A 115343-nucleotide genomic window follows, 5' to 3' on the forward strand; every position below is an offset into this window, starting at 1 on the left:
GAGTGCCACGCCCGACGGCGCGATGGTCGTCAGCGGCGACATCGACCTGTCGGGCTACCGCTATGCCAGCCTCAACCCGCACGTGCAGAAGACCGGCGTCTATGGCTCGGGCGAGCCGGGCGCGCTCGCGATCCGCGCGGGCGGCAATCTCTCCATCTACGGCAGCATCAACGACGGCTTCGCGCCGCCGCCCGATACGCCCGACGACAAGGGCTGGGTGCTGACGCCGGGCGTGCAGGCCTTCGGCGGCGACGTGGTGGTGCCGGGGCCGGGCGTCACGCTCGCGAAAGGCACGCGCTTCGTGGGCGGCAAGGTGCTCAATTACGACCTGCCGATCCAGGACCTGTCGTTGCCGGCCGGCACCGTCGTGCCGGTGCAGGCGACGCTCAGCGAGGCGCTGGCATTGCCGGCCGGCACGGTGCTGCGCTCCGCGGTGCGCGATGCCGCGGGCAATGTGCTGTACCCCGCCGGCACGGTGTTGCGGCAGGGCGTGACCCTGCCCGCCGGCGCGCGCCTGGATGCCGGCAGCGTGCTGCCGGCGCAGGCCGCGTTGAAGGCGATGATCTGGCCGCGCGGCGTGCCGCTGCCGGGTTGGGCGGTGCTGCTGGCCGGCAACCTGGCCTTGCCGACGGGGGCACTGATTCCGTCGATGACCGACGTGAAGCTGCCGGGCGATGCACTGTCGGTGCCGTTGCGCACGGTGACCGATGGCCGCATGGGACGCAACTGGGCGGTGGGGGCCATGCTGCCCGAAGGCTCGCTGTCGTGGTCGCTGCGCCTCGTGGCCGGTGCCGACACCGCCGCGGCCGATACCCGGACCGTGCAGCCGTGGACCGAGGCCAGCCTGGTGCTGGCCGATACGCATTACAGCCTGTACGAGCAGCGCCAGAAGACGCTGGTTCCGGGTCAGCCGGGCACGCCGGCGCAGCCGGGGGGAAAGTGGTACTGGGACGCGCTGGGTGCGGAGGTGTATGGCTTCGAACCCAACACGCCGGTTCCTGCCGATCTGGAGTCGGCCTGCATGGACGCCGGCATCTGCGTGCGAGTCCGCTACATATGGGACGCATTGGGCGCGGAGGTCTACGGCTTCAAGCCCGGCACGCCCGTTTCGGACGATCTGCAGTCGGCCTGCATGGATCCGGGCATCTGCATCTCGCTCGGCGAGGCGACGCCCGAGATTCCCGGCACACCGGACAAATGGGTTCCCGGCGGGGTGATCAAGGTTCATCAGCTGGCACAGAACTTCAGCGTGCTTCGCACCGGGACCGGCGACCTGGACCTGATCGCTGGCGGCGATGTCTCCACGCACTCGCTCTACGGCATCTACACGGCGGGCACGTCCACGGCCTCTCGCGCCGGAGGCGAGGCCGGTGCCTTCGACCGGGCGCGCGGCAAGGCGGCCGACGGCACCTACCTCGGCACCAAGAACTCGGCCGTGCCGCCCGAGGGCCTGCCGTCGGCGGGTTCGATCTACGAATCGCTGGTCGACGGCGAGACGAACAGCACCTATGCGGCCTGGTATCCCGATGGCGGCGGCAACCTGCTGCTGCGCGCGGGAGGCGATCTGAGGGGCGACCTGCTCGCGCGCTATGAACCGCGTTCTGCCGGCCAGGAGTTGCGCCCCCAACGCAGCAGCGCCGACATCGGCAATTGGCTGTGGCGCCAGGCCAGCGGCGGCACGGCCGGCGTGGACCCGATCGCCACGGCCTGGTGGATCAATTTCGGGACCTATGTGCCTGGATCCGCTGCGATGAACACGGACGCCGGGTTGCACTTCACGGATGTTCCGGAGGTGATCGCGATCCCGGAACTGGTCGGCTTCACCGGCATCGGTACCCTGGGAGGCGGCAACCTGAACATCGAGGTGGGCGGCAATGCCGGCCTGACCTCGCGTCGCGGCGGCGATGCCGGTGCGAGGCCGCGCAGCGAAGGCCTGGCACTGGCCGTGGGGAGCACCGGGCGGGTGGCCGCCGACGGCCGTCTGATGCTCACGGGAGGGGGCGATCTGCAACTGCGCATCGGCGGCAACCTGAATGCCGGATTGCAGGCACGTGCCTCGAACCCCGCTGGCGATCCCAACGCATCTCCCGATCTCTACCGCACACAGGACCTGAACCTCAATGGCGCGCTGACCAACCTGCGCGGTGCCGTGCAGATGCAGGCCGGCGAGCTGGGAGGCATCGCGCTGACGTACTACCGCAGCGGCCCTCCCGATGCCGATGCCCGCGAGGTTCGCGCCTACGATCCCTACACGGCCACGCTCGGCACCGCGACGGGCGGGCTCGTGTTGAAGCTGGGCGACGCCACCGCGACGCTGGACACCCGCGGCGACCTGGTCGTGGCGGGCAGCGGCGATCCGGGACGCGCGCCGCTGCCGTACCTGTTGCCCTACACCTTCGATGGCGCTCGCTACGAGTCGGGTGGGCACGGCTGGTTCTCGCTGTGGACCGGCAACACCGCCATCAACCTGATGTCCGGCGGCGGGGATCTCGCACCCGTGACGCCAGTGCCGAAGGCTGCCGAGCGCACACCACTGCACGACTACGACGCGACGGACGGCCGGCAGGTCTACCCGTCGCAGCTTCGCGCGGTGGCTGCCTCGGGCAGTATGTTCCTGCGAGGCGACTCGACGCTGGGGCAATCGCTTCTGCTCGCGCCATCGGCCAACGCCGGGCTGAGTCTTCTTGCGGGAGACTCCATCTATGCCAGCGGCTATGTCGTGAGTCTGTCCGGTGCTGGTACGGACGCATTGCCGACGCCCTCGAGACCTGCCTTCGCGGCCGTCCAACGGAAGGATGGCGTCCTGACCATGGCGCCGCACAACTTGTCGGACGATGCCAACTACCCGGATTTCTCTTCGGGCGACAGGTATCCGCTGTTCGTCTTTGGTCCCGACACGGCGGCAACCGCCATCCGCCAGACCGTGACGCCGACGCGGCTGTACGCGAGGGACGGCGACATCCTCGGCCTCGAGAGTGGCGGAACCCTGGCGTTCACGGGCGGGGGACGGACCGGACAGACGTGGTACGAGGGTTCAGGTCCGGTCTGGATGCGTGCCGGGCGCGACATCGTCCGCTCCGGGTCCGTGCTCGGGCAAGCACCGCCGTTTCTTCCGGGCGACTTGTCGTTGACCTCTTCGGGCCCCGGCTCCGGCACCCGAACCGGCAACCTCTTCGTCCACAACGACCCCACCGACGTCTCCATCGTCCAGGCCGGCCGCGACATCCTCTACAGCAGCTTCGATGTCGCCGGCCCCGGCACGCTAGAGATCAGCGCGGGCCGCAACATCCTGATGGCGGGGCAGGTCGGACAGACCCTGCAAGGCGTGCCCGTGTACGGCGAGACCGCCGTGCGCAGCATCGGCCCGGTGGTGCCCGGCGACGCGCGGCCCGGCGCGGGCATCGTGATGCAGGCCGGCCTGGGCAGCCAGGGCGCCGACTACGCCGGCTTCCTGCGGCGCTACCTCGACCCCGCGAACCTCGCGGACAGCGGCGCCTCGCTGGCCAGCCAGCCGGGCAAGGTGCCCTACGTCTACAGCCGCAAGCTGACCCTGGCCGACTGGCTGCGCGAGGTGCATGGCTTCAGGGGCGAGGACAAGGACGCGCCGGCCTTCCTCGACCAGCTGCAGGCCCGCCGCGACGCCGACAGCAGCCTGCCCAAGCGCATCCTGCGCAACGACTACCGCGCGGCGAGCCAGCTCCACCTGGTGAACTGGCTGGAGGAACGCTACGGCTATGACGGCTCGGAAGACGCGCTGACGGTCTTCAACCGCCTCTCGCCCGAGCAGCAGCGCGTCTATGCGCGGGGCGTGTACTTCGCCGAGCTCAAGGCCGGCGGCCGCGAATACAACGAGGCCGGCAACGCCCGCGAGGGCAGCTACCTGCGCGGGCGCAACGCGATCGCCGCGCTCTTCCCCACGGCCGATGCGCAGGCGCGGCCCATCGTCTACCAGGGCGGCATCACGATGTACGGCGCGGCCGGGGTCAACACCCTGTTCGGCGGCGACATCGAGACGCTGACGCCGGGCGGCAGCCAGATCTTCGGTGTCGAGGGCCAGGCGCCGGTGGCGCTGCCGGGCGTCGTGCCGGGGCTCGTGACGCAGGGCGCGGGCAACATCCACCTCTATGCGCTCGACGACATCCTGCTCGGCCAGAGCCGGATCATGACCACCTTCGGCGGCAGCATCCTCGCCTGGTCGGCCGAGGGCGACATCAACGCGGGCCGCGGCTCGAAGACCACGGTGGTCTACACGCCGCCCAAGCGCGAGTACGACACGTGGGGCAACGTGACGCTGTCCTCGGACGTGCCGAGCACGGGCGCGGGCATCGCGACGCTGGCGCCGATCGCGGAAGTGCCGGCCGGCGACATCGACCTGATCGCGCCGCTGGGCACCATCGACGCGGGCGAAGCCGGCATCCGGGTCTCGGGCGACGTCAACATCGCGGCGCTGCACGTGGTGAACGCCGACAACATCGTGAGCCAGGGCAAGTCGACCGGCATCCCGGTGGTCGCGGCGGTCAACGTCGCCGCGCTGACCAATGCCAGCGCGGCGGCCTCCACCGCGGTCGCGGCCGCGCAGGACGCGATGCAGCGCGAGCGCGCCGTGGCGCGGCAGAACCTGCCGTCGGTGTTCACGGTGCGCGTGCTGGGCTTCGGCAACGAGCCGGCCGAAGAGGGCAAGCAGGCACCGCCGCCGCCGCGCGCCGGCCTGCAGGGCAAGGCACCGATCCCCTACGACCCGCGCAGCTTCGTGCAGATCGCGGCGCACGGCGATGCCTTCGACCCGGCCGTGATGTCGAAGCTGACCGAGGCCGAGCAGCGCGAGTTGCGCCGAGGCAAGTAGCAGTCGGTCGCCCATGCCGTGCCGCGCGCCCCGTGCGCGGCACGGCGTGAGCGATCCCACGAGACCCTGGATGCGGAGGTTCCCATGTTGGACATGAGTCCCTGGCTGTGCCTGGAGTCGCCGGAGGCCGGCGGCCATACGGACCGCGAGGCGCACGAGGACGCGGGCAGCGCGCTGCGCGAGTTCCTGGTCGCGAACTACGGCCGGCTGCACCGGCGCCTGCTGCGCCATCTCGGCGATGCCGACCTGGCCAGCGACAGCCTGCACGACGCCTGGCTGCGGCTCGGCGACATGGCCGCGCCGGCGGTGCAGAACCCCGAGGCCTACGTCTACCGCACGGCCTGCAACGTGGCGGTGGACTGCCTGCGCCGCAACCGTCCGCAGCCGCATGTGGAGGATGGCGAGGCGCTGTTCGAGTTCCTGGTCGACCGCGCGCCGGGCCCGGAGTCGATCGCCGAGGCGCGCTCGGACGTGCACGCGGTCGATCGCGCCATGCAGCACCTGCCGCGCCGCCATCGCGCCGTGCTGGTCGCGCTGCGGCTCGAGGAGAAGACGCGCCAGGAAGTCGCGGACCGGCACCAGATCTCGCTGCGCAGCGTCGACACGGCGCTGCGCCAGGCGCTCGCGCACTGCGCGCAGGCCACGGGCCAGACGGTGCATGCGGGGATCGAACTGCGCGCGACCACCGCGCCGGCGCCGCGAAAAACACGCCGGCAGGCCGGCTCGAATTCCGCCGCGGCGCAGCCGGCCGCGCGGCACTGCCGCGCCTGAGCGGCGAATGTGACGTCTTCGCTCGACATGTTCGAGATGAAAGGGCACCGGGGTAGAGCAAAACGACTCATGCGGTGCGTCAGGGCGCGCGAATCCTCCCGAGTTCTTTCCATCAGCCTGACACGCGGCCCCGCCATGATTTCCTGCTGCAAACGGTAGCGACTGGAGCGAACGACATGGCCGCAGGGATTCTCGGACGGAAGCATCTGCGCCAGGCGCCGCAGCAGGGGTTCACGCTCATCGAGCTGATGGTGGTGCTGGTGATCATGGGCGTGCTCGCGGCGCTGATCGTGCCGAACCTCATGAACCGACCGGACCAGGCGCGCGCCATCGCGGCACGCCAGGACGTGGGCGCGATCATGCAGGCGCTCAAGCTGTACCGGCTCGACAACGGCGAGTACCCCAGCGCCTCCCAGGGCATCCGCGCGCTGGTGGAGAAGCCGGCCTCGGGCAAGATCCCGGCCAACTGGCGCAACTACCTGGAGCGCCTTCCCAGCGATCCCTGGGGCAAGCCCTACCAGTACCTGAACCCCGGCACCAACGGCGAGATCGACGTGTTCTCGCTCGGTGCCGATGGCGAGCCGGGTGGAGAGAAGGCCAACGCCGACATCGGTTCCTGGCAACTCTAGGGCCCGGACATGGATGGCGTCCGGGAGCGGCCCGCGGGCCTGCGAAGGCAGGCTCGCGAAAGACAAGCGTGCACCCGGCCGGCGCATGGGCAGCGCGGCATGGCCGTCGTTGCCGCGCTGCTCGTCGTCGCGGTGATCGCGGTGCTGGCGGGCGCGCTGCTCGAGCGGCAGACCGCGGCCATCCGCGCGGCCCAGTCGGCACAGACGCGGGCACAGGCGCAGTGGCTGCTGCGCGGCGAGGTCGGCCGCGCGCAGACCGTGCTGCGCGCCGCGGCGCAGCGCGCGCCCTACACCCGCCTCGACGGTACCTGGAGCCAGCCGGTCGACGGCCAGGTCCTCGGCCGGATCGAGGGCGAGCCGGCGCTGGCCTTCACCGAGATCGTCGACGAGCAGTCCAAGTTCAACCTGCGCAACCTCGTGAACGCCGGGCAGTTCGATCCGGTGGAGGGCGGCGTCTTCCTGCGGCTGTGCGCGATGGTCGGCGTGCCGCCGGACCAGGCCGGCCGCATCGCGCGCCGCGTGGCCGTGAGCCTGGTGGAGGCGGAACGGCGGCCGGCCGGCGCCGCACCGGTGGCGGAGGGCGAAGCCGCGGAGGAGACCGCCCGGCAGCTCGGCCTCGAGAGCCTGCCCGCGCGCGAACAGGCGCCGCGGCTGCGCACGGTCGACGACCTGCTCGCGGTGCCCGGCGTCGATGCCGGCAGCGTGGCGCGCCTGCGGCCCTATCTCACGGTGCTGCCGCAGCGCACCTGGATCAATGCCAACACGGCGCGTGCCGAGGTGCTGGCCGCGTGGGTGCCGGGCCTGTCGCTCGACCGCGCGCGTGCCGTGCTGCAGGCGCGCGACAACGGCCAGTGGTTCATCAACCGCGGCGATTTCGTGAACCGGCTGCAGATGCCCGGGCTCGACGAGAGCGCGGTCCTCATCGGCATCACCAGCCGCTGGTTCCGCCTCTCGAGCGCGCTGCAGACCTCGCGCACCACGCTGCTGATGCAGGCCCTGCTGTACGACGACAAGGAAGTGCTGCCCCAGGTGATGTGGCTGCGGGAGGGGGCTTGATGGAACGCGTGGACCTGCTGCGCCTGATGCTGCCGCCCGCGCGCGCCGTCGAGGCCGCGCCCGCGCCCGTGCGCTGCGCATGGCGCACGGCGCAGGGCTGGCAGGGCGCGACGCTGGAGAACCTGGCGGCGCTCGCCGCGCTGTCCACCCCTTCCCGGCCGCGGCGCGTCGAGGTCTGTCCGCATCCGGGCGACGTGTCGATGACCACGCTCGAGCTGCCGCCGCTGCCCGCCGCGCGCCTGCGCGTCGCGGTGCTCGGCGCGATCGAGCTGCTGGCGCTGGCCGCACCGACCGAACTGGCGGTGGGCATCGGTGCGCGCGATGGCACGGGCCGCGTCCCGGTGGCCTGGATGAGTGCCGAGGCGCTGTCGGCCTGCCTGCGGGCGTTGCGCCAGCACGGCCTGGCGGTGCAGGCGGTGCTGGCGCCGCCGGCCTTCCTGCCGGCACCCGAAGAGGGGCTCGCCGCGCTGCGCGTCGATGGCTGGGCGATCGTGCGCACCGGTGCCGGCAGCGGCATGGTGCATCCGCTGGCCGCGGCGCAGGCCGACCCGGTGCAGCTCGAAGCCCGGCTGCGGCCGTTGCTGCCAGGCACGCTGCCGCTGCACTGGCTGGCCGAATCCGAGGCGTCGTCGTTCGCCGGCAGCGGATGGGCGTGGACGCTGCCGATGGCCGCGAGCGGCGGCGAGGGCGCGGACCGGCGCTGGCTGCGCCCGGCCATCGGCTGGAGCGTGGCGACCGCCGCCGTGTGCCTGCTCGGCCTGCAGCTCCAGGCCGCGCGCGTCGCCGCCGAAGGCCAGGCCCTGACGCGCCAGATGGCGGCGCAGGTCAAGGCCGCGTTTCCCGAGCTGCCGGTGGTGCTCAACCCGCTGCAGCAGGCGCGGCAGTTGCGCGATGCGCGGCGCGCGGGCACGACCATGGGCGGCATCGAATCGGCGGACTTCGCCGCGCTCGTGCGCGCCTCCACGGCGGTGCTCGCGCAGGCCGAGGGGCAGGTGCAGGGCCTGGACTTCCGCGACGGCCAGTTGCGCGTGCGCTGGCGCGCGGGCGTGGTGCTCGGTGCCGACGAACTGAAGACGTTGCAGGCGAGCGCGCAGCAGCGCGGTCTGCAGCTCCTGCCCGAGGAGGGCGGCCTGCGCGTGGCGCTCGCCGAGACCAAGCAGGGCGGCGAGGGCGGCGTGGCACCGGCCGCCGCTTCGAAGACCGCCGCGCAGAACGGAGCCGCACCATGACGCGCCTGGCCGCCGCATCCTGGCAGCGCTGGACATCGCCGCTGCACGCGCGCCTGCAGCCGCTGCGGGCCCAGCTGCAGGGCCGCTGGAAGGCCCTGTCGCGGCGCGAGCGCGGGCAGGTCCTCGCGATGCTCTGCGTGGTGACGGTGGCGGCCGTCTGGCTGCTGGGCATCAAGCCGGCGCTGGACACGCTGCGCTACTGGGACGGCGAGCTGCCGCGCCTGCGCTCGCAGGCCGCGGCGCTCAAGGACGTGCTGGCCGACGTGGGCGGCCCCGCCGTGGTGGCGGGCGATGCCGCGCGCGACCCGGCCGGCCGCGTGCGCGCCAGCCTCGATGCGGCGGGCCTGGCCGGCGCCTACCGCTTGAGCGAGGCGGGTGCCGAGCTGCAGATCGAGATCGAACGCGCCGCGGATGCGTCGCGCGTCGCGGCCTGGCTGCTCGCCGCGCCCGGCGCGCTGGGCATGACGGTGAACAAGGCCATGTTGCAACGGTCCGAGGACGCCGGCCCCGATGGCCGGAACGACGTCCGGGCCACGGTCGCGCTGACGGCGCGGCCTCAATCAGGGAATCGATGATGATGCGAGCGGTGGCGGGAAGAACGGGAAGATGCTGGGCACTGGCGTGCCTGGCCCTGGCGGGGTGCGCTTCGACCGCCTCCACCGAGGCGCCGCTGTTCCGCGAGGGGAACTACGTCCCGAGCTCGGGCGCCGGGGCCGAGGGCGCGGCGCAGGCGCAGCCCGTGGCGGCGCCGGCCACTTCGGCCGCGCCGCCCGCGCGCGTGGTGCGCCCGACCGGGCAGGACCGCCGTGCCGCCGCGGCCACGCCGGCACGCACGGCTGCCACCGCGACGACGCTGGCGGGCGCCACCGGCAGCGACGACCGCTCGGTGCTGAACTTCGTCGATGCCGACATCCAGTCGGTGGTCTCCGCGCTGTCGCGCTTCCTGGGCCGCAACTTCGTGATGGACCCGCGCGTCAAGGGCCAGATCACGCTGGTCTCCGACGGCGAGGTGCCCTCGAAGACCGCCTACGACATGCTGGGCTCGGCCCTGCGCATGCGCGGCTTCACGATCGTCGACGTCGGCAACGTCAGCCGCGTGGTGCCGGTGGCCGACGCCAAGCTGCAGGGCGGCGCGGTCAATGCGCGCACGCCGGGCGGCGGCATCGCCACGCGCACCTTCAGGCTGGCCTACGAGAACGCCGAGGCGCTGGTGCCGGTGCTCAAGCCGATGATCGCGGCCGAGAGCAACATCGCGGCCTACGCGGCCAACAACACGCTGGTCATCACCGACTACATCGACAACCTCGAGCGCATCGCGCGCATCGTCGAGAGCATCGACACGCCGACCTCGCTCGACACCGATGTGGTCAAGGTGCACAACGGCGTGGCGGTGGACATCGCGGCGCTCGCCAACGAGCTGCTGCAGGGCGCGGGCAACGAGACCCGGCGCGACATCGTGGTGCTGGCCGATCCGCGTTCCAACAGCGTGATCGTGCGTTCGAGCAGCCCGGCGCGCACGGCGCTGGCGCGCGACCTCATCGTCAAGCTCGACAACTCGCAGGACGACCCCGGCAACCTGCACGTGGTGTACCTGCGCAATGCGCAGGCGACCTACCTGTCGGGCGTGCTGCGCGGGCTGCTGACCGGCGACTCGGGCAGCACGGCGCTCGGCAGCGGCGATGCCGCGCGCGCCACGCTCGGCGCCGGCGGCATGTCGGGCGGTGCCGGGGCGCCGGGCGGTGCGGGCCGCACGACGACGGGCACTTCTTCCACCTCCTCGTCTTCGTCGTCCTCCTCCTCGTCCGCGCAGGGCGGCGGCACGCGCGGCAGCACCGGCGGCAGCCGCTTCGGCGGCGGCGGCGCGCAGCAGGGAGGCTCGGGCAGCGGCAGCACGGGCACGGCCTTCTCGGCCAACGGCGTGACGGTGCAGGCCGATGCCACCACCAACACGCTGATCATCGCGGCGCCCGAGCCCATGTATCGCAGCGTGCGGCGCGTGATCGACCTGCTCGACCAGCGGCGCGCGCAGGTGCTGGTCGAAAGCCTGATCGTGGAGGTCACCGAGCAGGACGCGGCGCAGCTGGGCATCCAGTGGATGCGCAACAACGGCCGCTTCATCGGCGGCACCAACCTCGGCGGCGGCGCGGGCCTGAACACCAGCGCCACCAACACCATCGACCTGCTGCCCAAGGGCCTGAACCTCGGCGTGCTCGACGGCACGGTGAAGCTGCCCGGCGTGGGCGAGATCGCCAACCTCAACCTGCTGGCGCGCGCGCTGCAGACCAAGGGCGGCGTCAACATCCTCTCGACGCCGAACATCATGACGCTCGACAACGAGGCGGCCTCGATCATCGTGGGCAAGACCGTGCCCTTCGTCAGCGGCCAGTACATCACGCCGGGCGGCGGCGGCTCGGACAACCCGTTCCAGACCGTGACGCGCGAGGACATCGGGCTGCAGCTCAAGATCCGGCCGCAGATCTCCGAGGGCGGCACGGTCAAGCTCGACATCTACCAGGAGGTCTCGAGCATCGACGACCAGAACTCCGGCATCGCGGGCATCGTGACCAACAAGCGCGCGCTCGACACCAGCGTGCTGCTCGACGACGGCCAGATCATGGTGCTGGGCGGCCTGCTCGAGGACAGCGTCACCAGCACCACCGAGACGGTGCCGGGCCTGGGCACGATCCCGGTGCTCGGCAACCTGTTCCGCTACGACAAGCGGCAGCGCGCGAAGACGAACCTGATGATCTTCCTGCGGCCCTACGTGATCCGCGATGCCAATGCCGGCCGCGGCCTGACCCAGGACCGCTACAACTTCATGCGCACGCAGCAAAGCCGCGTGCAGCCGGGGCGGCACCTCGTGCTGCCCGACATGCCGGCGCCGATCCTGCCGCCGCCCGACCTGCCGGTGGCCGGCGCGGCCCCCAGGCTGGACCTGCGGCCCGAGCAGTGGAGCAGCACGCGCGAGCAGGGCCCGCCGCCCACCCGGAGCGAGCGCGAGGTGCACCAGCCGCTCGCGCCGAACGCGCCGCGCGAGCCCGAGATGCGCTCGCAGCTGCCCGCCAACGTGGGCGTGACCGGCGATCCGGCCGTGCTGTACGCCACGCCCGAGAACAACCGCAGCGTGCTGCAGGTGGCGGACCTCGCGCAGGAGCCCGACGCGGTGCGCATCGCCAAGCGCGTGCGCATCAGCGGCCTGCCCGCGTACATCGTGGCCGGCCCTGGCGGCATCGGCTACGCGGTGCGCGTGGACCTGCCGCGCGATGCGCGCGCGGTCGACACCGCGGCGGGCGTGCTGCGCGAGCTGGGCTACCGGCCCGAGATCGTGGTGGCGCCATGAATGCCGCGGCGCAGCCGACCTTGCCGCATGGCTGGGCGCGTGCGCAGCGCCTCGTGGTGCAGGGCAACGGCGAGGCCATGGCGCTGGTCCTGAGCCCGAGCACGCCGGGCTGGGCGCTGGCCGAGGCGCAGCGCCAGACCGGCCTGCAGGCCTGGCACGAGGTGTCCGAGGCGGAGATGGACCTGTTGCTGTCGACGCGCTATGCCGAGGCCGGCAGCGCCGCCGCCGTGGTCGGCGCGGCCGAGTCCGAGGTCGACCTGGAGCGGCTGATGCAGGACATCCCGGCCGTGACCGACCTGCTCGATGCGCAGGACGACGCGCCCGTCATCCGCATGATCAACGCACTGCTCGCGCAGTCCGCGCGCGACGGCGCCAGCGACGTGCACTTCGAGGCCTTCGAGACCCACTCGGTGGTGCGCTACCGCGTCGACGGCGCGCTGCGCGACGTGGTCTCGCCGCGCAAGGAACTGCATGCCGCGCTGATCTCGCGCATCAAGATCATGTCGCAGCTCGACATCGCCGAGAAGCGCGTGCCGCAGGACGGCCGCATCACGCTGCGCGTGGGCGGGCGGCCGATCGACGTGCGCGTGTCGACCGTGCCGACCGTGCATGGCGAACGCGCCGTGCTGCGCCTGCTCGAGAAGGACGCGGGCCGGCTGCAGCTCGAGCGGCTGGGGCTGGCGGGCGACACGCTGGAAGCGCTGACGCGGCTGATCCGCCAGCCGCACGGCATCGTGCTCGTGACCGGGCCGACCGGCAGCGGCAAGACCACCACGCTCTATGCCGCGCTGGGTCAGCTCGACAAGAGCGTGAGCAACATCCTCTCGGTGGAGGACCCGGTCGAGTACGACCTGCCGGGCGTCAACCAGATCCCGGTGCACGCCAAGATCGGCATGAGCTTCGGCGCCGCGCTGCGGGCCGCGCTGCGCCAGGACCCCGACAACATCATGATCGGCGAGATCCGCGACCTGGAGACCGCGCAGATCGCGGTGCAGTCCTCGCTCACGGGCCACGGCGTGCTCGCCTCGCTGCACACCAACGATTCGATCTCGGCGGTCACGCGGCTGACCGACATGGGCATCGAGCCCTTCCTGCTGTCCTCGTCGCTGCTGGGCGTGCTCGCGCAGCGGCTGGTGCGCTGCCTGTGCGTGCGCTGCAAGCGCGCCGAGACGCAGGCCGACGGCAGCACCCGCTGGGTGCCGGTGGGCTGCGGCCATTGCAACCAGACCGGCTTCAAGGGCCGCACCGGCATCCACGAGCTGTTCGTCATCGACGACGAGATCCGCCGCATCATCCACGACGGCGGCAACGAGCACGCCATGCGCGAGGTGGCGCGCCGCCGCGGCATGCGCACCATGCGCGAGGACGGCCAGCGCTGGGTCGCCGCGGGCATCAGCACGCCCGAGGAGATCCTGCGCGTGACGCGCGACGACAGCTAGCGCCGCACCCCATGCCACGCTTTCATTTCGAGGCCGCCAACGCGGGCGGGCAGATCCAGGCCGGCACGATGGAGGCCGAGTCGCAACGCGCCGTGCGGCTGCAGCTGCGCGAGCGCGGGCTGACCGCGCTGGGCGTGCACGAGGTGGCGGGTGGCGGCGGCTCGTGGTTCGGGCCGCGACTGAGTGCCACCGACCTGCTGTGGGCCACGCGCGAACTCGCGAGCCTGCTGGGCGCGCGGCTGCCGCTGGAGTCGGCCCTGATGGCCACCATCGAGCAGGCCGAGCAGAAGGTGGTGGCCGAGGCGCTGAGCGCGGTGTGCAACCACGTGCGCGGCGGCATGCGGCTGGCCGATGCGCTGGGCGAGCGGCCGCGCGATTTTCCCGCGATCTACCGCGCGCTGATCGGCGCCGGCGAGGACTCGGGCGAGCTGGCGCGCGTGATGGAGCGGCTGGCCGACTACCTCGAGGGCCGCGACAACCTGCGCAGCAAGATGCTCACCGCCTTCATCTATCCCGGCGTGGTGGCCTTCGTCTCGGTGTGCATCGTGATCTTCCTGCTCGGCTACGTGGTGCCGCAGGTGGTCAGCGCGTTCTCGCAGGCGCGGCAGGAGCTGCCGCTGCTGACGCGCGTGATGCTGGGCGCGAGCGGCTACGTGCGCGAATGGGGATGGCTCACGGCGCTGGTGCTGGGCGCCGTCTTCTCGCTGTGGCGCTGGTCGCTGCGCGACGACGCGGCGCGGCTTCGCTGGCACGGCTTCCTGCTGCGCGTGCCGATGGTGGGCAAGTACGTGCTGGGCGTGAACACCGCGCGCTTCGCCTCGACCCTGGCGATCCTGATGGACGCGGGCGTGCCCCTGCTGCGCTCGCTCGATGCCGCGCGCGAGACCATGGGCAACGATCGACTCAAGCAGTGCGCGGCCGACACCGCCGCGCGCGTGCGCGAGGGCGCGCCGCTGGCCTCGGCGCTGCGCGTGCAGAAGGTGTTTCCCTCCAACCTGATCCACCTGGTGGCGAGCGGCGAGAAGACCGGTGCGCTCGCGCCCATGCTCGAGCGCGCGGCCGCCAATCTCTCGCGCGACCTCGAGCGCCGCGCCACGCGGCTGACGGCGTTGCTCGAGCCGCTGATGATCCTCGGCATGGGCGCGGTGGTGATGCTGATCGTGCTCGCGGTGATGCTGCCGATCATGGAGATCAACCAGATGGTGAAGTAGGGCGCGGGCCGGCGCTCAGTCCAGCGCGATGACGCGGCGGTAGCGCAGCGCCGGCCCCGTGTCGGCGCGGACGCCCAGCGTGACCTCGAGCCCGGACGCCGCTGTGCGCGCCGCACCGCTGGTCGGCAGCGGGCGCCAGCCCTGCTCGGGCTCCCACGCGCGCATCTCGAAGAAGGCGATGCCCTCGAGCACCGCGACGCGGTCGGCGGCCTGCGGCGCGGGCAGCGGATAGCCATCGGCCGCCACGCCGGCCGCGCGGTAGAGCGTGCCCGCCTGCAGCCACCACTGCACGCGCTGCCAGCGCCCCGGCGCGGCGGGCGCGGCGCGCACCAGCTCGAGCAGGAACGGTCCCTGGCCCGAGCGTCGCGCCTCCATGCCCGGGGGCAGCAGCGTCAGCGGCAAGGGCGGCGGCGCGCCGCCGGCGGCCGCGGGCGCATCGTCGGGAGGCGGCGCGGCGTCGGCAGGCGAGGGCAGCTCGGTGGTGGTGCGCCATGTGAGATCGCGCTCGATCTGCTGCAGCGCGCGCGCGAGCCGCGCGGCATCTTCCGCGCGCTCGCGCAACTGGGTGTCGGCGCGGCTCATGCTGTCGAGGCCGCGCCATGCGATCAGGCTCAGCACCGCCATGATCGCGATCGCGATCATCGCCTCGATCAGCGTGAAGCCCGCGGTGCGCGGCTTCGCCCGGGACCGGCGCGCGGCTCTCATCGGCGGCTCTCGGGCAGCCGCGACTGCAGGCTGGCCAGGCTGCGGTCGCTGTCGCGGCCCAGGTAGACGTCGACCGCGACGGCGCGCATGCCGTCTCGCGACGGCGCGATCTGCACCCGGCAGACGAAGGCCAGCTCGCCCTGCGGGCAATCGACCTGGCGCAGGCCGGGCGGCGGCAGCGATCCGATGCGCAGCTCGGCCAGGCTGTTCTGCGCCGACAGCAGCGCGAGCGACTGCCGCTCGAGATGGCCCTGGTTGCCGACGGTCTGGCTGGTGATGCGCACGAAGGCCGCGAGCGCGATGCTGATGATCGCCAGCGCCACCAGCACCTCGATCAGCGTGAAGCCGCGGCCGGGCCGCCCTGCGCGTAGCCGGGGCGAAGGCCGGTGCGAAGCTCGGTGCGCGCCCATGCCTCACTGCACCCGGAAGCCGCCGGTGGCGTCGCGCACGATGGCGACGCGGTAGCGGCCGCTGCGCAGCTCGAGCGACCAGGGCGTGCCGATCCACTCCGATGTCAGCAGCACCGGCGCCGCCGGCGAGACCTCGACGATGCCGGCGCGCCACCGGCGCGGACGCAGCGCGTCGTCGCGCACGAAGCGGTCGAGCTCGCCGCCGGTCGTGACGCCGGGCACCACGCTGCCCGGCGCGCTGGCCCAGGTGCCGCGCACGAACTGGTAGCCGTCGCCGCGTGCTTCCCAGGCGATCACGCGGCCGTCCACGTGCACCTCGTGCTGCGCAGTCGCGAGCCGCACCGCGAGTTCGCGCGCATCGAGGCGCAGGGGTTCGGCGGGATCGGGCGCGGCGCTCAGCGAGATCGCGGCCATCGCGATGCCGATGATGACCAGCACCACCATCACCTCGATCAGCGAGAAGCCCAGATGGCGGCGAAGCGGTTTCATACGAGGCGAAAACGCCATGGCTTGGGGCATGAAGGGACGCGCGGAGCGCGCGGTTCGCGGCGATGGTAGGCATCGAATGTGGCGTTGACATGAATTGCCAACATGCATCTGTTAAGACCGGTGGTTCCGCTGCGACCGCGCAGCGCCCGCACACGGAGGAATTGCACCGATGACCCGAACATGGCCAACGTGGAATGGGCCGGCCTGGGCCGCGTCGCCGCGCGCCGCGCATGCGCTGGGCGCGGCGCTCTTCGTCGCCTGCGTGTGCCTCTGGGCCTATGCGCTGCACGTGCCCGCCGCGCCGCCGCCGCAGGCCCCGGTCGCCGCGGCGACGGCGGCGGGCGATCCCGCGGCCGAAGCGGTGGCCGGCTGGCTGCGCCCGGGGCCGCTGCGCCTGAACGTCACGGTGGTCGGACTGATGCGCCGGCACGATCGCGCGGTGGCGGTGCTGACCGTCAACGGCGCGCCGCCCAAGGCCTTCATGACCGGCGAGCGGCTGCTGCCCGACGTGCGGCTGGTGGCGATAGACGCCGACGCGGTGACCATCGAGCGCGCGGGCGCCACCACGCGCATCGTGGCGCCCGTGCTGCCCGACCCCGGCCCGCCGGGGATCGTCCGGGTCCGCTGAGGGGCCCGCGCCTTTTTCCTGCGGGTTTGCCGATCGGCGCTCGTCTAGAGGAATCGGTGGGTGTCTCCCGGCCGGGAGGCGCCGATCGCCGCGCGCGGATCGTCCGCGTGCGATGTGGCGGTGTGGACGAGGAGTCTGGATGAAGAAAAAGAACCCAAGGGAAAAGTTCTCTTCTGGCCTTGCCAGGAGCGTATCGATGCAGACCCTGGACAAGGAGCTGTCCAGGCACGTGGAGGTCGCTCGAACCGAGCCGGTGCCGGTGGAGCGGTACGGCGTCCCCTGGGTGTGGATCGTGTCGCACCCGCTGTGGGTGGAGGTCGATCGCCTGCAGTCCTTCGTGCCCGACGACCATGCGCTGGTCGCGCTGCGCGAGGCCATCGACAGCACGCTGGCCTACGAGGGCAGCGTCCTGAACGAACTCACGCGCGAATGCACGAGCGGCGTGGACGCGCGCGTGATCATGCGCGCCTGGCTGCTGCAGATCGTCTATTCGCTGGCCGACCCCAAGCGCGTGCGCGAGGGCCTGGGCTACAACATGCTGTGGCGCTGGTTCGTGGGCTTCCTGCTGCGCTCGGAGCCGCTGCCCGAGGCACGGGCCTTCATCCACGACATCCGCATGGTCAGCGCGCATCCGCAGGCGATCGACATCGTGCACCGCTGCCTCACGCACGGCGCGCTGGCGGACGTGGACACCGAGGAGTTCAGCATCAACTACGGGCTGCTGCACACGCTGCGCGCCCACCACCATCTCGAGGCGCGGCGCATGGAGGTGCCCGATCCCGTGCTGCGGACCCGGCGCGAGCACGGCGGCCAGGCGGTGGCGGGGTAGCGGGCGCCCGCGCGCTCCGCAGTCCACCGCGTGCCGCCGCTGTCACATCGGTGCAACCTCGCGCGCCGATGCTGTGCGTTTTGCATAGGGTTCTCGTGCCGTGCTGACGCCAACCTCTGTTTCCCTGTCCGGTGCCCGGCATGCAGAACGCGGATCGCAGGGCGCCTGCGGTCGGGCATGGCGGGAGGGTGGACCGTGGGACGCGCCGTTGCGTGCGACCTGACGGACCGGTTGGCGGCTTGCGCTTGCGTACTGTGGATGGCGATGGCACCCGCCCTGGCGTCGACGACCGCTGATCCCGTGGCCGCCGCCGTGCCGGCGCCCGTGCAACCGCAGCCACTGGCATTCGACATTCCCGCGCAGCCGCTGGCCTCCGCGCTGGAGCGCTACGCGGTGATCGCGGACCAGACCGTGCTGTTCAGCGATGCGCTGGTCGCGGGCCGCGTGTCGGCCCCGGTCCAGGGCCTGCACCTGCCGCGCATGGCCCTGGCGGCGCTGCTCGAGGGCACCGGCCTGACGGCCGAGAACCCCGGCGGCAAGCTCCGCGACGCCTTCGTGCTGCGGCCGGTGCCGGTGGAGATCGGCGCCGTGCCGGCCATCGTGCCGGGGCTGGACCGGCGCTACGACGGCCTGGTCCAGACCCGGGTCTGGGAAGCGCTGTGCGCCGATGCGCGCACCGCGCCCGGCAACTACCGGGCCTCGCTGCGCCTCAACGTCGACGCCGAGGGCCGCCTCGAGGCGCCGCGCCTGATCGGCACGACCGGCAATGCCGCGCGCGACCGGGCCATCGTCGCCGCGCTGAGCGGCCTGCGCATGGACCATCCGCCGCCGCCCGAGCTGCGCCAGCCGCTGCTGCTGGTCATCCTGCCGCGCGAGCGCGTGGCGGGGCGCGCCTGCGAAGCCGGAGCCGCGTCATGACCGGGAACGTGCTGCCGATCCTGCGCAGCGTGCTGGTGCAGCGCTACACGCAGATCAAGCAGAGCCTCTCGATCCAGCTCGGCAGCCCCGACCTGGCGGGCGACACCCTGCACGAGATCTGGCTGCGCCTGCAGCGCGACAGCCACCTCTCCGGCCCGGTGCTCAATCCGCAGGCCTACCTGGTGCGCATGGGCGTCAACCTCGCCATCGACATCCGGCGCAGCCAGAGCCGCATGCTGTCGGCCGAGGACGTGCAGGAGCTGATGGCCGTCATGCCCGACCCCGCGCCGGGCCCGGCCCAGGTGGCCGAGGCGCGCTCCGAGCTCGAGGCGCTGAAGGCCGCGCTCGACGAGATGCCGGCGCGCCGGCGCGAGATCCTGCTGCTGGTGCGCTGGGAGCACTGGCCGCAGCGCGACGTGGCCAAGCGCCTCGGGATCTCGCTGCGCACCGTCGAAAGCGAGCTCAAGGCGGCCCAGGAGTACTGCGCGGCACGGCTGCTGCGGCGGCCGTAGCAGGCCGGCATGACGGCCGTGCGATTTTTTTCAGCGGTTTTGCGGTCCGCCAATCGTCTGGTACTGAAGGACGGCCGCGGCAATGGCGCGCGGCCCTTCGCCCGGCCCGAGGTGGCCGCTTGAAAATCGATGCAATGACCACACCCGACGATCGCGGCGAGCTGCCTGATGTGCTCAAGGATGCGCAGGCCTGGGTGCGCAAGCTGGGTTCGGGCCGCGTCAGCGAATGGGAGGCGCAGGCGTTCCGGCACTGGCGCGATGCCGATCCCGCGCACCTTGCGGCCTTCCAGCAGGCCGCGCGCCAGTGGCAACTGCTCGAGCGGGCCGCGAGCAGCGTGCTGAGCACCAACGCGGAGGCCGCGCGCCACCACCGCAGGACGCTCAACCGCACGCCGCTCGGCCGGCGCGCCTTCCTGGGCACGGCGCTCGGCGGAGCGGCGGTCGCGGGCATCGTCGCCTATTCGCCGCTGGGCATGTGGCCCGCCGCCGAACAGTGGGGCGCCGACTACCACACGGCCGTGGGCGAGCAGCGCGAGCTGTCGCTCGAGGAGCGCGTGAGGGTGACGATGAACACCCGCACCAGCCTGCGCCGGGTCAGCGACCAGGGCGAGAGCGTGGGCCTCGAGCTGCTCGACGGCGAGGCGGCGATCGAGGTCTCGGACGCGGCCAGGCGCTTTCGCGTGGAGGCCGGCGCGGGCCGCGCCGTCGCCACCGGCGCGGCGGGCTTCGAGGTCCGGTACCTCGACGGGCGCACCTGCGTCACCTGCCTGCACGGCCAGGTCGGCGTGGAGCATCCCGCGGGCCGGCGTCTGCTGCAGGCGCGGCAGCTGGCGCTGTACGACGGCCGCATGATCAGCGAGATCGCCAACGTCGATCCCGAGGGCGTCTCGGCCTGGCGCCGCGGCGAGATGGTGTTCCGGCAGACGCCGCTGCCCGTGGTGCTCGACGAGATCAACCGCTACCGCCCCGGGCGCGTGCTGCTGGTGGGCGAAACCCTGCGCGCGAAGACCGTGACCGCGCGCATCAAGGTCGCGGACATCGAGACCGCGCTGCTGCAGATCCAGCACAGCTTCGACCTGGTCGCGCGGACCTTTCCCGCGGGCGTGCTGGTGCTGAGCTGAGGGGCGGCGCCTTGCGTGCCCCGGGACACGCGCCGCGGGACGCGCCGTGCTCAGGCGAAGGGCGCGCTGGCCACCTCGTCCATGAGCCACTGCGTGAACGACTGCAGCGCCGCGCTCGGCGCGCGGTCCGCGGGACGCACGAGGTAGTAGGCGCTTCCCGGATCGACGGTGTGCGCGAACGGCGCCACCAGCAGTCCGGCATCGAGGTCCTCGCGCACCAGCGCCGTGAAGAACAGCGCGAAGCCATGGCCGTCGAGCGCGGTGCGGCGCAGCGCGTGGGAGTCGTCGATGCGGGTGGTGTCGAGCGGGCCCGCGTCCACGCCCGTGTCCACGCCCGCTGTTGCGAACCAGGCGCTCCAGTGCGCGGCATCGAACTCGTGGAACAGGCGGCGGCCGCGCAGGTCGCGCGGCCTGGGCTTGCGCGGCAGCGTGGCCAAGCAGGCCGGGCTGCACACGGGCGTGAGCGTGCCCGGCACGACCAGCCGGGCCTCGACGCCGGGCCAGCGCCCGTCGCCCCAGCCGATGCCGGCATCGACCGGATCGCGCAGGAAATCGGCGGGCTGGTAGGCGTGGTGCAGCTGCAGGTGCAGCCGCGGATGTCGCGCCCAGAGCCGCCCGAGGCGCGGCGTGAGCCAGCGCGCCGAGAAGTACGGGGCGACGCTCAAGGTCAGCGTGTCGGGCCGAGCGGCGCGGCGCAGCCGGTCGATCGCCGCCTCGAGGCCCTGGAAGCCCTGGGCGCAATCGGCGCAGAGCTGGCGTCCCTCGGCCGTGAGCTCGATGCGGCGGTGCGAGCGCAGCACCAGCGGCATGCCGAGCTCGGTCTCGAGATGGCGCACGTGGTGGCTCAGGGCGGATTGCGTGACGTGCAGTTCCTCGGCCGCGCGCTTGAAACTGCCGTGGCGGGCCACCGACTCGAAGGCGCGCAGCTTCGTGAGCAGGAACAGGGGCAGCGGCATGCTGGCGATCCTAGGAGTGAGTTTGCTTCACGTCAACGCAGAACGAATCAATTGAACGAAGCAAGGCGGCTTCGCAGAATTCCCCTTCACATCAATGAAGGAGATTCACATGAGCAACCAGCCTGCCGCGTTCGAGATCGCGAAGGGACCGCGCCGCGTCATGACGCTGAGCGAAGCCGAAGTGGCGCGCCTTCTCGATCCGCGCGCACTGCTCGACGGCCTGGAGGACGGCTTTCGCGCGCTGGCGCGCGGCGAGGTGCAGTCGCCGGCGCGGCCCGAGCTCACGGTGCCGGGCCAGGGCTTCTCGCTCGCGATGCCGGCATGGCGCCCGGGCATGCAGATGGCGATCAAGGTGGTCAACGTCTTCGACGGCAACCTCGCGCTCGGGCTGCCGAACCACCTCGCGATGATCCTGCTGTTCGAGCCCGAGACGGGCATGGCCTCGTGCGTGATGGATGGCACCTTCATCACCGGCATCCGCACGGCCGCTTCGGCGGTGCTGTCGGCGCGGCTGCTGGCGCGCCCGGACGCGCGCGTCGCGACCATCGTGGGCGCGGGCGTGCAGGCGCGCGAGCACCTGCGGCTGCTGCCGCTGGTCCGCGACCTCGAGCGCATCCATGTCTGCGCACTGCATCCCGAGGAGGCGCGGCGGCTCGCGGCGCGGCATCCGCTCGCGCGGGCCGGCGAGGACATCGAGGCGGCCGTGCGCGACTCGGACATCGTCTGCCTCGCGAGCCACAGCGCCCAGCCCGTGATCCGCCCCGAGTGGCTCAAGCCCGGGGCCCACGTGTCCTCGGTCGGCTACCACCCGCCGGCGGGCGAACTGCCGGTGGAACTCGCGCGCGAGGCGCGCCTGTTCGTGGAAACGCTCGATGCCTTCGAGCCCGTGCCCGTGGGTTGCGCCGAGCTCGCGGGCTGCGACCGCCGGCGCGCGACCACGCTCGGCGAGGTCGTGCTCGGCAGCGCCCCGGGCCGGCGCGATGCGCGCGAGATCACGGTCTACAAGGCCATGGGCATCGCGATGGAGGACATGGTGGCGGCCAACCTGGCCCATGCGGCCGCGCTGCGCGAAGGCGGCGGTGCGGTGATGGCGTGGTGAGGAAGCTCATCCGACAGCGAGGCTCTGTAAAGTCGCGGGCAGTCTTCGCAACGCCATGAGCCCTTCTTCCTTGAACTCCATCGATTTCGACCTCACCCGCTTCGACGCCGCCATCGTCGACCTCGACGGCACCACCATCGACACGCTCGGCGATTTCGCCGTGGCCCTGAACCGCATGCTCGAGGACCTCGGCCTCGCCGCGCTGCCGCGCGAGCGCATCGAGCTGATGATCGGCAAGGGCTCGGAGCACCTGATCCTGTCGGCACTGCAGTACGTGGCCGCGGCGGAGGGTGCCGACGCATCCGCCGCCCTGGCGCGCGCGCAGGCGCAGTTCGACCGCGGCTGGGAGCGCTACCAGCACCACTACCTCGCGATCAACGGCCAGCATGCGGCGGTGTATCCGGGCGTGGTCGAGGGGCTGCAGGCGCTGCGCGAACGGGGGCTGAAGCTGGCCTGTCTCACGAACAAGCCGACCGCCTTCGCGAAGCCGCTGCTGGCCCAGAAGGGGCTCGACGGCTTTTTCGAGCGCGTGTTCGGCGGCGATGCTTTCGAGCGCAAGAAGCCCGATCCGCTGCCGCTCTTGAAGACCTGCGAGGCGCTGGGCACGCAGCCCGCGCGCACGCTGATGATCGGCGACTCGAGCAACGACGCGCGTGCCGCGCGCGCGGCCGGCTGCCCGGTGGTGCTGGTCAGCTACGGCTACAACCACGGCGAGCCGGTGCGCGCGGTCGATGCCGACGGCTTCGTCGATTCGCTGGCCGAACTGGCGGCGCCGCGCGCCTGAGGCGCTGGCCGCCGCTCAGGACGGCTTGCCGAGCAGCGCGTCCTTGAGCTTCCAGTCGGCCGGGTTCGGGCCGAGCCAGATGCGCAGCAGCGCGTTGAAGAAGGCGGGTTCCTTCACGGGATCGGGCTGCGGCACGCCGCGCACCGTGATCAGCGTGCCGGTGCCGGGCAGCCAGTCGATGGTGAAGGTGTCGCCGGCCTTGAGCTGCTTCTGGTCGGCGAACATCTGGCCCATGCGCAAGAGGCCGGGGATCAGCTGGCCCATCTCGCTCTTGGGCGAGTTGTCCTCCACGCCCTTGATGAAGAGCTTGCCGAGCTCGTTGGCGTCGATGTCGCGCAGCATGGTGATCGCCACGCGCTTCGGGCCGGGCACGGCCAGCGCCTCCTCGGGGGTCGAGGCCTTGCGGCCCATGTAGAGGCCGGCCGTGTAGACCTTGAGGATGGCCTTGTAGCGCACGCCGGCGCCATTGAGCTGCAGCGGCGTGCCGCGCAGATCGAGGCTGTCCTCGAGCTTGACGCCCGCAACATCGACCGGAGCGGCGCGCACCGGCGCGGCGATGGCCAGCGCCGCCGCGAGACCGGCCAGCAGGAACAGGCGCGCGAGCGCCGGTGACACGAGCGGAAGTGCGGTCGAGCGTGCGGACAAGGCGGCCTCCTCTGGAATTTGCGAACGGTCGTGCGAATGTATCTTTTCGTTTTATCGCCCCGGCTCCGGACGAACCCTGAAGCGCGGGTTTGCGCGCGGCCGCGTTCTCGTGGGCTAAACTCCGGCCCTCATGTTCGTTCATCACATCCATCAGACAGGTGAAGGCAGCCGGGGAGCCTGGCCCTGGCGTACGCCATCGACGCTGCCTGTTTGATTGCACGGCGCACGCCGTGCGCCCGAGGTTCCGGATCGCCCCGACGCCGAACCAACCCCCTCTGTTTGTGAATGAGACCGCTCCCGGCCGATGAAAGCGCGCCGGGCCGGCTTTCCGGAGAACGACACGTGATCACCGAACTCGAATTCAAGAGCCTCAGCGCCCAGGGCTACAACCGCATCCCGCTGATGGCCGAGGCCTTTGCCGACCTCGAAACCCCCCTGTCCCTGTACCTCAAGCTGGCCCATTCGCAAGGCGGCGGCAAGCACAGCTTCCTGCTCGAATCGGTCGTGGGCGGCGAGCGCTTCGGCCGCTACAGCTTCATCGGCCTGCCGGCGCGCACCCTGCTGCGTGCCAGCGGCTTTGGCGCCGAAGCCGTCACCGAGGTCGTCACCGACGGCCAGGTGGTCGAGACCGCCGCGGGCAATCCGCTCGACTTCGTGGCGCAGTACCAGAAGCGCTTCAAGGTCGCGCTGCGGCCCGGGCTGCCGCGCTTCTGCGGCGGGCTGGCCGGCTACTTCGGCTACGACACCGTGCGCCACATCGAGCGCAAGCTCGAGAAGAGCTGCCCGCCCGACACGCTGGGCTGCCCCGACATCCTGCTGCTGCAGTGCGAGGAACTGGCGGTCATCGACAACCTCTCGGGCAAGCTCTACCTGATCGTCTATGCCGATCCGAAGCAGCCCGAGGCCTATGCCAACGCCAAGCGCCGGCTGCGCGAACTGAAGGAGAAGCTCAAGTACTCGGTGAGCGCACCGATCGTGAAGCCCACGCAGCCGCATCCGGCCGAGCGCAGCTTCGCCAAGGCCGACTACCTCGCGGCGGTGGAGCGCGCCAAGGAGATGATCGCCGCCGGCGACTTCATGCAGGTGCAGGTGGGCCAGCGCATCAGCAAGCGCTACACCGAGTCGCCGCTGTCGTTGTACCGCGCGCTGCGCTCGCTCAATCCCTCGCCCTACATGTACTACTACCACCTGGGCGACTTCCACGTGGTGGGCGCTTCGCCCGAGATCCTGGTGCGCCAGGAGCACACGGGCGAGGGCGAGCAGAAGATCACCATCCGCCCGCTGGCCGGCACGCGCCCGCGCGGCGCCTCGCTCGAGCTCGACAAGGCGGCCGAGGTCGAGCTGATCAACGACCCGAAGGAGCGCGCCGAGCACGTGATGCTGATCGACCTGGCGCGCAACGACATCGGCCGCATCGCCAAGACGGGCACGGTGAAGGTGACGGAAGCCTTCGCGGTGGAGCGCTACAGCCACGTGATGCACATCGTGAGCAACGTCGAGGGCACGCTGAAGGACGGCATGACCGCCATCGACGTGCTCAAGGCCACCTTCCCGGCCGGCACGCTGACCGGCGCGCCCAAGGTGCATGCGATGGAACTGATCGACCAGCTCGAGCCCACCAAGCGCGGCCTGTACGGCGGCGCCTGCGGCTACATCAGCTACGCGGGCGACATGGACGTCGCGATCGCGATCCGCACCGGCATCGTGAAGGACCAGGTGCTGCACGTGCAGGCCGCGGCCGGCGTGGTGGCCGATTCGGTGCCCGAGCTCGAGTGGAAGGAAACCGAAGCCAAGGCGCGCGCGCTGCTGCGTGCCGCCGAACTGGTCGAGGAAGGCCTGGAATGAGCAACGCACCCGATATCCAGAACGATTTCTCGCACGAGATCATCGGCGCCGCCGTCGAGGTGCAGCGCGTGCTCGGCACCGGGCTCGACGAACACGCCTATGCCGCGGCGCTGGCCATCGAGCTCGCCGAGCGCGAGATCGGTTTCGCGCGCGACGTGCCGCTGTCGGCCAGCTACAAGGGCCGCTCGCTCGGCGAGGTCTATCGCGCGGGCTTCGTGATCGAGCAATCGGTCATCGTCGAACTCAAGGCGGTCGACGCGCTGACCGACCTGCATCGCGCGCAGGTGCTGGCCGCGCTGCGCCTGTCGGGCCTCAAGCTGGGCCTCCTGATCAACTTCAACGTGTTCCCCGTCGTCAAGGGCGTGCACCGGATTGTGAGCAAGCCATGAAACTGCTGATGATCGACAACTACGATTCGTTCACCTACAACATCGTCCAGTACTTCGGCGAGCTGGGTGCCGACGTGCAGGTGCATCGCAACGACGAGATCACGGTCGCGCAGATCGGCGAGCTGATCGCCTCGGGCGTGACGCGGCTGGTGGTGTCGCCGGGACCGTGCTCGCCGGCGGAGGCGGGCGTGTCGGTGGCGGCCATCGAGGCCTTCGCGGGCAAGCTGCCCATTCTGGGCGTGTGCCTCGGCCACCAGGCCATCGGCGCGGCCTTCGGCGGCAGGATCGTGCGCGCGCAGCAGCTCATGCATGGCAAGACCAGCGAGATCACGACCACGCAGGAGGGCGTGTTCGCGGGGCTGCCGAAGACCTTCGTCGTCAACCGCTACCACTCGCTGTCGATCGAGCGCGCGAGCTGCCCCGAGGCACTGGCCGTCACGGCCTGGACCGACGACGGCGAGATCATGGGCGTGCGGCACACCGGGTACGCGCACGACGTGCGCATCGAAGGCGTGCAGTTCCACCCCGAATCGATACTCACCGAGCACGGCCACGCCATGCTCAAGAACTTCCTGGATTGAAGCCATGACCGACCGCACCGCCATCGTCGACCTGCGCAGCGACACCGTCACGCAACCCACGCCGGCGATGCGCGACGCCATGATGGCGGCGCCGCTGGGCGACGACGTCTTCGGCACCGACCCGAGCGTGAATGCGCTGCAGGAAAAGATCGCGGCGCTGCTGGGCTTCGAGGCGGCGCTGTTCGTGCCGACCGGCACGCAGAGCAACCTGAGCGCGATCCTCTCGCATTGCGGCCGCGGCGACGAATACATCGTCGGGCAGATGGCGCACTGCTACCGCTGGGAAGGCGGCGGCGCGGCGGTGTTCGGCAGCGTGCAGCCGCAGCCGCTGGACCACGCGGCCGACGGCACGCTGCCGCTCGCGCAGATCGAGGCGGCGATCAAGCCCGACGACGCGCACTTCGCGCGCACCCGGCTGCTGGCGCTCGAGAACACGCTGGGCGGCAAGCTGCTGCCCTTCGACTACGTGCAGGCGGCGACCGAACTCGCCGCACGCCACGGGCTGCAGCGGCACCTGGACGGCGCGCGCCTCTTCAACGCGGCGACCGCGCAGGCGGCAAAGAACGGAAGCACCGACGTGCGCGCCGAGGCGCGCCGCATCGCGCAGTGCTTCGACAGCGTGTCGGTGTGCTTCAGCAAGGGCCTGGGCGCGCCGATCGGCTCGGCGCTGGTCGGTTCGCGCGACTTCATCGCGCGCGCCCACCGCATCCGCAAGATGGCGGGCGGCGGCATGCGCCAGGCCGGGCTGCTCGCGGCCGCGGCCGCGCATGCGCTCGAGCACCACGTCGACCGGCTGGCCGACGACCATGCGCTGGCGTTGCGCCTCGCGCAGGGGCTCGCGGGCATCGAAGGGCTGAAGCTCGAGATGCCGCACACCAACATCGTCTTCGTCGACCTGGAGGGCGAGGCCAAGGCGCGCTCGGCGGGGCTGATCGAGAGCCTCGAGCGGCAGGGCATCCTGGCCACGGGCCTGTACCGGCTGCGCTTCGTGACGCACCTCGATGTCGATGCCGCCGGTGTCGACCGCGCGGTGGCCGCGATCCGGGCCTTCTTCGCCGCCTGATCCGTCGTTCGAGGAGAGGAGAACGCCATGCCCGATCTTCCCCATCTGCTGGCCTTCATCGCCGCCGGCTGGCTGCTGAACCTGACGCCGGGGCCCGACGTGCTCTACGTGGTCACCCACTCGCTGCGCTCGGGCGTGCGCGCCGGCATCGTCGCCGGGCTCGGCATCACCGCCGGCTGCTTCGTCCACATCTTCGCGGCCGCCATCGGCGTCGGCACGCTGATGGCGACCTCGGCCGCGGCCTTCACGGTGCTCAAGTACATCGGCGCGGCCTACCTGCTGTACCTGGGCGTGCGCATGCTGCTGTCGCGCGCCGCGCCGCCCACCGACCTGGCGCAGGCCGCGGCGGCCACCGGGACACGCAGCCTCAAGGCGATCTTCCTCGGCGGCTTCTGGACCAACGTGCTCAACCCCAAGGTGGCACTGTTCTTCCTGGCCTTCGTGCCGCAGTTCATCGCGCCCGGGGCCGACCACAAGGCGCTGTACTTCGTGCTGCTCGGCGTGCTGTTCAACCTCAACGCGATCCCCGTCAACGTGGGCTGGGCGCTGGCGGCGGGCTGGATGGCGCGCCGCGGCGCCGTGCAGAAGGGCATGCACTGGCTCGACCGCGCCGCCGGCGTTCTTTTCATCGGCTTCGGCCTCAAGCTCGCGTTCACCGACGCCCCCGCGGCGCGCATCGGCCGCTGATTCATCCCGAGGAGACTTTCCATGATCACCCCCCAGGAAGCGCTGCAGCGCACCATCGAGCACCGCGAAGTCTTCCACGACGAGATGCTGCACATCGTGCGGCTCATCATGAGCGGCGAGTGTTCGCCCGTGATGATGGCTGCGCTGATCACCGGCCTGCGCGTGAAGAAGGAAACCATCGGCGAGATCACCGCCGCCGCGCAGGTGATGCGCGAGGTGTCGACCAAGGTGGCGGTGGCCGACACCACGAACCTGGTCGACATCGTGGGCACCGGCGGCGACGGTTCGCACACCTTCAACATCTCGACCTGCTCGATGTTCGTCGCGGCCGCGGCCGGCGCCAAGGTCAGCAAGCACGGCGGGCGCAGCGTGTCGAGCAAGTCGGGCAGCGCCGACGTGCTGGAGTCGCTGGGCGTCAACATCAACCTCAAGCCCGAGCAGATCGCGCGCTCGATCGAGCAGTCGGGCATCGGCTTCATGTTCGCGCCGAACCACCATCCGGCGATGAAGAACGTGGCGCCGGTGCGCAAGGAGCTCGGCATCAAGACCATCTTCAACATCCTGGGCCCGCTGACCAACCCGGCCGGCGCGCCCAACATCCTGATGGGCGTGTTCCATCCCGACCTGGTGGGCATCCAGGTGCGCGCGCTGCAGCGCCTGGGCACCGAGCATGCGATGGTGGTCTACGGCCGCGACGGCATGGACGAGATCTCGCTGGGCGCGGCCACGCTGGTGGGCGAGCTCAAGAACGGCGAGATCAGCGAGTACGAGCTGCACCCCGAGGATTTCGGCTTCCAGATGTCGAGCAACCGCGCGCTGCGCGTGGAGACGCCCGAACAGTCGAAGGCGATGCTGCTCGGCGTGCTCGACAATCAGGCCGGCCCGGCGCTCGACATCGTGCTGCTCAACGCCGGTGCGGCGCTGTACGCGGCCAACGTGGTCGATTCGGTGGCCGCGGGCGTGACGCGTTCGCGCGAGGCCATCGCCTCGGGCGCCGCCAAGGCGAAGCTCGCCGAGCTGGTGCGGGTCACCACCTCGGTCTGAGCCGGGAATCCAGGAGCAAGAGAGAAGCCATGTCCGACATCCTCGACAAGATCGTTGCCGTCAAGCACCAGGAAGTGGCCGCCGCGAAGCAGCGCAGCCCGCTGGAGGCGGTTCGCTTCGACGCCGAAAGCCGCGTGCTGACGCGCGATTTCGAAGGCGCGCTGCGCGCCAAGATCGCGGCCGGCCAGGCCGCCGTGATCGCCGAAGTCAAGAAGGCCAGCCCGAGCAAGGGCGTGCTGCGCGCCGATTTCATTCCGGCCGACATCGCGCAGAGCTATGCCGAAGGCGACGGGAAGATCAGCGCGGCCTGCCTGTCGGTGCTGACCGACAAGCAGTTCTTCCAGGGCGGCATCGACTACCTGAAGCAGGCGCGTGCCTCGTGCGAGCTGCCGGTGCTGCGCAAGGACTTCATCGTCGACGCCTACCAGGTGTACGAATCGCGCGCGATCGGCGCCGACGCGATCCTGTTGATCGCGGCCTGCCTCGACGATGCGCAGATGAAGGATTTCGAAGCCATCGCGCATGGGCTGGGCATGGCGGTGCTGGTCGAGGTGCACGACGCGGCCGAGCTCGAGCGCGCGCTGCGCCTCAAGACGCCGCTGGTGGGCGTCAACAACCGCAACCTGCGCAATTTCGAGGTCTCGATCCAGGCCACCATCGGCCTGCTGCCGGGCCTGCCGAAGGAGCGCCTCGCGGTGACCGAATCGGGCATCGCCACGCGCGAGGACGTCGCCACGCTGCGCGCCGCGGGCGTCCATGCCTTCCTGGTCGGCGAGGCCTTCATGCGCGCCGAGGAACCTGGCGAAGCCCTCGCGGCGTTGTTCAAATGAGCCGCGCGGATCAGCTGGTCAGCAGCGATCCGGCCGACTGGCCGGTGGCGCCGGGCTGGCAGCCGCTGGTCGACGGCTTCTTCGGCGGTGCCGTGGGGCAGAAGCTGCAGGCCTTCCTGCGCGAACGGCTCGACGCGGGCACGGTGATCTTCCCGCCGCAGCCGCTGCGCGCCCTGGAGCTCACGCCGCCCGAGGACGTGCGCGTCGTGATCCTGGGCCAGGACCCGTACCACGGGCGCGGCCAGGCCGAAGGGCTGGCCTTCTCCGTGGCGCCCGGCGTGGCGCTGCCGCCCTCGCTGCGCAACATCTTCAAGGAGCTCCAGCGCGACCTCGGCACGCCGCCGCCGCCGTTCCCGAACCCGGGCGGCAGCCTGGTGAAGTGGGCGACGCATGGCGTGCTGCTGCTCAACACCTGCCTCACGGTCGAGGAGGCCCAGCCGGCCAGCCATTCGGGGCGCGGCTGGGAGGTGCTCACTGACGCCGTGATCCGCCATGTTTCCGATGGCGCGAAGCCTGTTGTTTTCATGCTATGGGGCTCGCACGCTCAGAGTAAGCGTGCGTTGATCGATGTTGGCCGCCATAAGGTGCTGATGTCGAATCATCCCTCGCCGCTCTCGGCGTTGCGACCGCCCGTGCCGTTCATCGGATGCGGACATTTCGGCCAAGCACGTGCCTGGCGCGAGGAGCACCAGAAGGGGTCCTGAAAATTCGCGGATAATCGCCCGCAGTTCATTCCTCGAACGGTTCCCCTCGCTCCTTTTGGTGCTCGGGTTTCTGCATAGTCACAAAACCGTGCTATATTTCGAGGTTCGCCGGAGAGGTGGCCGAGTGGTTAATGGCAGCAGACTGTAAATCTGCCCTCTAACGAGTACGCTGGTTCGAATCCAGCCCTCTCCACCAGCGATGAATTTGGTTTCTAAGAGCGATTGGATCTAGCGCTTTGGGTGCCTTGAAGTGCCCCCGATGCGGGAGTAGTTCAATGGTAGAACCCCAGCCTTCCAAGCTGATGACGCGGGTTCGATTCCCGTCTCCCGCTCCAGAGACCGAGTTTGATGCAGGTTAGGCAAAAGCCCTTTTGGCTCAGTGGTAGAGCACTCCCTTGGTAAGGGAGAGGTCGCGGGTCCGATTCCCGCAAAGGGCACCAGTTTTCCCAGGGGTTGCAAGAGCAGCGTTGCGACCTTATCTGCGTACGTTGATATCGTTTTTTTCGGAGTCGAAAAATGGCAAAAGGTAAATTCACCCGCACGAAGCCGCACGTGAACGTGGGCACGATCGGTCACGTTGACCATGGCAAGACGACGCTGACGGCTGCGATCGCGACGGTGCTGTCGTCGAAGTTCGGCGGCGAAGCGAAGGCCTACGACCAGATCGACGCTGCGCCCGAAGAAAAGGCCCGCGGCATCACGATCAACACCGCGCACGTCGAGTACGAAACGGCCAACCGCCACTACGCACACGTCGACTGCCCCGGCCACGCCGACTACGTGAAGAACATGATCACCGGCGCCGCCCAGATGGACGGCGCGATCCTGGTGTGCTCGGCCGCCGACGGCCCGATGCCCCAGACGCGTGAGCACATCCTGCTGGCTCGCCAGGTGGGCGTGGGCTACATCATCGTGTTCCTGAACAAGTGCGACATGGTCGACGACAAGGAACTGCTCGAGCTGGTCGAGATGGAAGTTCGCGAACTCCTCGACAAGTACGAATTCCCCGGCGACGACACCCCGATCATCCACGGCTCGGCGAAGCTGGCCCTGGAAGGCGACAAGGGCGAGCTCGGCGAAGGCGCGATCATGAAGCTGGCCGAAGCCCTGGACACGTACATCCCGACGCCCGAGCGCGCCGTGGACGGCACGTTCCTGATGCCCGTGGAAGACGTGTTCTCGATCTCGGGTCGCGGTACCGTGGTGACCGGTGCTGTCGAGCGCGGCGTGATCAAGGTCGGTGAAGAAATCGAAATCGTGGGCATCCGCCCGACGGTCAAGACCACCTGCACCGGCGTGGAAATGTTCCGCAAGCTGCTGGACCAAGGTCAAGCCGGCGACAACGTGGGCGTGCTGCTGCGCGGCACGAAGCGCGAAGAAGTCGAGCGCGGCCAAGTGCTGTGCAAGCCCGGTTCGATCAAGCCGCACACGCACTTCACCGCCGAGGTGTACGTTCTGTCGAAGGACGAAGGCGGCCGTCACACGCCGTTCTTCAACAACTATCGCCCGCAGTTCTACTTCCGCACGACGGACGTGACCGGCGCGATCGAGCTGCCGAAGGACAAGGAAATGGTCATGCCTGGCGACAACGTCAGCATCACCGTGAAGCTGATCAACCCGATCGCGATGGAAGAAGGCCTGCGCTTCGCCATCCGCGAAGGCGGCCGTACCGTGGGTTCGGGCGTCGTGGCCAAGATCCTCGACATCTAAGTCGGGCAAGAGTACCGGAGGGGTATAGCTCAATTGGCAGAGCGTCGGTCTCCAAAACCGAAGGTTGTAGGTTCGATTCCTACTGCCCCTGCCACCTAGGGTGGCCTCCGAAAACGACCCGCCGGACTCCGGCGGGAAGGCAAAAAAGCCCGTCGAGACCCGACGGGCTTCGCCGTCTCAGAACGGCGGCATGAATTGAGGCCGAAAGGCCGCAGGAAATCAGCCGAACATGGCCACTTCTCAAATCGAAACCGTGAGCACCGGTGCCGACAAGGCCAAGCTGGCCGTGGCAGCACTGCTGGCGGTGGGCGCCATCGTGGCGTTCTATCTGCTGTCGCGCCAGGGCTCGCTGGTTCAGTGGGCCGCGCTGCTCGTGGGCCTGGCCGCCGCCGTGGCGACCTTCGGCAGTTCCGAGAACGGCCGCCAGCTCTGGGCTTTCGGCCGCGATTCGTGGCGCGAGGTCAAGAAGGTCGTCTGGCCGACCCGCAAGGAAGCGATGCAGATGACGGCTTATGTGTTCGCCTTCGTGGCGATCATGTCCGTCTTCCTCTGGCTCACCGACAAAACGCTCGAATGGGTGTTTTTTGACCTCATTCTGGGCTGGAAAAAGTAAGAACCAATGACCGACGACGCTGTTGAAACCACGCCGCCGGAGGAAAACGCCTCCGTCCTTGCGCCTGCTGCCAATCCCGATCTGCGTTGGTATGTGGTGCATGCCTATTCGGGCATGGAGAAGGCCGTCGAGCGGAACATCACCGAGCGCATCAACCGCGCCGGCATGCAGGACAAGTTCGGCCGCATCCTGGTTCCGACCGAGGAAGTGGTCGAGATCAAGAACGGCCAGAAGCGCACCACCGAGCGCCGCTTCTTCCCGGGCTACGTGCTGGTCGAAATGATCATGGACGACGAGAGCTGGCACCTGGTGAAGCACACCAACAAGGTGACGGGCTTCGTGGGCGGCGCCAAGAACCGTCCGGCTCCGATCTCGCAGAAAGAGGTCGAGGACATCGTCAGCCAGATGCAGCAGGGCACCGAGAAGCCGCGCCACAAGGTCGAGTTCACCGTGGGCGAACTCGTGCGCGTCAAGGAAGGCCCGTTCACCGACTTCAACGGCTCGGTCGAGGAAGTCAACTACGAGAAGAGCAAGGTGCGCGTCTCGGTCATGATCTTCGGCCGCGCCACCCCGGTGGAACTCGAATTCAGCCAGGTCGAGAAGACCTGACGCCCGCCCGGTCTTCGGATCGGGCCCCATTCCGGCAGCGCGCTATCCGACTCGGCGCGCGGCCTTGATCGAAGAGTCGTTCACCCCGGGGAGCCCAGGCCACAGGCCTCGGCGATATCACCCGCAAGGAGTAAAGCATGGCGAAAAAAATCGTCGGCTTCATCAAGCTGCAAGTGCCAGCTGGTAAGGCCAACCCGTCCCCGCCGATCGGTCCCGCACTCGGTCAGCGCGGTCTGAACATCATGGAATTCTGCAAGGCGTTCAACGCCCAGACGCAGAGCTACGAGCCGGGTCTGGCGCTGCCGGTGGTCATCACCGCCTTCGCCGACAAGAGCTTCACCTTCATCATCAAGTCGCCGCCCGCTGGCGTCCTGATCAAGAAGGCCATCAAGCTCGAGAAGGGCTCCGCGCGCCCGCACACCGACAAGGTCGGCAAGATCACGCGCGCCCAGCTCGAAGAGATCGCAAAGACCAAGATGAAGGACCTGACCGCTGCCGACATGGACGCAGCAGTTCGCACCATCGCTGGTACGGCCCGTTCCATGGGCGTGAATGTGGAGGGCGTGTAAATGGCCAAGATCACCAAGAAGCAGAAGTCGCTCGAAGGCAAGGTCGACAGCACCAAGCTGTACCCGCTGACTGACGCGATCACCATCGTCAAGGAAGCCGCCACCGCCAAGTTCGACGAATCGATCGACGTGGCCGTGCAGCTCGGCATCGACGCGAAGAAGTCGGACCAGGTCGTGCGTGGCGCCGTCGTGCTGCCCAACGGCACCGGCAAGACCAAGCGCGTGGCCGTGTTCGCCCAAGGCGCCAAGGCTGAAGAAGCCAAGGCCGCCGGCGCCGACATCGTCGGCATGGACGACCTGGCTGCCATGGTCAAGGCGGGCGACATGCCCTTCGACATCGTGATCGCCGCGCCCGACGCCATGCGCGTGGTCGGTACGCTCGGCCAGATCCTCGGCCCGCGCGGCCTGATGCCGAACCCGAAGGTCGGCACCGTGACGCCCGACGTCGCGACCGCCGTGAAGAACGCCAAGGCTGGCCAGGTTCAGTTCCGCGTCGACAAGGCCGGCATCGTGCACGGCACGATCGGCCGTCGTTCGTTCGACACCGACAAGCTGCAAGGCAACCTCGCCGCGCTGATCGATGCCCTGGTCAAGGCCAAGCCGGCCTCGAGCAAGGGTATCTACCTGCGCAAGGTCGCCGTGTCGTCGACGATGGGCGTGGGTGTCCGCGTGGACACGCAGACCATCGCCGCTGCCTGATCGGGCGGAAGCGAAGGCAAATGTAGATTGGCCCGGCTCCGGCTCCGCAAGGATTCGGAACAGGGCGAATGTGGTGGGTCGCGGCGGCTTCGGTTGCCGCGGGCCATCCAAGACCGCTGGTGTGCAGGTCGCCTGCACTTAATCACCCGGCCCCCGCCGGGCAGCCAGCGCAGATGGCGATCCCGCTGCAAGGAATTCGAGTTTTCTGACGAATGGGTTCCGAAACAGTTGGTCGCTGCATGAGGCGCGGTCCGAGGTTCATGAAACAACCGAAGACCGCATTGAAAAGGAGTAGACCTTGAGTCTGAATCGCAGTGAGAAAGAAGCGGTCATCAATGAAGTGACCAGCCTCGCCGCAAAAGCTCAAACGCTCGTGATGGCGGAATACCGTGGCATCACGGTGGCCGACATGACCAAACTGCGCGCCGAAGCTCGCAGCAAGGGTGTGAGCCTGAGTGTTCTGAAGAACACCCTGGCCCGCCGTGCTGTGGCTGGCAGCTCGTTTGAGATCGTCGGCGACCAGATGACCGGTCCGCTGATCTATGGCTTCTCCGAAGACGCTGTGGCCGCCGCGAAGGTGGTGGCCGATTTCGCGAAAACCAACGACAAGCTGGTGATTCGCGGTGGCGCATTCGGTGGCAAGGCCCTGGACGTCGACGGCGTGAAGCAACTGGCCAACATCCCTTCCAAGGAAGTGCTGCTGGCGCAACTGCTGGGCTTGATGCAATCGCCGATCTCTCGTACCGCCCGCGTGCTCGCGGCGCTGGCCGAGAAGCGCGGTGGTGGCGAAGCTGCACCCGCCGATGCACCGGCAGAAGCGCAGGCGGCTTGATAGCCCAAGCCTTGCGTTTGAAAAATTCAACCCAATTGTTAGGAAACCAAAATGGCATTCGATAAAGACGCATTTCTGACCGCGCTGGACAGCATGACGGTCCTCGAGCTCAACGACCTGGTCAAGGCCATCGAAGAGAAGTTCGGCGTGAGCGCCGCTGCAATGTCGGCTCCGGCCCAAGGTGGTGGCGCAGCCGCTGCCGTGGTCGAAGAAAAGACCGAATTCAACGTCGTGCTGGCCGATGTCGGCGCGAACAAGGTGTCGGTCATCAAGGCCGTGCGCGAAATCACCGGCCTGGGCCTCAAGGAAGCCAAGGACCTGGTGGAAGCCGCTCCCAAGGCCGTCAAGGAAGGCCTGTCGAAGGCTGACGCCGACGCTGCCAAGAAGAAGCTGGAAGAAGCCGGCGCCAAGGTGGAACTGAAGTAATTCAGACCCCCTCGAGGGCTGGAGGTGCCTGAAAAAGGCCCTCCAGCCTTTGCCGCTTTCAGAGCGCACTCAAAAGTCGGCTTGATGCCGGCTTTCCCGGAGGCCCGAAGGACTCCGGAAAAGCCTCACCGAGGCTTTCCCGGAGACCCGAAGGTCGCGGGAAAAGCCAAATCAAGACGTTTTTTGAGTGTCTTCTGACCCCGACTGCAGAAGACCCCTTGGTTCGGGCGATGTGCAACGCATCGCTGTCCGCCAACGGCTGGTAGTGGCCAGCCGCCAAGCAGTGGTGCCGTTCGTCCCGGCATTGCTGACAAGTCGCTGAAGATCTCAAGCACCGGAGCTCTCATGGCCCAATCGTCCGCGTACAGTTACACCGAACGCAAGCGCATCCGAAAAAGTTTCGGCAGCCGCGACAGCGTCGTCGAAATTCCCTACCTGCTGCAGATGCAGAAGGACGCCTACACGGCGTTCCTGCAAGCGGGCATCGCTCCGCAAAAACGCACCGTCGAAGGCCTGCAGGCCGCGTTCGACGCCGCCTTCCCGATCGTCTCGCACAACGGTTTCGTCGAGATGAAGTTCCTCGAGTACAACCTGGCGAAGCCGGCGTTCGATGTGCGCGAGTGCCAGACCCGTGGTCTGACCTTCGCCTCGGCGGTGCGCGCCAAGGTCCAGCTCATCATCTATGACCGCGAATCGTCGACCTCGCAGTCGAAGGTGGTCAAGGAAGTGAAGGAGCAAGAGGTCTACATGGGCGAAGTGCCGCTCATGACCGAAAAGGGCTCGTTCATCATCAACGGCACGGAACGCGTGATCGTTTCGCAGCTGCACCGTTCGCCGGGCGTGTTCTTCGAGCACGACAAGGGCAAGACGCACAGCTCGGGCAAGCTGCTGTTCTCGGCCCGCGTGATTCCCTACCGCGGTTCGTGGCTCGACTTCGAGTTCGACCCGAAGGACATGCTGTACTTCCGCGTCGACCGTCGCCGCAAGATGCCGGTCACGATCCTGCTGAAGGCCATCGGCCTGAACCCGGAATCGATCCTGGCGAACTTCTTCGTCAACGACAACTTCCGCCTGATGGACAGCGGCGCGCAGATGGAGTTCGTCTCCGAGCGCCTGCGCGGCGAAGTCGCGCGCTTCGACATCACCGACAAGTCGGGCAAGGTCGTGGTCGCCAAGGACAAGCGGGTCACCGCGCGCCACACGCGCGAACTCGAGCAGTCGGGCACCACGCACATCAGCGTGCCGGAAGACTTCCTGATCGGCCGCGTGATCGCACGCAACATCGTCGATGCCGACTCGGGCGAGATCCTGTCGAAGGCCAACGACGAGCTGACCGAAGCGCTGCTGAAGAAGCTGCGCGGCGCCGGCGTGCAGGACATCCAGGTCATCTACACCAACGAACTCGACCAGGGCGCGTACATTTCGCAGACCCTGCGCATCGACGAAACGGTGGACGAGTTCGCCGCGCGCGTGGCGATCTACCGCATGATGCGCCCCGGCGAGCCGCCGACGGAAGACGCGGTGCAGGCCCTGTTCCAGCGCCTGTTCTACAACCCGGACACGTACGACCTGTCGCGCGTCGGCCGCATGAAGTTCAACGCCAAGGTCGGCCGCGACGAATCGACCGGCCCGATGGTGCTGACCAACGAGGACATCCTGGCCGTCGTCAAGATCCTCGTCGACCTGCGCAACGGCAACGGCGAAGTCGACGACATCGACCACCTCGGCAACCGCCGCGTGCGTTGCGTCGGCGAACTGGCCGAGAACCAGTACCGCACCGGCCTGGCCCGTATCGAGAAGGCCGTGAAGGAACGTCTGGGTCAGGCGGAGCAAGAGCCGCTGATGCCGCACGACCTGATCAACAGCAAGCCGATCTCGGCCGCGCTGAAGGAATTCTTCGGCGCCTCGCAGCTGTCGCAGTTCATGGACCAGACGAACCCGCTGTCCGAAATCACCCACAAGCGCCGCGTGTCGGCCCTTGGCCCGGGCGGTCTGACGCGCGAACGTGCCGGCTTCGAAGTGCGCGACGTGCACGTGACCCATTACGGCCGCGTGTGCCCGATCGAAACGCCCGAAGGCCCGAACATCGGCCTGATCAACTCGCTGGCCCTGTACGCCCGCCTGAACGAATACGGCTTCATCGAGACGCCGTACCGCCGCGTGGTCGACAGCAAGGTCACGAACGAGATCGACTACCTGTCGGCCATCGAGGAAGGCAAGTACGTCATCGCCCAGGCCAACGCGGCCCTGGACAAGGACGGCGTGCTGACCGGCGACCTGGTCTCGGCGCGTGAAGCCGGCGAATCGATCCTGGTCGGTGCCGAGCGCATCCAGTACATGGACGTGTCGCCCGCACAGATCGTGTCGGTGGCCGCCTCGCTGGTTCCGTTCCTCGAGCACGACGACGCGAACCGCGCGCTGATGGGCGCCAACATGCAGCGTCAGGCCGTGCCCGTGCTGCGCCCCGAGAAGCCGATGGTCGGCACCGGCATCGAGCGCGTCTCCGCGGTCGACTCCGGCACCGTGGTCACGGCCACCCGCGGCGGTATCGTCGACTACGTCGACGCGACCCGTGTCGTGGTGCGCGTGAACGACGACGAGGCCGCGGCCGGCGAAGTCGGCGTGGACATCTACAACCTGATCAAGTATCAGCGTTCGAACCAGAACACCAACATCCACCAGCGTCCGATCGTCAAGCGCGGCGACAAGATCGCCAAGGGCGACGTGGTGGCCGACGGTGCATCGACCGACCTCGGCGAACTGGCCCTGGGCCAGAACATGCTGATCGCGTTCATGCCCTGGAACGGCTACAACTTCGAAGACTCGATCCTGATCTCCGAACGCATCGTGGCCGACGACCGCTACACCTCGATCCACATCGAGGAACTGGTGGTGATGGCCCGCGACACCAAGCTCGGTGCCGAGGAAATCACGCGCGACATCCCGAACCTGGCCGAACAGCAGCTCAACCGCCTCGACGAGTCCGGCATCATCTACGTGGGTGCCGAAGTCATGCCCGGCGACACGCTGGTGGGCAAGGTCACGCCGAAGGGCGAGACCACGCTGACGCCGGAAGAGAAGCTGCTGCGCGCCATCTTCGGCGAGAAGGCTTCGGACGTGAAGGACACCTCGCTGCGCGTGGACCAGGGCTCGCAAGGCACCGTGATCGACGTGCAGGTGTTCACCCGCGAAGGCATCCAGCGCGACAAGCGTGCCCAGCAGATCATCGACGACGAGCTCAAGCGCTTCCGCCTCGACCTGAACGACCAGCTTCGCATCGTCGAGGCCGACGCGTTCGACCGGATCGAGAAGCTGCTGATCGGCAAGGCCGCCAACGGCGGTCCGAACAAGCTCGCCAAGGGGACCAAGCTCGACAAGACCTACCTGTCGTCGGTCGAGAAGTTCCACTGGTTCGACATCCGTCCGGCCGACGAGGAAGTGGCCTCGCAGCTGGAGTCGATCAAGAACTCGCTCGAGCAGACGCGCCACAGCTTCGACCTCGCGTTCGAAGAAAAGCGCAAGAAGCTCACGCAGGGCGACGAGCTGCCCGCGGGCGTGCTCAAGATGGTCAAGGTCTACCTGGCCGTCAAGCGCCGCCTGCAACCCGGCGACAAGATGGCCGGCCGCCACGGCAACAAGGGCGTGGTGTCGAAGATCGTTCCGATCGAAGACATGCCGCACATGGCCGACGGCACGCCGTGCGACATCTGCCTGAACCCGCTGGGCGTGCCCTCGCGGATGAACGTGGGGCAGGTGCTCGAGGTGCATCTGGGCTGGGCCGGCAAGGGCATCGGCCAGCGCATCGGCGACCTGCTGCAGCAGGAGGCCAAGGCGGCCGAGCTGCGCAAGTTCATGGAGCAGCTGTACAACGGCTCGGGCCGCGAAGAGAACATCGCCTCGCTGAGCGACGGCGAAGTGCTCGAGATGGCATCGAACCTGCAAAACGGCGCGACCTTCGCGACGCCCGTGTTCGACGGCGCCTCGGAAGAGGAAATCCGCGGCATGCTGAAGCTGGCCTACCCGGACGACATCGCGAAGGCCAAGGGCCTGACCGAGACGCGCACGCAGGCCTACCTGTTCGACGGCCGCACCGGCGACCAGTTCGAGCGGCCCGTCACCGTCGGCTACATGCACTTCCTGAAGCTGCATCACCTGGTGGACGACAAGATGCACGCCCGCTCGACCGGCCCGTACTCGCTGGTCACGCAGCAGCCGCTGGGCGGCAAGGCGCAATTCGGCGGCCAGCGTTTCGGGGAAATGGAAGTGTGGGCGCTCGAAGCGTACGGCGCTGCCTACGTCCTGCAGGAAATGCTGACCGTGAAGTCCGACGACGTGCAGGGCCGTACCAAGGTCTACGAAAGCATCGTCAAGGGCGAGCATTCGATCGAAGCCGGCATGCCGGAATCGTTCAACGTGCTGGTCAAGGAAATCCGTTCGCTGGGTCTCGACATCGAGCTCGAGCGTTCGTAAACGAAGGGGATAGAGTCTTATGAAATCGCTACTCGACCTGTTCAAGCAGTTCACCCCGGATGAGCATTTCGATGCCATCAAGATCGGCATGGCTTCGCCCGAAAAGATCCGCTCGTGGTCTTTCGGCGAGGTGAAGAAGCCCGAGACGATCAACTACCGCACGTTCAAACCCGAACGCGACGGCCTGTTCTGCGCCAAGATCTTCGGCCCGATCAAGGACTACGAGTGCCTGTGCGGCAAGTACAAGCGCCTCAAGCACCGCGGCGTGATCTGCGAGAAGTGCGGCGTCGAAGTCACGCAGACCAAGGTCCGCCGCGAGCGCATGGGTCACATCGACCTGGCCGCTCCCTGCGCGCACATCTGGTTCCTGAAGTCGCTGCCGTCGCGCCTGGGCCTCGTGCTCGACATGACGCTGCGCGACATCGAACGCGTGCTGTACTTCGAAGCCTACGTGGTGACCGACCCCGGCATGACCCCGCTGAAGAAGTTCAGCATCATGTCCGAGGACGACTACGACACGAAGCGCAAGGAATACGGTGACGAGTTCATCGCCAAGATGGGCGCCGAAGGCATCAAGGACCTGCTGGAAGGCATCGAGCTCGACAGCGAGATCGAGAAGCTGCGCGGCGACCTGACCGGTTCCGAAGTCAAGGTCAAGAAGAACTCCAAGCGCCTGAAGGTGCTCGAGGCCTTCCGCAAGTCGGGCATCAAGCCCAACTGGATGGTGCTCGACGTGCTGCCCGTGCTGCCGCCGGACCTGCGTCCGCTGGTGCCGCTGGACGGCGGCCGCTTCGCGACCTCCGACCTGAACGACCTGTACCGCCGCGTCATCAACCGCAACTCGCGTCTGCGCCGCCTGCTGGAGCTCAAGGCCCCGGAAATCATCGCGCGCAACGAGAAGCGGATGCTGCAGGAAGCCGTCGACTCGCTGCTGGACAACGGCCGCCGTGGCAAGGCCATGACGGGCGCCAACAAGCGCGCGCTCAAGTCGCTGGCCGACATGATCAAGGGCAAGAGCGGTCGCTTCCGCCAGAACCTGCTGGGCAAGCGCGTCGACTACTCGGGCCGTTCGGTCATCGTGGTGGGCCCGACGCTCAAGCTGCACCAGTGCGGCCTGCCGAAGCTGATGGCGCTCGAGCTGTTCAAGCCCTTCATCTTCTCGCGCCTCGAAGCCATGGGCATCGCGACCACGATCAAGGCTGCCAAGAAGGAAGTCGAATCGGGCACGCCGGTGGTCTGGGACATCCTGGAAGAGGTGATCAAGGAACACCCGGTGATGCTGAACCGTGCGCCTACGCTGCACCGTCTGGGCATCCAGGCCTTCGAGCCGATCCTGATCGAAGGCAAGGCGATCCAGCTGCACCCGCTGGTGTGCGCGGCCTTCAACGCCGACTTCGACGGCGACCAGATGGCCGTCCACGTGCCGCTGTCGGTGGAAGCGCAGATGGAAGCCCGCACGCTGATGCTGGCCTCCAACAACGTGCTTTTCCCGGCTTCGGGCGAACCGTCGATCGTTCCCTCGCAGGACGTGGTGCTGGGTCTGTACTACACGACCCGCGATCGCATCAACGGCAAGGGCGAAGGCCTGATCTTCTCGGACATCGGTGAAGTGCAGCGCGCGCTCGACGCCAACGTGGTCGAGCTGACCGCCAAGGTCGCCGTGCGCATCACGGAGTACACCAAGAACAAGGAAAGCGGCGAATTCGAGCCGTCGACCTCGCTCGTGGACACCACCGTGGGCCGTGCCCTGCTGTCCGAGATCCTGCCCAAGGGCCTGCCGTTCTCGAACATCAACAAGGCGCTGAAGAAGAAGGAAATCTCCAAGCTCATCAACGTGAGCTTCCGCAAGTGCGGCCTGAAGGAGACCGTGGTCTTCGCCGACAAGCTGCTGCAGAACGGTTTCCGCCTCGCGACCAAGGCCGGCATCTCGATCGCCATCGACGACATGCTGGTGCCCGCTGAAAAGCACGGCATCATCGACCGCTCGGCCAAGGAAGTGAAGGAGATCGAACAGCAGTACGTCTCCGGTCTCGTGACCTCCGGCGAGCGCTACAACAAGGTGGTGGACATCTGGGGCAAGGCCGGCGACGAAGTGTCGAAGGTCATGATGGCCAAGCTGTCGAAGCAGAAGGTCATCGACCGCCACGGCAAGGAAGTCGAGCAGGAGTCCTTCAACTCGATCTACATGATGGCCGACTCGGGTGCCCGCGGTTCCGCGGCCCAGATTCGCCAGGTGGCCGGCATGCGTGGCCTGATGGCCAAGCCGGACGGCTCGATCATCGAGACGCCCATCACCGCGAACTTCCGCGAAGGCCTGAACGTGCTGGAGTACTTCATCTCCACCCACGGTGCCCGTAAGGGTCTGGCCGACACGGCGCTGAAGACGGCGAACTCGGGTTACCTGACCCGCCGTCTGGTCGACGTGACGCAGGATCTGGTGGTGATCGAGCAGGACTGCGGTACGCACGACGGCGCGCTGATGCGCGCGATCGTGGAGGGCGGTGAAGTCATCGAATCGCTGCGCGACCGTATCCTCGGCCGCAGCGTGGCCGAAGACGTGCTGCACCCCGAGACGCGTGCCGTGCTGGTCAAGGCCGGCGACATGCTCGACGAAGACACGATCGACGCCATCGAAGCCGACGGCGTGGACGAAGTCAAGGTCCGCACCGCGCTGACCTGCGCCACGCGCTTCGGCATCTGCGCCAAGTGCTACGGCCGCGACCTCGGCCGCGGCGGCCTGGTGAACAACGGCGAAGCGGTCGGCGTGATCGCGGCGCAGTCGATCGGCGAACCGGGCACGCAGCTCACGATGCGTACCTTCCACATCGGTGGTGCGGCTTCGCGCGCGGCTGTCGCTTCGAGCGTCGAGGCCAAGTCCAACGGCGTGATCGGCTTCAACGCCACGATGCGCTACGTGACCAACAGCAAGAACGAGCTGGTGGTGATCGCACGTTCGGGCGAGATCGTCATCCATGACGAGCACGGCCGCGAGCGCGAACGCCACAAGGTGCCGTACGGCGCGACGCTGACGGTCAAGGCCGACCAGCAGATCAAGGCCGGCCACGTGCTCGCCAACTGGGACCCGCTGACGCGCCCGATCATCACGGAATTCGCCGGCAAGACCCAGTTCGAGAACGTCGAGGAAGGCCTCACGGTCGCCAAGCAGGTGGACGAAGTGACCGGTCTGTCGACCCTGGTCGTGATCGACCCGAAGCGCCGCGGCGCTGCCAAGGTCGTGCGTCCGCAGGTCAAGCTGATCGACGCCTCGGGCGCCGAGGTGAAGATCCCCGGCACCGACCACTCGGTGACGATCGGCTTCCCGATCGGCGCGCTGATCCAGGTGCGTGACGGCCAGGACGTGGGCCCCGGCGAAGTGCTGGCGCGTATTCCGGTCGAAGGCCAGAAGACCCGCGACATCACCGGCGGTCTGCCGCGCGTGGCCGAGCTGTTCGAAGCCCGTTCGCCGAAGGACAAGGGCATGCTGGCCGAGATGACCGGCACCGTGTCGTTCGGCAAGGAAACGAAGGGCAAGATCCGCCTGCAGATCACCGACCCGGAAGGCAAGGTCTGGGAAGAACTCGTGCCGAAGGAAAAGAACATCCTGGTGCACGAAGGCCAGGTGGTGAACAAGGGCGAAAGCGTGGTCGACGGTCCGGCGGACCCGCAGGACATCCTGCGCCTGCTGGGTTCGGAAGAACTCGCGCGCTACATCGTGGACGAGGTGCAGGACGTGTACCGCCTGCAGGGCGTGAAGATCAACGACAAGCACATCGAGGTGATCGTTCGCCAGATGCTGCGCCGCGTCGTGGTCGACAACGTCGGCGACACCAGCTACATCTCGGGCGAACAGGTCGAACGCAGCGAAATGCTCAACACCAACGACGCCCTGCGCGCCGAAGGCAAGATCCCCGCGACGTTCACCAACCTGCTGCTCGGTATCACGAAGGCGTCGCTGTCGACCGACTCTTTCATCTCCGCCGCTTCGTTCCAGGAAACGACGCGCGTGCTGACCGAAGCCGCGATCATGGGCAAGCGCGACGAGCTGCGCGGCCTGAAGGAAAACGTCATCGTCGGCCGCCTGATCCCCGCGGGCACCGGCATGGCGTACCACCTGGCACGCAAGGCCAAGGACGAGATGGACGAGGCCGAGCGCCGCGCCATCGCCGAGTCCGAAGCCGCCGAGCTCGCCGGTTCGTCCAGCGATGCCACCAGCACGGTCGACGCCAGCGAAGGCGCCGCGACCGAATAACTGGTTAGCATCGCCCGGCCGTGACCGGTCGTGAACGCCTCCCGGCTTGACGGTCGGGAGGCGTTTTTCATGGGGGGCCGCGGTTTTCCGCGCGTCCTTCCGTCTTCCTTCTGAGCTTTTCCTGGAGTGCCATCGATGAGCGTGTTGCCCGATTCGCTGGCCGGCTGGATCGTCGTGGCCGTGCTGCTGTTCTGGTTTGTCGGCGCTTACAACCGGCTGGTGCGCCTGCGGGCCGCGGTGCTGCAGGCCTATGCCACGCTGGACGCCGCGCTGACGCGCCAGCTCGACTTCGTGCAGACCAGCCTGAGCGCGCCGTCGGCCGCCGAGGAATCGACCGATCCCGCGGCGGGCGCCTCGTCGCTGCAGGCCGCGACCACGCAGATGGCCACCCTGCTCGGCGCGACCCGGCAGCGCCCGCTCGAGGCCGGCAGCATGTCGGCGCTCGCGACCGCGCTGCAGGTGCTGCTGACCGCCTGGCAGCGCCGGCATCCGGATGCGGTGACCTCCTTCCATCCCGACGGCACGCTGTCGCGTCCCGCGGGCCAGGCTTCGACGGCGAACGCGCTGGTGCCCGTGACGGTCACCGGCGCGATCGCGGCCGAGCCGATGGCCTGGCCCGAACCCTCGGCCGCCGCCGAGATCGCGCGCACCCAGTTCAACCTCGCGGTCGCCAGCTACAACGCGGCGCTCGCCCAGTTCCCGGCGCTGCTGGTGGCATGGGCCGTGCGTCTGAGGCCCGCGGCGCCGCTGCACTGAACTTCGGCCGCCGATTTCGTTCATGACATTGCCTGGGTGGCGGACATCCGGGCCCTTTAACATCGCCCGCATTGCCTGCTCTTCCTACTGACCCCTCGCACGGCGGCGCTTCGCCGCTGCAACCGCCGCTCTGGCGCCAACTGCAATTGACCGCAGGGGCGCTGGCGTCGATCCGCGCCGGCACCTCGGGCTCGGTCGCCTTCGAGGCCGTCGAACCGGCACTGCGCCCCGGCGTCCAGGCGCTGGGCTTCCAGGTGCTGCGCTGGCTGGGCCGCGCCGAAGCCCTGCGCCGCCACCTCGCCAAGCGCACGCCGCCGCCGCTGCCCGACGCGCTGCTGTGCACCGCGCTCGCGCTGGCCTGGGACGCGAGGCAGTCGCCCTACGAGCCCTTCACGCTGGTCGACCAGACCGTGGAGGCCGCCAAGCGCAACCCGGCCACGCGTGCGCAGGCCAGCTTCATCAATGCCTGCCTGCGGCGCTTCCTGCGCGAGCGCGACGAACTCGTGGCCGCGACCGATGCCGAACCGGTGGCGCACTGGAACCATCCGCGCTGGTGGATCGAGAAGCTCAAGCGCGACCATCCGCGCGACTGGCAGCGCGTGCTGCAGGCCGACAACGCCCAGGCGCCGATGACCTTGCGCGTGAATGTCCGCAAGACGGCCGCCGGCCCTTACCGCAACGAACTTGCGGCACTCGACATGCCGGCCACGCCGGTCGCGGCCAGCGGGCTGCAGCTCGCGCGCGCGCGGCCGGTGCAGCAGTTGCCCGGTTTCGCCGACGGCGCCTGCTCGGTGCAGGACGCCGCGGCCCAGCTCGCGGCGCCGCTGCTGCTCGACGGACTCGCGGCGCCGTCCGGCCGGCGGCTGCGCGTGCTCGATGCCTGCGCCGCGCCCGGCGGCAAGACCGCCCACCTGCTCGAACTCGCGGGCCCCGATGCGCTCGAACTGACCGCGCTCGAGGTCGACGCCGTGCGCAGCCGCCGCATCGACGAGACCCTGGCCCGCCTGGACCTGCAGGCCAAGGTGGTGGTGGCCGACGCCGGACGGCCCGCCGACTGGTGGGACGGCCAGCCTTTCGACGCCATCCTGCTCGATGCCCCGTGCACCGCCTCGGGCATCGTGCGCCGCCATCCGGACGTGCGCTGGCTGCGCCGCGAGAGCGATACCGCCCAGCTCGCCCTGCAGCAGGCCGCGCTGCTGGCGGCGCTCTGGCCCCTGGTCCGGCCCGGCGGACGGCTGCTTTACTGCACCTGTTCGGTGTTTCGGGAAGAGGGTTCGCAACAGATCGATGCGTTTCTTGCACACAACACCGACGCCCGATTGCGGCCATCGCCGGGGCATTTGCTGCCTCAAAGCGGGGCGAATGCCCGTGCCGTCCAGGACAATCCCCTGGGTGACCACGACGGCTTTTTCTACGCCCTGCTTGAAAAGCACCCGGGTTGAACCGCGCAAGCCCCGGTGGCTGGTGCTGCTGGCGCTGGTGGTCGTGCTGCTCGTCACGGTGCTGGCGCCGCCCGTGCTGGCCCAGACGCGCAATGCCGCCGCCGTCACCCAGATGCGGCTCGAGCAATCCGACGATGCCGTCTACCTCAATGCCGCCGTGCAGTTCGAGCTGCCCGCGCTGGTCGAGGACGTGCTCGACAAGGGCATCGCGATCTACTTCGTGGCCGAGGCCGAGATGTTCCAGGAGCGCTGGTACTGGACCGACCGCAAGGTCGCGCAGGCCACGCGCCACATGCGGCTGGCCTACCAGCCGCTGACCCGCCGCTGGCGGCTCAACATCTCGCCGCTGCCGCTGTCGGGCTCGGCCAGCTTCAGCCTGTCGCTGAACCAGAACTTCGACAGCCTCGCCGATGCGCTCGAGGCCGTGCGGCGCGTGGGCCGGCTGCGCATGGGCGATCCGGCCGAGATCGGCGACGACCCGCTGCACCAGGTCACCTTCCGCTTCCGGCTCGACACCTCGCAGCTGCCGCGGCCGTTCCAGATCGGCGTGGCCGGCCAGGCCGACTGGAACATCTCCGCCGAGCGCAGCGCGCGCCTGGCGGTGGAGAAGCAGCGGTGAGTTCCAAGCCGCGCAGCGGTGCCGCGGCCACGCCCGCCGCGCGCCGCTCGCGCGCGATGCGCTGGGCCGTGGGTGTCGGCGCCGCGCTGGTCACCGCCATCGGCCTGGTGCTGATGTTCCTGCTGGCCCAGGCCACCAACAACCGCGAGCTCTACGAGCGCTACTACGTGCGCCTGTTCGGCATCAACGTCGTGGTGGCGGTGGTGCTGGTGCTGGTGATCGGCTGGGTCGCGTTCCGGCTGCTGCGCCGGTTGCGGCAGGGCAAGTTCGGCAGCCGGCTGCTGATCAAGCTCGCCGCCATCTTCGCGCTGGTGGGCGTGGTGCCGGGCGCGCTGGTCTACGTCGTGTCCTACCAGTTCGTCGAGCGCTCGATCGAGAGCTGGTTCGACGTCAAGGTCGAGGGCGCGCTGAACTCGGGCCTGAACCTCGGGCGCGCCACGCTCGATGCGCTGTCCGACGACCTCGCGGCCAAGACGCGCGCGGCCGGCGGCCAGCTCGCGCAGGTCTCCGATGCCAGCGCGGGCCTCGCGCTCGAACGCATCCGCGACCAGCTCGAGGCGACCGACGTGGTGCTGTGGACCAACGCGGGCCAGCTCATCGCCACCGCGGGCGCGTCGCGCTTCCAGCTCAATCCCGAGCGGCCCACGCCGCAGCAGCTGCGCCAGGTGCGCGCCGACCGCGCGATCGCCCACATCGAGGGACTCGACGAGCCGCCGCCGGGCATCCTGCTGCCGCCGGCCACCGTGCGTGCGCTCGCGATGGTGCAGCGCCCGGGCTTCGACCTCGATGCCGCACCGCGCTTCCTGCAGGTCACGCGGCCGCTGCCGCCCAACGTGGTGGCCAACGCGCTCGCGGTCGACAAGGCCAACCGCGAATACCAGGAGCGCGCGCTCGGGCGCGTGGGCCTGCGCCGCATGTACATCGGCACGCTCACGCTGAGCCTGTTCCTCGCCGTGTTCGGTGCCGTGCTGCTCGCGGTGCTGTTCGGCAACCAGCTCGCGCGGCCGCTGCTGGTGCTGGCCGACGGCGTGCGCCAGGTGGCCGCCGGCGACCTGCGGCCCACGGCCGTGTCGCAGGGCAAGGACGAGCTCGGCGGCCTCACGCGCTCGTTCGCCGTCATGACGCAGCAACTGGCCGAGGCGCGCACCGCGGTCGAGAAGACCATGGGCCAGCTCGATGCCGCGCGCGCCAACCTGCAGACCATCCTCGACAACCTGACCTCGGGCGTGATCGTGCTCGATGCCGGCGGCACCGTGCTGTCGACCAACCCCGGCGCCACGCGCGTGCTGCGCGCGCCGCTCGCGGCCTACGAAGGCCAGCTGCTCACCGAGGTGCCCGGCCTGGCCGACTTCGGCGCCGCCGTGCAGCAGCAGTTCGAGGACTTCCTCGTCGAGCGCATGCAGCATGGCCTCGACCACTGGCAGCATGCCTTCGAGCTGCACGCCACCGGCACCGACCTGCCGCAGCAGGAGGGCGCCATCAACATCGTGGCGCGCGGTGCCGAGTTGCCGGGCGCCGCGCGGCTGCTGGTGTTCGACGACATCTCCGAGATCGTCTCGGCGCAGCGCGCGCAGGCCTGGGGCGAGGTCGCGCGGCGTCTCGCGCACGAGATCAAGAACCCGCTCACGCCGATCCAGCTCTCGGCCGAACGGCTCGAGATGAAGCTCTCGGGCAAGGTCGCCGCGCCCGAGCAGGCGGTGCTGGTCAAGTCGGTGAAGACCATCGTCGACCAGGTCGATGCGATGAAGCGGCTGGTCAACGAATTCCGCGACTACGCGCGCCTGCCGGCCGCCGACCTCAAGCCCGTCGACCTCAATGCGCTGCTGGTCGACGTGCTCCATCTCTACAACGTCGAGACCATGCCGATCGCGCTGCGCTTCGAGCCCGACGAGCGCTGCCGACCGATCCGCGGCGACGCGCAGCAGTTGCGCCAGGTCATCCACAACCTGCTGCAGAACGCGCAGGATGCCGCCGAGGCCGCGGCCGGTGCCACCGGACGGCGCGGCGAGGTCGTCATCCGCACGCGGCTCGGCGATTCGGGACAGCGCGTGCGGCTCACCGTGCAGGACAGCGGACCGGGCTTCGCCGAGAACATTCTCAAGCGCGCGTTCGAGCCCTACGTCACGACGAAAACAAAAGGTACAGGTTTGGGGCTCGCGGTCGTCAAGAAGATCGCCGACGAGCACGGCGCGCGCATCGAGCTGTCCAACCGCGTCGTCGACGGGGCTATAGCCGGGGCGCAAGTCTCGCTATCATTCGCGCTGGCAGGCGAGCCGCAGGCAGCGGCCGCTCACACCGAAGATTCGAAGTAAGTCTTCCGCCGCGCGGCGCGACCGAAAGAGGCCGTCGCACCAACACACCAGCGCACACAACAAGCAGCACTCATGGCAAACATTCTCGTGGTCGATGACGAGCTGGGCATCAGGGACCTGCTCTTCGAAATTCTCAATGACGAAGGCCACAACGTCGAACTCGCGGAGAACGCGGCCGAGGCACGTGCCGCGCGTCAGCGTGCGCGTCCCGATCTCGTGCTGCTCGACATCTGGATGCCCGACACCGATGGCGTGACCTTGCTCAAGGAGTGGTCCACCGCGGGCCTGCTCACGATGCCCGTGATCATGATGAGCGGCCATGCCACCATCGACACCGCCGTCGATGCCACGCGCATCGGTGCCTTCGCGTTTCTCGAAAAGCCCATCACCCTGCAGAAGCTGCTGAAGGCCGTCGAGCAGGGACTCGCGCGCGAGAGCGCACGCCGCGCCGCGGCCGGTGTCGTGCCCACGCCCACCGGCCATGGCCAGCCGAGCGCCATCACCACCACCGGCGACAGCCTGCTGATGGCGTCGCTCGCATCGGTGCCCGTGCCCGACCAGGGCCCGCAGTCCACGCAGAGCTTCGATCTCGATCGTCCGCTGCGCGATGCGCGCGACGGTTTCGAGAAGGCCTACTTCGAGTTCCACCTCGCGATGGAGAACGGTTCGATGACCCGCGTGGCCGAAAAGACCGGCCTCGAGCGCACCCATCTGTACCGAAAGCTCAAACAACTTGGTGTGGATCTTTCGCGAGGCCGCAGAAGCGCTGTATAATCGCAGGCTCCACACCGCAGCACGGTGGTTGAACAGGCCTCAAAGCCGGTTCTCCCGGTGATTCGGTGAGGTGCCATCCCAGGCCCGGTAGCTCAGTTGGTAGAGCAGCGGATTGAAAATCCGCGTGTCGGTGGTTCGATTCCGCCCCAGGCCACCAAATTGCAAGGCGCTGCAACTTTTCGAGTTGCAGCGCCTTTTGCTTTGGGCGTCGGTTCGAGTGCGCCAGCGGGAGCGGGCCCGCTCAGCGATAGGCCACGAGCAGCAGCAGAATCAGCGTGATCCCCGCGGCGAGCATGCCCGCCTTGAGCAGCCTGCCGCCCAGCCCCTGGTGCGGCAGAAACTGCCGATCCGCGAGCGAGCGCAGGTCGAGGGCATCGGGATCGAAGCGCGCGAGGCCGACGCGGCGCCGGGCCTCGGCCTCGAGCAGATGGGCCGTGCCCCTGGCGTGCAGCTCGCCCTCGAGCGCGCGTTTGCGCCAGACGCGTGCCTGCTCCTCGAGTTCGCGGTCTGACAGTCCCTCTACGTTTCGCATGCCTGGATTTTGCCTACGGAATTCGGTTGGCGTTGTCGCGCGCGCATTGACGTCTGACAAGGGCGGTGGAACGCGGACCGAAAAAAAGCCCGCACGAGGCGGGCCGAATGGTCCGTACTCGCATGGGACCAGGGAGGAAGCCCACCCGAGGGAGGAGGAGAGGTGGGCGGATGGATTCTGGCGATCGATCTGGGAGACATCTTGTCGATGCGGGGCCGGTCGAACTTTCATGGGCGTGACCGATACTGCCGCGCCGCCCCATGAACCCGCAGCAGCAATCCGATCCAGGCCCTTCCGCCGATGAAGGCCCTTCCGCCGATGAAGGCCACGACACCGCCCGCGCACGCGGCTCGGTGCTCGAGGTCTTTCTCGCCTTCCTCCAGCTCGGCCTGACTTCCTTCGGCGGCCCGGTGGCGCATCTCGGCTACTTCCGCGCGGCCTTCGTCGAGCGCCGCGGCTGGCTCGACGACAGGAGCTACTCGGACCTGGTGGCGCTGTGCCAGTTCCTGCCCGGGCCCGCGAGCAGCCAGGTGGGCATCGCGCTCGGGCTGGGGCGCGCGGGCTGGGGTGGGGCGATCGCGGCGTGGATCGGGTTCACGCTGCCTTCGGCCGTGGCGCTCGTGCTGTTCGCGGCCGGCGTCACGCAGTGGTCCGCGCTCTCGCAGTCGGGCGCCGTGCATGGGCTGAAGGTGGTCGCGGTGGCCGTGGTCGCGCAGGCGGTCTGGGGCATGGCCAGGACCTTGTGTCCCGATCGCTTGCGCGCGGGTGTCGCGATCGTCGCGGCGCTGCTGGTGCTCGCGGTGCCTTCGGCATGGGGGCAGATCGCGGCCATCGTCGCGGGTGGCGTGGTGGGTCGATGGGCGCTACAGCTGGTCCCTCTGCCCGCGGCTCGGCATCGCGACTACGGCGTGGGCAAGACGACCGGCGCCGTGCTGCTCGGGCTGTTCGTCGTGCTGCTCGTGGCGCTGCCCTTCGTGGCCGCCGCATGGCACTCGCCAGGGCTTGCCGTCGTTGCCGACTTCTACCGGGCCGGTGCTCTGGTGTTCGGCGGCGGGCACGTCGTGCTCCCTCTGCTGCAGGCCGGGGTGGTGCCGAGCGGGCTGGTGTCGAACGATGTCTTTCTCGCGGGCTACGGCGCCGCGCAGGCGGTGCCGGGGCCCTTGTTCACCTTCGCCGCATTCCTGGGCGCCGTCATGCCCGGCCCCTTCGGTGGCTGGCTCGGTGGACTGGCCTTGCTGCTCGCGATCTTTTTGCCCGCGTTCCTGCTGGTGGCGGGTGCGCTGCCGTTCTGGGAGACGCTGCGCCAGCGCGAGGGCGTGCAGCGCGCGATGGCCGGCGTCAACGCGGCCGTGGTCGGCGTGCTGGTGGCGGCGCTCTACGACCCGGTGTGGACCAGCGCCATCCACACGCGCGCCGATTTCGGATTGGCGCTCGCGGCCTTCGGGCTGCTGGTCTGGGCGCGCATGTCGCCGGTGCTGGTGGTCGCGCTGGCGGCTGTCGCCGGCGGGTTGATGGCGCTCTGAATCAGGCGCCGAGCAGCGCGAGCGTCGCTTCGTCGCGCTCCCCGCCGTAGTAGCGCGCGAGCACCTCGCCGAAGACCGGCTCGTCGCGCGCGACGACCTCGAACAGCGTCATGCACGAACACAGCTTCAGATCGTCGGGCGAGCCGAAGATCTGGTGCGCGCTCTTGCCCTGCACGTCGAGCACGAGCTGCGTGCACTGCCGCAGTCGCTGCGAGAGCACCGGATGCGCCCAATAGGCCGCAGCTTCAGCTACGCCCTCGAGCCCGAAGAAGCGCGCCGTCGAGCTGCGTCCCAGCGCCGCGAGCTGCGGAAACACGAACCAGATCCAGTGGCTGCGCTTGCGCCCCGCGGCGAGTTCGGCGCAGACCTCGGCGTACACCGGGTCCTGCGCGCTCACGAAGCGTTCGAGGTCCCAGGGGGTCGATGCCATCTCGAGATCCTTGGTGGATGCGGCGCGTGCATGCCCGCATCAGACGCAAGCCCGGCGCGCGCGTCAAGCCCGCGCGCCGGATGCCCCGCTCAGGACTTGATGAACGCGAGCAGGTCCGCGTTGAAGCGATCCTTGTGCGTGTCGGTCAGGCCGTGCGGCGCGCCGGGATAGACGATCAGCTTGTTGTTCTTCACGAGCTTGGCCGAGGCCAGGCCGGCGGCGCCGATCGGCACGATCTGGTCGTCGTCGCCGTGCACGATCAGCGTGGGCACGTCGAACTTCTTCAGGTCCTCGGTGAAGTCGGTTTCCGAGAAGGCCTTGATCGAGTCGTAGGTGTTCTTGTGGCCCCCTTGCATGCCCTGCGCCCACCACGAATCGATCAGGCCCTGCGAGGGCTTGGCACCGGGCCGGTTGAAGCCGAAGAAGGGACCCGAGGGCACGTCCTTGTAGAACTGCGAGCGGTTCGCAAGCTGCGCCGCGCGCAGGCCGTCGAACACCTCGATCGGCAGGCCGCCGGGGTTGGCGGCCGTCTTGAGCATCAGCGGCGGCACGGCCGAGATCAGCGCGGCCTTGGCCACGCGCTTCGTGCCATGGCGGCCGATGTAGCGCGCGACTTCGCCGCCACCGGTCGAGAAGCCGACCAGCACCACGTTCTTCAGGTCCAGCGTCTCGATGACGGTGGCGAGGTCGTCGGCGTAGGTGTCCATGTCGTTGCCGTTCCACGGCTGGCTCGAGCGGCCATGGCCGCGGCGGTCGTGCGCGACGGCGCGGAAGCCCTGCGAGGCGAGGAACAGCATCTGCGATTCCCAGCTGTCGGAATTCAGCGGCCAGCCATGGCTGAAGACCACGGGCTGCCCGCTGCCCCAGTCCTTGAAGTAGAGCTGCGTGCCGTCCTTGGTGACGATGGTGTTGCCCGAACTGCGCTGGCCCTTGGCCGCGCGCGCGGGCGCGGCCTCGGCGTTGCGCGAGAGGCCCGCGCCGACGAGGGCGCCGGTCGCGAGCGTGGCGGCACTGCCGGTCAGCAGGCTGCGGCGCGTGGTGGAAGAAGAGGTGGTCTGGTTCGAGGACATGGTGATTTCCTTTGGCTGGAGGGGAGGGAACGGTGGACGGGAGAACTAGCGTATGAATGAATATCGCATGCGATATAAATGCCTTGAAAAAAGGCAGCCGGCAAGGACTGCCTCGCGAGGGAGCGGAGTGGTCATGCGTTCCTGTCGAGGCTGGCGCGCAGCGTCTGCAGTTGTTCGCGCAGGCCGTCGATCTCGTCGCCCGACAGCTCCATCGCCTGCGCGACGCAGGCCGGGATGGCCTTGGCCTTGGTGCGCAGCGCGCGCCCCTCGGCCGTGAGCGACACGATGACCTGGCGCTCGTCGAGTGCCGAGCGTGCCCGCACGATGAGGCCGCGGGCCTCGAGCCGCTTGAGCAGGGGCGTGAGCGTGGTGGTCTCGAGCGAGAGGCGTGTGCAGATCTCGGACACGTTGAGGCCGTCGCGCTCCCACAGCACCAGCATCACGAGGTACTGCAGGTAGGTGAGGTCGAGATCGCGCAGCAGGCCGCGGTAGACCTTGTTGAGGCTCAACATGGTCGAGTAGACGGAGAAGCACAGCTGCTCGTCCAGCGTGAGCCGGTCGGCGCTGGAGGCGACAGGCTGGGCGGAGGCGGCTTTCTTGGCTGGCATGGGCCGGATATTAGATCGCATGCGATTCAATTGCAAGCGCTTTATTTGGCGGGTGCGATGCGGTCCACGAACAGGCACGCCCGCCTGCGACGGCGCCGCGCGCCTTTCTCCTACGGCATCGCGCCATTCGGCCGCTATCTTGAAGCTTCGCGGCGCAGGCCTTCGGCCTCCTTCGAGCCAGGCGGATCCTCGATCCGCCCGCCGGCGCCATTCCCCGATCCCAGCCTTTGCATCCATCATGAAGACTTCTCGCACCCTCTGGCCCCTGGGCCTCGCCGCCGCGCTCGCGCTCGGCGCCTGTTCCACCGGCACGCCCAAGGTCTCGGCCGTCGACAACCAGGCCGAGCCCACCGTGCTGCTCGTGCCGCTGCGCGTCGAGGACCCGGCGCACGGCTCCGGCTGCTGGGCCCAGTTCTATTCGAAGCGCGACTTCCAGGGCGACGTCGTGACGCTGGTCGGCCCCGCCACCCTGCAGAGCCTCGACAAGGGCACGGCGCGGCAGCTGCAGCGCGACATCGACAGCGTGACCGTGGGCCCGCGCGCCACGCTCGAGGTCTACCAGCACGCGATGTTCCGCGACCGCACCGTGAGCTTCCCGGCCAACAGCCGCGAAGGCGGGCTGATCAGCCGGCTCGGCTTCGGCGGGCGCATCGAGGCGATGAAGCTCAACTGCAAGTAATCGCCGCGCGGCCCCCAAAAAAAGAGCCCGGCATGCCGGGCTCTTTCTCGTTCATGACGCCGCGATCAACGCGCCGCGCGCTCCGCGTTGCGCAGGTCGCGGATCTGGTCATGGTTGCGCTGCGCTCCGCGTGCCTGCGCCGCGACGATCTCGCGCACGCCGGCCGGCAGCATCTGCTTGAGCGCCTTGCGGTAGCGCGCCACGGCCGTGTCCTCGCCGCGCTCGCATTCCTCGAGGATCGACAGCTTGCTGTTGGCGCCGACCGCGCCCTTCACATGCACCCAGCCGCGATGCATGGCGCCGCTGGCCGTGCCGCCCGCGGCCGGCTGGCCGCCATAGGACTCCACGACGCGCACCAACTGCGCCGCCGCGTCGGCGCATTCAACGGCGCGCGCCGCGAACACGCGCTTGAGCTGCGCGTCATCGATCTCCTCGGCGCAGACACGGAAGCCGTACTCGCCATCGCGGCTGGTCTCGAGCAGGTCGTTGATCACGTCGACCACGTCGTCGTTGGCCAGCGGCGGGCCGTCCACCGCGGGAATCGCGCTGTCCTCGTCGCTGTAGTAGAGACGATCGGCACGCTCCCAGGCGGCCTGCGACGCGGGCCGGGCGCGCGTCCAGTCGAGCGTCGAAGCACCGCGGCGCGCTTCCCATTCGCGCGCGAGCGAGGGCTCGACGGACGCGAACTCGTCATGGCCCGCGGCGCGTCCGCTCCAGCCCAGTTCGTAGGCCGGTGCGTAGTCGTCGTAGCTGCGGCCGGCTTCGTAGTAGGGCTCGCGTTCATAGGCCGAGGCCCAGTGCGCGCGTTCCACGCTCGGGTTCACGCGTTCCGCGACGGCCTTGCCGCCCATGCCGCCGAGCACGGCGCCCGCGATCAGGCCGGCCGCCGCGCCCGCGGGGCCGCCGACTGCGCCGACCGCCGCGCCCGCGAGCGCGCCGCCCGTGGCGCCGACGCCGGTGCCCACCGGGTGCGAGCCGGGCTCGCCGGTGATCGGGTCGCGGTGCAGGTTGGTGTTGGTGTCGAGCAGATGCTTTTCCTTGGCCATGTCTGACTCCTTTCGGTGAGTGAGGTCGGTGGATGAAGTAGGGAAAGAAACTTCATCCTGGGACCGCACCGGCCGCGCATCGTCGGTGCGCCGCCTGCATCGCTGTAGGCGATGGCGCGCGCCGCTCAGGCGCGGCCGGTCGCGCGCGCCGTGGCCGCGGGCTGCGCCACCGGCGAGCCCATCGACGCGCTCTCGCAGAAGCTCAGGAACTCGTTGATCTCTTCGGACTTGTCGAACACCGCGTCGGCGCCGAGCTGCAGGCACTGCGCGCGGTTCGCGCGCGTGGCCGCGTTGGTCAGCGCGATCACCGTGCGGCCGTTCTTCATCGGCGCGAGCCACGACAGCACGCCCAGGCCGGTGCCCTGCTGCAGGAACAGGTCCACCACCGCGAGCCGCCAGGCATCGTCGTGCGCCTGCAGCCACGAGATCGCCTCGGTCTCGCTGTTCGCCGAACCCACCACCTCGGCACCGAGGAAGCCGCCGAGCACCACGCGCAGGCTGTCCTGCACCAGCGGCTCGTCCTCCACCATGAAGATGGAGAGCGGGCCTCGGGGCGAGCGCGCGAGGCGGGACGTGGCGGATGCGGTGGGCATGGCAGGGGCGTGGAGCGGTGTGCTGGCACTGTGCGGCCGCGCCGCCGCCCAACGAGGCGCCCTTCGTCGCGACAGCGCGTAGGACCGCGCCGCCGTGCGCGGCTCAGTCGCCCGGCGCGCCGCGCCACAGCGCGGCCCACGGCATGCGTGCGAACAGCAGCGCAAGGTCGATTTCGACGCCCGACTCGAACGGCGCATCGGTCAGCAGCTCGGTGAAGCCCGCGCCCGCATCGGCCGCGCCTTCATCGGACAGCCACACCCGCGTGCCGCGCCAGGCCTCGCCCACCGGCAGCTCCGGCGCGGCCTCGTCCGCCATGCCGCCGCACAGCCCCGCGAAGAAGCGCGCGGCCACCACCACCAGCGTGCGTCCCTCGTGGCGCCGCTCGAACGCGACCACGTGCCGCGCGAGCGGTCCTTCGACGCGCAACCCGCGGTAGCCGGCATCGCGAAAGAACGCATCCTGCGCGCGGCGTAGCGCCAGCAGCCGCCAGGCGAACCAGAGCTTGGCGCGGCCGTCGTGCGGCGCGCGCGCGAACGCCTCCACGCTCTCGGCGGAGCGCGCGCCCGCCGCGCGCTGCTCGAAGTCCTCGAGCAGGTCTTCGCGGCACGCATAGTCCACGGCCCGCCGGTTGTCGGGGTCCACCAGCGTCAGCGGCATCAGCTCGGTGCCCTGGTAGACGTCGGGCACGCCGGGCGAGGCGAATTTCAGCAGCGTCAGCGAGAGGCTGTTCCAGGCGCCGAACAGCGCGATGCGCGACGCGAAGGCCCGCAGGTCCGTCCACCACGCGGCCGGTTGCGCCGCATCGAGCGTCAGTTCCACGAAGCGCCGCAGCGCGTCCTCGTAGCCCGCGTCGGGCCGGGTCCACGCGGTGCGCAGCTTGGCTTCGCGCGCGGCCTTGTGCATGTACTGCACGATGCGTTCGCTGTAGTCGGCCAGCGCCTCGCCTTCGAGCCCTTCGGCGGGCAGCGTGCCGACCAGCGTCTGGCACAGCAGGTAGAGGTCGGCGCCCGAGGGCGCATCGGCCGGCGCGCCCTCGGCGGCCATGCGCTCGCGCAGCGGCTGCTGCAGCCGGCGCCAGCGCATCAACGCGGCGCGCCATTCGCGCGGGATCTCCGACAGCACGTCGATGCGCGTGCGAACGTCCTCCGAGCGCTTGTTGTCGTGCGTCGAGGTCGCGAGCATGGTGTGCGGCCAGCGCGCGGCGCGGTCGGCGCTCGCCGCGTGGAAGTCCTCCACGTCGACGCCGAACACGTCGGGATCGCCGCCCACCTCGTTGAGCGCGGCGAGCGGAAAGTAGCGGTAGAAGGCCGTGTCCTCCACGCCCTTGGCCGCCACCGGCGCGCTGAACTGCTGGAAGCGCACCGCGAAGCGCCGCACCCGGTCGCGCAGCGCGGGGCCGGCCGTGGGCACCGCCTCGCCGCTCAGGGTCTGGCGCAGGAACGCGTAGACCGAGGTGTCGCCGTCGCCGAAGTGCCGCTCGGCCGCGCCCACCGCTTCGTCGATGAAGCGGCGGTCCTGCGCCGAGGGCACGTCGACGATGTAGCTGCGGTAGACCGGCAGGCAGGCCACCACCGCCGCGAGCGCGCGGCGCAGCGTGTTGAGCGTGTGGTCGCGCGTGTCGCGGTCGGCGCGCGCGATGCGCAGCAGCGCGTTCGACAGCACCGAGAGCTCCGAGGCCAGCGCATGGCGCATCACGGCCGCCTTGCCGTCGCGCACATGGGCCTCGAAGTGCGCGGGCGATCCGGTGAAGCGATGCCACAGCACCGCGAAGCGTCCCGCGGCAGCGGTGTCGATCAGCACGCCGTTGGCCACGTTCGCGAAGCGGTAGCCGGTGGTGCCGTGCACGTGCCAGTCCTCGGGCACCTCCTCGCCGCGCGCCACGATCTTCTCGGCCACCACGTACAGCGGCCGCGCCGGGCGGCCCTGTGCATCGTCGCCGGCCAGCGGCAGGCCGGCGCGGCGCGCATAGCCTTCCTGCAACTGGCGGAAGTAGCGCGCCGGATCGTGCAGGCCGTCGGGATGGTCGATGCGCAGCCCGTCGACGATGCCCTGCGCCGCGAGGTCCAGCGCCAGCGACTGCGTGGCCTCGAACACCTCGTCGCGCTCCATGCGCAGCGCCGCGAGGTCGTTGATGTCGAAGAAGCGCCGGTAGTTGATCTCGTCGGCCGCCACGCGCCAGTAGGTCAGGCGCCAGTGCTGGGCCTCGATCAGCGCATGCAGCGCATCGCGCGCGGCGCCGTCGTTGAAGGCTGCCGTGGCCTGCGCCAGCGCCTGCGCCACCTCGGCATGCGCATCGGCGAGCTCGCCCAGCCGCGCCTTCAGCAGCGCATGCTCGCGCGAGCGCGCCTCGCGCACGGCCGAATCGGCCGCGGGCGCGTCGTCGGCGCTGGCGTCGTGCACCGGCCACTGCGTCCAGGCCTCGGCCAGCGCCAGCAGCCGCGCGCGCGGTCCTTCCGCGAGTTGTTCGGCGGCGCGCGCCAGCACCGTGGCATGGCTGCGCGGCGCGATCGGGAAGCGGTGCTCGTAGTAGCGCAGCGCGAAGCCGGCCTCGCCGCGCGCCGTGCCCTCGCCGCGCTCGAAGTGCAGCACCAGCGCGCCCTCGGCGAGCGCCTCGCCATAGGGCACGCCGAGCACCGGCAGCAGCACCTTGCCGCGCAGCTCCGGGTTCAGCGGCTCCCAGTCGATGTCGAAGTGCTGCGCATAGACCGAGGCCGGCCCGTGCTCGAGCACGTCCATCCACCAGCCGTTGTCGGCGCCGAACACGCCCATGTGGTTGGGCACCATGTCGAGCAGCAGCCCCAGGCCCTGCGCATGCAAGGTGCGCGTGAAGCGCTCGAAGCCCTCGGCCCCGCCGAGCTCGGGATTGATCTGGTCGTGCGCGACCACGTCGTAGCCGTGCATGCTGCCGGCGCGCGCGCGCTGGATCGGCGAGCAGTAGACATGGCTGATGCCCAGCCGCGCGAGGTAGGGCACGATCGCCGCCGCGGCATCGAAGCCGAAGTCGCGGTGCAGCTGCAGCCGGTAGGTGGCGCGCGGAATGCGCGCCGCGGGCACGCGCTGCCCGGTGTCCTGCGTGGGGCTCGCACGCGGCCGTTCGACGGCCAGCCGCGCCGCCACCGCGCGCACCGTCTCGCGCGTGGCCAGGGTCTCGAGCTCGGCCTCGAGCTTGCGCCGCCAGTTGGGCTGCAGCTCGTCGGTGGTGCCCGGCAGGTTCGCCTGGTCGAGCGTGCCCAGCAGGTCCTCGGGCTGCACCATCGCGAGCGTGCAGGGCGTGGCGCCGATGTAGGCATGCACGGCGGCCGTCAGCGCGGCATCGGGCTGCGTGGCCGTGGCGGCCGCGGCCATCTGCTCGGCCGACAGCAGGCCCTGCCGGTGCAGCGCGCGCAGGAGGCCCACGCGCTGTGCCGCGCGGTCGGCCTGCTGCTTTTCGAACAGCTCCTGCGAGGGGAACAGCCCGAGCTGCGCGCGCAGCCGCAGGTCGTGGCCCGACCACCAGCCGGCCAGGGTCGCGAGGTCATGCGTGCCGAAGGTCGCGAGCGCCGCGCCCGGGTAGTCGCCGGGCGCCAGGAACTCGCTGCCGCGCGTCTCGAAGACGAGCACGCGGTACGACAGCACGTCGGCCTGCGCCAGCGCCTCGCGCACGCGCGGCGCCACCGTGCCCAGGTCCTCTCCGATCACCATGCAGCGGTGGCGGTGGCTCTCGAGCGTGAGGATCGCGAGCATCTCCTCGAGCGGGTACTGCACGTAGGCGCCATCGCGCGGCGAGCTGCCCTCGGGAATCCAGAACAGCCGCATCAGTCCCATCACGTGGTCGATGCGCAGCGCGCCGCCATGGCGCATGTTGGCGCGCAGCGTGTCGGCGAACAGCCGGTAGCCGCTCGTGCGCAGCCGGTCGGCGCGCAGCGGCGGCAGGCCCCAGCCCTGGCCCTGGGGATTGAACTCGTCGGGCGGCGCGCCCACGCTCGCGCCGAGCGCGAACACCGACTGGCCGCCCCAGGCGTCCGAGCCCGCGCGGTCGACCGAGATCGCGAGGTCGAGGTACAGGCCCACGCGCATGCCGAGCGCGCGGCAGCGCGCCCCGGCTTCCGCCAGCTGCATCGAGGCCAGCCACTGCAGGTACTGGTGGAAGTGCAGCTCGCTCGCATGCGTGCGCTCGAACTGCGCCACCGCCTCCGAGGCCGGGTCGCGGTAGGCCTCGGGCCAGCCGGTCCAGCCATGCACCGAGGCATCGGCGGCATGGAAATGCGCCTGCAGCGCCTCGAACAGCGCATGGCGGTGCAGCGCCTCGCCGCGATCGGCCACGAAGGAGCGGAAGATGCGCGCGCGGTCGCTGCCGGGCTCGGTGTCGGGGCCCAGGTGCGCGCGTTCGAAGTGCGCGAACAGGCAGCGCAGCACCTCGTGCTTGGCCTGCGCCACGCCCGCGCGGTCGACCAGCGGCGCGGCGCGCAGCGCCTTCAGCCGGGTCTGGAACGCGGGCTCGGCGACCATGCGCCGCGCCTCCTCGCACTCGGCGAAGTCGGGCACCGCTTCCACCGCGATGTAGAGCGCGTCGATCTGTTGCCGCGTCGACGGGCTGTAGGGGCTCGCATGCAGCGGGTTGTGGGCGAACAGCGCATGCAGTGGATTGAGGCCGATCGCATCCACGCCCAGCGGCGCCATGCGCGCGGCCAGTTCCGAGAGATCGCCGAAGTCGCCGATGCCCCAGTTGCGCCGCGAGCGCAGCGCCGGCAGTTGCACCGCGAGACCCCAGGCGCGGCCGCCGCCTTCCGGCGCGAGCGAGGGCGGGCGGTAGCAGCGCCCCGGTGTCGCGATCAGCAGGGTCTCGCCCTCGGCGCCCTCGATCGACAGGCGGTGGTAGCCGGGCTGCAGCTCGACGTCGAAGCTCAGCGTGCCATCGGCCTCGATCCGCGCATCGCCCGTGCTGGGCTCGCCGTATTCGTCGCGCAGGTGCCAAAGGTGACGGCCATCGGCCGAGGGCGGCAGGACGGCCGGATCGAGCGCCAGCGACCACGGCGCCTGCTCGGCGCGCACCACGTGCACCGCGGGCAGCACGGCACCGGCCTCGGGCGGCACTGCGGCCGGCGTGTCGTCGTCCTCGCCGCGCCAAACCACGCCGAAGGCCGACAACAGCGCGCGCAGGGTGGCGCGCGGCGCCTGGTGCTCGTGGCCGAAGACGTCGTGGTAGCGGGTGTCGATGCCGAAGCGCGCGCACAGCGCCTCGATCGTGGGGAGCTCGCGGGATTCACTCGACATCGGACACCTGCAGGCTCAGATGCACCGCGCCGCGCGCGAGGCGCAGCCGTTGCGGATGTTCGTCGGGTGCGCTCGTGGCATCCACCGCCTCGCCGAGCGCGCCGACCGAATGCAGCGTCTCGCCCGGCGGTGCGTCGACCGCATGTTGATGCTCGCCGAAGCAGGCCAGCAGGTGCAGCACCGCGCCGTCCGACAGCGTCCAGCGCACGCGCAGCAGGTCGTCCTCGACGTCGTAGTCGCCGCCGTGCTGGCGGCCGCCGAAGTGCGGCACCAGCCGCTCGCGGCGCAGCTGCAGCAGCTGCCGCACGCCCTCGAGGTTCTCGCGGTGCGGCGAGCGCTCGCGCTCGCTCCAGTCGAGCTTGGCGAGCGCGAAGCTCTCGGGCGCGTTGCAGTCGGGGATCGCCGCGCGCGCGGCCTCGTCGGCGAAGGCGGCGAAGCGGCCGAACTCGTCGCGCCGGCCCTGCGACACCGCGGCCGCGAGCTCGGGCCCGAAGTCGCAGAAGTAGGGGAAGGGCGTGGCGGCCGCGTATTCCTCGCCCATGAACAGCATCGGCGTGTGCGGCGACAGCAGCAGGCAGGCGCGCGCGGCGCGCACCAGCACCGGGTCGGCCAGCGCGTCGATGCGTTCGCCGAAGGCGCGGTTGCCGACCTGGTCGTGCGTCTGCAGGTAGGACACGAAGGCGCCCGAGGGCAGGCTGGCGCTCGGCTCGCCGCGCGTCTCGCCCTCGCGGAACACCGAGGCCTGGCCCTGGTAGACGAAGCCCTCGGCCAGCGCGCGCGCGAACAGTTCGAGCGGCTGCTGCGCATAGTCGGCGTAGTAGCCGTCGCGCTCGCCGGTCAGCAGCACGTGCGCCGCATGGTGCAGGTCGTCGTTCCATTGCGCGGTAGCGATGCGCGGACGGCCCTGCGCGTCGCGCTCGAGCAGGTGCGCGAGGTTGCGGTCTTCCTCGAGCACCACGTGCACTTCGCGCGTGCGGCCCGGGCCTTCGCGCAGCGCATCGCAGATGGCCTGCACGATGCCCACCGGCGAGTCGTCGCGGATCGCATGCACCGCGTCCATGCGCAGGCCGTCGGCATGGAACTCCTCGACCCAGTAGAGCGCGTTGTGGATGAAGAAGTCGCGCACGGTCGCGCTGCCGGGCCCGTCGTAGTTGATCGCGGCGCCCCAGGGCGTGCGGTGCGCGTCGTTGAAGAACTGCGGGCAGCAGGCATGCAGGTAGTTGCCTTCGGGCCCGAAGTGGTTGTAGACCACGTCGACCAGCACCATCATGCCGAGCGCGTGGGCCTCGTCGATCAGCGCCTTGAGCGCCTCGGGCCGGCCGTAGATGGCATCGGGCGCGAAGGGCAGCACGCCGTCGTAGCCCCAGCCGCGCCGGCCCGGGAAGTCCGCCAGCGGCATCAGCTCGATGGCCGTGATGCCGAGCGCCGCGAGTTCGGGCAGCCGCGCGCGCGTGGCGTCGAACGTGCCTTCGGGCGTGAAGCTGCCCACGTGCAGTTCGTAGATCACGGCCTCGGACCAGGGCCGGCCGCGCCAGCCGCCGTCGCGCCAGGCGTAGGCGGCCGGGTCGATCACCTCGCTCGGGCCGTGCACGTCCTCGGGATTGAAGCGCGAGGCCGGGTCGGGCACCTGCAGCCCGTCGGGCATGCGGAAGCGGTAGCGGTCGCCGGCGCGCGCCTGCGCAAGCCGCAGCCGGTGCCAGCCCTCGGCATCGCGCGCCATGGCATGCGACTCGGCGCCGAGCTCGAGCTGCACCTGCGGAGCATCGGGCGCCCAGAAGCGGAAGTCGACGCCGCCGGCGGAATTCGGCAAGGCGCCGAAGGGCATCGCGTGTATGCGCGGCTGCGTGAGGATGGCATCGTTCATTCGGAAGCTCCCGTGTTCTCTCGGCCCAGCAGCACCAGCGAGCGACTCGGCAGCGCATAGGCCGCGCCCTCCAGCTTGCCCGCCTCGCCGGCGCCATCGTCCTTGGTGGTGTCGAGCAGCACGCGCCAGGGCGCCGCGCTCGGCGGCAGCTGGAACGGGATCGCGTCGTGGTGCGCGTTGAGCAGCAGCAGGAAGTCGTCGTCGCGCAGCATCTCGCCGCGCGGCCCGCGGTCGGGCAGGGCGCTGCCCGAGACCAGCGCCGCGAGGCAGCGCACGTGGTCGGTGTTCCAGTCCTCGGAGCTCATCTCGTCGCCGTCGGGGCGCAGCCAGCAGATGTCCTTGGCCGACTGCCCCTCGGGCACGCGGCCCTCGAAGAAGCTGCGGCGGCGGAACGCCGGATGCCGGCGCCGCAGCGCGATGGCGCGCTGCACGAAGCGCGTGAGCGCGCTGCGCTCGGGCGTGTCGCTCCAGTCGATCCAGCTCAGCGCGTTGTCCTGGCAGTAGGCGTTGTTGTTGCCGTTCTGGCTGTGGCCGCGCTCGTCGCCCGCCAGCAGCATCGGCACGCCCTGCGACAGCAGCAGGGTGGCCAGCAGGTTGCGCTTCTGCCGCGCGCGCAGCGCGTTCACCTCGGCATCGTCGGTCGCGCCCTCGGCGCCGCAGTTCCACGACACGTTGTGGTTGCTGCCGTCGCGGTTGTCCTCGCCGTTGGCCTCGTTGTGCTTGTCGTTGTAGGAGACCAGGTCCTCGAGGTTGAAGCCGTCGTGTGCGGTCACGAAGTTGATGCTCGCGAACGGCCGCTTGCCCGACCAGCCGTAGAGGTCCTGCGAGCCCGTGAGGCGCTGCGCCATCTCGCCGGTGACGCCTGCGTCGCCCTTCCAGAAGCCGCGCATGCCGTCGCGGTAGCGGTCGTTCCACTCGGCCCAGCCGAGCGGGAAGTTGCCGACCTGGTAGCCGCCGTGGCCCAGGTCCCAGGGCTCGGCGATCAGCTTCACGCGGCTCAGGGTCGGGTCCTGGCGGATCGCGTCGAAGAAGCCGCCGAGGTTCTCGACCCGGCCCGACTCGCGCGCCAGCGCCGAGGCCAGGTCGAAGCGGAAGCCGTCGACGTGCATCTCCTCGACCCAGTAGCGCAGCGAGTCCATCACCAGTTGCAGCGCGCGCGGATGCTCGAGGTTGACGGTGTTGCCGCAGCCCGTGAAGTCGTCGTAGTAGCGGCGCTGGTCGCCGTTGAGGATGTAGTAGGAGGCGTTGTCCACGCCGCGCATCGACAGCGTGGGCCCGAGCTGGTTGCCCTCGCAGCTGTGGTTGTAGACCACGTCGAGGATCACCTCGATGCCGGCCGAGTGCAGCGTCTTCACCAGCGTCTTGAATTCCTTCACCTTGCCCGAGGCGCTGTAGCGCATCTCGGGCGCGAAGTAGGTCAGCGTGTTGTAGCCCCAGTAGTTCTGCAGGCCGCGCTCTGCCAGGTGGCGGTCGTTGAGGAAGCCGTGCACCGGCAGCAGCTCGACCGTGGTCACGCCCAGGCGGCGCAGGTGGTCGATCACCGGCGCGCAGCCCAGGCCCGCGTAGGTGCCGCGCAGCTGCGGCGGCACCTCGGGATGCTGCATCGTGAAGCCGCGCACGTGCAGCTCGTAGATCACCATGTCCTGCCAGGGGATCGACGGCCGGCGGTCCTCGCCCCAGGTGAAGGCGGTCTCGAGCACGCGGCTCTTGGGCATCAGCGGCGCGCTGTCGCGGCGGTCGAAGGACAGGTCCTCGCGCCGGCCGCCCACGGTGTAGCCGTAGAGCGCGTCGCCCCAGCGCAGCGAACCGACGAGGTCCTTGGCGTAGGGGTCGACCAGCAGCTTGTGCGGATTGAAGCGGTGGCCCTCCTCGGGCTTGTAGGGGCCGTGCACGCGGTAGCCGTAGGCCAGGCCGGGGCGCGCCTCGGGCAGGTAGCAGTGCCACACGTCGTCGGTGCGGTCGCGCAGCTCGATGCGCTGCAGCTCGCGCCGGCCGCTCTCGTCGAACAGGCACAGCTCGACCTTGTGCGCATGCTGCGTGAACAGCGCGAAGTTCACGCCCTGGCCGTCCCAGGTCGCGCCGCGCGGGTAGGGCTCGCCGGGCCAGACGGCGGAGATGGGGCTGTAGGTGGCCTTCTTCATGAATGGGTCAATGCGAGGAATCGGTCGGGGTCGGGAAACACGAAAAAGGTCGAAGTGCCGATGGCCGCGTTCAGCGCGGTGGCGGCCAGCGCTCGCCGCTGTCGTACGGGCCCGGCGCGTGGTCGCTGCGTGGTGCCACGGGCTGGCGCACGGCGGGTGCCGGGGCGCTTTCGGTGCCGGTGGCGGCAGGCGTTGTCGGTGTGACGGGCGTGACCGGCGTGGTCGGCGTCACCGGCGTGCGCGCCGGCACGCCAGAACCGCGCGGGCGTTCGCGCGGCCACCAGTGCTCGATGCGCTCGGCCGCCCAGTCCTTGCCCGCGAGGCCGAAGGCCAGTGCAAGAGCAAGAACGATGCCGGCGAGCATCACGAGGAAGGTCTCGCGCACGATGTCGCCGCCCACCTTCACCTGGTCGAGCGCGATCAGCACCACGAACACCATTACCGCGTACTGCGCGGCCTTGCCCAGCAGTTGGCCGTCCTGCATGCCGGCGTTGCGGCAGTAGGTCTGCACGGCGCCGCCGACGAAGCGCGCGAAGTAGGCGCCGAAGGCCAGCACCAGCAGCGCGATGAAGATGTTGGGCACGAACCAGACCGCGCGCCCCAGCAGGTCGGCGATGTAGCTCAGCCCCAGCCCGTTGAAGGCGATCAGCAGCGCGGCCAGGATCACGAGCCAGTAGAACAGCACGCCGATGATGGCCGAGGTGTCGCTCGTGAGCCCGCCCTGGTGCCAGAAGTTGTCCAGCCCCGAGCGCTCGGTCAGCACGTTGAAGTTGAACGCGCGCAGCGCCTTGATGACCGCGAAGCGCACCACCTTGGCGATCAGCCAGCCCGCGAACACGACCACCAGCGCGACCAGCAGCCGCGGCAGGTAGGCGCCGATCTGGTAGAGGATCGCGCGCAGGGGTTCCAGGTGGAAGCCGAAGTTGTCCATGATGAGTTCCTCCTTCTGTGGACCGTCGCGTCAGCGCGCGGTGGAATGGTTCGGCGCAACGAGGGCGAGCAGGCCGTGCAGCGGCACCTCGACCCAGTCGTTGCGGTTGTTGAGCTCGTAGCGCAGCTCGTAGAGCGCCTTCTCGATCTCGAACAGGCGCAGCAGCCCGGCATCGGCCGGCACCGCCTCGGCCGCGCCGGCCAGCGTGCCGGTGTAGGCCGAGAGGAAGGCGTCGCGCGTCACGCGCTCCCAGTCGCGCACCGCGGCATCGAGGCGCGCCGCCTCCTCGGCGTTCTGCGCCACGCGCCGCAGCGCGGTCCAGCGCGCGTAGTTGAACGAGCGCAGCATGCCCGCCACGTCGCGCAGCGGCGAGGCCTTGGCGCGGCGCTCCTCGAAGTCGCGCGCGGGCTCGCCCTCGAAATCGATGATCACGAAGTCGTTGCCGCTCACCAGCACCTGGCCCAGGTGGTAGTCGCCGTGGTAGCGGGTCTTGAGGCCGCCGCCCTGCGCGGGCACGCTGGCGGCCACCGCCGCGTGCAGCGCCTCGCGCAGGCTCAGCAGCTGCTGCGCCTGCTCGCGCACCGGGTCGCTCAGCTGGCCCAGCCGCTGCTGCAGCAGCGCCAGCGTGGTGTCGACCTCGGCCTGCGCATGCGTCTGCAGCGCCGTGGCATCGGCAGCGCTCGTGGGCTCGGGATCGAAGGCCGGGTCGCCGGTGCGGCGCGCCAGCGCGAGGTGCAGCTCGGCGGTGCGCTGGCCCAGCGTCGCGGCCAGCGCCACGAAGCCGCCGTGCGCATCGGCCGGCGCCAGCGCGTCGGCCGGCGCGGTGCGCAGCTCCTCGAGGTAGCGTTCGACGTAGTCGCGCGTGAAGGTCCAGCCGTCGCCCTGGTTCGCCATGTACGACTGCACCATCGCGAGCGCCATCACCCGGCCGTCGTTGCCCACGTACTCGAGCGCGCCGAGCACCGGCACGCAGTTGGCGTACTGCACCACGTCGGTCAGGAAGCGGCCCATCTCGAGCTCGGGGTTGATGCCCCAGCGCACCCGGCGGTAGCCCTTGAGGAACAGCGTGTCGTTGAGCGTCACCACCGTGTTGCTGCTCTGCGCGCTCGGCCGGCCCACCGGCAGTGCATCGATGTCGAGGCCCAGCTTCGCGAACGCCGCCGTGGGACGGAAGTGCAGCCGGCCCGCGGCCGTCGGCAGCTCCAGCCCTTGCGCGATGGTGCGCACCAGTGCGCGGCAGAAGGGCTCGTCGTAGAAGGCGTCGCCCATCAGTCCCACCTGGGCCTGCTGGCGCACCTTCGCGAGGCCGGCCTGCGCCAGGCGGTTCATGCGTTCCTCCTCGCGTTCCTCCCAGGCCAGGGTCAGCGGCATGAAGTAGGTGGCGCTCTCGCGCGGGCCCTCGAGGTCGAACAGCGGCAGCAGGTAGCGGTCGGCGCCGTCCTCCCACACCGCATGGTCGGCCAGCCGCGCGCGCTCGATGGTCTCGCCCTTGGAGGCATACCAGCGCTGGATCTCGATGTGGCGCGGCAGCGTGTCGGTCTCGAACTGCGTGCGCATGCGCTCGGCCATGCCGATGCGCCACGGCATCACGCGCTCGCGGAAGAAGCTGTCCCAGCCGTCGAACAGCACCAGTGTCGGCTGCTCCTGCAGCGCCACGCCCTCCTGGTGCCACACCGGCATCTCGGCATCGAGCGTGAGCTTGAACCAGTAGAAGCCGTACGAGGCCAGCGTGAGCAGGTAGGGCAGCTCGCCGATCGGCGGAAAGGGCGCGCGCCCGAGCATCTCCACCGGCACCCGGCCCTTGAAGGCCGCGAGGTCGAGCTCGACCGGCTGTGCCGCGCGCGACAGGTTGAACACCGTCAGGATGATGTCGTCGTCGTACTCGCTGACGTAGGCCAGGATCTTGCGATTGCCGGGCTTGAGGAAGCGCCGCCGGCCGCGCCCGAAGGCATGGCTGGTCTTGCGCACCGCGAGCATGCGGCGGGTCCAGTTCAGCAGCGAGCTCGCGTCGCGCGCCTGCGCCTCCACGTTGAGCGCCTCGTAGCCGAACATGGCGTCCATGATCGGCTGCAGGTACAGGCGCTGCGGGTCGGCGCGCGAGAAGCCGGCGTTGCGGTCGGGGCTCCACTGCATCGGCGTGCGCACGCCGTTGCGGTCGCCCACGAACACGTTGTCGCCCATGCCGATCTCGTCGCCGTAGTAGATGATCGGCGAGCCCGGCATCGACAGCAGCATGCCGTTCATGAGCTTCACGCGGTCGAGGTCGTTCTCCATCAGCGGCGCCAGCCGCCGGCGGATGCCGAGGTTGATGCGCGCGCGCTGGTCGGCCGCGTACATGTTGTACATGTAGTCGCGCTCCTTGCTGGTCACCATCTCGAGCGTGAGCTCGTCGTGGTTGCGCAGGAAGATCGCCCACTGGCAGCCCTCGGGGATGTCGGGCGTCTGCTGAAGGATCTCGACCACCGGGTGCCGGTCCTCCTGCGCGATCGCCATGTACATGCGCGGCATCAGCGGGAAGTGGTAGGCCATGTGGCACTCGTCGCCGTCGCCGAAGTACTCGCGCACGTCCTCGGGCCACATGTTGGCCTCGGCCAGCAGGAAGCGGTTCTTGTACTCGGCGTCGATCGCCGCGCGCAGCTTCTTGATGACCGCGTGCGTCTCGGGCAGGTTCTCGTTGCTGGTGCCGTCGCGCTCCACCAGGTAGGGGATCGCGTCGAGCCGGAAGCCGTCCACGCCCATGTCGAGCCAGAAGCGCATGACCTTGAGCACCGCCTCGAGCACCGCCGGGTTGTCGAAGTTCAGGTCGGGCTGGTGGCTGAAGAAGCGGTGCCAGTAGTAGGCCTTGGCCACCGGGTCCCACGACCAGTTCGAGGTCTCGGTGTCGGTGAAGATGATCCGCGTGCCCTGGTAGAGCTGGTCGGTGTCGCTCCAGACGTAGAAGTCGCGCTCGGGCGAGCCCGGCGGCGCCTTGCGCGCGGCCTGGAACCACGGGTGCTCGCTCGAGGTGTGGTTGATGACCAGCTCGGTGATCACGCGCAGCCCGCGCTTGTGCGCCTCGTCGAGCATCTCGCGGAAGTCGTCGAGCGTGCCGTACTGCGGGTTCACGTCCTCGTAGGCCGAGATGTCGTAGCCGTCGTCGCGCAGCGGCGAGGGATAGAAGGGCATCAGCCAGATCGTGTTGACGCCCAGCTCCTTCACGTAGTCGAGCTTCGCGGTCACGCCCTTGAAGTCGCCGACGCCGTCGTTGTTGGTGTCGAAGAAGGCCTTGACGTTGAGCTGGTAGATCACCGCATCGCGGTACCACAGCGGATCGTCGCTGTTGTCGATCTCGACGGTTTCCAGCGCGATGCGCGAAACGGGTGCATTCATCGCTCTCTCCCTCAGAGGAAGTAATCGAAATCGCGCTCGCTGCGCACACGCCGGCGCACCACGAGGATGTGGGCAGGCACGCTGTGCGGATCGAGCTTCACGTAGTGGTGATGGCCGCGCCAGGTGTAGCGTTGGTTGGTGAGCAGGTCGTGCACCTGGAAGTCCTCGTCGGGACCGACGCCGATGCTGGCCGGGTCGAGGTGGATCCAGCCTGACTGCGCCTGGTGCGGATCGAGGTTGACCGCGACGATCACCACGTTGGCCTCGGCTTCGTCGTTGTCGGGCACGGACTCGCGCGCATAGGCCAGCAGCATGTCGTTCTCGACCGGAAGGAAGCGCACGCCGCGGTGCGTCTGCAGCGCGGGGTTGTCGTGGCGGATGCGGTTCACGCGCGCGATGAAGGGCGCGAGGCTCTCGGGATCGTCGTGGTTCCAGTGCCGCAGCTGGTACTTCTCGGAGTCGAGGTACTCCTCGCTGCCATGCTCGCGCGGGCGGTGCTCGCGCAGCTCGTAGGCCGGCCCGTAGATGCCGTAGCTGCCCGCGAGTGTGGCCGCGAGCACCAGCCGCGCCATGTAGGTCGGCGCGTCGCCGGCCTGCAGCTGCTCGTGCAGGATGTCGGGCGTGTTGGGCCAGGCGTTGGGACGGAAGTAGTCGGCGCCCGGGCCGCTCGACAGCTCGGTGAAGTACTCGACCAGCTCGGCCTTGCCGGTGCGCCAGGTGAAGTAGGTGTAGGACTGCGTGAAGCCCAGCTTCGCGAGCCGGTGCATCACCTTCGGCCGCGTGAAGGCCTCGGCCAGGAAGATCACCTCGGGGTGCTCGCGGTTGACCGCGCCGATCGCCCACTGCCAGAAAGCGAAGGACTTGGTGTGCGGGTTGTCGACGCGGAAGATGCGCACGCCCTCGCCGATCCAGTGGTCGAGCACGCTCTTGAGCTCGGCCCACAGCGCGCGCCAGTCCTCGCTCTCGAAGTGGAAGGGATAGATGTCCTGGTACTTCTTCGGCGGGTTCTCCGCGTACTGCACGCTGCCGTCGGGCCGACGGCGGAACCACTCGGGGTGTTCCTTCACGTAGGGATGGTCGGGCGCGCACTGGAAGGCGATGTCGAGCGCGATCTCGATGCCCTGCGCGTTCGCGGCCTGCACCAGGTGACGGAAGTCCTCGGGCGTGCCGAGCGCGGGCAGGATCGATTTGTGCCCGCCTTCCTTCGCGCCGATGGCCCAGGGGCTGCCCACGTCGTCGGGGCCGGCCACCAGCGTGTTGTTCGGGCCCTTGCGCTGCTCGCGGCCGATCGGATGGATCGGCGGCATGTAGAGCACGTCGAAGCCCATCGCGGCGATCGCTGGCAGCCGCGTCTCGACGTCGCGGAAGGTGCCGTGGCGGCCGGGCTCGAGCGAGGCCGAGCGCGGAAAGAGCTCGTACCAGGTGCTGAAGCCCGCGCGCGCGCGCTGCGCCCACAGCGGCAGCTCGGCCGAGGTCACGGCGAGGCTGCGGTCGGGATGGCGGCGCGCCACCTCGGCCAGCGTCGCGTCGAGCGCGAGTGCCTGCACCGCGCGCAGCTCGGTCGCGCCATCGGCCGCGGCGCGCGCGAGTTCCTCGCCCCAGCGCGCGAGCGCCTCGCGGTCGGCGCCGTCGGCGCGGCCCGCGGCCGCCACGATGTCCTTGGCCGCGGCCAGCGCCGCGATGCGGATGTCCTCGCCCACGCGGCGCGCCATCTCGTGGCGCCACGACTCGAAGGAATCGACCCAGGCGCTCACGCTGTAGAGGTAGCGCCCGATCGCGGGCGGCGCGAACGCGGCCTCCCAGACGTCGTTGCCGAGCGCGCGCATCGGCAGCTCGCGCACCTCGTCGCGCCCCTCGCCGCGAGCTTCGGGGCGCCAGCGCAGCATCACGCGCAGCACGTCGTGGCCGTCGGTGAAGCAGTGCGCCGTGATCGTCGTGCGCTGGCCCACGATGGCCTTGACCGGGAAACGGCCTTCGTCGACCGAGGGCAGCACCGCGCCGATCACCGCGCGGATGCGGCCGTCGGAGCCATCGGCGGGGGCGGGTGCATCGGGCGCGACGGTTGCCGGCGCGAAGCTCAGCGGCGGCTCGGGCGGCGGCAGCGAACGCTTGCGCGCGGGGGCCTTGGTCTCGGTGCGGGGGAGGGAAGTGCTTTCGCTCGCGGTCTGGGTCTTGCCCTTGGGCGCCTTGGCGCCGATCGGGGTGGTTTCACGCTTCATCGTTGGCCCTCGGATTGCAGGATCACGGTGGACAGCGGCGGCAGCGTGAGGCTCAGCGAGTGGCGCCGGCCGTGCGCACGCACGGGCGATGCCTCGACCTCGCCGAAGTTGCCCCAGCCCGCGCCGCCGAACTCGGTGGCGTCGGTGTTGAGCACCTCGCGCCAGATGCCGCCGTACGGCACGCCGACCAGCAGGTCGGTGCGCGGCACCGGCGTCATGTTCACGGCCACCAGCACCGGCGGGCCGTCGTGCGCGGGCTTGCGCAGGAACACGAACACGCTGCGCTCGGCATCGTCGGCCTCGATCCATTCGAAGCCCGCGGGCGTGAAGTCCTGGCTGTGCAGCGCCGGCTGCTCGCGGTAGACGCGGTTGAGCTGGCGCACCATGCGTTGCAGGCCGGCATGCGCCGGCAGGCCGCAGACCCACCACTCGAGCTCGCCGTCGTGCGTCCATTCGCGGCGCTGGCCAAACTCGGCGCCCATGAACAGCAGCTTCTTGCCCGGGTGCGCCCACATGAAGGCCAGCAGCGCGCGCAGGTTGGCGAACTGCTGCCAGTCGTCGCCCGGCATCTTGTTGATCAGCGAACCCTTGCCGTGCACCACCTCGTCGTGCGAGAGCGGCAGCACGAAGTTCTCGTGGAAGGCATAGACCAGCGAGAAGGTCAGCGCGTGGTGGTGGTGGCGGCGATGCACCGGGTCGTGGCGCATGTAGTCCAGCGTGTCGTGCATCCAGCCCATGTTCCACTTGAGGCCGAAGCCCAGCCCGTCCATCTCGATCGGGCGCGACACGCGCGGCCAGGCGGTCGATTCCTCGGCCACGGTGAAGGTGTCGGGATGGTCGCGGTAGACCGCGCGGTTGAGCGTTTGCAGGAACTCGATGGCCTCGAGGTTCTCGCGCCCGCCGTGGCGGTTGGGCACCCAGCCGCCCGGGCCGCGCGCGTAGTCGAGGTAGAGCATCGAGGCCACCGCGTCCACGCGCAGGCCGTCGATGTGGTACTTGTCGAGCCAGAACAGCGCCGAGGACACCAGGAAGCTGCGCACCTCGGGCCGGCCGTAGTTGAAGATCGCCGAGTTCCATTCGGGATGGAAGCCCTGGCGCGGATCGGCGTGCTCGAACAGGTGCGTGCCGTCGAAGAAGGCGAGGCCGTGCGCGTCGGTCGGGAAGTGCGAGGGCACCCAGTCCAGCAGCACGCCGATGCCGCGCTGGTGCAGGTGGTCGACGAAGTACATGAAGTCCTCGGGCGTGCCGTAGCGCGCGGTCGGCGCGAAGTAGCCCGTGGTCTGGTAGCCCCAGGAACCGTAGAACGGATGCTCGGTCACGGGCATCAGCTCCACGTGCGTGAAGCCCATGTCGTTCACGTAGTCGGCCAGCGCATGGGCCAGCGCGCGGTAGCCCATGAACTGGCCGTCCTCGCGCCGCCACGAGCCCAGGTGCACCTCGTACATCGCCATCGGCGCATCGAGCGCGTTGCGCGCATGGCGCGTCGCCATCCAGTCGCCGTCGGCCCAGTCGTGGCCCTCGCCGAGGCGGTGCACGCGCGAGGCGGTGGCCGGCGCGAGTTCCGACGAGAAGGCGAAGGGATCGGCCTTGTCCTCGACATGGCCGCGCAGGCGCGAGCGGATGCGGTACTTGTAGGTCTGGCCCGGCCGCACTTCGTCGACATGGCCGCGCCACACGCCGCTGTCGCCGGGCACGGGGCTCAGCGGATCGGCCTCGCCGTTCCAGCCGTTCCAGTCGCCCACCACCGAGACCGACTCGGCATTGGGCGCCCACACGGCGAAGTCGGCGCCGCCGTCCTCGTGCGGATGGCAGCCGAGCTTGTCGAACAGGCGCGCGTGGGTTCCTTCGCGAAAAAGATAGGCGTCGGTGTCATCGAAGACAGCGGGGGGGTGGACAGCAAGCACGGTGATTCCTTGGAACGGTGTCCCGGGCGCGGACCTCTTCGCGGGTCCATCGCCGAAGACCGGTAAGGCGGGGAGAAATCCATTTCCCCCGAAGCGCGCGTGCTTGCGTCGAAGCGTTCACCGCTTCGATCTGTCGGAGAAGAAGCCGTCCGGAAAAATGGAACACCGATGCAACGCGCAGGCGTTGCGAAGGACGGCGCGCTCGCGCGGGTTGGCGAGCAGGAAGAGAGAAAAAAGAAGGGGCCGCGCGGCCCCGTTCAATCGATCAGGCCGCGTCGCGCACGGGGCCCGAGCAGGCGCGCGTGAGTGCGCGGTTGAGATCCTCGAGCGCATAGGGCTTGCGCAGCCACACGCTGCCGGCCGGCGGTTGCGCGGGCTCGGGTTCGCCCGAGGCGAAGATCACCGGGATGCGTTCGATCGCCATCAGCTTGGCCGCGAGGTCCTTGCCCGACAGGCCCGGCAGGCCCACGTCGAGCATCAGCAGGTCGAAGGCGCCGCGCATGTAGCGCGTGATCGCCGACTCGGCGCTGCGCACGCCCGTGGCCCAGTGCCCGATCGCGCGCAGGGCCTCGAGCGAGGCGGCCATCGCGTCCGCGTCGTCCTCGACCACGAGGATGCGCAATCGGTTCGGGTCGGCGGACGGTGGTGAATCGGAGGACAAGGAGGAAGGGCGGTCGACGAAGCTCGGTGCGTTCGCGGAGGGTGCCGAAGGTGCGGAGGGCGTGCTGGCGGTGGCGTTCATGTCGGGATGACGGAAATGCCGTGCACCCGGGGCTTCGGCGCAAGACGTCGACGCGACAGGCGGCAGGGCGATGCCGAATGAATGTGTGTGGTGGATGAAGGGATTGCATCCCAAGCTAACCAGCGTAAGAGGATGCGTCTGTCGGACGGCACCGCGTGCGGGCGCGGGGAATGCGCCGCGCGCCCGAAGGCCGGGCCCGGGCGCGAGGCCACGGCGAACGCCAAGGAATTCCTCGCTTCCTACCCTTTTCGCACCCGGAGGCAGCGCCGTGTCGGCGCAGTCCGGCGATCGCGCAAGACGCCGTTCCATTCCCGTGCAGGACAAGGGCCCGTGTTGGGTGCGAGGCCTGCCGCACGGGCCTTCGCTATGGCATCGTTGCGCCCTGCCCGAATTCCGGGCGCCTCATGTGAATGGACCAGGAGAAACGCATCATGATCAAGATCGGAATAGTGGATGACCATGCCGTGGTTCGCGAGGGCCTGAAGGCGCTGTTCTCGGGTTTCGTGGAATTCCGCGTCGCCGGCGAGGCCTCGTCGGGCCGCGAGGCGATCGACCTCGTGCGCACCACCGAGCTCGACGTGCTGCTGATGGACCTCTCGATGCCCGGCCAGAGCGGTATCGACGCGCTCGGCATGATCCGCGCGAAAGCCCCCGACCTCGGCATCCTCGTGCTGAGCGCCTACCCCGAGGAGCACTACGCGGTGAACCTGATCCGCCAGGGTGCCTCGGGCTACCTCAACAAGGACTGCGAGCCCGAGGAGATCGCCAACGCGATCCGCACCGTGGCGCTGGGCCGGCGCTACATCACGCCCTCGGTGGCCGAGATCCTCGCCAACCAGCTCGACCGCAAGGACGACGCGCCGCCGCACAAGCACCTGTCGGAGCGCGAGTTCCAGGTGTTCCTCAAGCTCGCCAAGGGCGAATCGGTGGGCAGCATCGGCGACGCGCTGTCGCTGTCGGTCAAGACCGTGAGCACCTACCGCACGCGGTTGCTCGAGAAGCTGCACCTCAACACCAACAGCGACCTCACCTACTACGCGATGAAGGCGCAGCTGATCGATTGAAGCCGCGGCTTCAGAACCAGATCCGCGCCGCGTAGTACGCGCTCATGAAGAGCCCGGCCGCGATCACCGCGCGCCGCACCGCCTGCGCGGGCAGCACCCGCACCAGCTGACCGCCGGCCCAGCCGCCGGGCAGCGCGCCCGCGAGCATCGCGAGCGTGGCCTGCCATTGCACCGTGCCGCGCGCGATGAAGATCACGATGGCCGCCAGGCTGACGGCCGTGGCCAGCAGGTTCTTCATCACCTTCACGCGCCGGATGTCGTCGGGGTCCTCGATCGCCAGCAGCGCGCTGAGCATCACGCCGAGTCCCGCGCCGAAGAAGCCGCCATAGACCGAGACGGCCGTGAGCGCGGCCGTGCCCGCGAGCGCATTCGGCGCCGCGCCCTCGCGCCGCCGCGCGGCCCAGGCCTGGATCCGCGGCGCGAACGCGAACAGCGCGGTGGCGAGGCCGATCAGCAGCGGCACCGGCTGCAGGAACGCGGCCTCGGGCAGCGCGAGCAGCAGCAGCGCGCCCGCGATGCCGCCCAGCGTGGCGGCGGCCAGCGAGAGCGCGAGCCGGCGGTCGGCCGCGGGCAGCTTCTCGCGGTCGGCCACCGCGGCGAGCAGATGGCCCGGCGAGATCGCGACCGCGTTCGATGCATTGGCCACGACCGGCGGCAGGCCGGCCGCGAGCATGGCCGGGAAGGTGATCAGCGTGGCGCCGCCCGCGATCGCATTGACTACCCCGCCCACCACGCCGGCCGCGAACAGCAGCGCCGTGACCATCGGTTCCATCGCCCACCTCCCGTGCAAAAGACGGGATGCTAGGAACGCGCGCGGCTTCGATCTAGGACGTTTGTGAGGGAGGCCGCATGCCGCGCCGGTAGCGGCCCGGCGACACGCCGAACACGCGGCGGAAGTGCCGGCCCAGGTGGCTCTGGTCGGTGAAGCCCAGCTCGAGCGCGAGATCCGCCAGCTCGGCATCGCCGCGCAGCCGCTCGCGCGCGACGTTGAGCCGGTCGACCAGCCGCCAGGCATGCGGCGGCAGCCCGGTCTGCGCGGCGAAGCGGCGCGTGAAGGCCTCGCGGCCCAGGCCGAGCCGCCGCGCGATCCTCGACACCGGTTCGTGCCACTCGAGCGCATCGAGCGCCTGGCCGTCGAGCACGCAGGCCGCGCCCGTGCGCTCGGCCGGCGCGTAGACGTTGAGGCAGACCGTGCCCGCGTGCGCGTGCGCGAGGCCGCGATGCGCCACGCCCGCCGGGATCGCGAGGCAGTCGCCGGCCCGCAGTTCGAAGCGCTGACCGCCGGCCTCGACGACGCGGCTGCCGCGCAGCACGAAGCTCAGTTGCGTCTGGCGATGGAAGTGCGGCTGCAGCAGCGGCACCTGCGTGCCCTGCCAGTGGGCGAGCTCGACGCCGTCGTGCGGCGCCGGCGCGTAGTGCCAGCAGGGCGGGGCGGCATCGGGCGGGGTCATGGCCCGATTATTGGCGCGCTCAGGCGCCCGGTGCGCTCGCCGCGGCCGGGTCGTGCTGCAGCTGTGGCGGCAGCTGCTCGTCGAGCCAGTCCATGCGCCAGGCCAGCACCGCCACCGCGCCGACGATGCAGACGGCCGCCACCGCGCCCGTGAGCCCGTGCCGCTCGCGGTAGGGATCGGGCGCGATCCGCCGCGCGCCCGGCGGCACGTGCGCGGTCTGCGACAGCATGCCGCCGAGCCGCACGTTGACCTTCATGCGGCCGTTGATGGCCCAGCCGCTGGCATCGAGGATCGGCCCCAGGCTGCGCTGGCGCAGCTTGAGCCAGGCGATCAGCATGCTCGGGCCCGAGATCGCGATCACGATGCCGACCAGCGCCACCGGGATCCATTGCCCCAGGTCGATGAACTTGCCGAAGATGCCGACCAGCACCGCGCTGATGCTGCCGAGTGCCACGCCGATCGCGGCCACCGTGCCGACATCGACGCGGCTGGTGGCGGGCAGCGGCGGCTTGGCCGGCGCCTTCGCGGGATCGGTGCCCGCGGCCTGGTCGGCGGTCGCGACCTTGCCGGCCAGCGACTGCAGCGCCGTCTGCGAACCGGCCTCGCTCGCGGCCGCGCGCTTGGCCACCTGTTCCTCGATCATGCGGACGAACTTCTTGTAGGGCGCGAAGAAGGCCTGCGCCACGCTGGTCGGGTTCTCGATCAGCTTGGTGATGGTGGCGTCCCAGTCGCGGCCCTGGCGGTCGTAGAACACGCCGTTGCGCCCGACGAACAGGAAGTCCACGTCGCCCGCGGTGAAGGCCGCGACGATGCTCATCTTCTGCCCCTGCCGCGTGCAGTCGCAGTAGGCCAGGCAGGTCTTCGCGAGGCCCGCGAGCACCGCGTGCTTGGCCGTGTCCTGCACCTGCACCGTGAGCTCGCAGCTGCGCCCGTCGAGGTAGAGCGTGCCGGCCTGGAAGATCGCGCCCTCGCGCCGGTAGAAGGCCTTGAACGAGACGAAGTTGTCGAGCAGCAGCTTGAGGTCGCGCTGCAGCCGCAGCAGCTTCTCGAGATCGACCAGCAGCTTGTTGTGGCTCTCGGCCGCTTCGTCCTCGGCGATCAGCGCCAGCAGCGCCTCGCGCGTGGCGAGCAGCGCCTCGATGCGTTCGTGCGACAGGCTCGCGAGCGCGTTGGCCGGGCGCGCCGCGATCCAGCCCTCGCAGGCGCCGAGCTGCTGGCGCAGCGCCTGCCATTCATCGTCCTCGAGCGTGTCGCGCGCGCCGAGCAGCGGCGTCACAGCGTCGCGCGCGAAGGCCGCGATGGCCTCGGCCCAGGCCGGGTTGAGGCTGGTGCCGCGCAGCGGCAGCGAACGGTGCGGCGTGATCGGCGCCAGCGGCAGCTCGGCGATCGGGTGCGCATTGGCATCGAGCGTGTGGCCCGCGAGCGCGTCGTAGGCCTCGGCGGAAGGGTTGAGCGCCGTCACGGCCTGCACGTCGTAGGCGGCCACGCGGCAGCGCGCGAAGAAATCGTCGATCTTGGCCGCCACCTTGCGCATGGCCTCGGCCGCGGCCAGCGTGCGGTCGCCGAGCGCCAGCAGCGCGGCGTCGGCGCCCTTGGCGTACCAGTCGCGCATCGCGGCCGCGTCGGCCATGAAGGCTTCGGCGCGCGCGCGGTCGATGCCGGCGGTCTGCTTGTGGCGGTCGGGCGTGCTGCCGTGGCTGCGCATCGCCTCGGCGATGGTCGCGCGCAGCGCCTCGTCCTCGGCGGTCTCGGGCGTCACCACGCCGTCGCCGTTGAAGCGCATCGCGGCCAGCCATTCGCCGCGGTCGGAGATGTCGGCCAGCGTGAGCGTGTTCGTGTCTTCCCGGCCGAGCAGGTCGAGGATGCGCCGGCCCTCCTTCGCGAGTTCGGCGCCGGGCGCCTTCGTGCCGTCGAGGTCGTCGAGCGACAGCGTGCCGCCGCCCGAGAGCAGCACGTCGGCGCTGCGCAGCCGCTCGCAGGCCCACTGGCAGGCCGCGATCACCTCGGGCGGGCGCACGCGCGCGTCACGGTCGGTGTCGATCAAATCCAGCGTGCGCGGATCGAAGTCGATGCCACGCGTGGGGCAGGCCAGCGCGACCCAGAGTTTCTGGTCGAGCTCGGCGATGCGCGCGATGTCCTCGCCGCTGCGGAACACCACCTGGTCGACGCCGCCGGCGCGCATGAACTGCCAGCGGTGCGGTGCCGGCGAGGGGGCCGTGGCGCCGGGCGTGCCGGCGGCTTGTGCGGTCGTTGCCTCTGTCATCGCTCCGGCTGCCCTCAGACGGCGACCTTCTTGTGCTCGCCGAGGTTCTTCGGCGGCTCGCCGGTGAGGGCGGCCTTGGCCATCTTGTAGAGCTGGACCATCTTGCTGTCGTCCACGTCCCAGTACTCGGCCTCGACCACGTCCACGGCCAGCAGGCCGAGGTTGGGATCGTCCACGCCCTTGGGGAACCAGGCCTCGACCATCTTGCTGAACAGGGCGCGCTTCTTGGCGGCGTCCTCGCGCAGTTCGGCGCGGCCCGAGATCGACACGTAGCTGTCGCTGTCGGTGTTGGCATAGGCGATGTTCACGACCGGATCGCTCGCCACATGGCGCGCGATGTCGCCGTTCTTCGGCACGAAGAAATAGAGCGTGCCTGCCTCGTCGCCGTCCTTGTTCTGCGTGGTCAGCGGATGGCTGTGCAACTGGCCGTCGCCGTGGCGGTGCGTGAGCATGCCGTAGCGCGTGTCCTTGATCAGGTCCCAGAGCTTGCTTTGGTCGGTGGTGGTGGCGGTCATGGAGGTCTCCTTCAAGACGAAAGGGATGGAAGAAAAAAGCGGGGGATCGACCGGCGAAGTGCCGATGTCTGGGGATCACCGTACGGTGCGAGCCGGGGCTGTCGCGCGGTCACACGGCGCACGGCCATGTCATCCGATGCCGACAGCGGGCGGGGTGCGATCGCGAGCCGGCGCGGCGCAGCCATGCGCCGCGGGCCGCGCGAGCCCGCCGATCCAGGAAGAGAGAAACCGCAGCGCGCTCAGGCCGCGGTGGCCGCGCGCTGGCGTATTTCGCTGTGCAGTGCACGCTCGCCGGTCGCGAGCGCCACTTCGTAGCTGTCGGCAGGGTCGAAGGCGCTGCGCAGCACGCGGGGATGACCCCCGCTGTCGTCGGTCTCGAGCAGGCGCCAGACAAAGGATCCGGGTGCCGGCTCGTCCACGATGAGTTCGATCGGATGTGTCATGGCTCGACCTTGATCCGATCGGCGGACCGTGTCTGTAGGCCGTGGGCGACGAATCTTCCTCAGCTGCGCGCCGCAGCGCGGAACTCGCCGGGCGTCATGCCCTTGATGCGGCGGAAATGCCGGTTGAAGTTCGAGATGTTGTTGAAGCCCACCTCGTAACAGATGCTGCTCACGTGCTGGCGCGTGGAGGCCAGCAGGCGGCAGGCGCGTGCCACGCGCAGGCCGATCACGAAGTCGGTGAAGGTCTGGCCGGTGGCGCGGCGGAAGCTGCGCGAGAAGGCGTTCTCGCGCATGCCGACGATGGCGCCCACCTCGGCCAGCGACAGCCCCTCGGCGTAGTTGTCGCGGATGTGGTCGAGCGCCTTGTGGATGCGCAGCGCGGCGCCATGCTCGCCGAGCGAATCGTCGGTGAAGGCGGCGTCGGCCAGCAGCCGGTACTCGGACCACTGCGAGAGTTCGTTGAGCAGCACCGTGAACTCGGCGAAGCGCGCCAGGCCCTGCAGCATCTCGATGCGCCGCAGCCGCGAGACGATGCCGTCGCCCAGCCCCACGAAATGCACGCCCTGCCGCGCGCGCGCCAGCAGCGGCGCCGCGTCGCGCAGTTCGGGAAACAGCTCCATGCCGCGGCGCAGCGGCTCGTCGCCGAAGCGCAGCACCAGGCCGCCGGCATTGCCGCCGCCGTGCAGCGGATGGTGCTCGAACGCGAGGCTGTGCGGCAGCCGCGGTCCCAGCAGCACCAGGCTGCCGGGCGCGAAGCGATGGGTTTCCTCGTCGAGGCCCTGGCCCACGCGCAGGCGCGCGGGCGCGGCGCCGATCAGGTGCAGCTCGTGCTCGTGCAGGCAGTTCGTTTCCTGGCTGCGGGCCGACGAGGTGGGCGAGCTTTCGCAGTGGAGGGTGACGCGCGTGTCGGCCGGCTCGGGCGCGGCGGCGGCGGCGTTGCGCCGCGCATCGAGTGCGCGGGCGCGCGCGCCGCCGCGCGGGCGCGGTGCCACCGTCGACAGCGGCAGCTTGGGGCGCGGCGCGCTGGGCGTGTGGGCGCGGGAGGCGGAAGCCGGGGGGATCGTGTTCAGCAAGACCGAATCTCCAACGGACGTTCGAGGGTGGGGCCGCGTCAACCGCGGCGCGGCGGCGGCGGCGCGGCCGTCTGCTGCTGGAACGCGGCCAGCAGCCGGTATTCCTCGCCGAGCTTGCGCGGCAGCGAGAGGTACACCGGCAGCAGCTGCCGGTAGAGCGCGGCGTTCTTCGCATTGGGCGTGTGGCGGTGCGTGGCGCCCACCATGCCCGCCACCACGTCGAGCGAATCGACATGGCCCAGCGCATAGAGGCCCAGCACCGCGGCGCCGAGGCAGGAGCTCTCGAAGCTCTCGGGCACGACCACCTCGCGGTCGAACACGTCGGCCATCATCTGGCGCCACATGCCCGAGCGCGCGAAGCCGCCCGTGGCCTTGATGTGGGCGCTGCGGCCGGCGATCGCCTCGACCGCCGGCAGGATGCTGTGCAGGTTGAAGATCACGCCCTCGAGCACCGCGCGGATCATGTGCTCCTTGCGGTGGTGGATGCCCAGGCCGAAGAAGGAGCCGCGCAGGTTGGCGTTCCAGTAGGGCGCGCGCTCGCCGGTGAGGAAGGGATGGAACACCAGCCCCTCGCTGCCGGCCGACACGCGCTCGGCGATGCGCGTGAGCACCTCGTAGGTGTCGATGCCCAGGCGCTTGGCGGTCTCGGCCTCGGCCGCGGCGAACTCGTCGCGCACCCAGCGCAGGATGATGCCGCCGTTGTTCACCGGACCGCCCACCACCCAGCGCCGCTCGGCCAGCGCATAGCAGAAGGTGCGGCCCTCGGGGTCGGTCATCGGATGGTCGACCACGGTGCGCATCGCGCCGCTGGTGCCGATGGTCACGGCCACCTCGCCGGGCGAGACCGCGTTGACGCCGAGGTTCGACAGCACGCCGTCGTTGGCGCCGATCACGAAGGGCGTGTGCTCGGCCAGGCCGAGCTTCGCCGCCACGTCGGCCGCCAGGCCCTCGATGTGCCAGGTGGTGGGCACCGGCCGCGAGAGCTGCTCGGCGCGCACGCCGGCCAGCGCGAGCGCGCCCTCGTCCCAGGCCAGCCGCTCGATGTTGAACAGGCCCGTGGCCGAGGCGATCGAGTGGTCGACCTGCCATTGGCCGAACAGCCGGAAGAACACGTACTCCTTGATGCCGACGAAGCGCTCGGCGCGCGCGAACAGCTCGGCGCGCTCGTGGCGCAGCCACACCAGCTTGGCCAGCGGCGACATCGGATGGATCGGCGTGCCGGTGCGGCGGTAGATCGCGAGCCCGTCCCATTCGTCGCGGATGCGCTCGGCCCAGGGCGCGGCGCGCTGGTCGGCCCAGGTGATGCTGGGCGTGAGCGGCGCGCCCGCGCCGTCGACCAGGATCAGGCTGTGCATGGCCGCGCTGAAGGACACGGCGAGCACGTCGACGGGCGCGGCCTTGCTCTCCTGCACGCAGCCCGCGATGGCCGCGAGCACGGCCTGGAAGATCTGCTCGGGATCCTGCTCGGCGGCGCCGGCCTCGGGCTGCAGCAGCGGGTAGCCGACCGCGTGATGGGCCAGCACGCGCCCCGCGGGCGTGAAGGCCACGGCCTTGGTGCTGGTGGTTCCGATGTCGACGCCGATGACGGTGCGGCCCATGGGTGCTTCCTCCTCAGACCACCATGCTCAGCAGCATGATGAAGACGATGGCCACGACCGAGATCAGCGTTTCCATCACGGTCCAGGTCTTGAAGGTCTCGGCCACCGTCATGTTGAAGTACTGCTTGACCAGCCAGAAGCCCGCGTCGTTGACGTGCGACAGGATCAGCGAGCCCGCGCCCGTGGCCAGCACCAGCAGCTCCCGGTTCACGCCCGGCACCATGGTGGCCAGCGGCGCGACGATGCCCGCGCCCGTGATGGTGGCGACCGTGGCCGAGCCGGTGGCGATGCGGATCAGGCCCGCGACCAGCCAGGCCAGCAGGATCGGCGAGACCTGCGCGTTCAGCGCCATGTGGCCGATCGCGTTGCCCACGCCGCTGGCCACCAGCATCTGCTTGAAGCCGCCGCCCGCGCCGATGATCAGCACGATGGCCGCCGTGGGCGCCAGGCTGTCGTCGACGAACTTCATGATCTGCTTGCTCGTGAAGCCGCGCGCATAGCCGAAGGTGTAGAGCGACAGCAGCAGCGCCGCCAGCAGCGCGGTGATCGGGTGGCCGATGAAGTCCATCCACTGGCGCACGATGTTCTTCTCGTCGAGCGCCACGTCGGCGAAGGTCTTCAGCAGCATCAGGCCCACGGGCAGCAGCACCGTCAGCAGCGTGACGCCGAAGCCCGGCAGCTCGCGCGCCTCGGGCTCGCGCGCCAGCTGCTCGAGCAGCTCGGGCGAGGCCTCGCCGGGCACGTACTTCGAGATGAACTTGCCGAAGATCGGGCCCGCGATCATCGCGGTGGGCAGGCCGACGATCAGGCCGTAGAAGATGGTCTTGCCGATGTCGGCGCCGAACACGCCGATGGCCAGCAGCGGCCCCGGATGCGGCGGCACCAGGCCGTGCACCACCGACAGGCCTGCCAACAGCGGAATGCCGATGCGGATCAGCGACACGCCGGTGCGCCGCGCCACGATGAACACCAGCGGGATCAGCAGCACGAAGCCGATCTCGAAGAACAGCGGGATGCCGACCAGGAAGGCCGCGAACATCATCGCCCAGTGCACGCGCTCCTTGCCGAAGGCGTCGATCAGCGTGCGCGCGATGCGGTCGGCGCCGCCCGACTCGGCCATCATCTTGCCGAGCATGGTGCCCAGGCCGAGCACGATGCCCACGAAGCCCAGCACGCCGCCGAAGCCGTCCTGGAAGGACTTCATCACCAGGTCCACCGGCATGCCCGAGGTCAGGCCGAGGAAGCCCGCGGCCAGGGTCAGCGCGATGAAGGGGTGCACGCGCCAGCGCGTGATCAGAAGGATGAGCCCGAGGATCGCCACCAGGGCGTCGACGAGCAGGAACACCTCTTTGCTCATTCCGAACATGTCTGTCTCCTGAAGCCGGGCGCTGCAAAGGCGGCCGGCAGGGTCGGGATAGCGCTATCCTGCACAACCCAAAAAAACCAGCCTCTGAAGCATCCTCGGGTTTTTCCGAGGCGGCAAGGGCCGGGACAGCGCTATCCTAGGACAGCGCTGTCCAATCCCGGATCGGTAGTAACCCTAGATTTCGCCATGGCCGATGCCCCCGAGCGCCCGCGCTCCCGTTCTTCCAGCCGCGTGACCCTCGACGACGTGGCGCGCGTCTCGGGCGTGAGCCCGATCACTGTCTCGCGCGCGCTGCGCGGCGCGCGCAACGTGGCGCCCGACCTGAAGGCGCGGGTGCAGGCCGCGGTCGACGCGCTCGGCTACGTGCCCAACGTGGCGGCGCGCGCACTGGCCTCGGCACGCAGCTCGCACGTGGCGGTGCTGATCCCGTCGCTGACCAACCAGCTGTTCGTGGAGCTGCTCGAGGCGGTGCAGGACACGCTGGCGCCGCACGGCTTCCAGTCGCTGATCGGCGTGACCCACTACGACCCCGCGCAGGAGGAGGCGCTGCTGCGCAGCTACCTTTCGCAGCGGCCCGCGGGCCTGCTGCTGACCGGCTTCGACCGCAGCGCGGGCGCCACGCGCCTGCTCGAGGCCAGCGACGCGCCCTGCGTGCACCTGATGGAGACCTCGGAGGCGCCCGGCATCCATAGCGTGGGCTTCTCGCAGCAGGACGCGGGCCGCGCCATCGTCGAGCACCTGCTCGCGCGCGGCCGCCGCCGCATCGCCTATGCCGCGGGCCAGCTCGATCCGCGCGTGCTGCAGCGCCTGGCGGGCTACCGCGAGGCGCTGCGCGCGGCCGGCTGCCATGACCCGGCGCTCGAGCTGCTGACGCCCGGGCCCACCTCGCTCGCGCTCGGCGGGCGCCAGTTCGAGGAACTGCGCGCGCGCCATCCGGACCTCGACGCGATCTTCTATTGCAACGACGACCTGGCCCAGGGCGGGCTGCTGGCCGCGCTGCGCACCGGCGTGCCGGTGCCGCAGCGCGTGGCGATCGCGGGCTTCAACGACCTCGGCGGCAGCGACCAGATGCTGCCGCCGCTGACCACCGTGCGCACGCCGCGCCGCGAGATCGGCGAGCGCGCGGCCGGCATGCTGCTCGCGCTGATGCGCGACGAGCCCGTGGCGGACGCGCGGCGCACCGTGGACCTGGGCTTCGAGCTCGTGGTGCGGCAGAGCAGCTGAGCCGCCGCGCCGTGTCGCTCACTGCCCGTAGAGGCCCACCACGCTCTGGCCCATCAGCGTGCGGCCCTTGAGCGCCGCCAGCAGTTCGTCGCGCGTCAGGCCCTCGGGCAGCGAGCCCGGCTCGGCCTCGGTGGCGATCACCGTCAGCACGTAGTGGTGCGGCAGGTCGCCGGCCGGCGGGCACATGCCGCGGTAGGCGAGGGCGCCGGCCACGTTCTTGCCGACGGTGAAGCCAGCGTTCGCGGCCTGGCCCTCGCCCTGCCGCAACTGGCCCTTGGCGGCCGGGATGTTGTAGGCCACCCAGTGCGAGACGCCGAGGCCCTTGCCGCCATCGGGATCGCTCATCAGCACCGCGACCGAGCGCGTGCCCGCGGGCAGGTCGCTCCAGGCCACGGGCGGCGACACGCCCTGGCCGCCGCAGCCCGGTGCGTCGCCCGCGTGGATCTTCGGAATGGTCGCGCCGTCGGCGAAGGCACTCGACGTGACCTTCATGCCCGCGGCCTGGGCGCCGAACGCGAGGCCGGCCAGCAGGGCCGTGCCGAGGAGGCGTGTGGTGTTCCTCATGGCGTCAGACCACCTTGACCGACAGGTTCGGCAGCCCGTCGATGTGGATCTCGATCAGGTCGCCGCGCACCACCGGGCCCACGTTCTCGGGCGTGCCGGCGTAGATGATGTCGCCGGGCTGCAGCTCGAAGGCCTGCGACAGCCGGCTGATCTGCTCGGCCACCGACCAGATCATGTGCTTGAGCGTGGCGCTCTGCTTCGTCTCGCCGTTGACCTTGAGCCAGATCGCGCCGTCGCTGAAATGGCCGACCTGCGCCACCGGATGGATCGGGCCCACGGGCGCCGAATGGTCGAAGCTCTTGCCGATCTCCCAGGGCTTCTTCTGGTCGCCCATGCCGCGCTGCAGGTCGCGCCGCGTCATGTCCAGGCCCAGCGAGTAGCCGTAGACCAGGCCCAGCGCATCGTCGATCGACACGTCGCGCCCGCCCTTGCCGAGCGCCACCACGAGCTCGGCCTCGTAGTGGTAGTTCTTCGTCAGCGTGGGATAGGGATGGTCGGCCACGGTGCCGGGCAGCACCACCTGCACCGCGTCGGCCGGCTTCTGGAAGAAGAAGGGCGGCTCGCGCGTCGGGTCGGAGCCCATCTCGCGCGCATGCGCGGCGTAGTTGCGGCCGATGCAGTAGATGCGGCGCACCGGGAACACCTGGTCGCTGCCGGCGATCGGGATGGTCGCGGCGGGCACGTCGAACGGCGTCTTCGCGTTGCGCGCGGCGCCCGCGGGCAGCGCGCAGCCGGCGATGGCGCCGGTGGCCATGGCGGCGCCGGCCAGCAGGCCGCGGCGGGAGGAATTGCTCATGTCGGTCTCCTTCGGTAGTAGCCGGACGATTCTGGGAGCCCGGGTGCCCGCGCTTGCGCACGCATCTACGCAAAAGCAGGACGCAGGCAACACCCGGGGCCCGGGCGTACCATCGCGCGATGCCCGCTTCGACCTCGAGCCATCGCCTCTACGGCATGCAGGAGCGCGCCGACCACCTCGATTTCGACATCCGCTTCGAGGGCGCGCGCGACGTGCTCGCGCGCCCGCACCGCCACGAGTACTTCCAGATCCAGGTCGGCATCGAGGGCGAGTCGCAGCAATTGATCGGCGGGGCCGCGCGGCCCTTCGGCGCGGGTTGCCTGAGCTTCGTGCTGCCGTACCGGCTGCACGTGGTGCCGCATCCGCCGGGCGCGTGCTATGCCATCGTCAACTTCGACCAGTCCTTCCTCTGGCCCGAGCTGGCGGTCGAGCCGCTCGATCTCGAGGAGGTGCCGATCGCGCGCCATCCCGAACTCGCGCCCTTCCTGTTCCAGGAGTACGTGGACTTCCATTTCGAGGCCGAGGACTTCGCGCGCATCCTCGGCTGGCTCGAGGAGCTGTCGGCGCTCAACCGCGAAGGGCGCTTCGCGGCCGGCGGCGCGATCCGCGGCATCCTGCTGCAGATGCTCTCGCTGGCCTGCCGAAGGCACGAGGCGGCGCTGCACGAGCAGGCGGCGCGCCACCGCGGCCACAGCTCGCGGCGCGATGCGCTGCAGCGCGTGCTGCACTACGTGCGCGAGCACCTGGGCGAGGAGATGTCGCTCAACGACGCGGCCGCGGCCGCGATGCTGTCGCCGAACTACCTCGCGCACCTGCTGAAGAAGCAGACCCAGCGCACCTTCACCGAGCTCGTGACCGAAAGGCGGCTGGAACGCGCGCGCGAGCTGCTGCTGGGCTCGGACGGCCGCATCGCCGACATCGCGCGGCAATGCGGCTTCGCCGACGCGGTCTATTTCAGCCGGCGCTTCCGGCAGCACATGGGGCTGACGCCGCGCGAGTTCCGCGCGCAGTCGCCGGCGCGGCCCGGGCCGTAGCTCAGGCCGCCGGCGGCTCGACCGGCAGCGCGCGCTTGTGCGCGCTCTTGCGGTGCGTCGACAGGATGACCTCGCGCGCCGCGGCCGACACCGGCTTGCCTTCGAGGAAGTCGTCGATCTGTTCGTAGGTCACGCCGAACGCATCCTCGTCGGGCTTGCCCGGCACCAGCGACTCGAGGTCGGCCGTGGGCACCTTGTAGACCAGCGCATCGGGCGCGCCGAGCAGCTGCGCCACCGCGCGCACGCGGCGCTTGTTGAGGCCGGTCAGCGGCGTGATGTCGGCCGCGCCATCGCCGAACTTGGTGAAGAAGCCCATCAGCGCCTCGGCCGCGTGGTCGGTGCCGATCACGATGCCGTTGTGCGCGCCCGCCACCGCGAACTGCGCGATCATGCGCTGGCGCGCCTTGATGTTGCCGAGCACGAAGTCCTCGTGCGCCGCGTCGCGGAAGGCGAGGTCGCCGGCCTTGAGCGCCGCGAGCATCGCGTCGGCCGCGGGCCGCACGTCCACCGTCAGCAGGCGGTCGGGCCGGATCACGGCCAGCGAGGCCTGCGCCTCGGCCTCGTCCTTCTGCACGCCGTAGGGCAGCCGCATCGCGATGAAGGTGGCCTCGCGGCCCTCGGCGCGCAGCCGCTCGACCGCGCGCTGCGCGAGGCAGCCGGCAGTCAGCGAATCCACGCCGCCGCTGATGCCCAGCACGTAGGTCGACAGACCGGTGCGGCGCAGGTAGGCGGCGAGGAACTCGACGCGCCGCTCGAGCTCGGCGGCGGCGTCGAACACGGGGGCGACGGACAGCGCCGCGATGATCTCGCGCTGCGTGGCGTCGACGGGGGACAGTTCGGTGCTCATGGAAAAGGTCTCCGTGGGTTCGCGGACATCAGAAGTCGACCAGGCTCAGGCCGATGCTCAACACCGTGCGCTTGCGGTTGTAGTCCACCAGCGTGTCGCCGTAGCCGTGGAACAGCTGGGTGTGGAAGCGCAGGTTGCTCTTGGTCGGGTCGCCGATCGCCTTGAGCCATTCGAGCCGCACCGAGCCGCGTCCGCTGTCGCGCAGGTTGTTGCGCACCGTGATGCCCAGCGTGTTGTTGCGGTCGAGGTTCCAGCGGCCGGTGACTTCGGCGCGGCCGATGTAGTCGGCGATGTCGGGGTTGTCGTCCTTGGCCGGGTCTTCCGACAGGCGCTTCCAGATCCGGCCCGTGATGCTGAAGCGGTCGTCGAGCTCGGCGCCGGCCATCAGGTAGACGCGGTTCCAGCTGCGCGACAGCGGCAGGCTCTGGCCGTTCGACTGGTGCACGATGCCCAGCCCGGTGTAGCGCCAGCGCCAGCCGCCCGGCAGCTTGAAGTCGGTCGGGTAGACATACATCAGCTCGGGCTCGTGGTCGGTGGTGCGGAAGGGCCGCGAGATCGCGCCGTTGAACAGCTGCCAGGTCGACTGCTGCGTGTAGGCGAACCACAGCGAGTCCTTCTTGATCGGGTCGTTCTGCGTCAGCAGGCCCTGCGCGAGCTTGGTGCGCACCGACAGGCCGATGCGCATCTCGTTGGCCTGGTAGGCCACCGGGTCGCCGGTGTGGTCCGGCGACGGCGAGGTCGGCGTGTCGGGCTTGTGGGTGGCGGCCGAGACCGAGACGTTGAGCGGCCGGTAGCCGCGGAAGCCGAAGGTGCCGCAGTCGGTGGCGTTCTCGAGTTCCCAGAAGCGCGACAGCGCCGAGTACTGGCGGTCGCGGCAGCCCTCGGTGGTGGCGACCGAGACCACGCGCGTGGCCGGGATCGAGCCGTCGACCGGCGGCGCGGGCTGGGTGTTGGCGAGCACCGGCGGCGCGACCGGCACCGACACCGAGGGCAGCGTCTGCTGCTGTGACCAGCGGTCGTAGCAGGCCAGCCGCGCGGCGTTGTCGGCGCTGAGCGCGGCGCAGCTCTGCCAGGTGAGCTGGTTGTCGGCCAGCGGGCTCTTGGGCTGGTCGACGGCCTGCGCCTGCGCGGCGCCGGTCAGCAGCAGCGCCGCGGTGGCCAGCACCGCGCACAGGCGGCCTTGCATGGTGGTGTTCATTTTCCCGACCCTTCCTTCTTCGTCAGCACGAAGGGATGCGTGCTCTCATCGGTGGCGTCGCGCCAGGTGCCGCGGAATTCGCGGCCGCAGCCGCCGGGCGCCATCGCGCCGACCCAGACGCCGCTGATGCTGCGCCCGTCGAGCGATTCGTCGATGGCCAGCGTGCCGTCGTCGCCGATGTCGCCCGCCAGTTGCGATACCGCGGCCGGCCGGCCGGTGACGGCGGGGCGTGCGATGGTGCCGCGCACGCCGGCGTATTCGGGATGGCGGGCCAGCTGCACGACGGCCACGGCCGGCAGGCCGTCGAAGCGCGCTTCCCAGCGGCCGTAGAGCGCCTCGGGCGGCAGGTCCTGCACGCTGTCGGGGCAGTTGCTGCCTTGCGCGAGCGCGCCGGCCGAAGCCAGCAGGGCGAGGGTCGCGAGGGCCAGGCCTCGAGGGAAGCGCTTCATGGCGCGGCCGACGAAGCCGCCGCGGCGGCCGCGCCTTCCTGGGCCTTGCGCGCGAACTCGGCGCGCAGGGCCTTGAGCTTCTCGCGCGGGTCCTCGCGCGTGGTGCTCTTGTCGAGCGCCATCTCGGCGATGAAGCGGCTGGGCTGCGCGAGCACCATCTCGCGGCCCTTCTTGCGGCGTTTGGTCCAGCTCACCGCGAGGCTGCGCTGCGCGCGCGTGATGCCCACGTACATCAGCCGGCGCTCTTCCTGCAGCCGCTCGAGCGTGCTCTCGCTGACCTGCTGCTGGCGGCCGTCGTCGTCGTCGAGCTTGAAGGGCAGCAGGCCCTCGTTGCAGCCGATCAGCATCACGTGCGGCCACTCGAGGCCCTTGGAGGCGTGCAGCGTGGAGAGCGTGACCACGTTCTGGTCCTGCTCGCGCTCGCTGATGGTCGACAGCAGCGAGATCGTCTGCGCCACCTCGAGCAGGCTCTTGGGCTCGCTGGTGTTGTTGACGCCGGCCGCGTCGTCGAGCTCGCCGCCGCAGCGCTGCGCCATCCAGTCGCAGAACTCCATCACGTTGGTCCAGCGCGAGGCCGCGGCCTGCTCGCTGTCCTCGCCGTCGTAGATGTGCTTCTCGTACTCGATCTCCTTGAGCCAGGTGTCGAGGAAGGCACGCGCGTTCTCGGCGCCCATGGTCTGGCGCGCGCGGTATTCGAGGTCGTTGATGTAGCGGCCGAACTCGTGCAGGCTTTCGAGCGCGCGCTTGGGCATCACGCTGGGCAGCGAGGAGGAGAACAGCGCCTCGAACAGGCTCAGCTTGTACTGGCTGCCGAAGGTGCCCAGCGCCGCCAGCGTGGTGTGGCCGATGCCGCGCTTGGGCGTGGTGATGGCGCGCAGGAACGCGGGGTCGTCGTCGTTGTTGACCCACAGGCGGAACCAGCCGCAGAGGTCCTTGATCTCGGCGCGGTCGAAGAAGCTCTGGCCGCCCGAGACCTTGTAGGGCACCTGCGCGCGCCGCAGCGCCTGCTCGAACACGCGCGCCTGGTGGTTGGCGCGGTAGAGGATCGCGAAGTCGCGGAACTCCTTGTGGCTCGAGGTCTCGCGCAGGCTCACGAGGCGCGCCACCGTGCGCTCGGCCTCGTGCATCTCGCTGTCGCAGTCGACCACGCGCACCGGCTCGCCCTCGCCGAGCTCGGAGAACAGCGTCTTCGGGAACAGCTTGGGGTTGGGGCCGATCACGTTGTTGGCCGCGCGCAGGATGGCGCTGGTCGAGCGGTAGTTCTGCTCGAGCTTGATGACCTTGAGCGTGGGGTAGTCGACCGGCAGCTTGCGCAGGTTGTCGAGCGTGGCGCCGCGCCAGCCGTAGATCGACTGGTCGTCGTCGCCCACCGCGGTGAAGTGGCCGCGCGTGCTCGACAGCGCCTTGAGCACCTCGTACTGGGTGGCGTTGGTGTCCTGGTATTCGTCCACCAGGATGTGGCCCAGCGTGGACTGCCACTTGCTGCGCACCTCCTCGAAGTCGCGCAGCAGCTTGAGCGGCATGCCGATCAGGTCGTCGAAGTCCACGCTCTGGTAGGCGGTCAGGCGTTCCTCGTAGCGCGCCATGATGGTGGCCGTGATGCGCTCGTTGTCGTCGGCCGCGATGGCCTCGGCCTGGGCTGCGTTCAGGCCCATGTTCTTCCACTTGCTGATGGTCCACTGCCAGATGCGCGCGGTCGCCAGGTCGCTGGTGCCGCCCGCGTCCTTGAGGATCTTGGTCACGTCGTCGGCATCGAGGATGCTGAACTGCGACTTCAGGCCCAGCACCGCGCCGTCCTCGCGCATCATGCGCACGCCCAGCGCGTGGAAGGTGCAGATCACCACCTTCTTGGCATCGCGCCCGATCAGTCCCTTGGCGCGCTCGCGCATCTCGGCCGCCGCCTTGTTGGTGAAGGTGATGGCCGCGATCCGCTTGGGCTCGAGCCCGGCCTGGATCAGGCGCGCGATCTTGTGCGTGATCACCCGCGTCTTGCCCGAGCCCGCGCCCGCCAGCACGAGGCAGGGGCCGTGCATGTAGTTGACCGCTTCTTGTTGCGCGAGGTTGAGACCGTGGGACATGGAAAAGGGGGAGGGGAGCCGGCAGGGGCCGCAGGGCGCGGCGGGCGCGAAAGCGGGCAATGATACGGGGGCCGCAGGGGCCGCGGCGTCGGCCGATACCGCGATGTGGGAAGCGCGGTAAACGCACCGTAAAGGGGCATCGGCAGGCTGCTGCGAAGGGCCGGGGCCGGCGGCGACAATCGAGCCGTGCTGCCCGTATTTCTCGTTACCTTTCCCTTCTTCGCGTTGATCGCCGCCGGCTACGGCGCCGCCCGTGCCCGCATCCTCCCGCTCGATGCGATCCCCGGCCTCAACAGCTTCGTCCTCTACTTCGCGCTGCCCTGCATGCTGCTGCGCTTCGGCGCGGGCACGCCGATCGGCCAACTGCTCGACGGCAGCGTCGCGCTGGTCTGGGGCCTGAGCGCGCTCGCGGTGGTGGGCGGCGTGGTGGCATTCACGCGCAATGCGCGCATCGGCTGGAACGACGCCGCCTTCGGCGCGCTGGTGGCGGCCTTCCCGAACACCGGCTTCATGGGCGTGCCGCTGCTGGTGGCCATCCTCGGCGCGCAGGCGGCCGGGCCGATGATCATCACCATCGCCTTCGACCTCGTGGTCACCTCCTCGCTGTGCATCGCGCTGTCGCGGCTCGACGGCACGGGCCCGGGCGCGGCGCACCACGGGCCGCGGCAGGCCGCGCGCCAGGCGCTGCGCGGCATCCTGGTCAATCCGATGCCGTGGTCGATCCTGCTCGGCGTGCTGCTGTCGGCCGCGCGCTGGAAGCTGCCGGGCCCGGTGGAGCGCACCGTGGCGATGCTGGCCGACGCCGCCTCGCCGGTGGCCTTGTTCACCATCGGCGCGGTGCTCGCGCGCTCGGCGCTGGTGGCGCGCGAGCACGGCGCGAGCGCGGCCGTGGCCCAGGCCATGGGCAGCGGCGCGCGGCCCCTGCCGAAGGCGCCGCTGGCCGACGTGCTGCCGGTGGTGCTGGTGAAGCTGCTCGCGCACCCGCTGCTGGTGTGGGGACTGGGGCTCGCGGCGATCGCGCTGGGCCTGCCGCTGTCGTGGCCCGCGGTGGTGGCGATCGTGCTGGTGGCGGCGTTGCCGAGCGCGAGCAACGTGTCGATGCTGGCCGAGCGCTTCGGCGCCGACAACGGGCGCATCGCGCGGATCATCCTGTGGACGACGGTGGCGGCCTTCTTCAGCTTTCCGCTGGCGGTGGGCCTGCTGAAGTGAAGTGAAGCGTCCTACGGCGTCAGCACGCCGAGCTTGAACGGATCGGCATCGGGCAGGCGCTCGCACTTCGAGAAATCGCGGCCCTGCGTGCCGTCGCAATAGAAGGCGTTGTAGATGCGGCCGAACAGCGAGGGGCTGGCGGTGAACAGCACGCCGTGCTCGGGCTGCCAGTTGTCGTGCGCGCCGCGACCGTCGGCCGAGGCCTCGATCACCTTGGGCGCCGCCGCGGCGCCGGGCGTGAAGTCGGCCAGCGTCCGGTGCGCGTCGTCGCGCCAGCGCACCGCGAGCTCGGCGGCCGTGGGCCGCGCCGCCACCGGCAGCATCACGCCGTTGACCTGGAAGCCGTCGCCGAAGCGGTGCGTCTTGCCCGCCAGGAAGGCATAGGCGCAGGCCGCCATGCACTGGCCGCGCACCTCGGTCTCGACGCCGCTCGCGCGGATCGCGTCGGCGAAGGCCCCGGCGGCCTCGGCGGTGCCGCCGAAGGAATCCTCCAGCACCACGGTGCGCACCGTGCCGCTGCTCAGGTGGTCGATGAAGCTGGCGATCTCGCTGCCGTCGAGCATGCCCGAGACCAGCAGCAACCGGCCCTGGCGCTCGATCTCGGCGGCGTGCGTGGCGACGGGTGCGAGCACCAGGAAGCAGGCCCAAGCGGAGGCCGCGAAAGACAGAATCCCACTTGCGAAATGGAGCGGTTTCACGAGCGACCTTTGCCTTCAGGAGAGCGGGCTGGAGGGGCGCGGAGGGCCCGGAGGATCGCCCCGTTGCGGACTCCTCCAGGAGTCTTTTGCAGCGGCGCGCGCGTGGCGTCAACCCCTTTTGCAGAATTTTTCCCCTGCATCGTGCCGGCCGTAAGACATAGCTATCCGATACCACTTCGGATGAATGCTTGAGTTCACATGTCCGCTGCTAAAGTGGGCCGCAGACCGGAAGATGGCATGGGAGCTCGCACGATGATGGCAACACTGTTCCGAATTCTTTTATGGCTGGCGTGGCTCGCCGGCGCGGCCTGGCTCTGGCAGGCCGGCAAGCTCGGCACGGCCTCGGCGCTGGCGCTCGGCGCGCTGAGCCTGGTGGTGTTCGCCTGGCCCGGCAGCGTCGCGCGGCGGCGCCATGCGGACCGCGAACTGCGCTATGTCGAGATGGGCAAGGAGCCGATGAGCCTGCACTGAGCGCGGGCCGATGGCGACGAGGTTCAGATCCCCTGCGGATCGACGTCGACCAGCCAGCGGATCACGCCCTTGCCCTCGGGCGTGCGCCGCAACGCATGCAGCTGCGGCTGCCACAGCGCGAGCATGCGCTGCAGCGCGGCGCGCGAATGGCTCTCCAGCAGCATCTGCGCGCGCTCCACGTTGGCCACGCGCTGGATCGCCAGCGGCACGGCCGGATAGCGCATCACCTGCGCCGCACCTTCCAGTCCATCGGCCGCGGCGCTCGCCGCGTTGAGAAAGGCCTGCGCCGCCTCCTGCGTGCGCGCATCGGCGCGCACCAGCGCCTGGTAGGCGAAGGGCGGCATCGCGGCGGCCTGCCGCTCCTCGAGCTGCTGCGCCGCGAAGGCCGGGTAGTCGTGCCGGCGCAGCGCCTGGAACAGCGGATGCTCCGCGTGGTGCGTCTGGATCCACATCTCGGCCGTGCTGCCCTGCGTGGCCAGGTAGGCGGCATCGCGGCCCGCGCGGCCGGCCGACTGCATCAGCAGGCTGAACAGCCGCTCGGGCGCGCGGAAATCGCTCGAGAACAGCGCGCCGTCGGGGTTGACCGCGGCCACCAGCGTGATGCGGCGGAAGTCATGGCCCTTGGCGATCATCTGCGTGCCGACCAGCACGTCGACCTCGCCCGCGTGCACGGCCGCGAGCTGCGATTCGAGCGCGCCCTGCTTCTTGGTGCTGTCGGCATCGATGCGCGCGATGCTCACCGCGCTGCCGTCGGGCCGCTTCACGGCCGAGAACAGCTCGGCCAGGTGCTCCTCGAGCCGCTCGGTGCCGCGGCCCACGGGCGCGATGTCGAGGTTGCCGCAGACCGGGCAGGCACGCGGCACGCGCTCGGTGTGGCCGCAGTGGTGGCAGCGCAGCGTGCGGTCGATCTTGTGGAACACGCGGTAGGCGCTGCAGTGCGGGCACTCGCTCTTCCAGCCGCAGTCGCCGCAGGCCAGCACCGGCGCATAGCCGCGCCGGTTGAGGAAGATCATGCTCTGCTCGCCGCGCGCGATGCGCTGGCCGATGGCGTCGAGCAGCTTGGCCGAGAGCACGGTCTTGGCGGGCTGCAGCGTCATGTCGACCAGCCGCACCGTGGGCAGCTCGCCCGCGCCGATGCGCGAGGGCATGGCCAGCCGCACGTAGCGCCCGCCGGGGTCGCCGTCGGCGGCCGGGCGGCTCTGGTGCCAGCTCTCGAGCGAGGGCGTGGCCGAGCCCAGGATCACCTTGACCTTCTCGCGGTGGCCGCGCCACACGGCGAGGTCGCGCGCCGAATAGCGCGCGCCTTCCTGCTGCTTGTAGCTGGGGTCGTGCTCCTCGTCGACCACGATCAGCGCCAGGCCCGGCATCGAGGCGAACACCGCCATGCGCGTGCCCAGCACGATGCGCGCGGCGCCCGCATGCGCGGCCAGCCAGCTCGCGAGGCGCTGCGGGTTCGTCATGCCGCTGTGCAGCGACACCACCGCCTGCGCACCGAAGCGCGCCTTGAAGCGGGCCTCGAGCTGCGGCGTGAGGTTGATCTCGGGCACCATCACCAGCGCCTGGGCCTCGGGCGAGCGCGCGAGCAGCGCGGCCACGCAGCGCAGGTAGACCTCGGTCTTGCCGCTGCCGGTGCTGCCGGCCAGCAGGAACGGGCCTTCCTCGGCCTCGATGCGCGCGAGCGCGGCGGCCTGCTCGGGGCTGGGCTCGACCGGGGAGGGCGTGCCGGTGTCGGCCGCGGCCTCGTCGTCGGCCGCCTTGCGCTTGAGCCGGCGCGCGAGCTGCACCGTGCTCAGGTCGCGCAGTTGCGGCGGCAGCGCGGCCAGCGCGATCTCGCCGATCGAGCGCTGGTAGTAGCGCCCGGCGAAGGCCACCAGGTCGCGCCAGGCCGGGCCCAGCGGCGCGAGCGCATCGAGCGCGGCGGCCACCGGCTTGAGCGCCAGGTCGGGCGCGGCCAGCTCCTCGGCCGTGCGCGCCTCGGCATGCCAGACCACCCCGAGCACCTCGCGCCGGCCCAGCGGCACCCGCACCAGCGTGCCGGCCGGCAGCGGCGCGTCGCCGCCGTAGCTCAGCACGTCGCCCAGCGCGCTGTGCGCGGGCGTCTGCACCGCCACGTCGATGCGCCAGGGCAAGGCGGCGCCGGACGTCCCCGGACTGCCGTTCGTCGGCTCGCCGAGCAGGTCTTCGGGGGGAATGGGGCGGTTCGGGATGGTGTCCTCGTTGGCAGGGTTTGTTAAAGCAGTGTTGAGCAAAGTCACTTAAGTCATTGATTTTTCAGTGCTTTGCGGTCCGTCCAGAGTTTCTGTGGATAACTTTGTTGAAAACCGGGCTGGACTCGCCGCCAAGCCTTGAAAATCAAGGCTCTGGCTGGATTGCCCGCAAAAAGGGCAAAGTTCAAACTCCATATAAATCAACGACTTAGCTTCGCTATTGCTTTGGTAGCGGTGCCAGGACCGCCTAACGCAATCTTGCGCACTGCAACACGCGTTTTGTGCATAAGTCGGTCGCCGAAGCCCGTTTTGGGCCTTGACAAAGCCGCCGCGCCGCATTTTGGCCATCTTCTTTTCCACATCCGCCATGCCGGCGGGCGGCTGCGGCCGGCGGCCCGCGGGCCGCGTCAGGCCGGCTTCCGCAGCTGGCGCGATTGGGTGTGCACCGCCTGCACCAGCGCCGACACGTGCTCGGGCGGCGTGAACTGGCTGATGCCGTGGCCCAGGTTGAAGATGTGGGTCGGCCCGGCCGTCGCGCGATCGGCATGCGGCGCGCCGAAGGCCTGCAGCACCTTCGCCACCTCGGCCTCGATGCGCGCGGGCGGCGCGAACAGCACGTTGGGGTCGATGTTGCCCTGCAGCGCCTTGGCCTGGCCATCGCTGCCCTCGGCCACGCGGCGGCGCGCGGCGCCGAGGTTCACGGTCCAGTCCACGCCCAGTACCTGGCAGTCGAGCGCGCGCATGTCCTCGAGCCAGAGCCCGCCGCCCTTGGTGAAGACGATGCGCGGCACCGGCTGGCCGTCGGGGCCGTGGCACTTGAGGCCCGCGAGCACGCGCGCGGTGTAGGCCAGGCTGAATTCCTGGAACGCGCCGTCGGCCAGCACGCCGCCCCAGCTGTCGAACACCATCACGGCCTGCGCGCCGGCGTCGATCTGGGCATTGAGGTAGGCGGCCACGGCATCGGCATTGACCGCGAGCACGCGGTGCATCAGGTCGGGGCGGCCGTAGAGCATGCCCTTCACGAGCCGGTAGTCGCTCGAGCCCGCGCCCTCGACCATGTAGCAGGCCAGCGTCCAGGGGCTGCCCGAGAAACCGATCAGCGGCACGCGGCCGTCGAGCGCCTTGCGGATCGAGGCCACGGCGTCGAAGACGTAGCGCAGCTTGTCCATGTCGGGCACTTCGAGCGCGGCCACGGCGGCCTCGTCGCGCAGCGGGCGCGCGAAGCGCGGGCCCTCGCCGGCCTCGAACGAGAGGCCCAGGCCCATCGCGTCGGGCACGGTGAGGATGTCGGAGAACAGGATCGCCGCGTCGAGCGGATAGCGCGCCAGCGGCTGCAGCGTGACCTCGGTCGCGTAGTCGACGTTGGTGGCCAGTCCCATGAAGCTGCCCGCCTGTGCGCGGGTGGCGACGTACTCGGGCAGGTAGCGGCCGGCCTGGCGCATCAGCCAGACGGGCGTGTGGTCGGTGGCCTGGCGCCAGCAGGCTCGCAGGAAGGTGTCGTTTTGCAGGGGGGCGAAGGGCATCGGGCGATTGTCGCAGGGCCCTTCGTACCGGGCTTGGGGCCGCCCGTTCCGCGTCAGCCGGCCTGCACGATCCCCGACACGTCGAGGAGGTACATCTGCCGCTGCGACTCGTGCACCGAGTCGATGCAGACCTGCCGGCCATCGCGGCTCCAGCGCGGATGCAGGTCGCAGCGGTTCTCCTTGCCCAGCGCGGGCGTGGCGTAGAAGCTGCCCAGCGCATGGCGCCGGCCGGTCTGCATGTCGAACAGGAACAGCACGCGCTCGTGCGTGCGCGCATCGGGGTAGGTGTCGCTCAGCAGCCAGCGCCGGTTCACGGGCGAGAAGCTCATGTGGCCGTTCTCCACCAGCACGCCTTCGCCGATCGCCTCGACCGCGCCGCCGACGCTGTCGTGGTACAGGTGGTAGCGGATCCTGCCCGCGTGCGGGCTCCAGACGACGATGTGCTCGTCGTCGCGCCACAGCGGGTGCGAGATCTGGTATTCGGACTTCTCGTAGTCGAAGGTGCCGACGGCATCGGGGTCGAAGTCCTGCGCGAGCTGCGGCAGCGGATGGTCCGAGCACTCGAGCAGGCGCAGGTCGGAGCCGTCGGGGTTCATCGTGAGCAGCCGGTGCAGGAAGCAGGTCTCGTCCTCGACACGCTCGGTCCAGCGGTGCAGGAACAGCACGCGCGAGGACGAGGGGTTGATCTCGATGTGGCTGACCCAGTGGATCGCCCGGTCCATCGAGGCGCGCGGATGGAAGCGGCGCAGGTCCTGGTAGCTCAGGACCAGGCGCGTGCCGCCCGTGGCCAGGTCGATCGCATGGATGCCGTCGCTCTCCGGCGCGAGCGGCAGGTCGAAGGGGCCGCCGGCCTCGCTGTAGCCGATGGTCCGGTGCGTGACGTACAGGCGCCGGTAGTCAACGCTCAGGGCATAGCGGCTGTCGGGCGCGACCACGTAGACGGGCATCGGCAGCACGCGGCTGGCGCCGCTGTCGAGGTCGACGATCGTGGACCCGAAGCCCGGATAGAAGGCGCCGGCATCGTCCGTGCGGCAGTTGTAGATCAGCTGGCGGCCCGGTGCCCCGTCCAGCCATTGCAGCTGGCTGCCCATCTGCCAGTTCCAGGCCGTGGTCTCGCCGAGCACATGGAAACGGTCGCCGTCCTGCAGGTCGAAGCAGCCGATGCGGGCGCTGGAGTCCGGCCGCAGTTCGGTGTCCATCCAGGGCACCTGCTGCGCCAGCAGGTAGCGCCCGCTGCGGTCCCAGGCGCTCTTGTCGTAGTAGCCGAAGAAGTGGTGCCGGCCATCGTCCGTTCCGACGCGGCGACAGGCGGCGGGTGCGAAGCCCGTGAAAAGCGGATCGGTCATCGCTTCCTCATTCCGCGGCGATGCGGCCTTGCTGGATCACCTTGTCCCAGCGCAGCTTCTCGGCCGCGACGAAGCGGGTCGCGGCCTCGCGCGTGCTGGCCACCGGGGTCATGCCCTGCTCGGCCAGCCCCTGGGCGAACTCGCTCGACGAGACGATGCGGCGGATGTCCGCATTGAGCCTGTCGGCAATGGCGTCCGGCAGCCTGGCGCTGGCCGCCACGGTGGTCCACGAGGTGGCCTCGAAGGCCGGGAAGCCCGCCTCGATCGCGGTCGGCACCTCGGGCAGGGCCGGCAGGCGGGTCTTGCCCGTCACGGCCAGGGCCTTGAGCTTGCCGCCGCGGATGTGGGCCAGGGTGGTCGGCGGGTTCTCGAACATCAGCTGGATCTGGCCGGCCAGCAGGTCGTTCAGCGCGGCCGAGCTGCCCTTGTAGGGCACGTGCACGATCGGCGCGTCGGCGGTGATCCGGAACAGCTCGCCGATCATGTGCACCGACGAGCCCACGCCCGCGGAGCCGAAGTTGAGGGTGTCGGGCGCCTTGCGCGCCAGCGCCACCAACTGCTTCAGGTCGCCCGCGGGCAGGGAGGGCGTGGCCACCACCACGTGCGGCATCTCGGCCAGCACCGTGATCACCTTCAGGTCCTTCGCGGGGTCGTAGCTGAGCTTCTTGAAGACGCCATAGGTCGCGTGCAGCCCGACCGATCCGAGCAGCAGCGTGTAGCCGTCGGCCGGCGCATCGGCCACGAACTTGCCGCCGATGTGGCCGCCGGCGCCGGGTCGGTTCTCGACCACCACCGGCTGCTTGTAGAGCTTGCCCAGCCGGTCGGCGAGCATGCGGGCCTGCACGTCGGAGCTGCCGCCGGCGGTGAAGGGCACCACGAGCCGGATCATCTGGTCCGGATAGGTCTTCGGCTCCGCGGCCTGCGATGCCGCCGCGGCGAGGCCGAGGGCGGCTGCGAGAAGGCCGAGGCCGACGGCCCGGCGCGGCCATTGCTGTGTCATGCGTGTTCCTTGCTGCGCGCCGCGTGGGGCGCGATGAATGGTGGGAATGGGCGCAGTCTAGGAACGCGGCATCATTCTGGAAAATTCAATCTTGTCGCCGGGCTATGCAGAAAAGATATGCCCTCGCGAACGCGCCCACGGCGCCGTCCCAGGAGTCCTTGCATGTCGCGACCATTGAACTTCCGCCAGATCGAGGCCTTCCGCGCGGTCATGCAGACCGGCACCACCACGGCGGCCGCGGCCATGCTCCACACCACGCAGCCCTCGGTGAGCCGCCTGCTCGCGCAGATCCAGAACGCCACGCAGCTCAAGCTGTTCGACATCCACAAGGGGCGGCTGCGGCCCACGCACGAGGCGCGGCAGTTGTTCGAGACGGTGCAGCGCCATTTCCTCGGGCTCGACCGCATCGAGCAGAGCGTGGCCGTCATGCGCAAGTCGGGCGCGGGCTCGCTGCGCGTGGGTTGCACGCCGGCGCTGGGCCTGAGCGTCATGCCGCCGGTCATTCACGCCTTCTCGCGGCGCTACCCGCAGGTGCACGTGAACCTGCAGACCGTCGGCTCGCACGCGCTGCGCGAAGGGCTGCTCTACGGCCTGTACGACGTCGCGCTGACCACCTCGGGGATCAGCGACCCGCAGATCGAGGCCGTGCCGCTGCACCGCAGCGACGCGGTGTGCGTGCTGCATCCGGGCCATCCGCTCGCGAGCCGCGCCAGCCTGCACGTGCGCGACCTGAAGGACCAGGTGCTGCTCACCCTCAATGCCGACGACGAGATCCACCAGCAGTTCCTCGGCACCCTGCAGCAGCACCGCGTGGAGGCCGCGGCGACGGTGGAGACGACCTACTCGGTCACGATCTGCATGATGGCCGCGCAGGGCACGGGCATCGGCATCGTCAATCCTTACGTCGCCTCGGTGTTCGCGCGCGACCTGAAGGTGCTGCCCCTGCGGCCGCGCTGCCCGGTCGAGGCCTCGATGGCCCTGTCGCCGCAGTCGGCGCCCTCGGCCATCGCCGAGGATTTCGTCGGGCTGCTGAAGGCCTACTTCCGCGATTTCGGGAAGGGCAAGGCGCTTTAGCGCGGGGTGTCAGACCGCCGGCACGCGCCGCGCGTCGGCCGGGCTCACGTTGCGCCGGTAGAGCACCAGCGTCGCGACCAGCCCGCAGACCGCGGCCGCCGTCATCCACAGGCCCGGCGCGCCCTTGTCGCCGGTCATCTCGATCAGGCCGGTGGCCACGGCCGGCGTGAAGCCGCCGAACAGCGCGGTCGCGAGGCTGTAGGCCAGCGAGAAACCGGCCGTGCGCACGCTGACCGGCATCACCTCGGTCAGCGCCACCACCATCGCGCCGTTGTAGCTCGCGTAGAGGAACGAGAGCCACAGCTCGACCTCGAGCATGCGCGCGAAGCTCGGCGCGCCGACCAGCCACTTGAGCGAGGGGTAGGCCGTGAGGATGGTCAGCACGGTGAACGCGATCAACAGGGGCTTGCGGCCCACGCGGTCCGACAGCGCGCCCATGATCGGCAGCCAGATGAAGTTGGAGATGGCCACGCACAGCGTGACGACCAGCGCGTCGGTGGTGCTCAGGTGCAGCACGGCCTTGCCGAAGGTCGGCGTGTAGACCGTGATCAGGTAGAAGGACACGGTGGTCATCGACACCAGCATCATCCCGGCGATCACCAGGCCCCAGTTGGCGACCATCGAGCGGAAGATCTCGCGCGCGTCGGGGCGGTGCTTGCGCGCCATGAACTCCTCGGTCTCCTGCAGCGAGCGGCGGATCACGAACAGCACCGGCACGATCAGGCAGCCGACGAAGAAGGGCACGCGCCAGTAGAAGTCGCCGATCTCCTGCGCGCTGAACGTCACGTTGAGCCAGTAGCCGAGCGCGGCCGCCACCACGATGGCCACCTGCTGGCTGGCCGATTGCCAGCTCACGTAGAAGCCCTTGCGGCCCGGCGTGGCCATCTCCGACAGGTAGACCGACACGCCGCCGAGCTCCACGCCGGCCGAGAAGCCCTGCAGCAGCCGCCCGATCAGCACCAGGAGCGGCGCCGCGAAGCCGATGGTGGCGTAGGAGGGCACGCAGGCGATCAGCAGCGTGCCCAGCGCCATCAGCGCGAGCGTGACGATCAGGCCCTTGCGGCGGCCCACGCGGTCGACGTAGGCGCCGAGGAAGATCGCGCCCAGCGGCCGCATCAGGAAGCCGGCGCCGAAGGTCATGAAGGTCAGCATCAGCGAGGCGAACTCGTCGCCGGCCGGGAAGAAGGCCTTCGAGATCTGCGTGGCGTAGAAGCCGAACAGGAAGAAGTCGAACATCTCCATGAAGTTGCCGCCGGTCACGCGCAGGACGGTGGCGAACTTGGAACTGGAGGCGGTGGTGGCCGCGCCTTTGGACGCTGTGGTCATGTGTGGAGTCCCCTGGGTTGTGCGTGCGCGATGTGTGCACCCCGAGGGTAGGAAGCATTGCCCGACGGCAAGCTGACGCGCGTGGTCAGGTACCTGTCAAAGCCGGCCCCCAAAGAAAAGAGGCGCCGCGGCGCCTCTTGCTGGATGACGGGCCCGGAGACGGGCTCAGGTCTTGTACTTGATCGAGCAGCCGTAGGGCCGCGTGCTGGCCGCCGTGATCGGCTTGTTGCCGAAGGCCTCGCCGAGCGCCTGGTTCACGTAGTTGACGGCGGTCTTGATGTCGTCCACGCGCGCCGAGGCGATGGAGTCGATGCCGCCCGCATACACCAGCGTGCCCTTGGGGTCGATGATGAAGATGTGCGGCGTGGTGCGCGCGCCGTAGGCCTGGCCGATCATGCCGTCCTCGTCCATCAGCACCGCCGTGGGCGCGGCCGACTGCGACTTCATCCAGTCGGCCAGCGCGGCCGGCTTCAGGTAGTCGCTGGCGGCGCGCTCGGTGGAGTTGATGGCCAGCCAGACCACGCCCTTGTCGGTGGCGGCCTTCTGCGTGGCGGGCATGTTGCCGCTGCCGTAGTGCTTGCGCACGAAGGGGCAGCCGGGGTTGGTCCATTCGAGCACCACGAACTTGCCCGCGAAGTCGGACAGCTTGTGCTTGGCACCGCTGGTGTCGACGGCGACGAAGTCGGGCGCCTGCTGGCCCACGGCGGGCGCGGCGAAGGCGTTGTTGCTCACGAGGAAGGTGGCGCCCAGCGCGACGGCGGCGGCCATGACGGCGCGGCGCGAGGCACGGCTGAGAGCGGCGCGGGCTCGGCGCGCGGCGCGCACCGAGCGCGAGTCGGGGCGCAGCTCGGTGGAGGGGGGGAGGGACATGGGCTGATCGAACTCCATGGGAATATTTCCGAATGACGGCGACAGCTTAGAGCGGTTTTTTCATGTGCCTGTGACAACCCATGTCACAGCCGTGGTCAAAGCGCGGCGAGGGCCGCGCGGACCTCGTCCTTGCCCAGGATCTCGGTCAGCACCACGGGCGGCTTGCCCGGGGCCTGCAGCACGTAGACCGGCACGCCGCTGCGGCCGAGCGCGGTCAGCGCGGCGGTGATCGCGGGGTCGCGGCGGGTCCAGTCGGCGCGCAGCATCGCGACCTTCTTGTCGTCGAAGGCGGCCAGCAGCTCGGTGTCGGACAGCGTGGTCTTCTTGTTGTATTGGCAGGTCACGCACCAGGCGGCGGTGAAATCGATGAACACCGGGCGGCCGTCGCCGGCCAGCTCGGCCACGCGCTCGGCCGACCAGGGCTGCCAGCGCGCTTCCTTCGAGCCCGCGGCGCTCGCGAGCTTCGCGGGTTCGACGGTCGTCAGCACGTTGCGGCCGATGGCGCTGGTGAGCACCACGGTGAAGCCGATCAGCACGGTGGCGATCACCAGCCGCGAGCGGCCGCGCAGCGTGAGCGCCCAGACGATCGCCGACAGGCACACCAGCAGCGCCAGCAGGGTGCCGGCGCCGTCGATGCCGGTCTGCTGGCCCAGCACCCAGACCAGCCAGGCGACGGTGGCGAACATCGGGAAGGCCAGCAGCTTGCGCAGCGTGCTCATCCACGGGCCGGGCTTGGGCAGCAGCCAGGCGATGGCCGGCACGAAGCCCGCCACCAGGTAGGGCAGCGCGAGGCCGAAGCCCAGCGCGGCGAACAGCAGCAGCGCCTGGCCGGCCGGCAGGCCGATCGCGAAGCCCAGCGAGGCGCCCATGAACGGCGCGGTGCAGGGCGAGGCGATGACCACCGCGAGCACGCCCGAGAGGAAGTCGTTGGCGATCGGGTGCTTGGCCTGCGCGCTGCACACCGACGAGGGCACGGTGCGCATGAACTCGAACACGCCCACCAGGTTCAGGCCGATCAGCGTGAACAGCGCGGCCAGCACCGCCACCACCGCGGGCGACTGCAGCTGGAAGCCCCAGCCCAGGCCGGCGCCGGCCGCGCGCAGCGCGAGCATGGCGCCGCCGAGCGCGAGGAAGGACAGCATCACGCCGGCCGTGTAGGCCAGCCCGGCCTGCCGGTGCGCGCTGCGGTTGCCGGCCTGGCGCGCGAAGCCCAGCACCTTGATCGCGAGGATCGGGAACACGCAGGGCATGAGGTTGAGCAGCAGGCCGCCGAGGAAGGCACCGAGCAGCGCGGCCAGCAGCGTGCCCATGGGCTGGGGCGCGATCTCGTTCGAGGCTGCGGCGGTCTTCACGGCATCGGCCGCGTTGGCCGCCAGCGCCGCCTGCAGCGCGGGCGAGACCTGGGCGGCGGGCGCGGCGGCAGCCGCGGGCCAGGTGCCGCTCACGGGCGGCTCGGCGCGCCAGGCGATCGGCTGGCCCGGCTGGCGGTCGGCCTCGGCCAGCGCCACCACCACCGGCATCGCCGTGGGGCTCGCGCTGCGCTGGTCGGCCAGCGGCAGCGTGGCGGTCCAGGTGCCGCCCTGCCAGGATTGGGTCCAGTCCTTGCCGGAGACGGCCGCGGTGCGGATCACCTCGGGGGTCTCGGGGAAGAAGGCCAGCGTCTTGCCCTGGGCGGCGGCCGGCAGGCCCTCGAGGCGCACCTGCAGGTTGTTGCCCTGCACCTCGATCGCGCCGGGCGCCGCGAGCTGTGCCGGCTGCGCGGCCTGGGCGGCGTCGAACTCGGCCTTGTGCAGTGCGGTCGAGCCCTGCACCGGCAGCGCCAGGGAGAACTCGCCTTCCTCGGGGATGCATTCCTTGCGGCAGACCAGCCACGAGGCCTTGAGCCGCACCTGGAGTTCGGCCGGCCCGCCCGCGCCCGTGAGGGCCAGCGGCGGCTTGAAGGTGCTCGCCACCTCGAGCGGCACCGGCAGCAGCACCGTGTTCTCGTAGCCGTAGTTGGCGAGGTTGCCGACCGGGATCTTCTTCGGCACCGGCCAGGCGATGTCGCCGGCCGCCACGCCGGGTGGCAGCGTCCAGCTGAGCTCGGTGGGCAGGCCGGAGTCGCCGGCGTTCTTCCAGTAGGTGTGCCACTCGGGCTGGTGCGCGATCTGCAGGCCGACCCAGACCGGCGCGCCGGGCGCCACGCCGTCGGGCGCGTGCGCCACCAGTTCGGCGCGCACATGCGGGGTGGTCACGACCGCGCCCGTCTTGGCTGGAGTCAATTGGGCCAGAGCCGGCATCCAGGCTGTGGATGCTGCTATGAGAAGCGTAGCGAATCGGAGGCGCGTGAAGGTCATGCCGACAGTCGGAGCATTCAGGGGGAGCGAAGTTCCGGGCGGGATCAGGCGGCGGCCGCCCAGCCCAGCACCACGCGCCGGCTGTTGGCGCTCTTCTTCTCGATCTTGGTGACCACCACGGCGCCGATCTCGGCGGTGTTGGCCACGTGCGTGCCGCCGCAGGGCTGGAAGTCGATCTGGGCCTCGCCCTCGCCGCCGATGCGGATGGTGCGCACCGTGCCCGTGCCGCGCGGCGGCTGCACGCTCATGCTCTTGACCAGCGCCGGGTTGGCGTCGAGCTCGGCGTCGGTGATGGCGCCGACGGTCAGCGGATGGGCCGCGCCCACCAGCGCCGCGAGGCCGTGGGTCAGCGCTTCCTTGTCGAGCGGGTCGGTCATGTGGAAGTCGAGCCGCGCGTAGTCGGGCGTGATCGAGCAGCCGTTGACCGGCTGCGGCACCAGGTAGCAGAGCAGGTGGGTGGCGGTGTGGAAGCGCATCAGCCGGTGGCGGCGCTCCCAGTCGATGGTCGCGGTGACGGTGTCGCCGGGCTTCAGCGCGGCCAGCAGGGCCTCCTGGCCCGGCGCGGGCACGTGCACGATCTCGTCGGTGGCGCGGCCCTCGGCGTCCTTGCCTTTGCGCGTGTCGGCGATCGCGATCTCGCCGCCGCCGGCCAGCGCCAGCACGCCGCTGTCTCCGGCCTGTCCGCCGCCCAGCGGGTAGAACACGGTGCGGTCCAGCACGATGCCGGTCGCGTCGATGCGCTCGACGCGCGCTTCGCAGGAGCGCAGATAGGCGTCGGCACGGAACAGGTCGTGGGTCATCCCGGCGATGGTAGCGGCGATGCGCGAACGGGGTGCGCCCACGCCGGAAAGCGCCCACGACCGACAGCCCCCGGGCCGCCGCCAGCCCGAAGATCGCCCGATGCGCGGCACCGGGCCGCGCCGCAACGCACGAAGGACGGCGCATGAAGACACGGCAGCAAGCACCCACCCCCAAGACGGCCGCGGCCCTGGTGGCGGCGGTCCTGGTCCCGCTGGTGCTGGCGGGCTGCGGCGAGGCGGCCAAGCTCACGCCCGAACTGACCACCGGCCCGCGGCCGCAACTGGTCGAGCCCAACAAGACCCTGATCCCCACCGTCAACGTCGCGCCCGTGGTCGGCTGGAACGATACCGCCGCGCCCACGCCGGCCGACGGCCTCAAGGTGGCGGCGCTGGCGCGCGGGCTCGACCATCCGCGCTGGGTCTACACCCTGCCCAACGGCGACGTGCTGGTGGCCGAGAGCAACAAGCCGCCCAAGCCCGAGGGCACGACCGACGGGGGCAGCGGCCTGATGGCCAAGGCGCGCAACTTCGTGATGAACAAGCTGATGGCGCGCGCCGGCGCCGGCGTGCCCAGCGCCAACCGCATCACCCTGCTGCGCGATGCCGACGGCGACGGCGCGGCCGAGGTCAAGCAGGTGTTTCTCTCCAACCTCACCTCGCCCTACGGCATGGCCTTGGTGGGCAACGAGCTCTTCATCGCCAACGCCGATGCGCTCGTGAAGGTGCCCTACACCGAGGGCCAGACTTCCATCGATGCCAAGCCCACCGTGGTGACGCCGCTGCCCGCGGGCATCAACCACCACTGGACCAAGAACGTGATCGCCAACGCCGACGGCAGCAAGCTCTACGTGACCGTGGGCTCGAACAGCAACATCGGCGAGAACGGGCTGGCCGCCGAGGAGGGCCGCGCCGCCATCTGGGAGGTCGACACCAAGAGCGGCGAGAAGCGCCTGTTCGCGAGCGGCCTGCGCAACCCCAACGGCCTGGGCTGGGACCCCGACACCCAGGCGCTGTGGACCGTGGTCAACGAGCGCGACGAGATCGGCAGCGACCTCGTGCCCGACTACCTGACCTCGGTGAAGGACGGCGCCTTCTATGGCTGGCCCTGGAGCTACTACGGCGGCGTGGTCGACGTGCGCGTGCAGCCGCAGAACCCCGAGATGGTGGCCAAGTCCATCGCGCCCGACTATGCGCTGGGTTCGCACGTCGCGCCGCTGGGCCTGGCGTTCTCGCGCCCGGGCGGCATGCCCGAGCAGTTCGCCAGCGGTGTCTTCATCGGCGAGCACGGCTCGTGGAACCGCAAGCCCAAGTCGGGCTACAAGGTGGTGTTCGTGCCCTTCATCGGCGGCAAGCCCAGCGGCCCGCCGGTCGACGTGCTCACGGGCTTCCTCGATGCCCAGGAGAAGGCGCAGGGCCGGCCGGTGGGCGTGGCGCTCGACAAGAGCGGCGCGCTGCTGGTGGCCGACGACGTGGGCAACGTCGTGTGGCGGGTGTCGCGCGCCAAGCAGAACTGAAGAATCTCAGCCGCGCACCGACGAGGGCCGCGCCACGAGCTGCGCGGCCGGGCCCTCGACCCGGTGGCGGGAGACATCGCCGCGCAGGTGGTCGAACAGCAGCGCGATCGCCTGCTGCGCCACCTCCTCCAGGTGCAGGTCGACCGCGGTGAGCGGCGGCACGCTGGTGCGCGCGCGCAGGCCGTCGTAGCGGGTCGCGACCATCACGTCGTCGGGCACGCGGCGCCCGCTCTGGACGATCGCGGCCAGCGCGCCGGCGGCGAAGGCGTCGACCGGCACGCAGAAGGCGTCGATGCCGGGATGGGCCGCGAGCAGCGCCTGCGCCGCCTCGTGGCCGCCGGCCTCGCCGCGCACCTCCTCGACCAGCGACAGCAGCGGCGGCTGGCCGCGCGCGGCCATCGCTTCTTCATAGGCCGTGCGCGCCTCGAGGTAGGAGTTGCGCTGCGCCGCGCCCAGGATCATCGCGACCTGGCGCGCGCCCTGGCCGTGCAGGTGCTCGAGCAGCAGCCGCGTGGTGCGGCCCGAATGGATGTCGACGTAGGGCGGCATCACCGGCCCCTCGGCCGGCTTGCCGATGGCCACCACCGGCAGGCCGCGGCGCAGCAGGTTCGCGAGGTTGGGGTCGCCGGCCGAGGGCTCGATGACCAGCGCGCCGTCGACGTCGAGCAGCTCCATCGGCACCAGGCCGTTCTCCATCGCGGGCGCCAGCACCAGCGCGAGGCCGCGGTCGAGCGCCGCCGCCGCGGCCACCGCCGCCACCTCCATCAGGAAGCCCAGCCGCGAGGGCCCGCCCGCCACCGCCAGCGGCATCGAGGACAGCAGGGCGATCATGTGCGCCTGCCCGGTGCGCAGCCGCTGCGCATTGCGGTTCGGCCGGTAGCCCAGCTTGGCGGCCGCGCGCTCGACGCGCGCGCGGGTCTCGGCATCGACCTGCCCGCGCGCATTGAGGGCGTGCGACACGGTGGTCGGCGAGACGCCGGCCTCGCGCGCCACGTCCTTGATGTTCGCCCGTGGCGTTCGCTCGGTGTTCATCCCGTATTGACCTTCCACGAAAGCGGTGCTTCAATTCCCAAATCGTTTTGGGCGTCTGCCCGGAATGTACTTCACCCGCTGCGGCGGATTTTTTTGCCAGTGCGCCCAAATCGATTTGGGCGCGGACCGATCCAAGGAAAATCGATCATGTCCCGTGCGAACGAGCCAGCGCCCGTCGATGCCGTGCTGCCCTTTTCCCAATTGCTGCTGTTCGGCCTGCAGCACGTGCTGGTGATGGCCGCGGTGCCGATCACCTCGGTGTTCCTGGTGGCCAAGGCGCTGGGCCTGTCGGCCGCGCTCACGGTCAACCTGATCAGCGCCACCTTCCTGCTGTGCGGGCTGGGCACCTTGCTGCAGTCCTTCGGACCGTGGAAGTTCGGCGCGCGGCTGCCCTTCGTGATGGTGCCGGGCGGCGCGCCGATCGTGATGTTCGTGACCATCGCCCAGCAGCGCGACCTGCAGACCGCCTCGGGCGCGGTGATCCTCACGGCGCTGTTCTATTTCCTGATCCTGCCGGTGTTCGCGCGCTGCCTGCGCTTCTTCCCGAAGATCGTCATCGGCACGCTGCTGCTGCTGGTGTCGATCAACCTGGTGAAGGTCTATGGCGGCATCATCGCCGGCAAGGCCGGCACGCCGACCTTCGGCGACCCGGTGAACATCGGCCTGGCGCTCGCCACCATCGGCTTCACGGTGCTGTTCGCGCGCCTGTTCAAGGGCATGCTGGGGCAGCTCGCGGTGCTGCTGGGCCTGCTGGCCGGCACGTTGCTGGCGGCCGCCTTCGGGCTGATGGACTTCTCGCCCGTGGCGGCCGGCCCGCTGTGGAGCAGCCCGACCCTGCTGCCCTTCGGCCTGCCGCATTTCGACCTCGTGGCCGCGGTGCCGCTGCTGATCTTCAGCGTGATCTCGATGGTCGAGGCCACCGGCCAGACGGTGGCCGTGGCCGAGGTGGTGGGCCGGCCCATCGACCCGCGCGACGCGGTGCCGCGCACCGTGCGCGGCGACGCGCTGGTGTCGCTGCTCGGCGGCCTGTTCGGCACCTCGATGATCATCACCAGCGGCGAGAACATCGGCATCGTGCGCGCCACCAACGTGCGCTCGCGCTACGTGACGGCCATGGCCGGCGCGATCCTGGTGCTGATCGCGCTGTCGGCGCCGCTGGGCCGGCTCGCGAGCGCGATCCCGGCCGCCGTGGTGGGCGGCACCGCGATGGTGGTGTTCGCGATCATCGGCACCATGGGCATCGACATGCTGCGCCGCACCGACCTGCACGAGCGCGGCAACATGTTCGTGCTGGCGGGCGCGCTCACCATGGGCCTGTTGCCGATCCTCGTGCCGGGGCTCTACAGCCGCTTTCCCGACACGCTGCAGCTGGTGCTGGGCAACGGCCTCGCGATGGGCTCGATCACCGCGGTGGTGCTCAACCTGCTGTTCAACCGGCCACCGGCCGAACGCGCGGCGCCCCTGCCGTCGGCGGTGCCGCCGCCGGTCTCGCCGCAGTGAGCTTTTCCTTTCTCTTCTTCTTCTCTCCCGGATCCAGACATGTCCCCTGACCACGAGGCCGCGCCCTTCGCGGCCCGCGAGCTGCTGCTCGTGCCCGACCACCTGATGCTGCGCGACGGCCCGGCCACCGGCCACGCCGTGCACATCGCCGACGGCCGCTTCGCCGACATCGGCCCCGCCGAGCTGCTGGCCGCGCGCCATCCTCGACTGGTGCCGCAGCGCCTGTCGGGCCGGCTGCTGATGCCCGGCATGATCGACGCGCACCACCACCTCACGCAGTCCTTCGGCAAGTCGCTGGCCTACGGCGAGCCGTCGGAGATCTTCCGGCGCGTCTGGGTGCCGCTGGAATCCAGCCTCGACGACGAGTTCGTCTACCTCGCGACCAAGCTCGCGGCGCTCGAGTCGCTGCGCGGCGGCTTCACCACCGTGTGCGACGCCGGCACCCGCGCGCCGGGCGACATCGGCGCGATGGCGCGCGCGCTGCACGAGACCGGCCTGCGCTGCGTGCTCGGGCTGATCTGCAACGACGGCGGCAACGAGAGCAGCGATGCCGAGCGCCGCGCGCTGAAGGCGCAGGCAGAGCGCTTCCTCGCGCGCTGGCAGGGCGATGCGCTGGTGCATCCCTCGCTCGCGATCTCGGTGCCCGAGGCGGCCTCCGACGAGATGCTGACGACCGTCTCCGCGCTGTGCGCCGAGGCCGGCACCGTGTTCCAGACCCACGTCAACGAGCACCTGGCCTCGGTCGAGCGCTCGGTGGTCGCGCGCGGCCGGCGCCCGCTGGAACTGCTCGCGCAACTGGGCGCGCTCGGCCCGCAGGTGCTGATCGCGCACGGCACGCTGGTGACGCCGCCGGAGCTCATGCTGCTGCGCGACACCGACACCGCCGTCAGCTACAACCCGGTCGCGAGCCAGTGGAAGGGCAACGCGGTGGCGCCGGCCCATCTGATGGCCGCGCTGGGCATCCGCTTCGGTTTAGGCACCGATGCCACGCGCAGCGACGGCTTCCGCCTGATGGATGCGGCCGAGGCCGCGCAGAAGATCGCCTTCGGCCTGGCCGTGGGCGATGCCTCCAGCGGCGGCGGCTGGACCTGGTTCGACCATGCGACGCACGAGGGCGCGCGCGCCGCGGGCCTGGGCGCGCGCACCGGCGAGATCGCCGTGGGCAAGGCGGCCGACTTCCTGCTCGTGGATGTCGACACGCCCGAGATGTGCACCTCGGTCGACCTGACCTGGGACCTGGTGCGCCTGGGCAACCGCGACCAGATCGAGGCGGTGTTCGTCGATGGCCGGCTGCGGCTGTGGAAGGGCTGGCCCACCGACTGGGACGCGCGCGCGCTGCAACGGCAGCTCGCGCGCACTGCCCAGGCCGCGATCGCGCGCGCGCCGATCGTGCGGTTGCATCCCACGGCCGCCGAGCACCGGCGGCAGGTCGCCCGATGAGCGCGCAGCACCTCGTGCTGATGTCGCTGGCCGTGCTGGTCGCCGCCTTCGTGCAGGGCGCGACCGGCGTCGGCTTCGCGCTCATCGCCGCCCCGGTGATCGGCCTCGTGCGCCCCGAGCTGCTGCCGGTGTGCGTGCTGGTGCTGATGCTGCCGCTGAACCTCTACGTGGCCTGGCGCGAGCGCGGCGCCATCGACGGCACCGGCGCGCGCTGGATCACCGGCGGGCGCGTCGCGGGCACCGCGGGCGGCCTGTGGGTGCTGGCGGCGCTCAGCGCAGGGCAGCTCTCGCTGTTCGTCGGCGCCTCGACCGTCGCGGCCGCGCTGGTCACCCTGCTGATGCCGGCCTTCTCGCCGGGGCGCGGCGCCTTCGTCGGCGCCGGGCTGGTCACGGGCATCACCGAGACCGCCACCGGCATCGGCGGCCCGCCGCTGGCGCTGGTCTACCAGCACCAGCCGGCGCCCACCATGCGCTCGACCATCGCGCTGTGCTTCCTGCTCGGCGAACTGGTCTCGCTGGCGGTGCTGCTGGCCACCGGCCGCGTCGGCCTGCCGCAGCTGCAGGCCGCGGCGCTGCTGCTGCCGGCGCTGGTCGTGGGCGCGGTGCTCAGCCGCCTCGTGCATCGCCGCGTGAACGGGCGGCTGCTGCGCATCTTCGTGCAGGTGTTCGCGATCGTCTCGGGGCTGGTGCTGCTGGTGAAGGCCTTCTGACTTCAGGCGCCTTGTTGCGCCTGCCAGGCCGCGCGGTCGAGCCGGTACAGGCAATGGCGGCGCAGCGGATGGCCCTCGGCCAGCAGCGGGTGGTCGAATTCGCCGGCCGGATCCTCGCGCATGCCCAGGCGCTGCATCACCGCGCTCGAGCGCCGGTTGGGCAGCGCGGTGAAGGACACGATCTCGTCCAGCCCGAGCTGCTCGAAGCCCGCGGCCAACGAGGCGCGCGCCGCCTCGCTCGCGAGGCCCTGGCCCCACCACTTGCGCGCGAGCCGCCAGCCGATCTCCACGCAGGGCGAGAAGGGCAGGGCATAGGCCGGCGCATTGAGGCCGGTGAAGCCGATCAGCTCGCCCGACTCCTTGTGCTCGGCGGCCCAGAAGCCCCAGCCGTTCTGCGCGATGCGCTCGACGAAGCGCGCGACCAGCGCGTCGCTCTCCTCGCGCGACAGCGTGGCGGGAAAGAATTCCATCACCTGCGGATCGGCGACCAGCGCGGCGAAGGGCGCGAGGTCGCTCTCGCGCCACTGGCGCAGGCGAAGGCGGGGCGTTTCGGGTTCGATGAGCGTGCGGTCCATCGGGCGA

Annotated in this window: 94 protein-coding genes and 5 tRNA genes (1 of these 99 running past the window's edge); 55 read left to right on the forward strand and 44 right to left on the reverse strand. The window is 70.1% G+C overall.

Features of this window, described 5'->3' with window-relative positions:
• The 9 genes from R0232_RS04085 to gspF all read left to right on the forward strand — a co-directional run.
• Nucleotides 1-4843, forward strand: partial view of a filamentous haemagglutinin family protein gene (locus R0232_RS04085; RefSeq protein ID WP_431511312.1) — the final stretch only. Its footprint begins 8183 nt before the window's first position; the window shows 4843 of its 13026 coding nt (coding positions 8184-13026); its start codon lies beyond the left edge, outside the window; it ends in the stop codon at nt 4841-4843.
• 84 nt (nt 4844-4927) lie between these two features.
• Nucleotides 4928-5614 carry an RNA polymerase sigma factor gene (locus tag R0232_RS04090; protein WP_431511313.1) on the forward strand — a complete coding sequence of 229 codons (687 nt, stop codon included), beginning with the start codon at nt 4928-4930 and terminating at the stop codon, nt 5612-5614.
• A 176-nt stretch (nt 5615-5790) separates the two neighbouring features.
• The gene (gene gspG, locus R0232_RS04095; RefSeq protein WP_398492902.1) at nt 5791-6243 is read left to right on the forward strand and encodes a type II secretion system major pseudopilin GspG; all 453 of its coding nucleotides are present in this window, start codon (nt 5791-5793) and stop codon (nt 6241-6243) included.
• A gap of 99 nt (nt 6244-6342) precedes the next feature.
• Complete coding sequence (gspK, locus tag R0232_RS04100; protein ID WP_431511314.1) at nt 6343-7299, forward strand: type II secretion system minor pseudopilin GspK; 957 nt, start codon at nt 6343-6345, stop codon at nt 7297-7299.
• On the forward strand, nt 7299-8528 hold the full coding sequence (gene gspL / locus R0232_RS04105; RefSeq protein ID WP_431511315.1) for a type II secretion system protein GspL: 1230 nt from the start codon (nt 7299-7301) through the stop codon (nt 8526-8528). The genes gspK and gspL overlap by 1 nt, the downstream gene beginning before the upstream one ends.
• The gene (gspM, locus tag R0232_RS04110; protein ID WP_431511316.1) at nt 8525-9103 is read left to right on the forward strand and encodes a type II secretion system protein GspM; all 579 of its coding nucleotides are present in this window, start codon (nt 8525-8527) and stop codon (nt 9101-9103) included. Before gspL ends, gspM begins: the two co-directional genes overlap by 4 nt.
• Before the next feature lie 11 nt (nt 9104-9114).
• Nucleotides 9115-11868 carry a type II secretion system secretin GspD gene (gene gspD / locus R0232_RS04115; RefSeq protein ID WP_431511317.1) on the forward strand — a complete coding sequence of 918 codons (2754 nt, stop codon included), beginning with the start codon at nt 9115-9117 and terminating at the stop codon, nt 11866-11868.
• Complete coding sequence (gene gspE / locus R0232_RS04120) at nt 11865-13307, forward strand: type II secretion system ATPase GspE (RefSeq protein ID WP_431511318.1); 1443 nt, start codon at nt 11865-11867, stop codon at nt 13305-13307. Before gspD ends, gspE begins: the two co-directional genes overlap by 4 nt.
• A gap of 11 nt (nt 13308-13318) precedes the next feature.
• Nucleotides 13319-14518: a type II secretion system inner membrane protein GspF gene (gene gspF, locus R0232_RS04125; protein WP_431511319.1), complete on the forward strand. Its 1200-nt coding sequence runs from the start codon at nt 13319-13321 to the stop codon at nt 14516-14518.
• 15 nt (nt 14519-14533) lie between these two features.
• Here the strand turns inward: gspF and R0232_RS04130 are convergent, their stop codons facing one another.
• From R0232_RS04130 to R0232_RS04140, 3 genes are read right to left on the reverse strand one after another with little or no spacing between them, the layout of a single operon-like run.
• Nucleotides 14534-15223, reverse strand: coding sequence for a prepilin-type N-terminal cleavage/methylation domain-containing protein (locus R0232_RS04130; protein ID WP_431511320.1), 690 nt, complete (start codon nt 15221-15223; stop codon nt 14534-14536).
• Nucleotides 15220-15633 carry a type II secretion system minor pseudopilin GspI gene (gene gspI, locus R0232_RS04135; protein WP_208512695.1) on the reverse strand — a complete coding sequence of 138 codons (414 nt, stop codon included), beginning with the start codon at nt 15631-15633 and terminating at the stop codon, nt 15220-15222. The genes R0232_RS04130 and gspI overlap by 4 nt, the downstream gene beginning before the upstream one ends.
• A 3-nt stretch (nt 15634-15636) precedes the next feature.
• Nucleotides 15637-16122, reverse strand: a complete 486-nt coding sequence (locus R0232_RS04140) for a prepilin-type N-terminal cleavage/methylation domain-containing protein (protein WP_208512694.1) — start codon at nt 16120-16122, stop codon at nt 15637-15639.
• A gap of 169 nt (nt 16123-16291) precedes the next feature.
• On the opposite strand from R0232_RS04140, the gene R0232_RS04145 reads away from it, so the two are divergent.
• The 5 genes from R0232_RS04145 (at nt 16292) to R0232_RS04165 (ending at nt 20130) form a co-directional block, all read left to right on the forward strand.
• Nucleotides 16292-16750, forward strand: coding sequence for a hypothetical protein (locus tag R0232_RS04145; protein ID WP_431511321.1), 459 nt, complete (start codon nt 16292-16294; stop codon nt 16748-16750).
• Between the two features lie 196 nt (nt 16751-16946).
• Nucleotides 16947-17579, forward strand: a complete 633-nt coding sequence (locus R0232_RS04150) for a transposase (protein ID WP_431511322.1) — start codon at nt 16947-16949, stop codon at nt 17577-17579.
• 264 nt (nt 17580-17843) lie between these two features.
• Nucleotides 17844-18497, forward strand: coding sequence for a TonB C-terminal domain-containing protein (locus R0232_RS04155; RefSeq protein ID WP_431511323.1), 654 nt, complete (start codon nt 17844-17846; stop codon nt 18495-18497).
• Nucleotides 18494-19009 carry an RNA polymerase sigma factor gene (locus tag R0232_RS04160; protein WP_208513373.1) on the forward strand — a complete coding sequence of 172 codons (516 nt, stop codon included), beginning with the start codon at nt 18494-18496 and terminating at the stop codon, nt 19007-19009. Before R0232_RS04155 ends, R0232_RS04160 begins: the two co-directional genes overlap by 4 nt.
• Nucleotides 19010-19143: 134 nt before the next feature.
• Nucleotides 19144-20130, forward strand: a complete 987-nt coding sequence (locus R0232_RS04165) for a FecR family protein (RefSeq protein WP_208513372.1) — start codon at nt 19144-19146, stop codon at nt 20128-20130.
• A 50-nt stretch (nt 20131-20180) separates the two neighbouring features.
• Here the strand turns inward: R0232_RS04165 and R0232_RS04170 are convergent, their stop codons facing one another.
• Nucleotides 20181-21086 (reverse strand): LysR substrate-binding domain-containing protein, encoded by a 906-nt coding sequence (locus R0232_RS04170; RefSeq protein ID WP_431511324.1) that lies wholly within the window; start codon nt 21084-21086, stop codon nt 20181-20183.
• Between the two features lie 109 nt (nt 21087-21195).
• On the opposite strand from R0232_RS04170, the gene R0232_RS04175 reads away from it, so the two are divergent.
• Together R0232_RS04175 and R0232_RS04180 are read left to right on the forward strand one after the other, a co-directional pair.
• Nucleotides 21196-22185 carry an ornithine cyclodeaminase family protein gene (locus R0232_RS04175; protein ID WP_431511325.1) on the forward strand — a complete coding sequence of 330 codons (990 nt, stop codon included), beginning with the start codon at nt 21196-21198 and terminating at the stop codon, nt 22183-22185.
• Between the two features lie 55 nt (nt 22186-22240).
• Nucleotides 22241-22969, forward strand: a complete 729-nt coding sequence (locus tag R0232_RS04180) for a phosphoglycolate phosphatase (RefSeq protein WP_431511326.1) — start codon at nt 22241-22243, stop codon at nt 22967-22969.
• Between the two features lie 15 nt (nt 22970-22984).
• On the opposite strand, the gene R0232_RS04185 is transcribed toward R0232_RS04180, so the two are convergent.
• A complete protein-coding gene (locus R0232_RS04185; protein WP_431512857.1) occupies nt 22985-23563 on the reverse strand; it encodes a chalcone isomerase family protein in 579 nt (192 codons plus the stop codon).
• Between the two features lie 393 nt (nt 23564-23956).
• Here R0232_RS04185 and trpE point away from each other — a divergent pair, with 393 nt between their 5' ends.
• The 27 genes from trpE to R0232_RS04320 all read left to right on the forward strand — a co-directional run bounded on the left by trpE (nt 23957) and on the right by R0232_RS04320 (nt 50994).
• Nucleotides 23957-25459: an anthranilate synthase component I gene (trpE, locus tag R0232_RS04190; protein WP_093350901.1), complete on the forward strand. Its 1503-nt coding sequence runs from the start codon at nt 23957-23959 to the stop codon at nt 25457-25459.
• Complete coding sequence (locus R0232_RS04195; protein WP_431511327.1) at nt 25456-25848, forward strand: GxxExxY protein; 393 nt, start codon at nt 25456-25458, stop codon at nt 25846-25848. The genes trpE and R0232_RS04195 overlap by 4 nt, the downstream gene beginning before the upstream one ends.
• On the forward strand, nt 25845-26429 hold the full coding sequence (locus tag R0232_RS04200; protein WP_057597579.1) for an anthranilate synthase component II: 585 nt from the start codon (nt 25845-25847) through the stop codon (nt 26427-26429). The genes R0232_RS04195 and R0232_RS04200 overlap by 4 nt, the downstream gene beginning before the upstream one ends.
• A 4-nt stretch (nt 26430-26433) precedes the next feature.
• Entirely contained in the window at nt 26434-27492 is a 1059-nt protein-coding gene (ltaE, locus tag R0232_RS04205; RefSeq protein ID WP_431511328.1) for a low-specificity L-threonine aldolase, read from the forward strand.
• Between the two features lie 27 nt (nt 27493-27519).
• Nucleotides 27520-28179, forward strand: coding sequence for a LysE family translocator (locus tag R0232_RS04210; RefSeq protein ID WP_208513365.1), 660 nt, complete (start codon nt 27520-27522; stop codon nt 28177-28179).
• A gap of 21 nt (nt 28180-28200) precedes the next feature.
• Entirely contained in the window at nt 28201-29223 is a 1023-nt protein-coding gene (gene trpD, locus R0232_RS04215) for an anthranilate phosphoribosyltransferase (RefSeq protein WP_203204166.1), read from the forward strand.
• A gap of 29 nt (nt 29224-29252) precedes the next feature.
• A complete protein-coding gene (gene trpC / locus R0232_RS04220) occupies nt 29253-30053 on the forward strand; it encodes an indole-3-glycerol phosphate synthase TrpC (RefSeq protein WP_431511329.1) in 801 nt (266 codons plus the stop codon).
• Complete coding sequence (locus R0232_RS04225; protein ID WP_431511330.1) at nt 30050-30757, forward strand: uracil-DNA glycosylase; 708 nt, start codon at nt 30050-30052, stop codon at nt 30755-30757. Before trpC ends, R0232_RS04225 begins: the two co-directional genes overlap by 4 nt.
• Nucleotides 30758-30867: 110 nt before the next feature.
• Nucleotides 30868-30953: transfer RNA gene (locus tag R0232_RS04230), tRNA-Tyr, on the forward strand.
• Nucleotides 30954-31018: 65 nt separating this feature from the next.
• Nucleotides 31019-31092, forward strand: a tRNA-Gly gene (locus R0232_RS04235).
• Between the two features lie 30 nt (nt 31093-31122).
• Nucleotides 31123-31197: transfer RNA gene (locus R0232_RS04240), tRNA-Thr, on the forward strand.
• 76 nt (nt 31198-31273) lie between these two features.
• The gene (tuf, locus tag R0232_RS04245; protein WP_093356177.1) at nt 31274-32467 is read left to right on the forward strand and encodes an elongation factor Tu; all 1194 of its coding nucleotides are present in this window, start codon (nt 31274-31276) and stop codon (nt 32465-32467) included.
• Nucleotides 32468-32485: 18 nt separating this feature from the next.
• Nucleotides 32486-32561, forward strand: a tRNA-Trp gene (locus R0232_RS04250).
• A 135-nt stretch (nt 32562-32696) separates the two neighbouring features.
• Entirely contained in the window at nt 32697-33080 is a 384-nt protein-coding gene (gene secE / locus R0232_RS04255; RefSeq protein ID WP_093353725.1) for a preprotein translocase subunit SecE, read from the forward strand.
• 6 nt (nt 33081-33086) lie between these two features.
• Nucleotides 33087-33689 (forward strand): transcription termination/antitermination protein NusG, encoded by a 603-nt coding sequence (gene nusG / locus R0232_RS04260; RefSeq protein ID WP_064262260.1) that lies wholly within the window; start codon nt 33087-33089, stop codon nt 33687-33689.
• 137 nt (nt 33690-33826) lie between these two features.
• Nucleotides 33827-34258, forward strand: a complete 432-nt coding sequence (rplK, locus tag R0232_RS04265) for a 50S ribosomal protein L11 (RefSeq protein ID WP_093206996.1) — start codon at nt 33827-33829, stop codon at nt 34256-34258.
• Nucleotides 34259-34957 (forward strand): 50S ribosomal protein L1, encoded by a 699-nt coding sequence (gene rplA / locus R0232_RS04270; protein WP_093353727.1) that lies wholly within the window; start codon nt 34259-34261, stop codon nt 34955-34957.
• A gap of 298 nt (nt 34958-35255) precedes the next feature.
• Nucleotides 35256-35789, forward strand: coding sequence for a 50S ribosomal protein L10 (gene rplJ, locus R0232_RS04275; RefSeq protein ID WP_093353730.1), 534 nt, complete (start codon nt 35256-35258; stop codon nt 35787-35789).
• 51 nt (nt 35790-35840) lie between these two features.
• A complete protein-coding gene (rplL, locus tag R0232_RS04280) occupies nt 35841-36215 on the forward strand; it encodes a 50S ribosomal protein L7/L12 (protein WP_203204170.1) in 375 nt (124 codons plus the stop codon).
• A gap of 345 nt (nt 36216-36560) precedes the next feature.
• Nucleotides 36561-40685 carry a DNA-directed RNA polymerase subunit beta gene (rpoB, locus tag R0232_RS04285; RefSeq protein WP_431511331.1) on the forward strand — a complete coding sequence of 1375 codons (4125 nt, stop codon included), beginning with the start codon at nt 36561-36563 and terminating at the stop codon, nt 40683-40685.
• 19 nt (nt 40686-40704) lie between these two features.
• Nucleotides 40705-44934: a DNA-directed RNA polymerase subunit beta' gene (gene rpoC, locus R0232_RS04290; protein WP_093353736.1), complete on the forward strand. Its 4230-nt coding sequence runs from the start codon at nt 40705-40707 to the stop codon at nt 44932-44934.
• Between the two features lie 135 nt (nt 44935-45069).
• Complete coding sequence (locus R0232_RS04295; protein ID WP_208513362.1) at nt 45070-45690, forward strand: lema family protein; 621 nt, start codon at nt 45070-45072, stop codon at nt 45688-45690.
• 116 nt (nt 45691-45806) lie between these two features.
• The gene (rsmB, locus tag R0232_RS04300) at nt 45807-47132 is read left to right on the forward strand and encodes a 16S rRNA (cytosine(967)-C(5))-methyltransferase RsmB (RefSeq protein ID WP_431512858.1); all 1326 of its coding nucleotides are present in this window, start codon (nt 45807-45809) and stop codon (nt 47130-47132) included.
• Nucleotides 47113-47751, forward strand: coding sequence for a DUF4390 domain-containing protein (locus R0232_RS04305; RefSeq protein ID WP_093353741.1), 639 nt, complete (start codon nt 47113-47115; stop codon nt 47749-47751). The genes rsmB and R0232_RS04305 overlap by 20 nt, the downstream gene beginning before the upstream one ends.
• Entirely contained in the window at nt 47748-50063 is a 2316-nt protein-coding gene (locus R0232_RS04310; RefSeq protein WP_093353743.1) for a sensor histidine kinase, read from the forward strand. The genes R0232_RS04305 and R0232_RS04310 overlap by 4 nt, the downstream gene beginning before the upstream one ends.
• Nucleotides 50064-50135: 72 nt before the next feature.
• Nucleotides 50136-50837: a response regulator gene (locus R0232_RS04315; protein WP_057596622.1), complete on the forward strand. Its 702-nt coding sequence runs from the start codon at nt 50136-50138 to the stop codon at nt 50835-50837.
• An 81-nt stretch (nt 50838-50918) separates the two neighbouring features.
• A tRNA-Phe gene (locus R0232_RS04320) sits at nt 50919-50994 on the forward strand.
• 84 nt (nt 50995-51078) lie between these two features.
• Here the strand turns inward: R0232_RS04320 and R0232_RS04325 are convergent.
• Nucleotides 51079-51369 carry a hypothetical protein gene (locus R0232_RS04325; RefSeq protein WP_431511332.1) on the reverse strand — a complete coding sequence of 97 codons (291 nt, stop codon included), beginning with the start codon at nt 51367-51369 and terminating at the stop codon, nt 51079-51081.
• A 260-nt stretch (nt 51370-51629) separates the two neighbouring features.
• On the opposite strand from R0232_RS04325, the gene chrA reads away from it, so the two are divergent.
• Nucleotides 51630-52892, forward strand: a complete 1263-nt coding sequence (gene chrA, locus R0232_RS04330) for a chromate efflux transporter (protein ID WP_431511333.1) — start codon at nt 51630-51632, stop codon at nt 52890-52892.
• Between the two features lies 1 nt (nt 52893).
• Here the strand turns inward: chrA and R0232_RS04335 are convergent, their stop codons facing one another.
• From R0232_RS04335 to R0232_RS04345, 3 genes are all read right to left on the reverse strand, one after another.
• The gene (locus R0232_RS04335) at nt 52894-53322 is read right to left on the reverse strand and encodes a DUF1810 domain-containing protein (RefSeq protein ID WP_431511334.1); all 429 of its coding nucleotides are present in this window, start codon (nt 53320-53322) and stop codon (nt 52894-52896) included.
• Between the two features lie 89 nt (nt 53323-53411).
• Complete coding sequence (locus tag R0232_RS04340; protein ID WP_431511335.1) at nt 53412-54392, reverse strand: alpha/beta fold hydrolase; 981 nt, start codon at nt 54390-54392, stop codon at nt 53412-53414.
• A 131-nt stretch (nt 54393-54523) separates the two neighbouring features.
• The gene (locus R0232_RS04345) at nt 54524-55000 is read right to left on the reverse strand and encodes a MarR family winged helix-turn-helix transcriptional regulator (protein WP_431511336.1); all 477 of its coding nucleotides are present in this window, start codon (nt 54998-55000) and stop codon (nt 54524-54526) included.
• Nucleotides 55001-55238: 238 nt separating this feature from the next.
• Here R0232_RS04345 and R0232_RS04350 point away from each other — a divergent pair, with 238 nt between their 5' ends.
• Nucleotides 55239-55679: a hypothetical protein gene (locus tag R0232_RS04350; RefSeq protein ID WP_057593223.1), complete on the forward strand. Its 441-nt coding sequence runs from the start codon at nt 55239-55241 to the stop codon at nt 55677-55679.
• A 65-nt stretch (nt 55680-55744) separates the two neighbouring features.
• Here R0232_RS04350 and R0232_RS04355 read toward each other — a convergent pair whose 3' ends face one another.
• From R0232_RS04355 to R0232_RS04400, 10 genes are all read right to left on the reverse strand, one after another.
• Nucleotides 55745-56725, reverse strand: coding sequence for a ferritin-like domain-containing protein (locus tag R0232_RS04355; RefSeq protein ID WP_431511337.1), 981 nt, complete (start codon nt 56723-56725; stop codon nt 55745-55747).
• 125 nt (nt 56726-56850) lie between these two features.
• On the reverse strand, nt 56851-57318 hold the full coding sequence (locus R0232_RS04360; RefSeq protein WP_431511338.1) for a response regulator: 468 nt from the start codon (nt 57316-57318) through the stop codon (nt 56851-56853).
• Between the two features lie 103 nt (nt 57319-57421).
• Nucleotides 57422-62572: a malto-oligosyltrehalose synthase gene (locus tag R0232_RS04365; protein ID WP_431511339.1), complete on the reverse strand. Its 5151-nt coding sequence runs from the start codon at nt 62570-62572 to the stop codon at nt 57422-57424.
• A complete protein-coding gene (treZ, locus tag R0232_RS04370; RefSeq protein WP_431511340.1) occupies nt 62562-64436 on the reverse strand; it encodes a malto-oligosyltrehalose trehalohydrolase in 1875 nt (624 codons plus the stop codon). Before treZ ends, R0232_RS04365 begins: the two co-directional genes overlap by 11 nt.
• The gene (gene glgX / locus R0232_RS04375) at nt 64433-66577 is read right to left on the reverse strand and encodes a glycogen debranching protein GlgX (protein WP_431511341.1); all 2145 of its coding nucleotides are present in this window, start codon (nt 66575-66577) and stop codon (nt 64433-64435) included. The genes treZ and glgX overlap by 4 nt, the downstream gene beginning before the upstream one ends.
• A gap of 70 nt (nt 66578-66647) precedes the next feature.
• Nucleotides 66648-67508, reverse strand: coding sequence for a mechanosensitive ion channel family protein (locus tag R0232_RS04380; protein ID WP_431511342.1), 861 nt, complete (start codon nt 67506-67508; stop codon nt 66648-66650).
• Between the two features lie 30 nt (nt 67509-67538).
• On the reverse strand, nt 67539-70877 hold the full coding sequence (gene treS / locus R0232_RS04385) for a maltose alpha-D-glucosyltransferase (protein WP_431511343.1): 3339 nt from the start codon (nt 70875-70877) through the stop codon (nt 67539-67541).
• Between the two features lie 11 nt (nt 70878-70888).
• On the reverse strand, nt 70889-73096 hold the full coding sequence (locus tag R0232_RS04390) for an alpha-1,4-glucan--maltose-1-phosphate maltosyltransferase (RefSeq protein WP_431511344.1): 2208 nt from the start codon (nt 73094-73096) through the stop codon (nt 70889-70891).
• Entirely contained in the window at nt 73093-75000 is a 1908-nt protein-coding gene (gene glgB / locus R0232_RS04395; protein WP_431511345.1) for a 1,4-alpha-glucan branching protein GlgB, read from the reverse strand. Before glgB ends, R0232_RS04390 begins: the two co-directional genes overlap by 4 nt.
• A 265-nt stretch (nt 75001-75265) precedes the next feature.
• Nucleotides 75266-75742: a response regulator gene (locus tag R0232_RS04400; RefSeq protein ID WP_431511346.1), complete on the reverse strand. Its 477-nt coding sequence runs from the start codon at nt 75740-75742 to the stop codon at nt 75266-75268.
• 431 nt (nt 75743-76173) lie between these two features.
• Between R0232_RS04400 and R0232_RS04405 the strand changes: the two genes are divergently transcribed.
• Nucleotides 76174-76806: a response regulator gene (locus R0232_RS04405; RefSeq protein WP_057593235.1), complete on the forward strand. Its 633-nt coding sequence runs from the start codon at nt 76174-76176 to the stop codon at nt 76804-76806.
• Between the two features lie 10 nt (nt 76807-76816).
• Here the strand turns inward: R0232_RS04405 and R0232_RS04410 are convergent, their stop codons facing one another.
• The 8 genes from R0232_RS04410 to R0232_RS04445 all read right to left on the reverse strand — a co-directional run bounded on the left by R0232_RS04410 (nt 76817) and on the right by R0232_RS04445 (nt 85515).
• Nucleotides 76817-77578: a sulfite exporter TauE/SafE family protein gene (locus tag R0232_RS04410; RefSeq protein WP_431511347.1), complete on the reverse strand. Its 762-nt coding sequence runs from the start codon at nt 77576-77578 to the stop codon at nt 76817-76819.
• Between the two features lie 52 nt (nt 77579-77630).
• Complete coding sequence (locus tag R0232_RS04415) at nt 77631-78257, reverse strand: helix-turn-helix domain-containing protein (protein ID WP_431511348.1); 627 nt, start codon at nt 78255-78257, stop codon at nt 77631-77633.
• A 19-nt stretch (nt 78258-78276) separates the two neighbouring features.
• On the reverse strand, nt 78277-80520 hold the full coding sequence (locus R0232_RS04420; RefSeq protein ID WP_431511349.1) for a hypothetical protein: 2244 nt from the start codon (nt 80518-80520) through the stop codon (nt 78277-78279).
• A 14-nt stretch (nt 80521-80534) separates the two neighbouring features.
• On the reverse strand, nt 80535-81035 hold the full coding sequence (locus R0232_RS04425; protein WP_431511350.1) for a pyridoxamine 5'-phosphate oxidase family protein: 501 nt from the start codon (nt 81033-81035) through the stop codon (nt 80535-80537).
• A 239-nt stretch (nt 81036-81274) separates the two neighbouring features.
• Nucleotides 81275-81478, reverse strand: coding sequence for a hypothetical protein (locus R0232_RS04430; RefSeq protein WP_093353787.1), 204 nt, complete (start codon nt 81476-81478; stop codon nt 81275-81277).
• 59 nt (nt 81479-81537) lie between these two features.
• Nucleotides 81538-82551, reverse strand: coding sequence for a helix-turn-helix domain-containing protein (locus R0232_RS04435; protein ID WP_431511351.1), 1014 nt, complete (start codon nt 82549-82551; stop codon nt 81538-81540).
• A 38-nt stretch (nt 82552-82589) separates the two neighbouring features.
• Nucleotides 82590-84149: a gluconokinase gene (gene gntK / locus R0232_RS04440; RefSeq protein WP_431511352.1), complete on the reverse strand. Its 1560-nt coding sequence runs from the start codon at nt 84147-84149 to the stop codon at nt 82590-82592.
• Nucleotides 84150-84162: 13 nt separating this feature from the next.
• Nucleotides 84163-85515, reverse strand: coding sequence for a GntP family permease (locus R0232_RS04445; protein WP_296795576.1), 1353 nt, complete (start codon nt 85513-85515; stop codon nt 84163-84165).
• A gap of 186 nt (nt 85516-85701) precedes the next feature.
• Here R0232_RS04445 and R0232_RS04450 point away from each other — a divergent pair, with 186 nt between their 5' ends.
• Nucleotides 85702-86739, forward strand: coding sequence for a LacI family DNA-binding transcriptional regulator (locus tag R0232_RS04450; RefSeq protein ID WP_431511353.1), 1038 nt, complete (start codon nt 85702-85704; stop codon nt 86737-86739).
• 18 nt (nt 86740-86757) lie between these two features.
• Here the strand turns inward: R0232_RS04450 and R0232_RS04455 are convergent, their stop codons facing one another.
• Both R0232_RS04455 and R0232_RS04460 read right to left on the reverse strand, forming a co-directional pair.
• On the reverse strand, nt 86758-87303 hold the full coding sequence (locus R0232_RS04455) for a YbhB/YbcL family Raf kinase inhibitor-like protein (RefSeq protein ID WP_431511354.1): 546 nt from the start codon (nt 87301-87303) through the stop codon (nt 86758-86760).
• A gap of 4 nt (nt 87304-87307) precedes the next feature.
• On the reverse strand, nt 87308-88099 hold the full coding sequence (locus tag R0232_RS04460) for a fumarylacetoacetate hydrolase family protein (RefSeq protein ID WP_057593206.1): 792 nt from the start codon (nt 88097-88099) through the stop codon (nt 87308-87310).
• A 119-nt stretch (nt 88100-88218) separates the two neighbouring features.
• Between R0232_RS04460 and R0232_RS04465 the strand changes: the two genes are divergently transcribed.
• Nucleotides 88219-89133: an AraC family transcriptional regulator gene (locus tag R0232_RS04465; protein WP_431511355.1), complete on the forward strand. Its 915-nt coding sequence runs from the start codon at nt 88219-88221 to the stop codon at nt 89131-89133.
• Between the two features lies 1 nt (nt 89134).
• Here the strand turns inward: R0232_RS04465 and nadE are convergent, their stop codons facing one another.
• From nadE to R0232_RS04485, 4 genes are read right to left on the reverse strand one after another with little or no spacing between them, the layout of a single operon-like run.
• A complete protein-coding gene (gene nadE / locus R0232_RS04470) occupies nt 89135-89980 on the reverse strand; it encodes an ammonia-dependent NAD(+) synthetase (RefSeq protein WP_093353800.1) in 846 nt (281 codons plus the stop codon).
• 28 nt (nt 89981-90008) lie between these two features.
• The gene (locus R0232_RS04475; protein ID WP_431511356.1) at nt 90009-91178 is read right to left on the reverse strand and encodes a phospholipase A; all 1170 of its coding nucleotides are present in this window, start codon (nt 91176-91178) and stop codon (nt 90009-90011) included.
• Entirely contained in the window at nt 91175-91627 is a 453-nt protein-coding gene (locus R0232_RS04480) for a hypothetical protein (protein WP_431511357.1), read from the reverse strand. Before R0232_RS04480 ends, R0232_RS04475 begins: the two co-directional genes overlap by 4 nt.
• On the reverse strand, nt 91624-93705 hold the full coding sequence (locus R0232_RS04485) for an ATP-dependent helicase (RefSeq protein ID WP_431511358.1): 2082 nt from the start codon (nt 93703-93705) through the stop codon (nt 91624-91626). The genes R0232_RS04480 and R0232_RS04485 overlap by 4 nt, the downstream gene beginning before the upstream one ends.
• A 186-nt stretch (nt 93706-93891) precedes the next feature.
• On the opposite strand from R0232_RS04485, the gene R0232_RS04490 reads away from it, so the two are divergent.
• Nucleotides 93892-94914, forward strand: a complete 1023-nt coding sequence (locus R0232_RS04490) for an AEC family transporter (protein WP_431511359.1) — start codon at nt 93892-93894, stop codon at nt 94912-94914.
• Between the two features lie 11 nt (nt 94915-94925).
• Here the strand turns inward: R0232_RS04490 and R0232_RS04495 are convergent, their stop codons facing one another.
• A complete protein-coding gene (locus tag R0232_RS04495) occupies nt 94926-95546 on the reverse strand; it encodes a hypothetical protein (protein ID WP_296788861.1) in 621 nt (206 codons plus the stop codon).
• A gap of 318 nt (nt 95547-95864) precedes the next feature.
• Here R0232_RS04495 and R0232_RS04500 point away from each other — a divergent pair, with 318 nt between their 5' ends.
• On the forward strand, nt 95865-96083 hold the full coding sequence (locus R0232_RS04500) for a hypothetical protein (protein ID WP_281077749.1): 219 nt from the start codon (nt 95865-95867) through the stop codon (nt 96081-96083).
• Between the two features lie 23 nt (nt 96084-96106).
• Here R0232_RS04500 and R0232_RS04505 read toward each other — a convergent pair whose 3' ends face one another.
• From R0232_RS04505 to R0232_RS04520, 4 genes are all read right to left on the reverse strand, one after another.
• Entirely contained in the window at nt 96107-98212 is a 2106-nt protein-coding gene (locus R0232_RS04505; RefSeq protein WP_431512859.1) for a primosomal protein N', read from the reverse strand.
• A gap of 485 nt (nt 98213-98697) precedes the next feature.
• Nucleotides 98698-99813, reverse strand: a complete 1116-nt coding sequence (gene hemE / locus R0232_RS04510) for a uroporphyrinogen decarboxylase (RefSeq protein WP_431511360.1) — start codon at nt 99811-99813, stop codon at nt 98698-98700.
• A gap of 53 nt (nt 99814-99866) precedes the next feature.
• A complete protein-coding gene (locus R0232_RS04515) occupies nt 99867-101159 on the reverse strand; it encodes a hypothetical protein (RefSeq protein ID WP_431511361.1) in 1293 nt (430 codons plus the stop codon).
• Nucleotides 101160-101166: 7 nt separating this feature from the next.
• Nucleotides 101167-102159 (reverse strand): tripartite tricarboxylate transporter substrate binding protein, encoded by a 993-nt coding sequence (locus R0232_RS04520; protein WP_093353817.1) that lies wholly within the window; start codon nt 102157-102159, stop codon nt 101167-101169.
• Between the two features lie 162 nt (nt 102160-102321).
• Between R0232_RS04520 and R0232_RS04525 the strand changes: the two genes are divergently transcribed.
• Nucleotides 102322-103233, forward strand: a complete 912-nt coding sequence (locus R0232_RS04525) for a LysR substrate-binding domain-containing protein (RefSeq protein WP_398496515.1) — start codon at nt 102322-102324, stop codon at nt 103231-103233.
• A gap of 9 nt (nt 103234-103242) precedes the next feature.
• On the opposite strand, the gene R0232_RS04530 is transcribed toward R0232_RS04525, so the two are convergent.
• The 4 genes from R0232_RS04530 to R0232_RS04545 form a co-directional block, all read right to left on the reverse strand.
• The gene (locus R0232_RS04530) at nt 103243-104559 is read right to left on the reverse strand and encodes an MFS transporter (RefSeq protein ID WP_093353821.1); all 1317 of its coding nucleotides are present in this window, start codon (nt 104557-104559) and stop codon (nt 103243-103245) included.
• Between the two features lie 165 nt (nt 104560-104724).
• Nucleotides 104725-105429 (reverse strand): redoxin domain-containing protein, encoded by a 705-nt coding sequence (locus R0232_RS04535; RefSeq protein WP_296788854.1) that lies wholly within the window; start codon nt 105427-105429, stop codon nt 104725-104727.
• Between the two features lie 95 nt (nt 105430-105524).
• Nucleotides 105525-107765, reverse strand: coding sequence for a protein-disulfide reductase DsbD family protein (locus R0232_RS04540; RefSeq protein ID WP_431511362.1), 2241 nt, complete (start codon nt 107763-107765; stop codon nt 105525-105527).
• 44 nt (nt 107766-107809) lie between these two features.
• Nucleotides 107810-108565: an alanyl-tRNA editing protein gene (locus R0232_RS04545; protein WP_431511363.1), complete on the reverse strand. Its 756-nt coding sequence runs from the start codon at nt 108563-108565 to the stop codon at nt 107810-107812.
• Nucleotides 108566-108708: 143 nt separating this feature from the next.
• Between R0232_RS04545 and R0232_RS04550 the strand changes: the two genes are divergently transcribed.
• On the forward strand, nt 108709-110079 hold the full coding sequence (locus R0232_RS04550; protein ID WP_431511364.1) for a PQQ-dependent sugar dehydrogenase: 1371 nt from the start codon (nt 108709-108711) through the stop codon (nt 110077-110079).
• Between the two features lie 6 nt (nt 110080-110085).
• Here R0232_RS04550 and R0232_RS04555 read toward each other — a convergent pair whose 3' ends face one another.
• Entirely contained in the window at nt 110086-111111 is a 1026-nt protein-coding gene (locus R0232_RS04555) for a LacI family DNA-binding transcriptional regulator (protein ID WP_431511365.1), read from the reverse strand.
• Between the two features lie 147 nt (nt 111112-111258).
• Here R0232_RS04555 and R0232_RS04560 point away from each other — a divergent pair, with 147 nt between their 5' ends.
• From R0232_RS04560 to R0232_RS04570, 3 genes are read left to right on the forward strand one after another with little or no spacing between them, the layout of a single operon-like run.
• Nucleotides 111259-112611 (forward strand): uracil-xanthine permease family protein, encoded by a 1353-nt coding sequence (locus tag R0232_RS04560; protein WP_208507972.1) that lies wholly within the window; start codon nt 111259-111261, stop codon nt 112609-112611.
• A 39-nt stretch (nt 112612-112650) separates the two neighbouring features.
• Nucleotides 112651-114051 (forward strand): amidohydrolase family protein, encoded by a 1401-nt coding sequence (locus tag R0232_RS04565; RefSeq protein ID WP_431511366.1) that lies wholly within the window; start codon nt 112651-112653, stop codon nt 114049-114051.
• Nucleotides 114048-114761, forward strand: a complete 714-nt coding sequence (locus R0232_RS04570) for a sulfite exporter TauE/SafE family protein (protein WP_057599064.1) — start codon at nt 114048-114050, stop codon at nt 114759-114761. The genes R0232_RS04565 and R0232_RS04570 overlap by 4 nt, the downstream gene beginning before the upstream one ends.
• 2 nt (nt 114762-114763) lie before the next feature.
• Here the strand turns inward: R0232_RS04570 and R0232_RS04575 are convergent, their stop codons facing one another.
• Complete coding sequence (locus tag R0232_RS04575) at nt 114764-115336, reverse strand: GNAT family N-acetyltransferase (RefSeq protein WP_431511367.1); 573 nt, start codon at nt 115334-115336, stop codon at nt 114764-114766.
• Nucleotides 115337-115343 lie beyond the last annotated feature (7 nt).

Source organism: Variovorax sp. DAIF25 (genome assembly GCF_050711835.1).
GTDB lineage: Bacteria > Pseudomonadota > Gammaproteobacteria > Burkholderiales > Burkholderiaceae_C > Variovorax.

Coding starts and splice junctions, on each gene's coding strand:
- R0232_RS04090 (WP_431511313.1), top strand. CDS start 4,928: ATGTTGGACATGAGTCCCTGGCTGTGCCTGGAGTCGCCGGAGGCCGGC.
- gspG (WP_398492902.1), top strand. CDS start 5,791: ATGGCCGCAGGGATTCTCGGACGGAAGCATCTGCGCCAGGCGCCGCAG.
- gspK (WP_431511314.1), top strand. CDS start 6,343: ATGGCCGTCGTTGCCGCGCTGCTCGTCGTCGCGGTGATCGCGGTGCTG.
- gspL (WP_431511315.1), top strand. CDS start 7,299: ATGGAACGCGTGGACCTGCTGCGCCTGATGCTGCCGCCCGCGCGCGCC.
- gspM (WP_431511316.1), top strand. CDS start 8,525: ATGACGCGCCTGGCCGCCGCATCCTGGCAGCGCTGGACATCGCCGCTG.
- gspE (WP_431511318.1), top strand. CDS start 11,865: ATGAATGCCGCGGCGCAGCCGACCTTGCCGCATGGCTGGGCGCGTGCG.
- gspF (WP_431511319.1), top strand. CDS start 13,319: ATGCCACGCTTTCATTTCGAGGCCGCCAACGCGGGCGGGCAGATCCAG.
- R0232_RS04130 (WP_431511320.1), bottom strand. CDS start 15,223: ATGAGAGCCGCGCGCCGGTCCCGGGCGAAGCCGCGCACCGCGGGCTTC.
- gspI (WP_208512695.1), bottom strand. CDS start 15,633: ATGGGCGCGCACCGAGCTTCGCACCGGCCTTCGCCCCGGCTACGCGCA.
- R0232_RS04140 (WP_208512694.1), bottom strand. CDS start 16,122: ATGAAACCGCTTCGCCGCCATCTGGGCTTCTCGCTGATCGAGGTGATG.
- R0232_RS04145 (WP_431511321.1), top strand. CDS start 16,292: ATGACCCGAACATGGCCAACGTGGAATGGGCCGGCCTGGGCCGCGTCG.
- R0232_RS04150 (WP_431511322.1), top strand. CDS start 16,947: ATGCAGACCCTGGACAAGGAGCTGTCCAGGCACGTGGAGGTCGCTCGA.
- R0232_RS04155 (WP_431511323.1), top strand. CDS start 17,844: ATGGCACCCGCCCTGGCGTCGACGACCGCTGATCCCGTGGCCGCCGCC.
- R0232_RS04160 (WP_208513373.1), top strand. CDS start 18,494: ATGACCGGGAACGTGCTGCCGATCCTGCGCAGCGTGCTGGTGCAGCGC.
- R0232_RS04165 (WP_208513372.1), top strand. CDS start 19,144: ATGACCACACCCGACGATCGCGGCGAGCTGCCTGATGTGCTCAAGGAT.
- R0232_RS04170 (WP_431511324.1), bottom strand. CDS start 21,086: ATGCCGCTGCCCCTGTTCCTGCTCACGAAGCTGCGCGCCTTCGAGTCG.
- R0232_RS04175 (WP_431511325.1), top strand. CDS start 21,196: ATGAGCAACCAGCCTGCCGCGTTCGAGATCGCGAAGGGACCGCGCCGC.
- R0232_RS04180 (WP_431511326.1), top strand. CDS start 22,241: ATGAGCCCTTCTTCCTTGAACTCCATCGATTTCGACCTCACCCGCTTC.
- R0232_RS04195 (WP_431511327.1), top strand. CDS start 25,456: ATGAGCAACGCACCCGATATCCAGAACGATTTCTCGCACGAGATCATC.
- R0232_RS04200 (WP_057597579.1), top strand. CDS start 25,845: ATGAAACTGCTGATGATCGACAACTACGATTCGTTCACCTACAACATC.
- ltaE (WP_431511328.1), top strand. CDS start 26,434: ATGACCGACCGCACCGCCATCGTCGACCTGCGCAGCGACACCGTCACG.
- R0232_RS04210 (WP_208513365.1), top strand. CDS start 27,520: ATGCCCGATCTTCCCCATCTGCTGGCCTTCATCGCCGCCGGCTGGCTG.
- trpD (WP_203204166.1), top strand. CDS start 28,201: ATGATCACCCCCCAGGAAGCGCTGCAGCGCACCATCGAGCACCGCGAA.
- trpC (WP_431511329.1), top strand. CDS start 29,253: ATGTCCGACATCCTCGACAAGATCGTTGCCGTCAAGCACCAGGAAGTG.
- R0232_RS04225 (WP_431511330.1), top strand. CDS start 30,050: ATGAGCCGCGCGGATCAGCTGGTCAGCAGCGATCCGGCCGACTGGCCG.
- tuf (WP_093356177.1), top strand. CDS start 31,274: ATGGCAAAAGGTAAATTCACCCGCACGAAGCCGCACGTGAACGTGGGC.
- secE (WP_093353725.1), top strand. CDS start 32,697: ATGGCCACTTCTCAAATCGAAACCGTGAGCACCGGTGCCGACAAGGCC.
- nusG (WP_064262260.1), top strand. CDS start 33,087: ATGACCGACGACGCTGTTGAAACCACGCCGCCGGAGGAAAACGCCTCC.
- rplK (WP_093206996.1), top strand. CDS start 33,827: ATGGCGAAAAAAATCGTCGGCTTCATCAAGCTGCAAGTGCCAGCTGGT.
- rplA (WP_093353727.1), top strand. CDS start 34,259: ATGGCCAAGATCACCAAGAAGCAGAAGTCGCTCGAAGGCAAGGTCGAC.
- rplL (WP_203204170.1), top strand. CDS start 35,841: ATGGCATTCGATAAAGACGCATTTCTGACCGCGCTGGACAGCATGACG.
- rpoB (WP_431511331.1), top strand. CDS start 36,561: ATGGCCCAATCGTCCGCGTACAGTTACACCGAACGCAAGCGCATCCGA.
- rpoC (WP_093353736.1), top strand. CDS start 40,705: ATGAAATCGCTACTCGACCTGTTCAAGCAGTTCACCCCGGATGAGCAT.
- R0232_RS04295 (WP_208513362.1), top strand. CDS start 45,070: ATGAGCGTGTTGCCCGATTCGCTGGCCGGCTGGATCGTCGTGGCCGTG.
- R0232_RS04315 (WP_057596622.1), top strand. CDS start 50,136: ATGGCAAACATTCTCGTGGTCGATGACGAGCTGGGCATCAGGGACCTG.
- R0232_RS04325 (WP_431511332.1), bottom strand. CDS start 51,369: ATGCGAAACGTAGAGGGACTGTCAGACCGCGAACTCGAGGAGCAGGCA.
- chrA (WP_431511333.1), top strand. CDS start 51,630: ATGAACCCGCAGCAGCAATCCGATCCAGGCCCTTCCGCCGATGAAGGC.
- R0232_RS04335 (WP_431511334.1), bottom strand. CDS start 53,322: ATGGCATCGACCCCCTGGGACCTCGAACGCTTCGTGAGCGCGCAGGAC.
- R0232_RS04340 (WP_431511335.1), bottom strand. CDS start 54,392: ATGTCCTCGAACCAGACCACCTCTTCTTCCACCACGCGCCGCAGCCTG.
- R0232_RS04345 (WP_431511336.1), bottom strand. CDS start 55,000: ATGCCAGCCAAGAAAGCCGCCTCCGCCCAGCCTGTCGCCTCCAGCGCC.
- R0232_RS04350 (WP_057593223.1), top strand. CDS start 55,239: ATGAAGACTTCTCGCACCCTCTGGCCCCTGGGCCTCGCCGCCGCGCTC.
- R0232_RS04355 (WP_431511337.1), bottom strand. CDS start 56,725: ATGGCCAAGGAAAAGCATCTGCTCGACACCAACACCAACCTGCACCGC.
- R0232_RS04360 (WP_431511338.1), bottom strand. CDS start 57,318: ATGCCCACCGCATCCGCCACGTCCCGCCTCGCGCGCTCGCCCCGAGGC.
- R0232_RS04365 (WP_431511339.1), bottom strand. CDS start 62,572: ATGTCGAGTGAATCCCGCGAGCTCCCCACGATCGAGGCGCTGTGCGCG.
- treZ (WP_431511340.1), bottom strand. CDS start 64,436: ATGAACGATGCCATCCTCACGCAGCCGCGCATACACGCGATGCCCTTC.
- glgX (WP_431511341.1), bottom strand. CDS start 66,577: ATGAAGAAGGCCACCTACAGCCCCATCTCCGCCGTCTGGCCCGGCGAG.
- R0232_RS04380 (WP_431511342.1), bottom strand. CDS start 67,508: ATGGACAACTTCGGCTTCCACCTGGAACCCCTGCGCGCGATCCTCTAC.
- treS (WP_431511343.1), bottom strand. CDS start 70,877: ATGAATGCACCCGTTTCGCGCATCGCGCTGGAAACCGTCGAGATCGAC.
- R0232_RS04390 (WP_431511344.1), bottom strand. CDS start 73,096: ATGAAGCGTGAAACCACCCCGATCGGCGCCAAGGCGCCCAAGGGCAAG.
- R0232_RS04400 (WP_431511346.1), bottom strand. CDS start 75,742: ATGAACGCCACCGCCAGCACGCCCTCCGCACCTTCGGCACCCTCCGCG.
- R0232_RS04405 (WP_057593235.1), top strand. CDS start 76,174: ATGATCAAGATCGGAATAGTGGATGACCATGCCGTGGTTCGCGAGGGC.
- R0232_RS04410 (WP_431511347.1), bottom strand. CDS start 77,578: ATGGAACCGATGGTCACGGCGCTGCTGTTCGCGGCCGGCGTGGTGGGC.
- R0232_RS04415 (WP_431511348.1), bottom strand. CDS start 78,257: ATGACCCCGCCCGATGCCGCCCCGCCCTGCTGGCACTACGCGCCGGCG.
- R0232_RS04420 (WP_431511349.1), bottom strand. CDS start 80,520: ATGACAGAGGCAACGACCGCACAAGCCGCCGGCACGCCCGGCGCCACG.
- R0232_RS04425 (WP_431511350.1), bottom strand. CDS start 81,035: ATGACCGCCACCACCACCGACCAAAGCAAGCTCTGGGACCTGATCAAG.
- R0232_RS04430 (WP_093353787.1), bottom strand. CDS start 81,478: ATGACACATCCGATCGAACTCATCGTGGACGAGCCGGCACCCGGATCC.
- gntK (WP_431511352.1), bottom strand. CDS start 84,149: ATGGGCCGCACCGTCATCGGCGTCGACATCGGAACCACCAGCACCAAG.
- R0232_RS04445 (WP_296795576.1), bottom strand. CDS start 85,515: ATGTTCGGAATGAGCAAAGAGGTGTTCCTGCTCGTCGACGCCCTGGTG.
- R0232_RS04450 (WP_431511353.1), top strand. CDS start 85,702: ATGGCCGATGCCCCCGAGCGCCCGCGCTCCCGTTCTTCCAGCCGCGTG.
- R0232_RS04455 (WP_431511354.1), bottom strand. CDS start 87,303: ATGAGGAACACCACACGCCTCCTCGGCACGGCCCTGCTGGCCGGCCTC.
- R0232_RS04460 (WP_057593206.1), bottom strand. CDS start 88,099: ATGAGCAATTCCTCCCGCCGCGGCCTGCTGGCCGGCGCCGCCATGGCC.
- R0232_RS04465 (WP_431511355.1), top strand. CDS start 88,219: ATGCCCGCTTCGACCTCGAGCCATCGCCTCTACGGCATGCAGGAGCGC.
- nadE (WP_093353800.1), bottom strand. CDS start 89,980: ATGAGCACCGAACTGTCCCCCGTCGACGCCACGCAGCGCGAGATCATC.
- R0232_RS04475 (WP_431511356.1), bottom strand. CDS start 91,178: ATGAACACCACCATGCAAGGCCGCCTGTGCGCGGTGCTGGCCACCGCG.
- R0232_RS04480 (WP_431511357.1), bottom strand. CDS start 91,627: ATGAAGCGCTTCCCTCGAGGCCTGGCCCTCGCGACCCTCGCCCTGCTG.
- R0232_RS04485 (WP_431511358.1), bottom strand. CDS start 93,705: ATGTCCCACGGTCTCAACCTCGCGCAACAAGAAGCGGTCAACTACATG.
- R0232_RS04500 (WP_281077749.1), top strand. CDS start 95,865: ATGATGGCAACACTGTTCCGAATTCTTTTATGGCTGGCGTGGCTCGCC.
- hemE (WP_431511360.1), bottom strand. CDS start 99,813: ATGCCCTTCGCCCCCCTGCAAAACGACACCTTCCTGCGAGCCTGCTGG.
- R0232_RS04515 (WP_431511361.1), bottom strand. CDS start 101,159: ATGACCGATCCGCTTTTCACGGGCTTCGCACCCGCCGCCTGTCGCCGC.
- R0232_RS04520 (WP_093353817.1), bottom strand. CDS start 102,159: ATGACACAGCAATGGCCGCGCCGGGCCGTCGGCCTCGGCCTTCTCGCA.
- R0232_RS04525 (WP_398496515.1), top strand. CDS start 102,322: ATGTCGCGACCATTGAACTTCCGCCAGATCGAGGCCTTCCGCGCGGTC.
- R0232_RS04530 (WP_093353821.1), bottom strand. CDS start 104,559: ATGACCACAGCGTCCAAAGGCGCGGCCACCACCGCCTCCAGTTCCAAG.
- R0232_RS04535 (WP_296788854.1), bottom strand. CDS start 105,429: ATGTCCCTCCCCCCCTCCACCGAGCTGCGCCCCGACTCGCGCTCGGTG.
- R0232_RS04540 (WP_431511362.1), bottom strand. CDS start 107,765: ATGACCTTCACGCGCCTCCGATTCGCTACGCTTCTCATAGCAGCATCC.
- R0232_RS04545 (WP_431511363.1), bottom strand. CDS start 108,565: ATGACCCACGACCTGTTCCGTGCCGACGCCTATCTGCGCTCCTGCGAA.
- R0232_RS04550 (WP_431511364.1), top strand. CDS start 108,709: ATGAAGACACGGCAGCAAGCACCCACCCCCAAGACGGCCGCGGCCCTG.
- R0232_RS04555 (WP_431511365.1), bottom strand. CDS start 111,111: ATGAACACCGAGCGAACGCCACGGGCGAACATCAAGGACGTGGCGCGC.
- R0232_RS04560 (WP_208507972.1), top strand. CDS start 111,259: ATGTCCCGTGCGAACGAGCCAGCGCCCGTCGATGCCGTGCTGCCCTTT.
- R0232_RS04565 (WP_431511366.1), top strand. CDS start 112,651: ATGTCCCCTGACCACGAGGCCGCGCCCTTCGCGGCCCGCGAGCTGCTG.
- R0232_RS04570 (WP_057599064.1), top strand. CDS start 114,048: ATGAGCGCGCAGCACCTCGTGCTGATGTCGCTGGCCGTGCTGGTCGCC.
- R0232_RS04575 (WP_431511367.1), bottom strand. CDS start 115,336: ATGGACCGCACGCTCATCGAACCCGAAACGCCCCGCCTTCGCCTGCGC.